98 protein-coding genes and 1 pseudogene (2 of these 99 cut by a window edge) are annotated in these 115,343 nt (G+C 64.5%); 48 read left to right on the forward strand and 51 right to left on the reverse strand.

Annotated features, from left to right (window positions below):
• The 8 genes from PV768_RS01520 to PV768_RS01555 form a co-directional block, all read left to right on the forward strand.
• Positions 1-138, forward strand: the 3' end of a protein-coding gene (locus tag PV768_RS01520) for a hypothetical protein (protein ID WP_421092058.1). The gene continues 576 nt to the left of window position 1, outside the view; 138 of the gene's 714 nt are visible here — the last part of the coding sequence; its start codon lies off the left edge, out of view; the stop codon is at positions 136-138.
• Positions 135-698 carry a DUF1788 domain-containing protein gene (locus PV768_RS01525; protein WP_421092059.1) on the forward strand — a complete coding sequence of 188 codons (564 nt, stop codon included), beginning with the start codon at positions 135-137 and terminating at the stop codon, positions 696-698. Before PV768_RS01520 ends, PV768_RS01525 begins: the two co-directional genes overlap by 4 nt.
• Positions 695-4,165 (forward strand): BREX system P-loop protein BrxC, encoded by a 3,471-nt coding sequence (brxC, locus tag PV768_RS01530; RefSeq protein WP_421092060.1) that lies wholly within the window; start codon positions 695-697, stop codon positions 4,163-4,165. Before PV768_RS01525 ends, brxC begins: the two co-directional genes overlap by 4 nt.
• A complete protein-coding gene (locus PV768_RS01535; RefSeq protein ID WP_421092061.1) occupies positions 4,162-7,350 on the forward strand; it encodes a DNA methyltransferase in 3,189 nt (1,062 codons plus the stop codon). The genes brxC and PV768_RS01535 overlap by 4 nt, the downstream gene beginning before the upstream one ends.
• On the forward strand, positions 7,347-9,668 hold the full coding sequence (gene pglZ / locus PV768_RS01540) for a BREX-1 system phosphatase PglZ type B (protein ID WP_421092062.1): 2,322 nt from the start codon (positions 7,347-7,349) through the stop codon (positions 9,666-9,668). The genes PV768_RS01535 and pglZ overlap by 4 nt, the downstream gene beginning before the upstream one ends.
• Positions 9,665-12,130: a BREX system Lon protease-like protein BrxL gene (gene brxL / locus PV768_RS01545; RefSeq protein WP_421092063.1), complete on the forward strand. Its 2,466-nt coding sequence runs from the start codon at positions 9,665-9,667 to the stop codon at positions 12,128-12,130. Before pglZ ends, brxL begins: the two co-directional genes overlap by 4 nt.
• Positions 12,131-12,593: 463 nt before the next feature.
• The gene (gene istA, locus PV768_RS01550; RefSeq protein ID WP_421092064.1) at positions 12,594-14,156 is read left to right on the forward strand and encodes an IS21 family transposase; all 1,563 of its coding nucleotides are present in this window, start codon (positions 12,594-12,596) and stop codon (positions 14,154-14,156) included.
• Positions 14,153-14,899: an ATP-binding protein gene (locus PV768_RS01555; protein WP_363937873.1), complete on the forward strand. Its 747-nt coding sequence runs from the start codon at positions 14,153-14,155 to the stop codon at positions 14,897-14,899. Before istA ends, PV768_RS01555 begins: the two co-directional genes overlap by 4 nt.
• Before the next feature lie 317 nt (positions 14,900-15,216).
• Here the strand turns inward: PV768_RS01555 and PV768_RS01560 are convergent, their stop codons facing one another.
• On the reverse strand, positions 15,217-18,360 hold the full coding sequence (locus PV768_RS01560; RefSeq protein ID WP_421092222.1) for a DUF3427 domain-containing protein: 3,144 nt from the start codon (positions 18,358-18,360) through the stop codon (positions 15,217-15,219).
• Between the two features lie 437 nt (positions 18,361-18,797).
• Between PV768_RS01560 and PV768_RS01565 the strand changes: the two genes are divergently transcribed.
• The 3 genes from PV768_RS01565 (at position 18,798) to PV768_RS01575 (ending at position 24,130) form a co-directional block, all read left to right on the forward strand.
• Positions 18,798-20,123, forward strand: a complete 1,326-nt coding sequence (locus PV768_RS01565) for a DUF262 domain-containing protein (RefSeq protein ID WP_421092065.1) — start codon at positions 18,798-18,800, stop codon at positions 20,121-20,123.
• Positions 20,123-22,090 (forward strand): DUF262 domain-containing protein, encoded by a 1,968-nt coding sequence (locus PV768_RS01570; RefSeq protein ID WP_421092066.1) that lies wholly within the window; start codon positions 20,123-20,125, stop codon positions 22,088-22,090. The genes PV768_RS01565 and PV768_RS01570 overlap by 1 nt, the downstream gene beginning before the upstream one ends.
• Positions 22,091-22,441: 351 nt before the next feature.
• Complete coding sequence (locus PV768_RS01575; protein ID WP_421092067.1) at positions 22,442-24,130, forward strand: NERD domain-containing protein; 1,689 nt, start codon at positions 22,442-22,444, stop codon at positions 24,128-24,130.
• A 58-nt stretch (positions 24,131-24,188) separates the two neighbouring features.
• Here the strand turns inward: PV768_RS01575 and PV768_RS01580 are convergent, their stop codons facing one another.
• Positions 24,189-26,312: an AAA family ATPase gene (locus tag PV768_RS01580; RefSeq protein WP_421092068.1), complete on the reverse strand. Its 2,124-nt coding sequence runs from the start codon at positions 26,310-26,312 to the stop codon at positions 24,189-24,191.
• A gap of 95 nt (positions 26,313-26,407) precedes the next feature.
• The gene (locus PV768_RS01585; RefSeq protein ID WP_421092069.1) at positions 26,408-26,584 is read right to left on the reverse strand and encodes a hypothetical protein; all 177 of its coding nucleotides are present in this window, start codon (positions 26,582-26,584) and stop codon (positions 26,408-26,410) included.
• A 298-nt stretch (positions 26,585-26,882) separates the two neighbouring features.
• Between PV768_RS01585 and PV768_RS01590 the strand changes: the two genes are divergently transcribed.
• The 3 genes from PV768_RS01590 (at position 26,883) to PV768_RS01600 (ending at position 29,673) form a co-directional block, all read left to right on the forward strand.
• Positions 26,883-27,932 carry a DUF262 domain-containing protein gene (locus PV768_RS01590; protein ID WP_421092070.1) on the forward strand — a complete coding sequence of 350 codons (1,050 nt, stop codon included), beginning with the start codon at positions 26,883-26,885 and terminating at the stop codon, positions 27,930-27,932.
• Positions 27,929-28,546, forward strand: coding sequence for a hypothetical protein (locus PV768_RS01595; RefSeq protein WP_421092071.1), 618 nt, complete (start codon positions 27,929-27,931; stop codon positions 28,544-28,546). The genes PV768_RS01590 and PV768_RS01595 overlap by 4 nt, the downstream gene beginning before the upstream one ends.
• Before the next feature lie 776 nt (positions 28,547-29,322).
• Entirely contained in the window at positions 29,323-29,673 is a 351-nt protein-coding gene (locus tag PV768_RS01600) for a hypothetical protein (protein ID WP_421092072.1), read from the forward strand.
• A gap of 314 nt (positions 29,674-29,987) precedes the next feature.
• Here PV768_RS01600 and PV768_RS01605 read toward each other — a convergent pair.
• The 4 genes and pseudogenes from PV768_RS01605 to PV768_RS01620 form a co-directional block, all read right to left on the reverse strand.
• Positions 29,988-31,030: pseudogene (locus tag PV768_RS01605) on the reverse strand (amino acid permease).
• 690 nt (positions 31,031-31,720) lie between these two features.
• Positions 31,721-32,500 carry a carbon-nitrogen hydrolase family protein gene (locus tag PV768_RS01610; RefSeq protein ID WP_421092073.1) on the reverse strand — a complete coding sequence of 260 codons (780 nt, stop codon included), beginning with the start codon at positions 32,498-32,500 and terminating at the stop codon, positions 31,721-31,723.
• 47 nt (positions 32,501-32,547) lie between these two features.
• Entirely contained in the window at positions 32,548-33,897 is a 1,350-nt protein-coding gene (locus PV768_RS01615) for an APC family permease (protein WP_421092074.1), read from the reverse strand.
• A gap of 9 nt (positions 33,898-33,906) precedes the next feature.
• Positions 33,907-34,785, reverse strand: a complete 879-nt coding sequence (locus PV768_RS01620) for a carbon-nitrogen hydrolase family protein (RefSeq protein WP_421092075.1) — start codon at positions 34,783-34,785, stop codon at positions 33,907-33,909.
• Between the two features lie 96 nt (positions 34,786-34,881).
• Here PV768_RS01620 and PV768_RS01625 point away from each other — a divergent pair, with 96 nt between their 5' ends.
• From PV768_RS01625 to PV768_RS01635, 3 genes are all read left to right on the forward strand, one after another.
• On the forward strand, positions 34,882-35,649 hold the full coding sequence (locus PV768_RS01625) for a FadR/GntR family transcriptional regulator (protein WP_421092076.1): 768 nt from the start codon (positions 34,882-34,884) through the stop codon (positions 35,647-35,649).
• 277 nt (positions 35,650-35,926) lie between these two features.
• Complete coding sequence (locus PV768_RS01630) at positions 35,927-36,892, forward strand: Ltp family lipoprotein (protein ID WP_421092077.1); 966 nt, start codon at positions 35,927-35,929, stop codon at positions 36,890-36,892.
• Between the two features lie 87 nt (positions 36,893-36,979).
• Positions 36,980-37,441 carry a hypothetical protein gene (locus tag PV768_RS01635; protein ID WP_421092078.1) on the forward strand — a complete coding sequence of 154 codons (462 nt, stop codon included), beginning with the start codon at positions 36,980-36,982 and terminating at the stop codon, positions 37,439-37,441.
• A gap of 8 nt (positions 37,442-37,449) precedes the next feature.
• Here PV768_RS01635 and PV768_RS01640 read toward each other — a convergent pair whose 3' ends face one another.
• Complete coding sequence (locus PV768_RS01640) at positions 37,450-37,683, reverse strand: hypothetical protein (RefSeq protein ID WP_421092079.1); 234 nt, start codon at positions 37,681-37,683, stop codon at positions 37,450-37,452.
• 175 nt (positions 37,684-37,858) lie between these two features.
• On the opposite strand from PV768_RS01640, the gene PV768_RS01645 reads away from it, so the two are divergent.
• The 4 genes from PV768_RS01645 (at position 37,859) to PV768_RS01660 (ending at position 41,490) form a co-directional block, all read left to right on the forward strand.
• Positions 37,859-39,037 (forward strand): ROK family protein, encoded by a 1,179-nt coding sequence (locus tag PV768_RS01645; RefSeq protein ID WP_421092080.1) that lies wholly within the window; start codon positions 37,859-37,861, stop codon positions 39,035-39,037.
• A 112-nt stretch (positions 39,038-39,149) separates the two neighbouring features.
• Positions 39,150-39,608: a PTS sugar transporter subunit IIA gene (locus tag PV768_RS01650; protein WP_421092081.1), complete on the forward strand. Its 459-nt coding sequence runs from the start codon at positions 39,150-39,152 to the stop codon at positions 39,606-39,608.
• 40 nt (positions 39,609-39,648) lie between these two features.
• The gene (locus tag PV768_RS01655) at positions 39,649-39,921 is read left to right on the forward strand and encodes a PTS sugar transporter subunit IIB (protein WP_157238861.1); all 273 of its coding nucleotides are present in this window, start codon (positions 39,649-39,651) and stop codon (positions 39,919-39,921) included.
• 75 nt (positions 39,922-39,996) lie between these two features.
• Positions 39,997-41,490: a PTS ascorbate transporter subunit IIC gene (locus PV768_RS01660; RefSeq protein ID WP_421092082.1), complete on the forward strand. Its 1,494-nt coding sequence runs from the start codon at positions 39,997-39,999 to the stop codon at positions 41,488-41,490.
• Between the two features lie 233 nt (positions 41,491-41,723).
• Here the strand turns inward: PV768_RS01660 and PV768_RS01665 are convergent, their stop codons facing one another.
• The 9 genes from PV768_RS01665 to PV768_RS01705 all read right to left on the reverse strand — a co-directional run bounded on the left by PV768_RS01665 (position 41,724) and on the right by PV768_RS01705 (position 50,707).
• Positions 41,724-42,800 carry a methyltransferase gene (locus PV768_RS01665; protein WP_421092223.1) on the reverse strand — a complete coding sequence of 359 codons (1,077 nt, stop codon included), beginning with the start codon at positions 42,798-42,800 and terminating at the stop codon, positions 41,724-41,726.
• A gap of 507 nt (positions 42,801-43,307) precedes the next feature.
• The gene (locus PV768_RS01670) at positions 43,308-44,051 is read right to left on the reverse strand and encodes a hypothetical protein (protein WP_421092083.1); all 744 of its coding nucleotides are present in this window, start codon (positions 44,049-44,051) and stop codon (positions 43,308-43,310) included.
• Between the two features lie 286 nt (positions 44,052-44,337).
• Positions 44,338-45,450 (reverse strand): NADH:flavin oxidoreductase, encoded by a 1,113-nt coding sequence (locus tag PV768_RS01675; protein ID WP_421092084.1) that lies wholly within the window; start codon positions 45,448-45,450, stop codon positions 44,338-44,340.
• On the reverse strand, positions 45,443-45,760 hold the full coding sequence (locus tag PV768_RS01680; protein WP_323056364.1) for a hypothetical protein: 318 nt from the start codon (positions 45,758-45,760) through the stop codon (positions 45,443-45,445). The genes PV768_RS01675 and PV768_RS01680 overlap by 8 nt, the downstream gene beginning before the upstream one ends.
• A 75-nt stretch (positions 45,761-45,835) precedes the next feature.
• Entirely contained in the window at positions 45,836-46,582 is a 747-nt protein-coding gene (locus tag PV768_RS01685; protein ID WP_157238865.1) for an SDR family NAD(P)-dependent oxidoreductase, read from the reverse strand.
• A gap of 27 nt (positions 46,583-46,609) precedes the next feature.
• On the reverse strand, positions 46,610-47,377 hold the full coding sequence (locus tag PV768_RS01690) for an SDR family NAD(P)-dependent oxidoreductase (protein WP_157238866.1): 768 nt from the start codon (positions 47,375-47,377) through the stop codon (positions 46,610-46,612).
• Positions 47,364-48,755 carry an MFS transporter gene (locus PV768_RS01695; RefSeq protein ID WP_157238867.1) on the reverse strand — a complete coding sequence of 464 codons (1,392 nt, stop codon included), beginning with the start codon at positions 48,753-48,755 and terminating at the stop codon, positions 47,364-47,366. Before PV768_RS01695 ends, PV768_RS01690 begins: the two co-directional genes overlap by 14 nt.
• Complete coding sequence (locus PV768_RS01700) at positions 48,752-49,642, reverse strand: polysaccharide deacetylase (protein WP_323056365.1); 891 nt, start codon at positions 49,640-49,642, stop codon at positions 48,752-48,754. The genes PV768_RS01695 and PV768_RS01700 overlap by 4 nt, the downstream gene beginning before the upstream one ends.
• A gap of 45 nt (positions 49,643-49,687) precedes the next feature.
• On the reverse strand, positions 49,688-50,707 hold the full coding sequence (locus PV768_RS01705; RefSeq protein WP_421092085.1) for an asparaginase: 1,020 nt from the start codon (positions 50,705-50,707) through the stop codon (positions 49,688-49,690).
• A 258-nt stretch (positions 50,708-50,965) separates the two neighbouring features.
• Between PV768_RS01705 and PV768_RS01710 the strand changes: the two genes are divergently transcribed.
• Positions 50,966-52,021 (forward strand): LacI family DNA-binding transcriptional regulator, encoded by a 1,056-nt coding sequence (locus tag PV768_RS01710; protein ID WP_421092086.1) that lies wholly within the window; start codon positions 50,966-50,968, stop codon positions 52,019-52,021.
• On the opposite strand, the gene PV768_RS01715 is transcribed toward PV768_RS01710, so the two are convergent.
• Positions 52,018-53,463 carry a PucR family transcriptional regulator gene (locus tag PV768_RS01715; RefSeq protein WP_421092087.1) on the reverse strand — a complete coding sequence of 482 codons (1,446 nt, stop codon included), beginning with the start codon at positions 53,461-53,463 and terminating at the stop codon, positions 52,018-52,020. The genes PV768_RS01710 and PV768_RS01715 overlap by 4 nt on opposite strands.
• Before the next feature lie 102 nt (positions 53,464-53,565).
• On the opposite strand from PV768_RS01715, the gene pxpA reads away from it, so the two are divergent.
• From pxpA to PV768_RS01740, 5 genes are read left to right on the forward strand one after another with little or no spacing between them, the layout of a single operon-like run.
• Positions 53,566-54,330 carry a 5-oxoprolinase subunit PxpA gene (pxpA, locus tag PV768_RS01720; RefSeq protein ID WP_421092088.1) on the forward strand — a complete coding sequence of 255 codons (765 nt, stop codon included), beginning with the start codon at positions 53,566-53,568 and terminating at the stop codon, positions 54,328-54,330.
• 13 nt (positions 54,331-54,343) lie between these two features.
• The gene (locus tag PV768_RS01725; RefSeq protein WP_018770516.1) at positions 54,344-54,583 is read left to right on the forward strand and encodes an acetyl-CoA carboxylase; all 240 of its coding nucleotides are present in this window, start codon (positions 54,344-54,346) and stop codon (positions 54,581-54,583) included.
• Positions 54,584-54,591: 8 nt separating this feature from the next.
• A complete protein-coding gene (locus PV768_RS01730) occupies positions 54,592-55,941 on the forward strand; it encodes an acetyl-CoA carboxylase biotin carboxylase subunit (protein ID WP_157238874.1) in 1,350 nt (449 codons plus the stop codon).
• Entirely contained in the window at positions 55,938-56,843 is a 906-nt protein-coding gene (locus PV768_RS01735) for a 5-oxoprolinase subunit B family protein (RefSeq protein WP_421092089.1), read from the forward strand. The genes PV768_RS01730 and PV768_RS01735 overlap by 4 nt, the downstream gene beginning before the upstream one ends.
• On the forward strand, positions 56,833-57,819 hold the full coding sequence (locus tag PV768_RS01740; protein WP_323056372.1) for a biotin-dependent carboxyltransferase family protein: 987 nt from the start codon (positions 56,833-56,835) through the stop codon (positions 57,817-57,819). Before PV768_RS01735 ends, PV768_RS01740 begins: the two co-directional genes overlap by 11 nt.
• A 276-nt stretch (positions 57,820-58,095) precedes the next feature.
• Here the strand turns inward: PV768_RS01740 and PV768_RS01745 are convergent, their stop codons facing one another.
• A complete protein-coding gene (locus tag PV768_RS01745; protein ID WP_311217528.1) occupies positions 58,096-59,505 on the reverse strand; it encodes an amino acid permease in 1,410 nt (469 codons plus the stop codon).
• A 43-nt stretch (positions 59,506-59,548) separates the two neighbouring features.
• Positions 59,549-60,640, reverse strand: coding sequence for a histidinol-phosphate transaminase (gene hisC, locus PV768_RS01750; RefSeq protein WP_421092090.1), 1,092 nt, complete (start codon positions 60,638-60,640; stop codon positions 59,549-59,551).
• A gap of 93 nt (positions 60,641-60,733) precedes the next feature.
• Between hisC and PV768_RS01755 the strand changes: the two genes are divergently transcribed.
• Positions 60,734-61,237 (forward strand): Lrp/AsnC family transcriptional regulator, encoded by a 504-nt coding sequence (locus PV768_RS01755; protein WP_321215551.1) that lies wholly within the window; start codon positions 60,734-60,736, stop codon positions 61,235-61,237.
• A gap of 115 nt (positions 61,238-61,352) precedes the next feature.
• Positions 61,353-63,011 (forward strand): thiamine pyrophosphate-binding protein, encoded by a 1,659-nt coding sequence (locus PV768_RS01760; protein ID WP_421092091.1) that lies wholly within the window; start codon positions 61,353-61,355, stop codon positions 63,009-63,011.
• Positions 63,012-63,087: 76 nt separating this feature from the next.
• Here PV768_RS01760 and PV768_RS01765 read toward each other — a convergent pair whose 3' ends face one another.
• From PV768_RS01765 to PV768_RS01785, 5 genes are all read right to left on the reverse strand, one after another.
• A complete protein-coding gene (locus PV768_RS01765) occupies positions 63,088-63,213 on the reverse strand; it encodes a hypothetical protein (RefSeq protein WP_421092092.1) in 126 nt (41 codons plus the stop codon).
• Between the two features lie 99 nt (positions 63,214-63,312).
• Positions 63,313-64,080, reverse strand: coding sequence for a type 1 glutamine amidotransferase domain-containing protein (locus tag PV768_RS01770; RefSeq protein WP_421092093.1), 768 nt, complete (start codon positions 64,078-64,080; stop codon positions 63,313-63,315).
• 65 nt (positions 64,081-64,145) lie between these two features.
• The gene (locus PV768_RS01775) at positions 64,146-64,931 is read right to left on the reverse strand and encodes a hypothetical protein (protein ID WP_421092094.1); all 786 of its coding nucleotides are present in this window, start codon (positions 64,929-64,931) and stop codon (positions 64,146-64,148) included.
• Positions 64,932-65,172: 241 nt separating this feature from the next.
• Positions 65,173-66,171, reverse strand: coding sequence for an aldo/keto reductase family protein (locus PV768_RS01780; protein WP_421092095.1), 999 nt, complete (start codon positions 66,169-66,171; stop codon positions 65,173-65,175).
• A 19-nt stretch (positions 66,172-66,190) separates the two neighbouring features.
• Entirely contained in the window at positions 66,191-67,228 is a 1,038-nt protein-coding gene (locus tag PV768_RS01785) for a LacI family DNA-binding transcriptional regulator (protein ID WP_421092096.1), read from the reverse strand.
• A gap of 130 nt (positions 67,229-67,358) precedes the next feature.
• On the opposite strand from PV768_RS01785, the gene PV768_RS01790 reads away from it, so the two are divergent.
• A complete protein-coding gene (locus PV768_RS01790) occupies positions 67,359-68,351 on the forward strand; it encodes a bile acid:sodium symporter family protein (protein WP_421092097.1) in 993 nt (330 codons plus the stop codon).
• Positions 68,352-68,481: 130 nt separating this feature from the next.
• Here PV768_RS01790 and PV768_RS01795 read toward each other — a convergent pair whose 3' ends face one another.
• Complete coding sequence (locus PV768_RS01795) at positions 68,482-69,996, reverse strand: MFS transporter (protein WP_421092098.1); 1,515 nt, start codon at positions 69,994-69,996, stop codon at positions 68,482-68,484.
• Between the two features lie 282 nt (positions 69,997-70,278).
• Here PV768_RS01795 and PV768_RS01800 point away from each other — a divergent pair, with 282 nt between their 5' ends.
• The 5 genes from PV768_RS01800 (at position 70,279) to PV768_RS01820 (ending at position 76,649) form a co-directional block, all read left to right on the forward strand.
• A complete protein-coding gene (locus PV768_RS01800; RefSeq protein WP_421092099.1) occupies positions 70,279-71,991 on the forward strand; it encodes an HNH endonuclease in 1,713 nt (570 codons plus the stop codon).
• Between the two features lie 142 nt (positions 71,992-72,133).
• Positions 72,134-72,661 (forward strand): DM13 domain-containing protein, encoded by a 528-nt coding sequence (locus tag PV768_RS01805; protein ID WP_421092100.1) that lies wholly within the window; start codon positions 72,134-72,136, stop codon positions 72,659-72,661.
• An 86-nt stretch (positions 72,662-72,747) separates the two neighbouring features.
• The gene (locus PV768_RS01810) at positions 72,748-74,340 is read left to right on the forward strand and encodes a serine hydrolase domain-containing protein (RefSeq protein WP_421092101.1); all 1,593 of its coding nucleotides are present in this window, start codon (positions 72,748-72,750) and stop codon (positions 74,338-74,340) included.
• 4 nt (positions 74,341-74,344) lie between these two features.
• Positions 74,345-74,857: a methyltransferase family protein gene (locus PV768_RS01815; RefSeq protein WP_421092102.1), complete on the forward strand. Its 513-nt coding sequence runs from the start codon at positions 74,345-74,347 to the stop codon at positions 74,855-74,857.
• Positions 74,858-74,954: 97 nt separating this feature from the next.
• Positions 74,955-76,649, forward strand: coding sequence for a SulP family inorganic anion transporter (locus tag PV768_RS01820; RefSeq protein WP_421092103.1), 1,695 nt, complete (start codon positions 74,955-74,957; stop codon positions 76,647-76,649).
• A gap of 6 nt (positions 76,650-76,655) precedes the next feature.
• On the opposite strand, the gene PV768_RS01825 is transcribed toward PV768_RS01820, so the two are convergent.
• From PV768_RS01825 to PV768_RS01840, 4 genes are all read right to left on the reverse strand, one after another.
• Positions 76,656-77,891, reverse strand: a complete 1,236-nt coding sequence (locus tag PV768_RS01825; RefSeq protein ID WP_421092104.1) for an endonuclease/exonuclease/phosphatase family protein — start codon at positions 77,889-77,891, stop codon at positions 76,656-76,658.
• A gap of 189 nt (positions 77,892-78,080) precedes the next feature.
• Positions 78,081-78,401: a GYD domain-containing protein gene (locus tag PV768_RS01830; protein WP_157238918.1), complete on the reverse strand. Its 321-nt coding sequence runs from the start codon at positions 78,399-78,401 to the stop codon at positions 78,081-78,083.
• Positions 78,402-78,413: 12 nt separating this feature from the next.
• Positions 78,414-79,139, reverse strand: a complete 726-nt coding sequence (locus PV768_RS01835) for a DUF2182 domain-containing protein (RefSeq protein ID WP_421092105.1) — start codon at positions 79,137-79,139, stop codon at positions 78,414-78,416.
• Between the two features lie 95 nt (positions 79,140-79,234).
• Positions 79,235-79,876, reverse strand: coding sequence for a DUF1326 domain-containing protein (locus PV768_RS01840; RefSeq protein ID WP_421092106.1), 642 nt, complete (start codon positions 79,874-79,876; stop codon positions 79,235-79,237).
• Positions 79,877-80,191: 315 nt separating this feature from the next.
• Here PV768_RS01840 and PV768_RS01845 point away from each other — a divergent pair, with 315 nt between their 5' ends.
• On the forward strand, positions 80,192-82,864 hold the full coding sequence (locus tag PV768_RS01845) for a PEP/pyruvate-binding domain-containing protein (RefSeq protein ID WP_421092107.1): 2,673 nt from the start codon (positions 80,192-80,194) through the stop codon (positions 82,862-82,864).
• Between the two features lie 4 nt (positions 82,865-82,868).
• Here PV768_RS01845 and PV768_RS01850 read toward each other — a convergent pair whose 3' ends face one another.
• The gene (locus tag PV768_RS01850; RefSeq protein WP_323056390.1) at positions 82,869-83,135 is read right to left on the reverse strand and encodes a hypothetical protein; all 267 of its coding nucleotides are present in this window, start codon (positions 83,133-83,135) and stop codon (positions 82,869-82,871) included.
• Between the two features lie 106 nt (positions 83,136-83,241).
• Between PV768_RS01850 and PV768_RS01855 the strand changes: the two genes are divergently transcribed.
• Positions 83,242-83,709, forward strand: coding sequence for a hypothetical protein (locus tag PV768_RS01855; protein WP_321215517.1), 468 nt, complete (start codon positions 83,242-83,244; stop codon positions 83,707-83,709).
• An 18-nt stretch (positions 83,710-83,727) separates the two neighbouring features.
• Here PV768_RS01855 and PV768_RS01860 read toward each other — a convergent pair whose 3' ends face one another.
• From PV768_RS01860 to PV768_RS01885, 6 genes are all read right to left on the reverse strand, one after another.
• Positions 83,728-84,618, reverse strand: coding sequence for a diacylglycerol/lipid kinase family protein (locus PV768_RS01860; protein WP_321215516.1), 891 nt, complete (start codon positions 84,616-84,618; stop codon positions 83,728-83,730).
• A gap of 140 nt (positions 84,619-84,758) precedes the next feature.
• On the reverse strand, positions 84,759-85,637 hold the full coding sequence (locus tag PV768_RS01865) for a GmrSD restriction endonuclease domain-containing protein (protein ID WP_321215515.1): 879 nt from the start codon (positions 85,635-85,637) through the stop codon (positions 84,759-84,761).
• A 184-nt stretch (positions 85,638-85,821) separates the two neighbouring features.
• Complete coding sequence (locus tag PV768_RS01870; protein WP_197432416.1) at positions 85,822-85,965, reverse strand: MFS transporter small subunit; 144 nt, start codon at positions 85,963-85,965, stop codon at positions 85,822-85,824.
• A 1-nt stretch (position 85,966) separates the two neighbouring features.
• On the reverse strand, positions 85,967-87,361 hold the full coding sequence (locus PV768_RS01875; RefSeq protein ID WP_157238925.1) for an OFA family MFS transporter: 1,395 nt from the start codon (positions 87,359-87,361) through the stop codon (positions 85,967-85,969).
• Positions 87,362-87,625: 264 nt separating this feature from the next.
• Positions 87,626-87,961, reverse strand: coding sequence for a cupin domain-containing protein (locus tag PV768_RS01880; protein ID WP_157238926.1), 336 nt, complete (start codon positions 87,959-87,961; stop codon positions 87,626-87,628).
• Positions 87,962-88,046: 85 nt separating this feature from the next.
• On the reverse strand, positions 88,047-88,913 hold the full coding sequence (locus PV768_RS01885; protein ID WP_321215514.1) for a DUF1295 domain-containing protein: 867 nt from the start codon (positions 88,911-88,913) through the stop codon (positions 88,047-88,049).
• A 123-nt stretch (positions 88,914-89,036) separates the two neighbouring features.
• Between PV768_RS01885 and PV768_RS01890 the strand changes: the two genes are divergently transcribed.
• From PV768_RS01890 to PV768_RS01900, 3 genes are read left to right on the forward strand one after another with little or no spacing between them, the layout of a single operon-like run.
• Positions 89,037-89,498, forward strand: coding sequence for a MarR family winged helix-turn-helix transcriptional regulator (locus tag PV768_RS01890; protein WP_421092108.1), 462 nt, complete (start codon positions 89,037-89,039; stop codon positions 89,496-89,498).
• Positions 89,495-91,363 (forward strand): AMP-dependent synthetase/ligase, encoded by a 1,869-nt coding sequence (locus tag PV768_RS01895; RefSeq protein WP_421092109.1) that lies wholly within the window; start codon positions 89,495-89,497, stop codon positions 91,361-91,363. The genes PV768_RS01890 and PV768_RS01895 overlap by 4 nt, the downstream gene beginning before the upstream one ends.
• Positions 91,360-91,791 carry a DUF2177 family protein gene (locus PV768_RS01900; RefSeq protein WP_421092110.1) on the forward strand — a complete coding sequence of 144 codons (432 nt, stop codon included), beginning with the start codon at positions 91,360-91,362 and terminating at the stop codon, positions 91,789-91,791. Before PV768_RS01895 ends, PV768_RS01900 begins: the two co-directional genes overlap by 4 nt.
• Positions 91,792-91,822: 31 nt before the next feature.
• On the opposite strand, the gene fdhF is transcribed toward PV768_RS01900, so the two are convergent.
• The gene (gene fdhF, locus PV768_RS01905; protein WP_421092111.1) at positions 91,823-94,486 is read right to left on the reverse strand and encodes a formate dehydrogenase subunit alpha; all 2,664 of its coding nucleotides are present in this window, start codon (positions 94,484-94,486) and stop codon (positions 91,823-91,825) included.
• Positions 94,483-96,183, reverse strand: a complete 1,701-nt coding sequence (locus tag PV768_RS01910; RefSeq protein ID WP_421092112.1) for an NAD(P)H-dependent oxidoreductase subunit E — start codon at positions 96,181-96,183, stop codon at positions 94,483-94,485. The genes fdhF and PV768_RS01910 overlap by 4 nt, the downstream gene beginning before the upstream one ends.
• Positions 96,184-96,347: 164 nt before the next feature.
• Here PV768_RS01910 and PV768_RS01915 point away from each other — a divergent pair, with 164 nt between their 5' ends.
• Positions 96,348-97,634 carry a hemolysin family protein gene (locus PV768_RS01915; RefSeq protein ID WP_421092113.1) on the forward strand — a complete coding sequence of 429 codons (1,287 nt, stop codon included), beginning with the start codon at positions 96,348-96,350 and terminating at the stop codon, positions 97,632-97,634.
• A gap of 45 nt (positions 97,635-97,679) precedes the next feature.
• On the opposite strand, the gene PV768_RS01920 is transcribed toward PV768_RS01915, so the two are convergent.
• From PV768_RS01920 to PV768_RS01930, 3 genes are all read right to left on the reverse strand, one after another.
• Positions 97,680-97,877 (reverse strand): DUF1660 family phage protein, encoded by a 198-nt coding sequence (locus tag PV768_RS01920; protein WP_323056398.1) that lies wholly within the window; start codon positions 97,875-97,877, stop codon positions 97,680-97,682.
• A gap of 175 nt (positions 97,878-98,052) precedes the next feature.
• Positions 98,053-99,672, reverse strand: a complete 1,620-nt coding sequence (locus tag PV768_RS01925) for an ABC transporter permease (protein ID WP_421092114.1) — start codon at positions 99,670-99,672, stop codon at positions 98,053-98,055.
• Positions 99,672-100,622: an ATP-binding cassette domain-containing protein gene (locus PV768_RS01930; protein ID WP_421092115.1), complete on the reverse strand. Its 951-nt coding sequence runs from the start codon at positions 100,620-100,622 to the stop codon at positions 99,672-99,674. Before PV768_RS01930 ends, PV768_RS01925 begins: the two co-directional genes overlap by 1 nt.
• Before the next feature lie 201 nt (positions 100,623-100,823).
• Between PV768_RS01930 and PV768_RS01935 the strand changes: the two genes are divergently transcribed.
• Positions 100,824-101,555 carry a hypothetical protein gene (locus PV768_RS01935; RefSeq protein ID WP_421092116.1) on the forward strand — a complete coding sequence of 244 codons (732 nt, stop codon included), beginning with the start codon at positions 100,824-100,826 and terminating at the stop codon, positions 101,553-101,555.
• Positions 101,556-101,592: 37 nt separating this feature from the next.
• On the opposite strand, the gene PV768_RS01940 is transcribed toward PV768_RS01935, so the two are convergent.
• The gene (locus PV768_RS01940; RefSeq protein ID WP_421092117.1) at positions 101,593-102,642 is read right to left on the reverse strand and encodes a helix-turn-helix transcriptional regulator; all 1,050 of its coding nucleotides are present in this window, start codon (positions 102,640-102,642) and stop codon (positions 101,593-101,595) included.
• A 120-nt stretch (positions 102,643-102,762) separates the two neighbouring features.
• On the opposite strand from PV768_RS01940, the gene PV768_RS01945 reads away from it, so the two are divergent.
• Positions 102,763-103,161 carry a DUF1304 domain-containing protein gene (locus PV768_RS01945; RefSeq protein ID WP_421092118.1) on the forward strand — a complete coding sequence of 133 codons (399 nt, stop codon included), beginning with the start codon at positions 102,763-102,765 and terminating at the stop codon, positions 103,159-103,161.
• Between the two features lie 65 nt (positions 103,162-103,226).
• A complete protein-coding gene (locus PV768_RS01950; protein ID WP_421092119.1) occupies positions 103,227-103,661 on the forward strand; it encodes a nuclear transport factor 2 family protein in 435 nt (144 codons plus the stop codon).
• Positions 103,662-103,727: 66 nt separating this feature from the next.
• On the opposite strand, the gene PV768_RS01955 is transcribed toward PV768_RS01950, so the two are convergent.
• The 5 genes from PV768_RS01955 to PV768_RS01975 all read right to left on the reverse strand — a co-directional run bounded on the left by PV768_RS01955 (position 103,728) and on the right by PV768_RS01975 (position 109,164).
• Positions 103,728-105,662, reverse strand: a complete 1,935-nt coding sequence (locus PV768_RS01955; RefSeq protein WP_421092120.1) for an LVIVD repeat-containing protein — start codon at positions 105,660-105,662, stop codon at positions 103,728-103,730.
• Positions 105,663-105,917: 255 nt separating this feature from the next.
• Entirely contained in the window at positions 105,918-106,601 is a 684-nt protein-coding gene (locus PV768_RS01960) for an excalibur calcium-binding domain-containing protein (protein WP_421092121.1), read from the reverse strand.
• Positions 106,602-106,659: 58 nt separating this feature from the next.
• Positions 106,660-107,790 (reverse strand): GmrSD restriction endonuclease domain-containing protein, encoded by a 1,131-nt coding sequence (locus tag PV768_RS01965; RefSeq protein ID WP_421092122.1) that lies wholly within the window; start codon positions 107,788-107,790, stop codon positions 106,660-106,662.
• 263 nt (positions 107,791-108,053) lie between these two features.
• The gene (locus PV768_RS01970) at positions 108,054-108,431 is read right to left on the reverse strand and encodes a VOC family protein (protein WP_157238940.1); all 378 of its coding nucleotides are present in this window, start codon (positions 108,429-108,431) and stop codon (positions 108,054-108,056) included.
• Positions 108,432-108,651: 220 nt separating this feature from the next.
• Entirely contained in the window at positions 108,652-109,164 is a 513-nt protein-coding gene (locus tag PV768_RS01975; protein ID WP_421092123.1) for a mycothiol transferase, read from the reverse strand.
• A 141-nt stretch (positions 109,165-109,305) separates the two neighbouring features.
• On the opposite strand from PV768_RS01975, the gene PV768_RS01980 reads away from it, so the two are divergent.
• A complete protein-coding gene (locus PV768_RS01980) occupies positions 109,306-110,373 on the forward strand; it encodes a metallophosphoesterase family protein (RefSeq protein ID WP_421092124.1) in 1,068 nt (355 codons plus the stop codon).
• 121 nt (positions 110,374-110,494) lie between these two features.
• Here PV768_RS01980 and PV768_RS01985 read toward each other — a convergent pair whose 3' ends face one another.
• Together PV768_RS01985 and PV768_RS01990 are read right to left on the reverse strand one after the other, a co-directional pair.
• Entirely contained in the window at positions 110,495-110,839 is a 345-nt protein-coding gene (locus tag PV768_RS01985) for an iron chaperone (protein WP_421092125.1), read from the reverse strand.
• A 172-nt stretch (positions 110,840-111,011) separates the two neighbouring features.
• The gene (locus PV768_RS01990; RefSeq protein WP_157238943.1) at positions 111,012-111,338 is read right to left on the reverse strand and encodes a hypothetical protein; all 327 of its coding nucleotides are present in this window, start codon (positions 111,336-111,338) and stop codon (positions 111,012-111,014) included.
• Positions 111,339-111,393: 55 nt separating this feature from the next.
• Between PV768_RS01990 and PV768_RS01995 the strand changes: the two genes are divergently transcribed.
• Positions 111,394-111,789, forward strand: coding sequence for a DUF1801 domain-containing protein (locus PV768_RS01995; RefSeq protein WP_157238944.1), 396 nt, complete (start codon positions 111,394-111,396; stop codon positions 111,787-111,789).
• A 33-nt stretch (positions 111,790-111,822) separates the two neighbouring features.
• On the opposite strand, the gene PV768_RS02000 is transcribed toward PV768_RS01995, so the two are convergent.
• A complete protein-coding gene (locus PV768_RS02000; RefSeq protein WP_321215495.1) occupies positions 111,823-112,746 on the reverse strand; it encodes an AraC family transcriptional regulator in 924 nt (307 codons plus the stop codon).
• A 270-nt stretch (positions 112,747-113,016) separates the two neighbouring features.
• Here PV768_RS02000 and PV768_RS02005 point away from each other — a divergent pair, with 270 nt between their 5' ends.
• Both PV768_RS02005 and PV768_RS02010 read left to right on the forward strand, forming a co-directional pair.
• Positions 113,017-114,366, forward strand: a complete 1,350-nt coding sequence (locus PV768_RS02005; protein WP_421092126.1) for an ABC transporter substrate-binding protein — start codon at positions 113,017-113,019, stop codon at positions 114,364-114,366.
• Positions 114,367-114,429: 63 nt separating this feature from the next.
• On the forward strand, positions 114,430-115,343 hold the 5' portion of the coding sequence (locus tag PV768_RS02010) for a carbohydrate ABC transporter permease (protein WP_157238946.1). It continues 55 nt past the right edge of the window; only the first 914 of its 969 coding nucleotides appear in the window; the start codon lies at positions 114,430-114,432; the stop codon falls past the right edge of the window.

Genomic DNA, 115,343 nt, shown 5'->3' on the forward strand with positions numbered 1-115,343 from the left:
TCGCAGCTGTTGGAGCTTGCAGCGAATGCTTCCAGACAAGGGATGCTGGAGCTTCGACAAGCAGGCGGCGTCGTCGACGTCGGTTTCCGCCAATTGACGCGGCCAATGACGGAGGTAGAACAGGATCAGGTGCAATGAGCTACGTCGACGATCTCCTCGCTGAATATCGGCGGTTCGTTTCACTGCCGTGGCAGCAAAACCTTGCGGGGCCCCAACGAGTCTGGATGGCGGTGTACCCGCCCGAGCACGAGCGACGGCTCAGGTTGCACCTGCCGGCATTCAGGGAAGCGACAAACGAGCATGGACACCCGTGGGACCTCTTAGACATTACGACGTCGTTTGAAACGTGGATGTCGAGCCACAAATACAGGGACGCTTACTTCGAAAGCCCTGAATTACTCGAGTCAGCCTTGCCGGCCTTCTTCCACTACCTGGTCGAGGAAGTCCGACGGCAGCTAGCTGCCCAGGCGATTTCCGACGGGGTCGTTGCCCTCATTGGGGCAGGGACACTATTCGGACTGGGGGACTCAGTCAAGGTCTCCGCACTCCTGAACTCCGTGGCCAGCGCCATCGCCGGACGGCTGCTCGTTCTCTTTCCAGGCGAGCAGGAGGGCAGCAGTTATCGGCTGCTCGACGCACGCGACGGCTGGAACTACCTCGCCATAGCTATCAGCCCGAACGAGAGGGGTCGACAATGATCACTAATGGAGATGTCTTCTACCGGGACCCCAGCCAGTCGAAAATTCCGAATGATGGCGTTGCCCAAGTCGTTCGTCCCGAAACCGACCAACAGTGGGACGTACTCCGGTGGGAGCTCCACAGCTTCGTTTGCGAGGGTCAGTACGCCGTAGGCCTCGAAAAAATCCTAGGAAGCTTTCTAACCAATCTCAGCTCGGCGCAGCAGCCCGCTGTCTGGGTGAGTGGCTTCTATGGAAGCGGTAAGTCACACCTCGTGCGCGTGCTCGAGCATCTGTGGCGAGACGTTAGGTTGCCCAGCGGCCAACTAGGGCGGGAACTCGTCACGCTCCCCGATGAGGTCAGGGATCACCTCATTGAGTTGTCAGCTGCGGGTAAACGCGTTGGTGGCCTATGGTCAGCCGCCGGCACTCTTGCATCGGGAAAGAGCGACGCTGTTCGACTAGCATTCCTTTCTATCTTGTTCGAGAGTGCGGGCTTACCCACGCACTATGAACACGCCCGCTTCACCATCTGGGCTCTCAAGAACGGCTACTTCGACGCAGTGTGCGCCGCTGTTGAAGCCACAGGCCGAACTTTCGATAAGGAAGTTCACGACCTGTACGTTTCACCCGTGATCGCCAAGTCACTTCTCGATGCAGACCCAACTCTGGGCAGCTCTGTGAAGGACGTACGAGACCTGCTCAAGACGCAGTTTCCACCTACAACAAGAGACGTTACGGACGAAGAGATGTTCGACGTAATGGACGATGTTCTTCGCCTCCAGTCCACGACCTCAGGTATGCTTCCGCTCACCCTAGTAGTTCTCGACGAGATGCAACAGTACTTGGGTGACGACAACGAGAAAGCACTAATCGTCCAGAACATTGTGCAGGGCTGCTCGGCGCGATTCGAAAGCAGCATTCTCTTTGTTGCCACAGGTCAGAGCGCGCTCACCGCTACTCCAACCTTGCAAAAGTTGATAGATCGCTTCCCACTTCCTGTGGAACTTTCCGACAACGACGTGGAAACCGTTGTACGCGAAGTGGTGCTGCGAAAGAACCCTGAACATGTCCCCCTTCTGAATGCGACTATCAGTGCATCAGCCGGCGAGATCGACAGGCACCTTGGAGGGACCCGCTTCGCCTCGCGTGCCGAAGAGAAGTCGAAGCTCATCCCGGACTACCCTGTGCTTCCGAACAGATGGCGCCTATGGTCCGAAATGCTCCGCGCAGTAGACCGTGCTGGTAAGTCGGGACTGGTCCGATCACAGCTCGGGCTCATTCATGGCGGCGTCAGGGCCGCCGCTAACCGGCCAGTGGGCCACGTCATCGGCGCTGACTACCTCTTTTTCGACGACAAGGCGCATGTGGACATGCTCATGAGCGGCGTCCTGCTGCGCGAAGTCGACGACTTCATACGACGCATGATCTCCGAGGGCGGGGACAGTGCCCTCAAAGGGAGACTCTGCGCACTCATTTTCCTGATATCCCAGATGTCTCAATCCGTCCTCGGAGGTGAGACTGGCCTTCGAGCGACAGCCCCTTTTCTTGTCGACCTGCTAGTTGAGAATCTGGCGGATGATGGTGCCCGGCTACGGAAACGTGTCCCGGAGCTGCTCGAGGCCTTGGTCGCAGCAGGCCGAATAGTGCAGGTTGGCGACGAGTACCGCCTCCTTACTCAGGAGGACGCTGAATGGGAGAAGGACTTCCGGACGAGGCTGGCAGCAATCCGAGACGACGCAACGCGGCTAAGCCAACTTCGAAGTGAGCGGCTTAATGTTGCAGTGGACAGCGCGCTAAGCAGGTTGAAGCTAACGCAGGGCAAGTGCCAAACCCCTCGTACCCTTGATATTCACTGGGGCCAGGATGAACCGCCCGTGGTTGACGGTAACGTCCCGGTGTGGGTGCGCGACGAGTGGGCCGTGAGTGAATCGGAGGTAAAGAAGGCGGCGGCCGAGGCCGGCGATGAGAGCGCCACTGTGTTCGTTTTCCTACCGAAGCTGGACTCTGACAGCATTAAGGAAGCGCTCGCAACTCGAACCGCTGCAGAAGCGACTCTGAATCGGCCAGTCCCCCAAACCGATGAAGGTCGCGCGGCACGGCAGGCTATGATAGCTCGGCGCGATCGAGCCGAAACAGACATCGTTGGGCTGTTCGGAGATGTGGTTTCCCGAGCTCGAGTTTTCCAGGGTGGGGCCACCGAATTGACTGTTTCGACGCTCCGAAACGCGGTCGAGTTGGCTGCCAGACGGTCAGTGATTCGACTCTTTCCCAAGTTTGGTCAAGGTGATGATGCCAACTGGGGAAAGGTAGTAATAAAGGCACGCGAGGGCGCCCCTGACGCACTCGTGGCCGTGGGCCACCACGGCGAACCTACGACCCACGCCGTTTGCAAGGAAGTACTCGCGGCTATCAGTCCGCGAGGCACTAAGGGGGCAGAGCTCCATAAGCGTTTTACTGCTCCACCTTTCGGCTGGCCAAAGGATGCCGTCAGCGGTGCGATCCTTACTCTCTTTGCTGCGGGCAATATTAGTGCCACACAAGACGGCAAGGATGTCGCGGGACCTAAAGAACTACCGCAAACTCAGATCGGTAAGGTCACCCTACACCGCGATGAAACACCTCCGACTATGGACCAGCGACTTAAAGTGCGAGGGCTCCTCACTGCAGCGGGAATCGCCTACGAGGCCGGCCAGGAAGGCCCGCAAATCCCGGCGCTGTTGCAGGAGCTCAAGAATCTCGCCGCTCAGGCCGGAGGTCTTCCACCGCTCCCCGAACCGCCGGACACGGCACATCTCGATGGTCTACTGGTCGTGGGCGGCAATCAGCGGTTCCGGGATACTGCTGACCTCCATGATCAGCTGAGGGCGAACCTGGAAGACTGGCAGTTGGCCGGGAGCCGGCGGAGCAAGCGCGAGGCTCAATGGCAAAGTCTGCACCGTCTACTTCGCCACGCGCAGGGCCTGCCCATTGCCGTCTCGGTCTCGCCGGCCGTGGCTGCTGTGCACGACGGGCGACAGCTTCTCGATGAGCCGAACCCCGTCGCTGCCCTCGTAAAAGATCTCGTTGGCGCCCTTCAAGAGGAAGTCACAAGGCGAGCGGCGCAGCTCGTTGAAGCGCAGAACGCGGCAATCGCCGAGCTTCGAGAATGGGCTGAATGGGACAGGGTTGACCCTTCCGCACAAGAATTGATCCTTACCGAAGCGAAACTTTTGGCAAGCCCTGCCCCGGACGTCGATACAGAGGCCGCACTCCTGTTGGCGCTCGATGCAAGGCCGCTCAGTGCGTGGACGGAAGTCATAAGCTTCGTTGGAAGCCGGCGCGACCAAGCTCGTCAGCGGGCCGCGAAGATGATACAACCTGACAGCATCGGGATAAATCTGCCACCGGTTACGTTCAAACCCGGCGACGACCCGACCCCGTACTTTGACGGGCTTCGTACGCTGGTCCAGTCCCACCTTGATTCTGGAACGACGGTAATCATTTGACACCTGAGCAGCGCGCCCTTTCGTCTGGCCTCCGTAAACAACTTGAGACGTCAGTGCTATCCGCCCGACGCGCGGCGGAGAGCGCAGCGCGCGCGGCCGTCGAAGGACTTGATCTATTCGCGGAGCAGCGCCCAGACCATCTAACAGACGCCCAGACCAGCCTCCGAGAAGGGTTACGTGCAAAGTGGCGCCAACTCGGCAGCGACGCCGAACTACTCGTCGCTGAGTGCGCTTATGAGCAGTGGCACCGGCTGCTTTTTGCAAGGTTCCTTGCGGAGAACAACCTGCTACTGCACCCCGAGTACAAAGCACCGGTCACACTCTCGGACTGTGAAGAACTCTCCGCCGAGCTTGCGGAACCAGACGCATGGTCTGTCGCCGCACGCTTTGCCGCAGAAATCCTCCCTGGCATCTTCCGCCTGGATGACCCGTGCGTCCAGCTGCGCCTCGCTCCGGAAGGTCGCCACGCGCTGGAGGAGATCCTTGACGGAATCCCAAGGGAAACATTCGCCGCCCGAGACGCGCTCGGCTGGGTGTACCAGTTCTGGCAGAAAGACAAGAAGCAAGAGGTCACGACTTCCGAGCGCAGGATTGGCGGCGCTGATCTTGGCCCCTCAACTCAGCTGTTCACCGAGAACTATATGGTGCGATTCTTGCTTGAGAACTCTCTCGGTGCTTGGTGGGCAACTCAGCATCCGAATAGTCCGCTAATCGACGGTATGGACTACCTCCGCCTCAATGACGATGCGAAACCTGCGGCGGGCGGTTTCCAGGGCTGGCCGGAACGCGTGGCTGAAGTCACAGTCATGGATCCATGCTGCGGGTCGGGCCACTTCCTTGTCGAGGCGTTCTCGATGCTGTGGCAGATGCGAGCTGAGGAAGAAGGCTTAGACTGCGTTGAGGCCCAGGACGCCGTTTTACAGGACAACCTCTTCGGCCTCGAGCTTGATTCGAGATGCGTGCAAATCGCGATGTTCGCAATCGCTATACAGGCATGGAAAGCGGGGGGCGGCTGGAGGCAGCTGCCCGTGCCAAACATCGCCTGCTCCGGAATACCCGTGAGCGCTTCCGTTGAGGAATGGAAGGTGCTCGCTCGTGGTGATTACCGGCTTGAGAACGCGCTCACAAGGCTACACGTGCTGTTCGGCGAGTCGGATACTCTTGGAAGTTTAATCGACCCAAGACACGCAACCGAGTTCGCCGATCCAAACGGCGTGCAACCCTCCTTTGACGACATCGACTGGGACGATCTTGCACCTGTCCTTCAATCTGCCACAGACAGTGAGGTGGACGACCCTGCCGCTGCCGTACTTAAGGCCGACGTGGCAGGCTTGTGGCGCTCGGCTAGCCTGTTGGCAAGGGGTTATACGCTCGTAGCAACAAACGTCCCTTTCCTGAGCAGGGGCAAACAAGTCGAATCGCTCCAAGAATTCTGCGACAAGTTTCTGAGAGAGGGTCGGAGCGACTTGGCAACATCTATGCTGTTGCGCTGGTCACGTGTGGCTACCGTCGCCGTTGTTACGCCGCAGAACTGGCAGGAAAAATCGACGTATAAACGATTACGAGAATGGATTCTTGAGAACCGTAGCTATTGTCTATTTGCGCGGATCGGCAACAATGTCTGGCAGACGCAGTCCGGTGGCCAACCGTTCAAGGTGCCGACGGCGCTGTCCGTTCTTGATAAAAGTCTTCCCATTATCGACACCACCACGTCAGTTATCGATATCGGCAACGGCCCGTTAGCCACTAAGGCTGGGGACCTCCAGAAAGCGCCACTTGTTATCTCGATGCAAAGCGCACAACGCGACAATCCTGAGAGTCGGATTCTAGCCGCGCCCGTTGCGCAATCGGCTGTGCTGCTCGGAGCGGTGGCTCGCTGCTTGCAGGGTACAAGCACGGGAGACACGCCCCGTTACGTACGTTACTTCTGGGAGATACCGAAACTCGCAGCTCCTTGGAGGCGATTTCAATCTTCAACGACCGACACGAGTCCTTATATCGGCCGCGAATCAATTGTGCGCTGGGACGGCCCTGGTGGCGTTATTGATTCGCCTGGCTCCGCCATTCGTGGGGACGAGGCTTGGGGGAAGCCCGGAGTGTCAGTTACGCAGATGGGCAACCTCAACAGGGCTCTGTATCTCGGTGATCTCTTCGATACAAATGCAGCCGCCGTGGTCCCGCACGATCCTGCCCTTGTGCCAGCACTTTGGGCTTTCTGTACGTCTGACAGTTTCGTGCCGGCGGTCCGGTCGGTTGCCTCTTCAACTCAGGTCACGAACGGCGCACTTGAAGTCGTGCCGTTCGACGTCGATCACTGGCGGTCCGTTGCAGCGAGAACTGATCCACTTCCCGAACCGTCGTCCGACGACCCCAGACAGTGGCTATTCACAGGCCGACCTGAAGTCTCGTTAGCCCCGTTGCAGGTTGCGATTGCCCGCCTAGTAGGCTATCAATGGCCGGACCATATGGAGCCTGACAACCTCACTGAGTATGCAGACCCAGATGGCATCATTTGCCTACCGGCGGTAGCTGGGAAAGTACCCGGGGCAGACCGCGTTCAGCAGCTTCTTGCGAGGGCATTTGGAGATGCTTGGACACCAGTCAAAGTCCGGGAGTTGCTCGACAACGCCGGTTACAGGAAGCAGAATCTTTCGGATTGGCTGCGTGACGAGTTTTTCAAGCAGCATTGCGCGTTGTTCAGGAACAGACCCTTCATATGGCATATCTGGGATGGTCAGCGTGAAGGGTTCTCGGCGCTGCTTAATTATCACCGCCTGGATCACAAGATGCTGGAGAAGGTGACCTATACCTACCTTGGCCAGGACTGGGTGGAGCGTCAGCGCGCTGAGCTACGAGATGAGGTGCCTGGAGCCGGGGAACGCCTCTCGGCAGCACTCAGTTTGCAGAAGAGACTGGAATCGATCCTCGAAGGCGAGTCACCACACGACGTTTATGTGCGATGGAAGGAACCACACGAACAGCCCATCGGCTGGGAACCTGACTTGAATGACGGCGTTCGACTAAATATCCGCCCTTTCGCCCAATCAGGCGTGCTGCGAGCACCGATCAACGTCCACTGGCGCAAAGACCGCGGCAGGAATGTGGACGGCTCCAAGCGGGAGAACGATGAACACCCAACTCTTGCAGAGAAGATGGTCTGGCGAGACAGAGCGAGGCAGGAATGAGCGACATTATTCTCGAACGGGTGGTCGCGTGCCTGCGCGCTGCGAGGGATGCATACGATCCAAACATTCGGGTCCCACCAGTCGCGCTGCTCTGGCCGGATGAAGGCGGCCAATGGCAGCCGGTGCTCGACCAACTGAGCCAGCACTTACCGATCGTCTCGCTTGGCAGCTATGACCCCGACTTGCGTCAGGGACCGGCGTACTGGCTTCGTTGCGTTGTCGCAGGGAGCATCGACATTGGCCTTTCTGACGGGCCACCAATCATTTACCTTCCGCATGTCAGCAGAAGTGCGCTGCGCGCGGCTGACACCTGTCCGCCTGCCCTCGCTCCGATTGCAGAAATGCAGTACCGGAGCCAATGGTTTTCCCACCCGAGTAGCCGGGACTGGACTGTACGCGGGCTGCTTTCACATCGGGACCGGGGTCTTGGGTTGCAAATCGCCCCGGACTCTGAGACGAGTGCCGCCTTGCTGCTCGCTCTAGACCGGTTGCTCGATGAACCTATCGGCCGCTTCGAGAGTCAGGTGCTCGACGCAGATTCTCTCCTTGAGCTAGTCAACGATGACGCGGTCCACAGCCTTTTGCGGTGGTTGGACAACCCTGACGGTTATCGCATACAGACGAATACAGCTCAGTGGTTGGCTTTCGTGCAGCAGTGCAAGGCGGTCTACGGCTTTGACCCCACTTTGGATGGCGAGATCACAGCCGCGCGTAGTCTTGGCCACCGAAATGGTCCTTGGGGTAATGTTTGGCGGCGCTTCGCTGAATCCCCAGAACGTTACCCTGGGATCGTTGATCGACTGCGCAAGGCTCGTCCCGAAGAGTTCCTCGTTGAGAGCAAGGAGGCTTGGCCGCAGGACAATGAGAACGCAGAAGACCAGCTTCGCAGGAGTCTGCGCGATTTTGAAGCGCTAACACCGGCTGGTGCCCGAGATGAGGCCTCCCGTCTCGACGCAAGACACAGGTGGCGTCGGAACACCGTCTGGGCTGATCTCGAGCAGGCGCCACTCGCGTTCGCGGTTGAGCAGCTCCTCTTACTAAGTGAGCTAACCCGGCAACCGCTCGCCAGTGCTGACTTGCAATCCCTGGTCGCTGACTACACAAGTCGAGGCTGGAAGGTCGACGACGCCGTCGTTCGTACGCTGGCAATTTCGAAGACGACCCGCGATCGCGAGGCAGTCGCGGCCGCCTCTGGCGCAATGTACCGGCAGTGGATCGAGGCGGGCGCTAAGGCCCTCCAAAAATTGATTGCTCCAGGGACGAACGCGTATACGTCTTATGATCCTGGGCAATCCGCTCACACGACGGAGGGGAGCGTCACGGTGTTCGTCGACGGGCTGCGCCTCGATGTGGCTCACCGACTCCAAAAGCGTCTTGCAGGCGCTGGTCTGAGTGTCGGTGTCGGTACAACTTTAGCGGCGCTCCCCACCGTCACTCAGACGGCTAAGCCAGCCATCTCCCCGGTGTTGCCGGGGTCGCTGTCAGCGGGCCCCGAACTGCACGCTGCGGACACAAATACGCGAACAAGGGCGTCTATCCGGGTGTTACGGAACCTCATGGCGAGTAATGGCATCCAAGTGCTGGAAACACTGGACATCGGCAATCCAGTCGGTAAGGCATGGACAGAGGCTGGCGAGATCGACCACCGTGGCCATGACCTAGGTGTTCGCCTCGTAGACTACCTGGACGAAGAAGTTGAGCGAATCGCTCTTCGTGTTCGTGAGCTTTTGGATGCCGGCTGGACGAAAGTTGAAATAGTGACCGATCACGGCTGGTTGCTTCTGCCAGGGGGCATGGTGAAGGTCGAACTTCCAGTGGCAACCACCGAGATCAAAAAAGGGCGATGCGCCCGATTGAAGCCTGGCGCAGTAGTTGACGTTCCGACGGTCCCGTGGTTTTGGGACAAGGATGTGCGTATTGCGCTCGCTCCCGGAGTCACTTGCTTCGAGGCGAACAAGGAGTATGAGCACGGCGGGGTTAGCCCCCAGGAGTGCATTGTCCCCCGGCTTACAGTCCAAGCTGGAGTAGGGACGACCTTGGTCCGTGGCCCCGAGTTCAAAACGGTGAAGTGGCTGGGCTTACAGTGTCGTGTGGAGTTTACTGGCGTGACTGAAAAGGTCGTGATAGATCTGCGTGGGCTGCCATCCGAGCCAAAATCGAGCATTGCTGAACAGGCCAAGGAAACCTCATCACCTGGCAGGATTTCACTCATCGTCCCAGACGAGGAACACGAAGGCGAACGAGCACATTTGATGTTATTGACCCTGGGCGGCCAGATCCTGGCCCAGCGCGAGGTCGTCGTGGGGAGGAACCGATGAATGAACTAGACGAGCTCGATCAGCTAGCGGCTGATGTCTTTGAGGGCTACTTGGTTCGCAAAGACCTGTCTCAGCAGTTCCGTGGGCGGTACCCGGTTCCAACTTATGTAGGCGAATTTATGCTCGGTCGGTATTGTGCGACCACAGATCCTCAAGAAATAACTGAAGGCCTCGAGATTGTGCGGCGTTCGATGAGCCAGCGCACTGTCCGCCCGGGGGAAGAAGAGCTTTTCAAGTCACGGGCTCGGGAAAAAGGCTCAATCAAAGTTATCGACTTGATTCGAGCGCGCCTGGATACCTCGAATGATCAATACAAAGCGGAACTCCCAAGTCTCCAGCTCAAAGACGTGCACGTCACCCCCCAGTTGGTCAACGAACACGAGCGGATGCTCACGGGCGGATTCTATGCAGAGGTCACATTGGAATACGTGGCCGTGCTGGGGACCCAACGGGGCAGCTCCCCGTTCCGTATCGACGCTATTCGCCCTATCCAAATGTCAACGCGAGACGCATTGGCAACTTTCTGTAGGGGGCGAGGTCATTTTTCACTCGAGCAGTGGCGTGGCTTGCTTCTGCGTAGTGTCGGATTCGAACCTTCACGCTTAACCGCGAGACAGCAGGACATCTTGCTAGCAAGGATGGTCCCGTTTGTGGTCAGCAACTTTAATATGATCGAGCTTGGGCCCCGCGGTACAGGCAAGTCCCATTTGTTCCAACAGGTCTCCCCGTATGCCCACCTCGTATCCGGCGGCAAGGCAACTGTTGCCAACATGTTTGTCAACAACACGACGGGTCGCCGCGGTCTCGTCGCGCAGTACGACGTGATCTGCTTCGACGAGGTGTCAGGGGTCTCCTTCGACCAAAAAGACGGCGTAAACATCCTCAAGGGCTACATGGAGTCGGGAGAATTCAGTCGGGGAAAGGAGTCGATCAAGGCCACAGGTGGAATCGTCATGGTTGGCAACTTCGACGTCGACGTCGACGACCAACTACGCCGAGGGCACCTGTTCTCGCCATTGCCGCGGGAGATGCGAGATGACACAGCCTTTATGGATCGTATCCACGCCTACCTGCCGGGATGGGATGTTCCCAAGCTTGATCCTTCGTTCCTCACCACGCATTTTGGATTTGTGAGCGATTTCCTGGCCGAATGCTGGACTCACCTGCGAAGCACAACCCGCCTCGAGTCAGTGCATGGCCGTATCGAATGGAACGACCAGCTCTCGGGCCGCGACCGCCGGGCCGTCGACAACACTGTCAACGGACTGCTCAAGTTGTTATATCCCGACCCGGGCGCGGAGGTGCCGAGCGACTTCCTCGACTGGGCCGCGGGACTAGCTATCGAGCTACGACGCCGCGTCAAAGAGCAGCAAGTTTCCATCGGCGAGAAAGAATTCGATCAAGTCGAACTCGGGTATTCGATCGATGGCGGTTCCAGCCGCATCGTTCGCTGCGAGGAATCCGTGAGGCACCGTATGAATGGAGCATCTCAGCCAGCGACGCCGGAACGCAAAAACAATGACGCGGTCCTGCCAGCACCAGCACGCGCGGAGATCGTTGCGTCTACCGGGACACAGTCCACGGAGTACTCCGTCGGCGAGGACATCGACCACCGTTTCCAAATTCTGGATTTACTTGGCTCCGGGGGCTTCTCCCGTGTCTATCGAGTGCGGGACAAAGTGGAAGGCGTCGAGCGAGCACTTAAGCTATTCGACAATGCTGCTGGGTACGAGGCGGTCCGACGCGAAATCGGAGCGTTACGCAAGGTGCGCCATCCGCATGTTGTTGAGGTGATTTGGGCAGACAAGACTGCTAGAGGCGAATGGTACCTCATTAGCGAATACGTCGAAGGCGAACCGCTAGATGCGTACACGTCCGGTAAGCATCGGCCCTTACGCGATCGAGAGGCCGTGGATGTTGCGCTCGACGTCCTCGACGCTCTGATTGCAATCCACCCTGACTCTGTGCGGCTTGACGAGCTCGAGCGCAAGAATCGCGAAGAAGGAGAGCTTTCCACCGTTGAATTCGACGAAATGATGCGACTGCAGGACGAAGGTATCGTGCACCGTGACATCAAGCCGCAAAACATTATTCTCGCAAGGCGTGGGGCAAAAATCTTAGATTTTAACATCGCATCGCGAGTGGGCGATCCCGTGATGACGGTATCCGGCACGCCCCCATACCAGGCGCCCGATGTGGACTATACCCGGTGGGATGTTTCTACGGATCTCTTCGCGGTGGGAGTGACACTGTTTGAGCTGTTATGCAACGGTCACCATCCCTACGAAGGCGCACGACCCCGCCTCGGCGTCGAGCTCCGTGACCCGGCTGCAATCAGGCCTGACTTGCTGCCGGGGCTCGCGGGGTTCCTACGTCGAGCTTGCGCTCCATATCGCGAGGAACGCTTCTCAACAGCGCGGGCGATGAGGGAAGAGCTCATGACACTCCGGGCATCACTGTAGGTGGTAATCCCCGCCGGCTAGTTCGGAGTTGGTACCCATCACCGCCTCGTGCTGCTGCCTGGCCGTCCGGGCACTGCATCTCCAGCCGGCTTGTTCATTAGGTCAATTCCTTCCATCGACACTTCTCCGGCACGTGAGCCAGTGCCGACCCATACGTCCCGCCGCGCGATCCATCTGTCTGCAGCGGAATGCCTCCGTTGGTGCCGCCATCGGTCCGGGCGCGCCGAGGGCGGAGAACAGATACCCAGGAACGTGGATGGCCTTAATAGCCACGGCGACGCAGATCGGCTGAAGTCAAGTGAATATTCGCTCTTTTGGGGTCCATCCGTCGTGTGTTTGGGGGCCGGCGGGCAGAGCGTGCAGTAGCGGTCTTGGGCGCCGGTAGTGGCGTTCTTGGGGGCCACCCCGGCTTAGGCTCCTTCCGTCGTGTGTATAGGGCGCACGGCGGAAGGAGTAATCATCAATGGTACGGAAGATCAGAGCGAAGCGCGTGTTGCAGCTGCGCGCCGAGGGCTTGTCAGGCCGAGCGATCGCTGCATCGCAAGGAATGTCCCGGAAGAGCATCACGGCGGTGCTGGAGGCTGCCGACGCGGCCGGTGTGGTGTGGGATGACATCGCCAACAGTTCAGAAGGCGAGGTTTATGCCCGGCTGTTTCCCGGGCGCGGTGAGCATCAGAGCGTGTTCGCGCAGCCGGACTGGGACCAGGTCCACCGGGAGATGGCCCGGGTCGGCGTAACGCTGAAGCTGCTGCATGGCGAGTACGCCGATTCACGCGCCGCTGCCGGTGAGCCGGTGATGGGTTATGACCGGTTCTGCAGGACCTACCAGCGGCATGTGCTGGTCACAGGGGTGGCGTCCCGCGTCGGGCACAAGGCGGCGCAGACGGTGGAGGTGGACTGGTCGGGCCCGACGATGCAGCTGGCCGATCCGGTTACGGGCAAGCCCAGGACCGTGTATCTGTTTGTGGCTTGCCTGCCTTTCAGCCGCTACGCGTTCGTCGAACCCGCCCTGGACATGAAACAGGACACCTGGTTGCGGGCCCACGTGGCGATGTTCGAAGCCTTCACCGGGTCGGTGCCGCGGATCGTGCCGGACAACCTGAAGACCGGTGTCATCAAGCATCCCCGCGAAGGTGAGGTCGTGCTCAATGACGCTTACCGCGAGATGGCGGCGCACTATTCGGCGGCGGTGCTGCCCGGACGGGTCAGGGCACCGAAGGACAAGGCGAGCGTGGAGAACACGGTCGCCCACGTGGCTACCTGGGTCGTTGCCGGGCTGCGCCAGCAGCAATTCACCTCGTTGCCGGAGCTCAGGGCCGCCATCATCGACCGGGTAGCTGCGTATAACGCTGAGCCGTTCCAGAAGCGGCCAGGGTCCAGGGCCAGCGTGTTCGCAGCCGAGGAGCGGCCGCTCCTGACGGGGTTGCCGGCAGCCCCTTACGAGATCAGCAGGTGGGTCTACGGGCGCCGGGTGGGCCGGAACGGGCACGTGGTCTGGGAGAGAAACTACTACTCGGTGCCCTTTGCCAACATCGGCACCACGGTGGACCTACGAATCACCGATCGGGTGCTTCAGGCCTACCGGGGCACCGAACGGCTGACCAGCCACCTGCTGCTGCCCGAGAGCGCGGCCAACGAGTACCGCACCAACGACGCAGACCTGCCCGCCGGCGAGAAGTACCGGCAATGGGACCCGGCCCGGGCGCGGGAATGGGCCGGACGGGTCGGCCCGGCGGCGGTGACCGTGGTCAACCGGATCTTCGAGTCCGTCCCGGTCGACGTGCAGGGCCTGGACGCGGCACTGGCCGTGTTGCGGCTCTCCCGGCGCTATTCGGCCGAACGCCTCGAGGCGGCCTGCCGGCTTGCGTTGGCAGGGCGTGTGCGGTCCCCGCGGTATGCGCATCTGCAGCCCATCCTGGCAACAGAGCAGGACAAAGCCGCCGGTTTCAGGCCACCACGGGATGAACCGGCCGAACATGGCGGGTTCGTGCGGGGCGCCGAGTACTACGCAGGTGGTGCCAAGTGAGCGGGATCGATACCGAAACCAAGCGCAAGCTCCGTGAGATGGGCGCCGCTCCGATGCTGGAGGCGCTCGAGGCCCAGGACGAGACGCTCGTGCTCGGCATGGCCTTCGAGGAACGGCTCCGCCTGATCGTGGACGAGGCCCACTCCGGCTTCAACCACGCCAAGGTCGAGGGACTGATCCGACGGGCCGGGCTCCGCTACCCGGGCGCGGACCTGCGCCGGCTCGACCTCGTGGACGAACGCGGCCTGGACCGGAACCTGATCGCCCAGCTCGGCACCTGCTCGTTCATCGAACGGCAGCAGAACGTCGTGTTTCAAGGATTTACCGGGTCCGGGAAGTCCTACCTGGGGTGCGCTCTGGCCAAGCAGGCCTGCCAGCACCGGATCCGGGCCCATTACGTCCGAATGCCCGACCTCGAGGAAGCCTGGGCGCTGGCGAAGGACAAGCCATTGGGCGCCACGAAGTTCCTGAAGAAGTACGCGGCCTTCACCCTGCTGGTGATCGATGAATGGCTTCTTGACCACCCCGACGAGGGCATGCGCAGCATGCTGCTGGAGCTACTCGAGCGCAGGTACGACACAGCTTCCACCGTGTTCTGCACCCAATACGCCAAGAAGGACTGGCACCAGCGACTCGGCTCCGGGGTCCACGCCGATGCGATCATGGACCGCATCGTGCACAACACAATCTGGGTCGATACCGGCAACCACAACATGCGTGAGCACGCCACAATGACACAGTGAGAACGCCGGTGAGGGCCAGCGGCCCCCATAGCCGCGGCCACTGGCCCCCACCGGCAATATCAATGGCCCCGAAAGGCAATATCGTCTGGCCTCCAAGCCTTCAAATACTCAGTCAAGAAGCATCTCCAGACGTTGCTCAGCACGAATAGTTGGGGACGTGGCGGCCGCGAAACACTGAATGCAAAGTCTGATCAACCTTGCCGGTCGAGGGGAAAACAAAATGGCCCGGCGCTGTTTTCCGGTGCAAGAACAGCAGGCGCAAACATCCTATGAAGCAGGATATCTATCGCAACAGCCAAGAGCCGTAGCACGCTCTTTCACTGCGCCACGGCGGCGGCCGTTGCGTAGACATTGGCTGGCATGGCCCGATGCAGCTTCCAAGTAATTGCGATGGGTCTCTCCCCCGAGTGTTCCACATAGTCCACTTGCCCCAGACACGTGTACGGAACTGTCAGCCCGGTCTCGTCATCGGCCGCGTCCCTGGTGAAGATCAGAATCCTCGAACCGTGGGCAGCCCGGTCAAGGTAGCGCCGGCCGGTCGGACTGGTTGGTGATGTCGCATTCTGCGATTCCCAATGAAACAGTTCGGGGCTGATGGCGTAGTCCTTGTACATCGTCGTCGCAGAGTGCTTCTTGTCGTCCTTGTTGAGAGTGACAAAAAAGGCGTCCGTGGCAGTTGCCTGACACCAGGCAACGCCCTCGCGGTGCTGGACGTTCTTGCCCTGCTCCAGCGAACCGTACTGCAACGCCGCCAGAACCTCCTCGCGCCGGTACGTGGCATGAGACAGGAGCGGAATGTGCTGCAACCCTGCACCGAGGCTCTTCGCTGCATGCTTCGAGGCGGCCACTCCGAGTTTCACGACCTGGCGGATCTCCCGGCACACAAACTGGTAGCCGCGCAGGTGGTCCAGGCCGTCGTCGTACGTCTTGAATCCACCGCCGTCATCCCACAGCGTGAAAAAAAGCATGCGTGCAAAAGCCTGCTCGCGGATGCCGAGCTCCGCGTAGCGGGGCGCGTCGGCAGCGACCAGCATCGAATAGGCGGCAGCACGTTCCGGATCGTCCACGTGGATCAGCGCGGCCATGCGGCCCAGCAGCTTTTTTTCCTCCGCGTCCGACAGCTCCTCGAGCTTCCCCCGCAGCACGTACTCCAGAGGTGAGAGCCCCTCGATCAGTCCTGCCTGCCGGAGGTAGCCGGTCCACGAGTCCCTGGTTGAACGGTAGATCGTCTTCACGTCATTCCCCGACCGCTCCAGATATGCCTCCAGCTCGGTCTCGGCGTACGAGGCGATGTCCCGGACCAGCTGTGCCCGGTTGAACCGGAGCTGTGCCTTGATATTGTCCAGCACCACCTTCTGCGCCACCCGGTCCAGCACGATCTGGGAGCCGGACGGCAGGTACGGGAACTCATCCTCAACAGCCTTCTCCAGCTCCTTTCGGCCGTAGCCGGTCAGCGCCCGGTAGCGCAGATCAAAGCGGAACTCACGGCGCTGCTGGCCGATGAAGTCCAGGACCGTCAGCACCGCTTTGCCCTCGGCACGGCGCAACCCGCGTCCCAGCTGCTGCAGGAAGACCGTGGCGCTCTGCGTGGGCCGGAGCAGCAGGATGGTGTCCACCTGCGGAAGGTCCAGGCCTTCATTGAAGAGGTCGACGGCGAAGATGCAGTTAATCTCCCGCTGCCCCAGGCGCCGGAGGGCTTCCTCGCGGTCAGCATTGTCAGTGGTGCCGTCGACTGCGACGGAGGCAATGCCGGCCCTATTGAACACCTCGGCCATGTAGCGGGCATGCTGCACCGAGACACAGAAGCCGATGGCCCGCATGTGGTCGGTGCTGGTGACCTTGTCGCGGAGTTCGCGGATCACCTTGGCGGCGCGGGCGTCGTTGCCCGTATAGAGGGCGCTCAGCTGGGTGGTGTCGTAGTTGCCACGCTTCCACTCCAACTGGCTCAGGTCGACGTCGTCGGAGACGCCGAAGTAGTGGAACGGGACCAGCAGGTCAGCGTCCAGAGCGTCCCAGAGCCTAAGCTCACTGGCGGTCCGGCCATCGAAGAACTGTTTGGCGACGTCGACGCCATCGCCGCGCTCCGGTGTAGCGGTGAGCCCGAGGAGTTGCTGCGGTTTTAGGTGGTCGAGCAGGCGGCGGTAGGTGGGCGCCATGGCGTGGTGGAACTCATCAATGACCACGACGTCGAAGAAGTCCGGCTCCATCTGCTCGATGCCAAGGGAAGACAGCGACTGGACGGAAGCGAAGATATGCTTCCACTCTTGCGGCTTGTGCTCCCCCACGTACAGTTCACCGAAGGCGCCGTCCTGCATGACGTCGCGGTAGGTGCGCATTGCCTGTTTCAGAATTTCCTGCCGGTGGGCGACGAAGAGCAGCTTGAGGCTTCTGCCGGCGGCCTCGGAAAGGCGCTTGTAGTCTAGGGCTGCGATTACGGTTTTGCCCGTTCCGGTGGCCGCGACCAACAGGTTGTGGTTGAAGCCCTTGAGACGCTCCGCTTCCAGGTCTTCCAGCATCTCCTCCTGGTGGAGGAACGGCTGAACCTCAAGCCCGGTGGGCGCGTCCGGGGCCGCGGTGCGCCGGCCGCCGTTGCGCTCCAGAGCAGCGTCCAGCTTTTCGCCGTCGCGTTCCGGATCGTAGCTTTGGAAGGCACGCTGCTCCCAGTAGCTGTCGAAGGTGACCTCGAACTTCTGCAGGAGGGCGGGTGTTGCGACAGAACTGAGCCGGACGTTCCATTCAAGCCCATCGAGGAGTGCGGCCTGGCTCAGATTAGCGCTGCCCACGTAGGCGGTGTCGAAACCGGTGTTGCGGCGGAACAGCCAAGCTTTGGCATGCAGTCGTGTTGCTTGGGTTTCATAGCTGATCTTTACCTCGGCCCCGTACCTCGTGACGAGCTCGTCAATGGCACGGCGTTCCGTGGCGCCCATGTAGGTGGTGGTGATGACCCGGAGTTTGGCTCCGCGCTCTCTGAGTTCTTCGAGCGCAGGCTGTAGGATTCGCAGGCCCGTCCACCTGACGAAGGCGCAGAGGAGGTCAACGGTGTCCGCGGACTCTATCTCGGCCCGGAGCTCCGCGGCAAGGTTCGGCTCGTCCTTACTGTTGGTTAGGAGCGCGGAGTCGGAGAGCTTGGTGTTCGGTCTGCGGAGGTTGCGACGTTTGAGCGTGTCCGGGCGGTGAAGCGATTGCAACTGTGTTGGGCCGGCGCCGATTCGATGCCTTGTGTCCAGCTCACGGAGGAGCCGGTTGGCCAAGCCGACTCTGTCGGCTGGCTTGGTCGCTAAAAGAGCTTGGCGTAGAACGTCTGCAACGTGGCGAGAAAGGGTGTCCGGTACGTCCTGGTCATCAATATTGGCGAAGACCGATTGAAGTTCCGACTCGCTGCCTAGCGCATTGCCGAGTGCATCTGTGTTGAGCAGTTCGTACAGACCTTCGGGCAGCTGCTCCCCCGGCACTCCCCCCATGGAATTAGTCACTCCGCCAGGCTATTGGGTCGTTGACACAAGAGCCAACTGGTTCTACACGTGTATCTGCAGTTTCGGGGCGCTGCTGTGCTCCATCGATTGCGACTGCACCTCTTGGACACCTGCGGCGATTAGCGGGCAGCCCGCCATTGTCGCAATTCTCAATCCCACAAAGGCTTCAAGGACCACCATGCTGAATGACGCGAGGCTCACCGACTCCTGAACTGAACCGAAACGACCGACGTAACTCCATAATGTTGCCACTATTTAGCGACTTCCTGCACAGGATTCCTTTCGACTTGCAGAACAGGCGTCAGCAGCCAGCACCCGGCACGCGCTGAAGCAACTCACCTGGAATGCACGAAAAGATCAAATGGGATCAGCGTAAGCCGAGAGGTAGGCTCTTGAGAGCCATCAAACTATAAGGAGTCTGCGCAGTGGCGATAAACGAACGCGGAGTCAGTGCGGCGTCTGTCGGCGAACTCTTGGACGACGATCTTAGGATTCCCCACTATCAACGACCCTACGTATGGACAGCATCCATTGCCCTTCGCCTAGTTCTCGACATCCGAGACGCCCAGCAGGCAGCCATCGCAGGCGGACAAGCCCAAACCGCGCCCTACGTTCTCGGGGCAGTAATTCTGCACGAAAATGACAAGCACTTTGATGTGGTCGACGGGCAACAACGACTTCTAACCCTGCGTATGCTGCTCCGCATTCTCGATGGAGAACAACCTCCGTCTCCTAAGACAATGGACAGTTCGTCATCCGTAGCAGAAGTGTGGCGCATGCTCCAGAATACGGCGAGGCCGATGCATCTGGCTGAGCAACAAGCTCTTGCATCGTTCATCCGCGACAAATGCCACGTGATCCGGGTGACCACCGATGACGTTGATGAAGCATTTCGGGTCTTTGATTCTCAGAACTATCGCGGAAGGCCCCTGGCGCCACACGACCTCCTGAAGGCGCACCACCTGCGCGAAATGCGCCGCGAAAGCGATGCACTGAAGGCCGCGACGGTGGAAGAGTGGGAGTCAGCCGGAGATGAAACCCTGGACGAGCTTTTCTCACTCTATTTATACCGTGTTGCAAAATGGTCAAAAGGTGAAAGCGCCCCCGGATTCACCATCCACGATATACACATATTCAAAGGAATCTCTTCCACGGGACGACTGTCACCGAGTTCCCGATATCACGCTGCTGCTCAAAGCATGATTCCACTGATGAGCCAATGGCATAACTCTGTCCACCCGGAGGATGAAACTACTGCACTGCGAAGTCGGTTTCAAATTGATGCTCCACTGCTGGCCGGGCGGCCGTTCTTCGAAATGACTGCTTTTATGTTGGAAGAAATAAGAGCGCTCAAGGCGCGATCATTTCCCGTTAGAGAAGGATCAGAAGATAGCTCCAAAGTAGTAGTGACATTCGGAGACAAACTCACGCAAAGCCGATATCGTAAGGTTACGGAACTGTACCTTGCGGGAATGCTCTACTACATCAATAAATTCTCAGACGAAGATATTGATCTTGCCAGCGATCATCTCTTTGCGTGGTCCTTCGACATTCGCCTTCGATACCTCCGCGTGGTTCAGGCATCCATTAACAATGCAGGATATGGAAAAGACAACGTCATATCTCCTTTTGTACAAATTCGGAATTCATCAGATGAGCGCGTGGTGAGGACGTTTACTTCGACAAGGAAGCAATACAACGACGGACACGAACCTGAACTTTTTGCCCTCCTGAATGGAACTGCAACCTGATGAATGACGAATCCCTCAGCCCCGATTTGCGCACAGTGGCTCAGTTGTTCGAGTCGCATGCCATATACGTAGTGCCGGTCTACCAGAGAAGCTTCGCATGGCGAGCCGAACAGATCGAACAGTTGATCGGCGACATCCGGGACGCGATAGCGCATGGGGAAGAGAAGTACTTTCTGGGTAACCTCATTGTCACCGCGCGAGGATCTGAATCATCCGAATTCGAAGTGATCGATGGGCAGCAACGACTTACTACTTTGTATCTGCTGCTGACATTCCTGGCGCGAACCGACGGTGACGCTGGTCCAAGTTTTCAGCGCCATGCCACCCGCCTTCGCTATGAGTCACGTCCACGTTCCAGTGAAGCACTGCGTCGACTCGACGGAGGATTTCCGGAAAACTCTGCGAATACAGCTCCAGGAAGCCTAGAAGATTCCGGAATCCATCAGGGCTACAACATCATCCAGCAGTATATGGACCAACACGTCTCGGGAGATGCCCTCCAGATCTTCGGGAATTACCTGCTAAATCACGTCCAACTTGTTAGGGCATCGCTGCCCGGAAGCACGGATCTCAACCGGTACTTCGAGGTCATGAACACCCGGGGGGCGCAATTACAACCGGTCGATATTGTGAAGGCTCGTCTTATGAGCTACCTTCCTCAAGAATCAGAGCGTGCATGCTTTGCTTGGGTTTGGGATGCGTGCTCTAAATTGGATGCCTACGTACAAGGGCCCCTGGCCCGGGGAAATCCGTCCCTTCGCGACGCTCTGTTCGACGAAAACTGGTCTTGGTTGGTCGCTTCAAATTTTGAAGAACTGCTAGGAGCGTTTAATGAACATAGCAATGAACAGGCAGGCGCTCGTCAACGCGCCGCTTCTCATGCTTCATCACTCAGTATCGATGAAGCACTCACGATGTACTCGGAGAAGAATGCTTCGGAGGCAGCAGATCCGTCCGACGCAGATCGTTTTAGTTCAACAATCCCATTCAACTCTCTGCTTCTGCACACCCTTAGGCTATTTGGGTCCCAAGAAAACCCGCTTGAAGACGAAGGCAGCCTGGACGATAAGCGACTCATCAAGCTATTCAACAGCGAATTTTCCGAAAAACGGCCGGATCGCGTTCGAGAATTTATTGCGCTGCTCCTCCGCACAAGAGTAGCGTTTGACTCATTCATCCTTAAGCGTGAGTTCTTGGCCACGTACTCTGACGAAGGCGAGTGGTCACTTCGCAAGGTTGTGAAAACAAGAAGCGGAAACAAGAGCACAATTGGCTATCGCAACACGTGCGCGGGCGACTCCAAGGACGACAGCGACACACTCGATCCCACAACACGTGACCTTCTGCTACTCCAGGGCATGCTACGGGTTACCTACACATCACCTCGCACTATGCATTGGATTACACTAGCGCTCCATCACGTGCTGCAGGCAGAAAGCCCTGCCCATGTCTCCGTGAAGGACATGGTTCTTCTTCTCCAAACGTACGTGCGCGATAGGGTTCGAGAAGCGTTCCCATTCGCCAATGAGCCAGTCGGTTTTAATATTTCCCGCGTCGTCTTCGCATATATTGACTACCTTCTCGTCGTCAATAATCGGGTACCTAACATCGATTCTGACTACAGGTTCTCATTCCGAACCTCCATCGAACATTTTTATCCACAAAGCCCAGATGAACAACAATCAGGTGAACGGCTTAGCGTAACGAACCTGCACAAACTAGGAAACCTTGCCTTAGTGAGCGTGGGTGCAAACTCCAAGTTCAACAACAGCCTGCCCCTCGCAAAAGCCACAAATTACCGCCAGACTATCGAGAGGCAGAGTCCCAAATTGCATCTCATGGCGGCGAAGGCGCGACACCTGGGCGTCTGGGGTGATCGTGAGGTCGAAGCTCACCATCAGGAGATAGTGAACCTACTTCGACAAGATCTCGAACCCCAGCCCTCGATTTTTCACAGCGGTGCGTGATGGAGTGGTTTCGGCGTAGCGCGTGATCGTTGGTTGCTTCTTGTTTTCAGCAGTGTCGTGTCGCCCTTTGGTTTGCCTTGATGTTTGGCACTGATTCCACTGCCCGTGATTAGGCTCGGTTGGGACGGGATGAGCCGGTGATCGGTTCACCAAGTCGCCTGCTTCCAGGTTCAGCAATTCCTAAGTTAGCTGCAACTGTAAAGACGGCTTAATCGAACTGTCCAGTGCCACCGTCCACGACGGAAGGCACTGAGCAAACACCGTTCGTGTCGCCATGGTTCATCGCCCGCGCCCAGCTACCGTTGGATCAGCGCGAAACCGGGCGGCCGGTTCATCAAGATGGGGGCGGCAATGAGGTGCATTCCGGACAAACCGGAGTTCAGTGAGGGACAGGTGGCGGAGAAGGCCGTCTGGACAGCTCTGAAGAAGAGTCTCCCTGATGATTGCGTGGTGGCCCACTCGGTCCACATTCGCGACGGCCGGAACGAATACGAGATTGACCTTCTGGTGCTCTGGCCCAATGTGGGCATGGCTGCGATCGAGGTCAAGGGCGGCCAGATCAGCATCGTCGACAGCCAGTGGTACCAGTCGGACCGGAGCCAAAAGCGCAAGATCCAAAGCCCTGTGGCGCAGTCCCAGAGTTCCTTCCACGCGCTCAAGAACTGGCTGGAAGACCAACTCGGTACACGCGTGAGCAGCCGCTGCGTCTATATGGTCAGCCTGCCATATACCGATGTGCCGCGCGGATGGACCATGGCCGGTTGCCCCCGGTCGCTCATCCTCGATCAGACGGACAGCAAGTCGCCGGCCGAGCTCGTGCGCCAGGCCATCGAAAACGAAGGCGGCGGGGCCGCCCCGCTGGCCCCGGCATTCCTCGAGCGGATCGTTCGCAAGCTGGGCGGAAACCTGGACCCCGCCGTCGTGCCTGCCACCACGTTCCAGGAGGACGAAGCAACCCAGGACTATCTCACGGAGCGCCAGTCCGTACTGCTGCAAGCAACCCGCTCACTCCCAAGGATCCGCTTCACCGGCGGCGCGGGTAGCGGAAAAACCTGGCTCGCCGTCGAAAAGGCCCGGATGCTCAGCAAGCAGGGCAAGCGCGTAGGTCTGTTCTGCTACAACAAGGGCCTTGGGCAGTACCTTCAGGACCGTGTTGAATCATGGCGGCGCCAGGCTAGGCCGGTGTTCACGGGCGAGTTTCACGAATACGCGCGCGGGCTGGGCGTCCCCGACGGCAAGGGGCAGGATTACTTCGACATCGAGATGCCCCGCCTCCTCAAGGAACTCGCGGCTGATGTGGACCCGAAGGACCGGTTGGACGCCGTGGTCGTCGACGAGGCACAGGACTTCGCGCCTCTTTGGTGGGAAGCGCTGCTCGCGTGCACCACGGATCCCTCTGCGGCCGAGGTGTACGCCTTCATGGATGACCGGCAGGACGTCTACCAGCGCTGGGAAGGCGCGACGGCGGACCTCACCAATGGCCCGATGGCCACGCTGGTGCCCATCCACATCGACGACAACCTCCGCAACACCCGCAAGATCGCCGAGTCCTTCAGGCCCTTAGCTGGCGAGCATTTCACGCCGCGCGGCAGCACCGGCCTGCCCGTGCGTTTCGTGGGCTGCCCCACAGAGGAAGCGCTCGGCGTCGCCGACGACTGTGTAGTAACTCTGATCGAGGAAGGCTGGGCCAACAACCAAATCGCGCTCCTCACCACCAAGGACCGGCACCCCATCCACTTGGACTATTTTGAGCGGGAAGCCACCGAGGAGTACTGGCGGGAATTCCACGCCAAAGAAGCGGAGTTCTACGGGCATGTTTTGGGCTTCAAAGGTCTGGAACGTTCCGTGGTTGTCCTGTGCGTCAACGGTTTCAAGGACATGGGCAGGGCCCGAGAACAGCTATACGTCGGGTTGTCGCGGGCCCGGAGCCTGCTGGTTGTTGTAGGTGATTTTGGGCTGCTGGAGGAGGCAGGCGGCCGCGAACTCAAGCTCGCGCTGTCACGCAGCCAGACGTGGAAACCGGTGCTAAAGGAGGTTTAGCGGCACGTCAGTGGCACTCACAGCAGCTTATGACGGTCAAAACCAGAGTCAAGTAAAATCACCTCTTGCACGGACGTGCACCAATTTCCCGAAGCCGGTATCCAAAATGCAGGAACTCTTCTGGAATAACTTGTACAGACTTTGCCGCCCGTTCCACGTTCGTGAGTGAAATATCAGCACCGTAACTTTGAGTCAGCCAGCGTTTGAAATCATGAAGTCCTTTACTCCTATCGAGACTCTGTACAGCTGATTCGTGTTCCCGGCGCAGGTCACTCCATGTTTTGTGCGCGCCCGGAACGAGTTGTTCAACCGGTAAGTACTCGATGATGTCACGGGCAGTGAACCCATGTGGTTCGACTCTCGAATGTACCCCCTTAGCCAATGCCCGGCTCAGCCATTGCACGAGCCATCCATATTCGTCTCCCTTCCGTTGTTTGAAAGCCTGCGAGAGGAAATCAATGGCATCCTCAGAACCGCTGGCAAGGTAGCGCGTCTGTGCTTCAAGCCACGCGTCCTCGATCTCCTGCGACCGGACGTCATCTAGCACCGCAACAAGGTGAGCGTCGCTGAGGTCAAAAAGAAGCTGGCTCTCGACGGTGCCCGGAAGCTTCCGTCCGCCGCGCATTGGTACGATTTTAATTCGCTCATTGTCGAGTAGCTCACCGCAGAGTGCCCGAATCACAATCTCATCGTGAGCCCCCTCAACGAGCAGGAATATTCGGTAGAGACCCAATAGGTCGGAAGGCGAAAGTCCTAGCGCCGAAAGCGTTTCCGAGCCCAGCGGTGGCATAAAGCCCACACTGGTTTTGCCATTGGTATTGGAGACATGAAGGCATTCGGTGGTCCGAGCATCAAGTACTTCGGGCGAATGTGTCGCAACAATGACCTGCAGACCAACGCTCGTCAACTCGCTAAGACCTTTGGCCATCTGTCGTTCCGCGGCTCGGTGAAGTGCTGCTTCTGGTTCATCCATAACGATGACGCTTACCGCCCCAGTGAGGTCGAGAGCCCGACGCACAGCGACACGTGCCCATCGGCTCTCTGCTCGAGATAACTCACTCACAGGCACCTTTGTATGTCCGTAGGCCCCGTACTTAACGCACCAGTGCAATGGACTGTCACGCACCCACTGCCCCAGCGGTCGCAGCTCCAGTGTGAGTTGCGGAGCATCTTGAAGAAGTAAGGAATATGTTTCATTGGCCGACTGAGCACGTTCACTGACCCATTGCTGCATGTCGGTGGAGAGGGATAGAGAGCTTCCAGCCGATAGGAGCTCAACCTCAAAGTGCTTAGCGAATGCGGCACGGGTAAGAGAATCTATGTCCGCCTCGTCATCATCATCCTCCAGCACAAAGGGAATGCTCCGGGCGGAAAACAGTTTGACCATGGGAATGGGCAAGTCATCTCTTATGATCGGATCTAGCATCCTCCGAACGTCATCTGGCATCGCCAATGAACGGTATTCCCAAACAAGTCCAGCTATCGGACGATGTATGTATTCCCATTCAAGAAGACTTAGCTCATCGTATAGTTTTTCTTCTGCTTGCTCCCTGAGGCCATATTCCTCATCGCTTAATTCATCGTCTTCGCGCCAAGTATCGTTTCCGTCAGCAATTTTCTGTGCGAAGCCTTCTGCAACCTCGACCGCTGACTGGTAAGCAGCAACCTCCCTAGTACCCGCTGGTACATCACGAGGAAGGCAAAGCCAAACGTCCCATTCAGCGGCGTTGTCGCCTACAGGAATTAGCGCAATTGATCGGGCAAGCACCAAATCCTCGATGAGGTCGGGCTCGATTTCCTCCACCTCCTCGTAGGGCTTAAAGTATCGCCCGCCGCGGATGAACCAGTTTTTGATGGCACCACGAAGCAAGGCAGCACCTGCTCCTGGCGTCGACTTGGAGCGATACCAGGACTCGTGCACCTCGTCGGCCAGATGCTCCATTACCCACTCATAGACTCCGGTATCGTGCTCAAGCTGACAAATAAGCTGGTTTATTCCCCTATAACGTCCACGAAGGGCACGTCGAAGGGAATCTAAAATCCAAGTTTTACCGGCACCATTTTGACCATAAAGAGCAGTAACGCCGGAACCAAAGGCAACTGCGACGTTATCAAGCGGGCCGGCATTGGAACGCAGGCCGATGAGGGCGGACCGCGCCCGAAGTAGGTTTTCCGGATTCATCCATACAGTCTGACAAGAACTTGTTCGTCCGCAAGGACGCCACGCTAGCGGACATGTAGATGGCCGACCTGCAACTGGCAGAGCAGCGGAAGGGTCTAAACCGGCAGCTCGATGAGCAGGCGAGGGACTGGAAAGCAGCGCAGGGTGATGGAGCTGGCCGCGGAGGCCGAGTCCTCGAACACTCCGCCGGGGTGGACCAGCTGGGTCACGTAGGACACCGCCACGAAGATGCCGCCGCCGATCAGCGCCACCAGAATGATGGCTCGCGGCACGGTTCTCCGCGAGCTGACGGTTTCCTCGGTGAGCGTGTTGACGGCGTCGAATTCCCGGGAACGAGTACGCGGCGATGGCCGTCCCGGCGGAGAAGCTGGCGGTGCTGTTGAAAAACGGCTGCGCGCTGGCCAGTCCCCCGGCACCATTGCGACACCCCGCTGCCGATGGCCAGGATGTTCAGCCGCGTGGTGATCACAATGAAGCCCACGATCCAGACGCCGATGCGGATGCCGGGGCTGCCCCCACCTATGGCTACTTTCTAGATAGTGTTAGTGCAGCCTCAACAACAGGATGGTTATGAAAAGCTTTGATTCGCGCGTATATAGCGTCGGGGATTACCGAGAGTGGGATGATTCCCGCCAGTTGATCCTTTCGCCACGCTTCCAGCGTCGCGATGTCTGGAGTGAGACTGCTCGGTCGTATCTGATGGACACCATAATTCGCGGCCTCCCAATTCCTAAGGTATTCATTCGTCAGATAATTGATCCTGCCACTGGGCGTAGCATACGCGAGGTAGTAGACGGGCAGCAGCGACTACGAACGATTCTTTCGTTCGTCCGCGACGGATTCATGATCCGTCCGGGTCACAACGCCGAGTTCGGCGGTCTATTTTTCAGCGAACTACCCCAAGAAAAACAGATGGAACTCCTCGGCTACGAAATCTCCACTGACTTACTTGTCAATCTAACTGATGCAGAAGTTCTCGATATCTTCAGCCGCTTAAACTCACATGCTGTGGTCCTGAATGACCAGGAAAAGATCAACGCCAGTCACTTTGGCGAGTTCAAAAAGCTTGCCGATGCCCTCGCCCACGATAACTTTGAGTACTGGATCAAGAACAAAATCCTTCGCGAACCTCAAGTGGTCAGGATGGCCGACGTAGCGTTGGCTGCCGATCTCTTAATTGCCATATGTGATGGAATCCAAAGCAAGAAACAGCTCCGTGCATACTACGCCCAGTACGAGAAAGATTTTCAGTTCGATCCCAACGACCTAGCCAAAAAGTTTCACCTGACGCTCGCGATGATAACTAAAATATATCCCGACGGGCTAGAGCACAGCGAGTTCAGACGTGTCCACCTCTATTACAGTCTTTTCACAGCCGTCTATCATATGCTTTACGGGCTGCCCGCTTGTGACACACCCCGTGGGGATATCAGCTCGGAAAACTTGAACCGCGTACGCAACCGACTTGACCATGTCGAGGATGTTTTTGCAGAAACAGATTCATCAGGCCTCACTAATGCTGACAGGCAGTTCCTCAACGATAGTCGCAGGGCGACGACTGACGCATCGGTTCGCAAACGGCGTACCGAATACCTTGTCAAGCTCGCTTTGAAACCGTGAAAATCATTTTCGCCAATAGCCTACAGCGAATTTCGGAAACAAGTTCTCATTTGAAGGCCGCACATACTCTTGCTAATAACGGGCAGTACGAACGATCCATTTCAGAAAGAACGTTGATATCCGAAGCCTGTTTCCTCAATCTATTCATCACTCTGGAAGAATTCTTAGAGGCCAGCTTTGCGCACTACTTAGTCGGAAAGATGAGCACAGCGCGATGGCGGCCGTCGAGATTCGCCAAGCCAACCTCGCTAGAGCATGCTCAAAGGATGCTGATTGGGTCGCAACGCTTCGTCGATTGGTCTACCCCGGACACGGTACTTAAGTTTGCCGACCTCTACTTTTTGGGCGGGGAACCATTCAGGACACCCTTGGCTGGCGCGAAAAGTCATCTGCAAGGAATGAAGACCGTCCGCAACTCGACCGCGCATCTTTCGTCCACAACGCGAGCGGCACTTGATGGACTGTACTCGCGCTGGACCGGAACTCCTTCCAGCGGAATCACGGCTTACGAGATGTTGATGGCACGGGGTGTACAAAGCCAGAACACTTTCTACGGCACCAGCGAGCAGGTTGTGCAAGCAATCATCGCGAGTGTCGCCAACCGGTCGTCATAGGCCTGAATAGGGCTTGGTCTGAGCCACGGGCCTACAAGCTTCATCTCAGGCCTGCCGACGTCAAACCCAAGCCGAAGTAGTTAGGCCTTTGCCCTCGCCGCTGCACGTTCCGTTGTTCGCGGGAAGTCGGTTCACGCTCACGAGGCCGCGCCCCATTCGGCTTCCGCTTTTCAGCCGGTCCCCGAAACGCTCGTCATTGTCTAACGAGAGATAGAAAGCACTTCGCTATAGTTTGGCGTCACCAGCCGGGAAAGGGGAGAAGCCAACGGCGCCCACGGCTGACAGCTCCGATCTCCGCCAGGCGCGTGACTTACGATGGCTACGGAGGGACGATAAATGCACAGAGAACAATGGCGGGCCGTTGCGAGAGCGAGGTTACGTGAAGCTAATGCGCTTCTGTCAGCCAGGGAGTGGTCAGGAGCATATTACTTGGCCGGCTATGCAGTTGAATGTGGGCTGAAGGCTTGCCTTGTCCGGCAATTCCAAGCGAGCACTATGCCCAACAAGAAGCTGGTGTTGGATGCCTACACACATGACCTATTGAAGCTCGTTGGCCTATCCGGTCTCAAGGTCGCACTTGACAGTGACACGAAGTTGGACGGGAATCTGGCAATTAACTGGGCCATCGTAAAGGACTGGGACGAGACAGCGCGTTATCGGCTGATTGGCCAGAATGACGCTGAGGACCTCGTCGCGGCAGTGAGTAATAGGCGCCACGGCGTCATGAAGTGGGTGCGAAAACATTGGTAGAACTGAGCAAGGAAATGGGCAATAGAGTGCTCGAACGGCTGGACAAGAGTCGCGTCCCCGTGGACGCTGCCTTTTGGCTCCAAGATGACGATGATGAGTGGAAGTTCTATCTCCACACACCGCTGATTGAACGCAAAAGCCGAACGCAAGCATACAGGGCTATACAGAAAGCCCTTTCGGGTTTCGACGACTCACTAGCGGTTCAGGAGCTGAACCTTCTGAGAGAGGACGACCAGCTGCTCCGGGCCATGCGGTTACTGGCATCCATGGGCGATCATGCCGCCTCAGAGACGCGGTTCCGACGAAATACCGTAAACGGCATCTTTATCCGGGACGCTTTGATTCAGAGGCTGCGAACCGCTGCGGGGACGCACTAAGGTCGGCTCAGTTCAGAGCAGCACAGCGCGGGTAAGTGGCTAAAGGGCGCCTCCGACCCAAGTTGGAAGTGCCCTTCGTGCGGTTCTGAACCCAAGTGGTACAAAGCGCCCAACTCAGTCGATCAGCACAGGCTGCTTATCCGCTCTGGAAATTCAACAACGGAGCGAGCGTCCCGCTTGCGGTGATTGACCCAGTTCGCCACTGCCAGAAGCGCCACGAGACCGAAGGTGCTCAGGAGCTGGGGACGGGAATCCTCGCCGATGAAGCCCACCGTGAACATCACCGCGAGGATGAGCAGGCCAAAGCCTGTGAGTCACGGGAAGCCGGGCATGCGCAGGGGTAGCTCTGTCCTCTCGCGGTCGGCGCGGAGACGCAGCGCGAGCTGGGCGAGGAGCGTGAACGTCCACACCAGCAGGCAGGTCGACCCCACAATGTTCAGCAGGACGCCGAGGACCATCTCGGGGAAAGCCAGCTCCAGCACAACCGTGACAACGCCGAAGGCGACGCTTGCCAGGACGGCGACCACCGGGACGCGTGCCTTGGACACGCGAGCGAGCAGGCGGGGTGCTTCACCTCGCTCCGCGAGGGAGTACGCCATCCGGGACACACCGTAGAGGTTCGCGTTGAGCGCGGAGAGCAGCGCTGCGACGGCTACCAGGGTGATGGCGGTGGCCGCACCGGGCATGCCGGCGGCCTCCAGCACGGCGGCGAACGGGCTCTTCAATCCTTCAGAACCCACGGGCACCACAGCCGCGATGATGAAGATGGCGCCGATGTAGAACACCAGGGTGCGCCAGAGCACCGTGCGGACTGCTTTCTTTAACTGCGGGCCGGCTCGGCGGTCTCGGCTGCGGCCACGGACACAATCTCGGTGCCGCCGAATGCGAACGCCACCACGAACAGTGCGTAGCAATCCCGGCAAAACCGCTCGGAGCAAAGCCGTCGCCCATGAAGTTGGACAGGCCCGGCGACTGGACGCGCCCGGCAGCGAGCCGAAGAGCAGGGCAGCGAGCCGAAGAGCAGGGCAGCGCCCACAGCCAGGAACGCGACGATTGCCGCCTCCTTGAGCAGGGCGAACCAGAACTCAAACTCACCGAAGTTCTTGACACTGGTCAGGTTCACGGCAGTTAGCACCACGATGAACACGAAGGCTATCAGCCACACGGGCAGCGCGGGGAAGATGGTGGCCAGTAGGCCCGCCGCACCGAGCCCCTCGGCCGCGATAACCACCACGACCTGGATCCATCAGAGCAAGCCGACGGTGGCACCGGCCACCGGTCCGTAGGCCTTGACGGTATAGACGGAGAAAGCACCGCTGTCCGGGTTGGCGGCGGCCATCTCACCGAGGGCCCACATCACGAGGATGATGAGCGTGCCGGCGATAAGGTCACTCCGGCGGCTGCCCCCTTAGGAGGCTCGATGTCTACGCGGGGATATGTTCCCAAGTGGCGGCATATGCATGTGGTGACTTCTGCATGTCTTGGTAGAAGTCCCATCCCTGATCCCTGCTGGTAAAGACCTTTTCATAGGTCTTCCCGCCCTCATCTACTGACCTCCATGTGACCCGATAATTCAGGCTCGCGTCTTCATAGCCGCTGGTCGGTTCGTGTCTCATCTTCATGCTCCTTTTCGTGGTGGGGCGACGTTAGCATGTTCATCCCCAGGCGGTCGAATGGAGACGCTCAGTAGAAAGCGCAGCGCCGAGATGGTGTCGCCTCTCCATAGGTTCTCCATGGGCGACCCCATCGGCGAGGCTTGCCGTGTCTCTAACTGATGAGGGTGGCGTGGGTGCCGGTTCCATGACAACTATGGTCAAGAACGAAGGCTTATGGCCCTGCGCTCGCATGTTTGGCGGTTGCGTCAATTGGCGCTGCTTCGCTTAGAGCGTTTGTGCGTCTTTGTTGGAGTGCGCTCAGCAAGAACTCCGCTAAGTGACCGTGCTGTTCAGCGCCAGCCTTGAATGCATCTCGGTCGCGATGGCCCGATGATCCGTCAAATGCACCGTACGGCTCGTCCCTTAGCGGATGTTAGAAGTAGTCGGGAGTCTTACAGCCGCCGCTGCCGGAACATCGGGAACGACTCCCGCGCCCGGCCCACAGTCTCCAGCGAAACCTCCACCATCCGCACACCGGGCTCCAATCCAAGATCGGCTTCAACAAACCCCATCGGATCCACCAGCACGCTCCGCCCCACCGACACCGGCGGCGCCTGGCACACCCCCGCCACGTACACGCTGTTCTCGATCGCCCGCGCCGCGTTCAGCGCCAGCCACTGCTCCGTCTTGTGCTCCCCCGGCACCCAGGACGAACAGGCCAGCAGGACCTGCGCGCCGGCGTCGGCCAGTGACCTGGCCAGCTCCGGGAACCGCAGGTCGTAGCAGGTCATCAGACCGAACCGCACTCCCCCGTGCTCAAACACCACAGGCTCGGTGGACGGTCCCGGCCTGATGAACGTCGACTCCCCAAAGCCCTGCGCGTCGAAAAGGTGAATCTTCCGGTAGAAAGCCAGCCGGCCGCCGTCGGGCCCGAAAGCCACCAGCGTGTTGTACGCCCGCCCCGGATCCTCCGAGGTTTCCACCACGCCCGCCACCAGCGCAATGCGGTGGCGGCGGGCGGTCTCGGCAAGCTCCCTACAGACGGGCCCGTCCAGCGGCTCAGCCACCGCGGGGAAGGTCGCGTCCACCTTCTTCTTCTCGTAGGTGGCATACTCCGGGAAGGCGACCAGCGCGGCGCCGCCGCGCGCTGCCTCGGCAGTGAACCGGTCAATCACGGCGAGGTTGGCCCGGATATCGGCGCCCGACTCCAGCTGGCCCAGCGCAATCCTCACGTCAGTTCCTTCCCTCGGCCCGGCGGCCACACAACAAACTGTCAGGCTCAGGCGGCCGCCTCGACCGTCGCCTTCTCAGTGGCTGTCATCTCCGGCGGCGAGGCCTTGAAGCCGCGGGTGATCAGGGCCAGGACCACCACGCCCAGCGCCAGCCAGGACACACCCAGCGTAATGGCGTTGCTGTCCAGCCGGGAGAGCAGGTAGGCGCAGATGATCGCGCCGATCACCGGGACCACCACGTAAGACACCGGGTTCAGCTGCTGCCCGGCCCGGCGCTGGCGCACATAGTGGAACACCACCGCGGCGTTCACCAGCGTGAAGGCGGTGAAGGCACCAAAGTTGATGAACGACGTCGACGTCGCCACGTCCAGGAAGATCGCAATCAGGCCCACAATGCCGGTGACCACCAGGTTCGCCACCGGGGTGTGGAACTTCTCGCTGAGCCGGCCAAAGACGGCCTTGGGCAGGACGGAATCGCGGCCCATCGCATACAGCAGGCGGGACGCGCTGGCCTGCGCGGCGAGGCCGGAGGCGAACTGCGCCACCACCAGGCCGGCCAGGAACACGGCGCCGAACAGCTGCCCGCCGATCTGCAGTGCGATTGAGCTGGCAGCGGACGCCGAGTCCTCGAACACGCCGCCGGGGTGCACCAGCTGGGTCACGTAGGAGACCGCTACGAAGATGCCGCCGCCGATCAGGGCCACGAGCATGATGGCGCGCGGCACGGTCCGGCGCGGGTTGATGGTTTCCTCGGTGAGGGTGGTGACGGCGTCGAACCCGAGGAACGAGTACGCGGCGATGGCGGCGCCGGCGGAGATGGTGGCGAAGCTGGCGGTGTCGTTGAAGAACGGCTGCCCGCTGGCCAGTCCCCCGGCGCCGTTGGCGGACACGACGCTGCCGATGGCCAGCGCCACGAAGAACACGAGGACCAGCAGCTGGAAGGCCATCAGCACGTAGTTGGCCTTGTCCGCCACCTTGATGCCCAGGATGTTCAGCAGCGTGGTGATGACGATGAAGCCCACGATCCAGACGCCGATGGGGATGCCGGGGAACTGGGCGCTCAGGTACGAGCCGCCGATGAGCCAGATGACCATGGGCAGGAAGAGGTAGTCCAGCAGCACGGCCCAGCCCACCAGGAACCCCACCCGGGAATCGATGGAGCGGCGGACGTAGGTGTAGGCGGAGCCGGCCACGGGGTAGGCGATGGCCATCCGGCCGTAGCTGTGCGCGGTGAACAGCATGGCCACGAGCGCCACGAGGTACGCGGCGGGCGCGGCACCGCCGGTGGTTTCGGCGATGATGCCGAAGATCCCCAGGACGATGATCGGGGTCAGGTACGCCAGCCCGAACAGGACCAGCGAGGGCAGCTTCAGCGTGCGGGTAAGGGTGGTTGTCACGATGTTTCCTTAGGGCTTGTAGGACGGCGGTGTCCAGGTGGCCGGGTTGATCCGGCCTTGGTAGACGGAAAGTTCGACGGCGGGCTCCCCCTCGCGGAACTGCGACCAGGGGCGGTTGAGGTTCTCCGTGCCGTGCGTGCGGACGCGGTCGACGGCGGCCAGGTCCAGTTCCGCGGTGAGCAGCCGGGGTGCGTCGTCCGGGGCCTCGGCGAGGGTGTTGCCCTCCGGGTCCACGATGATGCTCTTGCCCTGGCCGGTGGGGCCGGCGCAGTTGACGCTGACCATAAAGACCTGGTTCACGATGGCGTTGGCCTTCGCGAGGATCAGTTCCTGCTTGCGGTCCGGGGTGGTGGTTTTGACGACGTTGAGGATCACCTCGGCGCCCATCCAGGCGAGCTGGCGGGACACCTCCGGGTACCAGGCGTCGTAGCAGATGTTCAGGCCCACCCTGCCGATGCGGGGCAGGTCCACGGTGGTGAACCTGTCGCCGGGATCGTAGGGCTCGAACGGGCGCCAGGGGAAGATCTTCCGGTAGTAGCCGGCGAGCTCCCCGTCCGGGGACAGGACCAGCTGGGTGTTGAACAGCTGGCCTTCCGGGCCGCGTTCGCAGACGCTGCCGGGGACCAGCCAGATGTTGAGGTCCTTGGCCAACAGTTTGAGCTCTTTGACCCGTGGGCCGTCCAGGGGCTCGGCGCTCGCCTGGAGCATTTCGGTTCTTTGCAGGTCGGGGTTTTGGTCGCCGAAGAGGTGCAGCTCGGGGAAGACCACCAGCTTGCTGTGCGGTTGCACCTCGAGTGCTGCTTTGACCTCATCGGCGAAGGCTGAGACGGGCTCGCCGATGAGCCGCGGCCGGGCCTGGGCGGCGATGAGGGGAAGGATGCGTTGCATGGGTTTTTCTCCGCGTTGGGGTGTGATCCGGGTTATATTAGATCAGAATGATCCAATAAAGGGAAGGGGGCCGGCGTGGGCCGTAAAGTAGCGGATATGACCCGTCAGCTGGAGGACACCGTCGAGCCCCCGCCCCTCGGCGCCGGCAGGATGCCTGGGATGGAGCGCCGCAGTGCGATGGATGCTGTGCGGATGCGGATCGGGATGGCGATTTCTCTGGGGCTGCTGAAACCGGGTGAACGGCTGCCCGACCAGGAGGATGTTGCGCTGGGTTTGTCGGTCAGCCCGATCACTGCCCGCCGCGCGCTGGCGAGCCTGGCGGAGCAGGGCGTGGTGGTTCGCCGGCGCGGGCGGGCCGGGGGAACGTTTGTGGCGGAGGCGCCGCCTACGGATGTTTTGGCTTCCCTGTCGGCGTCGCCGGCCGAGTCCCAGGCGGTGAACCGGCTGGTGGACCGGAGGCTTTTGTTTGAGTGCGCGGTCACCCACTACGCGGCGGTCAATGCCACAGCCGAGCAGCTAGACGAGTTGGAACGGCTGACCCAGGAAATGGCGGAGTCGACTGACTGGTCCTACTACCACCGGATGGACGAGCAGTTCCATCAGCTGGTGGGCACTGCATCATGCCTGGACTCCGCCGTCGAGGTCTATCACGAGACGCTCGCCGAGCTCTACGACTACTTCATCCCCTACCCCATCGAGAAGCTGCACAAATCCAACCAGGACCACGTCGCCCTGGTGGCAGCCCTCCGCGCCGGAGATGTCCAGGACGCCGTGGAAGTTGCCAGGAAGCACGTGGACATCCTGCACCGGACGATGTTTATGGGCCTAGCTCAGGGCGAACCCTCAGCCACGATCTCGGACTGATAGTGGCTGCGATGGCCACTATCAGTCGACCATCGACGTACGAATTTCCAACCAAGGCTTGGAATGAGGGCCCAAAAAAGCATCAATAAATCGTCAAGATTCGCGACTAATAATCAGGATTCGCGCAGTTTTCTCCCAGAAACCAAAAAAGGCGGCATTTTCTCAGATCTAATGAAATGACTTTGACGCTATTGGGGGAAGCGAAAATGTTGTTTCTGTCGGCTGGCTCGGTGTACCGCTTCTGCGGTCCACGCTCCACGCTGGATTTCCTCCATGTGTGTCCATCACCGCACCCAACCCCGCACGCTTTTTATCGCACGTCGGTCAGGTGTCCTATGGAAGGACTCTCATGAGCCAGCAACCCTACACCGCCCCCTATCCTCCGAACTACGGCTATGGTCAACCGCCGGTAAGCAACAAGTCGTTCCTGGCGACCTGGCTGCTCTCGCTGCTCCTTGGCGTCTTCGGCGTTGACCGCTTCTACCTTGGCAAGGTGGGAACCGGCATCCTGAAGCTCGTCACTTTTGGTGGGCTCGGCATCTGGGCATTGATTGACCTCATCTTGTTACTGGCTAACAAGACACGCGATAAGCGGGGGCTTCCGCTGGAAGGTTATGACAGGCACAAGAAGGTGGCCCTGATCGTCACCGGCGTTGTCATTCTCCTCAGCATCGTCGTCAACTCGGCCCGCGCGGGCTCTGCACCTTCGTCAGCGCCCGCCGCCTCCTCTCCCAAGGTCGTCACTGCAGCTCAGACCGCGTCTGCCACTCCAGCTCCCACAAAGGACCCCGCTGTTGCAGCGGCCGAAGCTGAGGCCGCTGCAAAAGCCAAGGCTGAGGCGGATGCAGCGGCTAAGGCAAAAGCCGAAGCCGATGCTGCCGCCAAAGCTCAGGCTGCCGCTGACGCGGCTGCTGCGAAGGCTGCGGCCGAGGCCGAAGCCGCCGCCAAGAAAGGGACCATCAGCCAGCAGAGTGCCCAGCGGAAAGCCGGCGACTACCTCAAGTTCACCGCCTTCTCGCGGTCCGGCCTGATCGATCAGCTGGTGTTCGAGAAGTTCTCCGTCGATGATGCAACCTGGGCCGTGGACCACATGACGATTGACTACAACGAGCAGGCAGCAAAGAAGGCCAAGGATTACTTGAAGTTCACATCCTTCTCGCGGTCCGGGCTGGTCGACCAGTTGCTCTTTGAGGGCTATACGCCGGAGCAGGCCGAATATGGAGCCAGCACCACCGGCCTCTAGCTGGTCCAAAGACAATCCGTCCCATCGCGGCGCCGCGAGAGGCTTCGGTGCCGAACTGGACAGCGAGCCGCAACGGGGCATCCAGATTTGCCAATACATTTCGAGGGGAAATTAGGTTTGAAACTCACGACAACACTGGCCAGCGGCGCGCTCCTGTGCTTGGCCCTTTCAAGCTGCGCGGGATCCCCGCAAGCAGATCCAACCGTCACGCATACCGTTACCCAAACGGCCACGGCAACCGTTACTGCAACGGCAACAGTGACGGCGACCGCCACGGTCAAAGCCGAACCTGTTGCTCCTGCCGTTGTGGCGGCCCCGGCACCGGCTCCTGCTGCACCAGCGACCGCCGTGATCCCGGCCAACGCCGCTGGAATGAATGCGGAAGCACTCGACGATGAATTGACCGCGCTTGGCTTCAAAAAGATCGTCTATAACTCTGACACCGGAAAGACCGTGCTGTTGCTCAGCAACTGGACGGTTACTGGAATCGACAACGCAGGAGCGGAACAAGCCGTCGAGAAGGCAGTGGTAGTGCACGTAACCAAATAGCTTCTGTCTCACGAGGGGCGCGCCCGGCCAAAGCCGGACGCGCCCCTCGTGGGCTCTGAACCCGCAAACCGGGCCAACTCTACGACCACTTCCTCCCCTACCCCATCGAGAAGCTCCACAAGTCCAACCACGACCACATCGCGCTCGTGGCCGCCCTCTGCACCGGAGATGTCCCTGACAGCGCCCTCCCGGCCCGCCTCCGCCGTCGTACTTCCGGCCGTAAGGCGTGCTGCTGCCGACAAGTCCCGCCTACCGCCTTCCATGCAGATTCCACCACGGGACAATGCCGCTCTCCGTGCACAGGCACGGCCCCCAGACTACGGCCAGGTGTCCTGACTCACGGTAGACTTTCGGTTACTAGTATGCATAAACGGTATCCGCTCGGATTCCTGCGTGGCGACCAAACGAGAGGTTGGAATGGCACAATCACTTTCGACAGGATCGGGCGTTGTCCTGGACCTGATCAGGTCCGGCCAGGCGACGACCAGGAATGACCTTCTGGAGCGGCTGGGGTGGTCGCGAATCACCCTTGCCCGGCGGCTGGAAGAGCTACTGAACGCCTCCATCATCATGAGCGTAGGTCAACTGGACTCCCGCGGCGGACGCCCACCCGAAACGTTTGCGGTCAAGCCGGATTCTGGCGTGCTTCTGGCCCTTGATATCAGCGGTTCACACAGCATGGTGGCCATCACGGACCTTGTCTCCACCATCCTCAGCGTTGACGAGGCAGACATCGGGCCAAGCCAGGGGCCTGCTGAGATTTTCGAATGGGCAGGCCAGGTTTTCGACCACATGCTGCTCCGCCTGGGGAAGACCAGGGCTGACGTCGTGGGGATCGGCGTCGGCGTCCCCGGCCCCGTGGATGTCACAACCGGATGCCTGGCATCACCGCAGGTCGATAAGCAATGGGACGGCGTGGCTGTCCGCGACTACTTCTTGAGCAGATATGGACATGCCGTCCTGGCAGTTGACCGGGACGTAAACACCATGGCCCTAGCGGAAGCAAGGCGGGGCAGGGTGGGATACCGGGACATCGTGGGCGTGAAAGCCGGCATCGGGATCGGGCTGGGGTTTGTGCTGGACGGGGCCGTGTACCGCGGCGCGCGCGGAGGAGCCGGCGACCTGAGCCGGCCCCGAATCGGTGGCGGCCGCCTCCAACGGCTCGAAACCGTAGCCAGCGGAGCGGTGATACGCGCCGAACTAGTGGCCCGCGGCTACAAAGTCAGGACAGGAGCGGACATTGTTGAGCTCGCGAACAACGGGGACCACCGAACCCTGACCCTCCTTGAGGAAACGGGAACCGCCCTTGGCCAGACGCTGGCCGACATCGTTGGACTGATCAATCCCGAGGCCGTCATTATCGGCGGAAGTCTCGCCGCAGCGGGCGAACCCTTCCTCACACCCATCCGCGAGGCTATCTTCGCCGGTGCGCGTGAATTCGCCACCCGGGAGCTCGTCGTCGAACGCTCCGGCCTTGGAGATGTGGCCGGCCTGACCGGAGCATCGCTGCTTGCGCAGGACACACTCTTCGCGCCCGACAGGATCAGCCGGCTTACCCACAGCGGAGCCAACTCTCTTGTCCTGGCATCCGGCTAGGAAGACCGCCAACCAAAATACTTTGGTCTACTAATAGACTTAAGCCACCAATCCTTGCTACGGTGATATATCTCACATCGTCGTGATGTGATCCGTTACCTGAAGGATCCCCGTGGCTTTAAACCTCGCTGAAGAACTCTCATCCATCACCACCAATGTGCCCGCTTCCGACTGGAGGGAGGCCATCCGCTGTGCCGGAGATGGCCTGGTGGCAGGCGGAGTCACCACAGAGGACTACACGGAACAGATGATCGCGGCCGTCGAAGAGCACGGCCCCTACATCGTCATTGCCCCCGGAGTCGCCCTCGCCCACGCACGCCCCTCCGAATCCGTCAAAAAGGGAGGGCTCAGCTGGGTCAGCCTGGCCTCCCCTGTGGAGTTCGGGCACAAATCCAACGACCCCGTCTCCCTGGTCATAGGCCTCGCAGCCCTTGACCACACTGCCCACATCGAAGTCCTCAGGGCAGTCGCCGGAATCCTTTCGAATCCGGCCACCCGCAGTGGCCTTGACGCCGCGGCGAGTCCGGAAGAAGTTCGCTCCCTCCTGGCACGCGCCGCCTCACCGAAATAAGCAACTCCAACATCACCCCTGAATTGAAAGGCAACGAACCATGAAGATCGTCGCTGTATGCGGAATGGGCATTGGGACATCAGTGCTTTTGAAAATGAACGCAGAAAAAGTTCTCCAGGATCTCGGCATCGATGCCGATATTGAGGCCGCTGACATTGGAGTTGCCCGCGGCGCCGCCCAGACGGCGCAGATCGTGCTTACTTCCGAGGAGCTCGCACCTGAAATCGGCGATGTCCCCGCAGAGGTCATCGTTATCGAAAACTTCTTTGACCTCGATGAGATCCATAAAAAACTGTCTGCCGCTGTTCGATAGTCAATGCCGGTGGTACCTCCACCTGCAACACCACAAGACCAACCAACATTTCAGCAATAAGGGAGTGCCTACGGCATGGACTGGCTCGTAGTAGTACTGAATTTCATAGGGCAGCAGATTCTCAATGTGCCCGCGTACCTGATCGGCATCATTACCGCAGCAGGCCTAATCGCATTGCGGCGCAACTCGGGCCAGGTCATCGGAGGTGCGCTCAAGGCAACCTTGGGCTTCTTCATCCTTGGCGTGGGCGCCACCGTCGTTACCGGATCACTTGATCCCCTCGGTCAACTGATCCTCACCGTTACCGGCGCCCAGGGTGTCATCCCGACGAACGAGGTCATTACCGCAATGGCCCAGGAACAGTTCGGCGCCCAGAGCGCATACGTCCTGACGCTTGGCTTTCTCATCATGCTGGTACTGGCGCGCTTCACTCCGTTGAAGTACGTCTTCCTGACCGGTCACCACATGGTGTTCATGGCCACCATGCTCACCGTTATTCTGTCCGTTGGTCTGGGGCAGGGCCTTGACTGGCTAGTGGTTCTCCTCGGGGCAGTTCTGCTTGGCGTGATCATGGTGGTCATGCCAGCATTCCTGCACCCGTGGACGAAGAAGATCACTGGCAATGACACCATCGCAATCGGCCATTTCGGTTCTTTGGGTTACATCGCAGCGGGCGCAGTCGGACAGGCCGCGGGCAAGCGCAGCAAGTCAGCCGAAGACATCCAGTTCCCGCAGGGGCTGAAGTTCCTCCGCGACTCCATGGTGGCCACGTCGCTGTCCATGGTCCTCATTTACATGGTTTTCGCCATCTGGGGTCTGATCGCCCTCCCGCTTGCCGACGCGCTGGCAATCTTTGACGCCCCAGACGCGGGAGCCTTCCTCATGGCGGGCTTCGAACAGGCGCTGCTGTTCGGCGTCGGCGTGGCCGTGATCCTCTATGGTGTGCGGACAGTGCTGGGCGAGCTCGTTCCCGCCTTCCAGGGCATTGCAGCCAAGGTCGTCCCCGGAGCCAAAGCCGCCCTTGACATCCCCATCGTTTTCCCGTTCGGCGCCAACGCCGTGCTCATCGGCTTCCTGAGCTCCTTCACCGGCGGCCTGATCGCCCTCGGCATCCTTGCTCTCTGGCTGAACCCCGCCTTCGGCCTGGCCCTGATCCTTCCCGGAATGGTGCCACACTTCTTTACCGGCGGCGGCGCCGGCGTGTACGGCAACGCAACAGGCGGGCGCCGGGGAGCCATGCTCGGCGGCTTCGTGAACGGCATCATCATCACCATCCTGCCCGCCGTCCTGTTGCTCGTCCTGGGCCAGTTCGGGCTCGCAAACAGCACCTTCGGTGACGCCGATTTCGGCTGGTTCGGCACCCTCATCGGCGTTAGCCTGACCGGCGGCCCAGCACTTGGCGCCGTCCTTGCCATTCTTATCGCTACCATCCTCGTTGCAGCCGCCATCGTCTTCCAACGGCGGGTTGTCGATACCGGATGGGTCCCTGGCGGGAGGCGTGATGCCTGGCTCGCCGAGGCCCAGGAAAGCGAAAAGGCCAAAGCTAAGCAGGAAAGTACCACTGCATAACGGGTGTCCCGGAACCATTCGAAGTGAGATTCGCGCAACCCCTGAGGGCGCGTCCGGCCAACGCCGGACGCGCCCTCAGTACGACGTGAACCCGCAAACGGCTCGCAGCCCCTGGATCAGCCGACGAGCACCGGCAAACACTTGGTCCCCCGCCGCCGCAGGCGTAACGTCCGACGGCGGCCGCTGGCCAGGTCCGCCGGCCACGCCTGATTGTCCCGGGACTATCTGCGAGGCTAGCGGCGAACCAGCCGCCACAGGGACGTGACCTCGGCCGCGCGCGCCTCGAACAGGGGATCGTCGCGGTCCGATGCCTTCGGGTGCGTTGGCTTGGTGTCGAGCCGCTCCACCACCTTCAGCCCTGCAGCCTCGATGGCGGCCAGCAGATCCTCACGCGAGCGCAGGCCAAGGTGCTCGGCCAGGTCGGAGAGGACAAGCCAGCCCTCACCGCCCGGCTCCAGATGGTCGGGCAGTCCGTTCAGGAAGCGGAACAGCATCCTGCTCCCGGGGTCGTAGACCGCGCTGTCCAGGCTGGAATGCGGTGTGGCCGGGATCCAGGGCGGGTTGCACACGATCAGCGGCGCGCGGCCCGGCGGGAACATGTCGGTCAGGACCGCCTCGGCGCGGTCCGCGACACCGAGGTTCCGGAAATTCTCCCCGGCGCAGGCGACGGCGCGCGGCTCATTGTCCGTCGCCACCACGCGGCGGACGCCGCGGCGGGCGAGGACGGCAGCGAGCACCCCGGTGCCGGTTCCGACGTCGAACGCCAGCGTCTCAGAGGGCAGCGCGGCGGCCGCCACGAGATCCACATACTCGCTCCGGGTGGGGAAGAACGTGCCGTAGTGCGGGTGGATGCGGCCCTGCATGGCATCGACGTAGACGCCGTTCCGTCGCCACTCGTGGGCGCCCACGGCCCCGACCAGCTCATGCAGGGACACCACGGACGGTTCGGTTATGTCACCGTACGCCTCGGCTGCGGCCTCCCGGATGTCCGGGGCGCGGCGCAGCGGCACCACCGGGCCCGGATCAAGGGGAATCAGCAGCAGACCGAGAATGCGTGCACGGTGCGAGGCGGCCTGGCGGTGCCGGTAGAACCTCTCGGCACCGGTTCCGGCGGTCCCTTTCTTACCGCCGCCTACCCGCCGGTCCAGGGCGTTAAGGAGCTGCCGCCCGTTATGGAAGTCACCGCGCCAGAGCATCGCGATCCCCTGTGACGCCATCCGGTACGCCTCATCGGCCGTAAGGGAATCGTCCACCACTTCGACCCGCGTCGGCGCCGGCCTGCCGTTCGCCGACCGCCAGCGCGCGGTCATGCTGGTCCCGGCCTCAGCCCAGATCACAGCGGCAGGCTCATCGGCCGCAGCAGCGCGCACGGGATTGGGGACCGGCGTCGGGATTACCGCGGGTACTGGTGGGTCAATGCTGATGAAGGATCCATTCTGAAAATCCGGGAGCCGGCCGGGGTGACGATTGCGGCGGCGGTTCGACGACGTCCAAGGCTGCGGCCCAGCTTCCAGACCCCTCATCCGGCTGCGCGCCGGGCTTGGTCGATGGCCGCCGGGGCCCTTGAACTAGATACTCAGGATACAGGTGTGCTTTGGCCTCCGTCGCTCATCCGGGGCCAGACCGACGGCAAGCTCCCCGCCTATCTGCAAGGCGATGGAGTCAGGGCAACCAGCATGATGGTGCGGTTCCCGGAAGCACGTGGCCATCCTGCACCGGACGATGTTTATGGGGCTGACGCAATGTGAAACTCGCCCCGCCCAGTTGAGGCCGGGGCTGAAGTCCGTGAATCCGGGGCGCGTCCTTATCCGAGGAACTTACGCATGCCAGGCGACTGCATTTCGGACAAATGAAGCGATGCGTTGGACCGAAGCATCGCCAGAAGGATGGCCAGCCGCATAATTGCTCGCCGCCTCATGAATGCACCGATCCAATTCTGGCCAGGATATCCAGCAGAAGACTTCCGGAAGGCGTGCCATCAGCTCCGCTTCGGAAAGAAGCGCCGGGTCGGCAACACGTTCAAGGACGGGGCCGAGGAATTTGCCCACCGCTTCGGTAAGTTCAAGTTGCCCATTCCCTTTGACACGAACCGGCGGCCTAACGCCCAAAAGGAAGAGCACGGGCGCAGCAGAACCGGCTTTGGACGCAAGTGTTACGTATTCCCGAGCAAGTTGTTCGGGCTGAAAACTGCCGTACCTAATTCGCTTCGCTTCGACAAGCGTGTACGTGCCCGGAGTCTCAAAGATTGCATCGGGCTGGACAACCAATTTCGTGGTGCCGCCACCTGAACCGACGCTAAAGTCGCCCGGCAGAAAGTCCATCTGCAGATCCTCGACTTCCGCAGCCAGCTTGTTCCTGACCTCCTCGGCGCCTTGCGCCGCCCGGATGACGGCTCCGAGGAATTCCGTTCTAGGCAAGAAATCCAACCCCACAAGCACTTCTGCCGTGAGGACATTTTCACGTCCTTGCCCGCCCGCCCGATAGTCTCGGGCTTTCTCCCACGAAATTTCTTCCAGCAGTCTTCCCACAATTGAGCTGGACGCGGTGGATGAAACTTCCAAGTACGTTCTCCCTCGACACAGCGCGGCAATGTTGTCGTGAGAGTAAACCATTACCCTGCAACGGAATGGCAACACGCTGAGCAGCTATTCAAAAACTTGACGGGCGCACACACTTCCAAGTTACGCGGCTTCGACATTCATTCGATTACTAATCCGACACGCCCGCGGCGACCAAACCGGGCAACGTCGGCTTCCCGCCGGATCCCCTCCTCCCGACACCCAACGCGAGGCCCGGACAGCTACAGTCCCGGGCGCCGCGTTGACCATCAGTTGCTTCGGGCGGGTGCTACTTCATCTCCGCTGGATCCTCGAGTTCCCAGTCCTTAACATCTGCCAGAGGAGCGAAGACGGAAGGATCGAGATCGTCGAATTCCAGGTTGTTCCGGACAAGATGCGGCCAGTTCCGGTTGGCCAGTGCGGCTTTGCCCAGCGCAATGACGTCCGCTGAGCCTCCTGCCAGCATGGACACGGCCATGTCCGGATCGTCGAGGTTGCCGTTGGCAATCACGGGCAGGCCCGAGTACTTCTTCGCCAGGGCAGCCAGGCTTTCCTCCGCATCCTTGAACGCGGGCTCGGTGGCGCGGTATTCAGTCGTGTGGACAAAATCGATGCCAGTCGCGCCCAGCGTGCCGAAAATGACTTCGGCCTCTTCGACTCCCCCGCTCCACTTATGGTCAGTGTCGCTGACCTTGGCCTGCGAGATGCGGATCCCCACCGTCATGCCCGGGCCAACTGCCTCGCGGACGTCGTGGCAGATTTCAGCGGCAAGCCGCACCCTGTTTTCCGGTGAACCGCCGTAGTGGTCACCGCGCCGGTTCAGGTAGTCCGTGAGGAACTGGTCCAGCAGGTACCCGTTGGCACCATGGATCTCAACGCCGTCGAAGCCGGCCTGCTGCGCGTGCAGCGCGGCTGTCACGAAGCCATCCCGCACCTCTTTCATCTGGGACAAGGTGATCTCGGAAGGAACGGGATACGGACCCTCGCCGCGGTAGAACCCCAACTGCTCCCCCTTGGGCGCCACCGCGGATGGTCCCACCGAGGAGGCAACAAACCGATTCCCCTGGCTTTGCGCCCCCGCATGCATCAGCTGCGCGAAGATCTTTGAACCCGCCCCGTGGACGCCGTCGACGACTTTCGCCCACGACCGGGCCTGCTCCTCCGTAGCGATGCCCGGCTGGAAGTGGTAGCCCTGGCTGTGGGCGGTGTCCGGATAAATGCCTTCCGTGATCAGCAGCCCGAAGCCGCCGCGCGCGAACGTCCGGTAATAGGAAGCCATTCTCTCCGTGGCGTGCCCGTCCTCGGTTGCGCTGATCCTTGTCATGGGAGCCAGCGCAACCCGGTTGTCCAGTTCCATGGAACCGATCCGGATGGGCGACCATAGCGAGGTGTAATCAGTCATTCAAAGTCTCCTTGGAAGTATTAATTGCGGCCGGGTCCGGCAGCATTCCCGCCGCAATCGCGGGCAGGCCCGCATTGGCCGGATCAGCTGCGTACGCCTTCCGGCGCCTGAGCAGGCGGCCGAGGACCGTCGGGTCGGTAAAGCAGCCGAGCACAGCGGACCACAGGTTTTCGAGGGTTGCGCACTGCCTGGAAACCCCGGAAGGACCGGTCATCAGCCAGCCGTCCTTGAGTGCAGTCACCTTCGGGGCTCCCGGGAGGCCAGTGCAGACGGCGTTGACCGTGGCTGCCACGATCAGATGCTGGCGCATGGTCCGCACCGGCCCCAAGGCAGGGTCGGCGACAGTTGTCCTCCCGCAGGCACCACACATGTCGTTCCCCTTTCGTTACGGCATGACATCGCCGGAGTTGGGCCCCAGCGTCTGTCCCACAAACAGGTTTCCGCCCGGATCGCTGGCCAGCAGCACGGCCGTCGGAGCCACTTCCGCCGGCGTGCCGAAGCGCCGGAGCGGCAGCTCGGCCCGTTTCGCGGCCTTCCAGCTTTCGGAGATGCCCTCCACCAGGGGCGTCTCGATGGGGCCCGGGGCGATGCAGTTGACCAGGACGTTGTCCGCCGCCGTTTCCAGGGCAAGGGCCTTGGAGAAACCGACCACGCCGGCCTTGGCCGCACTGTAATGGGTCAGCCCCACACCGCCCTTGATGGCCAGCTGGGAAGCGATGTTGATGATGCGGCCCCACTTCCGCTGCCGCATCTCCCCCACCACCTCCCTGCAGCACAGGAACACACCTGTCAGATCCACCGTGAGGGTCTCGTTCCACATCGCCAGGGACATGTCCTCCAGCGGGGACTCCGTCAGCAGGCCCGCGCTGTTGACCAGGACGTCGATGCCGCCCAGCCTCTCCCGTGCCTCGGCGAAGGCTGCCCGCACGCTGGCTTCATCCGCAACGTCCACGCGGACGGTGCCGTCCCCTCCGGCCCGGTCCAGCACGGCAACCCTGTCCCCGTTGGCCAGGAAGGCCTCGGCGATGGCCTTGCCGATCCCGCTGGAACCGCCGGTAACCACCACCCCGCGGCCGTTCCCTGGTTGAGCGTTCCCGGAGGCCTGGTCAGCAGCATGGGTCGATGTGTTCATGGTGTCCTTTCCTTCTCAGGCGCGCCGTCAGGCGCGCATCTTGACGGTGAGTCCGCCGTCAACCACCAGGGCCTGCCCCGTGATGTAGCGGGACTCATCGGAAGTGAGGAACCCGATGACGCTGGCAACTTCCTCCGGCTTTCCCACCCGGCCCCACGGAATGTCCTTGCCGGCCCGCCGCAGCCCCTCCGGGCCCAATGAATTCACCGGGTCCAGTGACTGCGGGGTCTCGATGAGGCCCGGGATCACCGCGTTGGCGCGGATCTGCCGCGGGCCGAGCTCCACGGCCACGCTGCGGACCAGGCCCAGGACGCCGGCCTTGGCGGCCGCATAATGGGCGTGCTCCTCCCAGCCGTAGACCCCGCCGGCGATCGAGGAAACCGCAACCAGCGCGCCGCCGTCGGTCATCCTTTCCGCCCCGGCACGCAGGGTGCGCAGCACGCCGGTGAGGTCCACGTTGAGCATGTCGTGCCAGCGCTCGTCCGTCATCTCCCCCAGCGGGGAGTTGCGGAGGATTCCGGCGTTGGCGACGGCGTAGTCCAGCCGGCCGTACTCGTCCACGGCCCGCTGGGCCAGGGCGTCCACGGACGCGGTGGTGCGGACGTCCACTTCGTGGATCACCGCTTCGCCGCTGGCTTCCTTGACCAGGCGGAGTGTCTCCTCCGGGTCGTGCGGATCGCCGGGGAAGGTGCCAATTACTGACACCACTCCCTGGCGGGCGTAGTGGACGGCGAGGGCGCGGCCGATGCCGCTCGCAGCGCCGGTGATGATGGCGACTTTGTTAGGGGACGTCATGGGGGTGGTCCTCCAGCAGGGCTTCAGCGGGGGGCTTGGCGGCAATCATCAGCAGTCCGGAGAACAGTGTTCCCGCGGCACCGACCCACAACGCGGCGGACCCGGTTCCGGCCGCGGCTGCTGCAGCGGTGAACAGTGCGCCGCCGAGGATCACGCCGGGCTGGCTCATGGCACCGATGAAGGAGGTTCCGGTGGCCCGGCAGCTCACCGGGTAGCACTCGGCCATAAAGTACTGGATGGCCGCATACGGGCCCACCAGGAAGAACAGCCCGGCGCCGTAGGTCAGGATGATCATGAACGGGCTGGTGGCGATCGGGCTGAGCATGATGGTGAAGGAGATGCCGGAGAGGATCCAGCCGCCGATGATGGTCCGCTTGCGGCCGATCTTGTCCCCCAGCCAGCCGTGGAAGACGTAACCGAAGTAGGCCAGCATGTTGATGACGATCAGCATCCAGAAAGCGTCGGAGAGTTCAACGCCCTTGGCATTCTTCAGGACTGAGCTACCCAGGATGCTGAAGATCATGATTCCGAAGAAGTTGAAGATCCAGGCCAGGGAAAACACGATCGTGTTCCGGCGCAGGTGGGGTTCCCAGATGCGCTTCAGCGGGGCCGCAGAGGAGTGCTCCACGCCGTAGGACCGGGCGAGGGCGTGCGCTTCCTCGGTCTGGCCACTCTTTTCAAGCTGGGTCAGTTTGTGATGCAGCTCGAACTGCGGGGTTTCCTTCAGCTTTTTGGCGATGAGCCACACGATGATGGCGGCCGGAACAGTAGCCACGAGATACAGCGCACGCCACCCCAGCGACGGAAGGAACGCCAAAGCCAACGCGCTGGCAAGCAGGAACCCCAGCGGCCAACCGCCCTGGATGAAGGAGTAATGGAACCCCGGCCGCTTACGCTTATCAGCCACTTCAGTGACTTGGTAAACCTCGTTCATGTAGGTGGCGTTCACCGCCTGCTCGGAGAAGCCAAGCCCGCCGAACGAACGGATGATGATCACCATCAGGTTGCTCAGGATCGGAATACCGGTGGGGATAAGTGCGGTCAGGCCGGAAACAACCGCCGTTCCGCCGATGGTGACCATCATGCCTTTACGGCGTCCCAAGCGGTCAATAACCGGTCCGATGCCAAAGCAGACAATGGCTGTACCAACAGCGATCCACGTGTTGATGGCGTAGGACTCAGTTTCGGTCCAGCCAAACTCCTCCTGCATAGCGGGCAAAAGCGTGCCGAAAAGGCCGTAGTCAAAGACAGCGACAGTCCATGCCAGCAAGGCGAGAACAGTGGCAGTAGTGGTGTGCCGCTTGCTGAAAACCGGGAACCGGCGCTTCTCGCCCGGTTGAGGCTGGGAAAGATCAACGTCCGTCTGTTGCGTTGTCATGAGTTGTTGTCCTTTCGGGGGCTGCGGGCGAGGAACGAATCGGCAATCTGGTCGAAGGTCAGCCAGCTCACGCCCTCGTGGGAGTTAATGTGTTCAATGAGCCGCTCGAGCATGAGCAGCACCTGCGGGCGGCCGGAGACGTCCGGGTGGATGGTCATGGTGAAGACGGCCTGGTCCATCTCGCGGTAGACCCAGTCGAACTGGTCCCGCCACATCTGTTCGATGTCGCGGGGACTGACGAACCCGTGCGAGTTCGGTGCTGCCTTGATGAACATCATGGGAGGCAGGTCATCCAGGTACCAGTTGGCCGGTATCTCCACCAGGTCCGTTTCCTCGCCTCGCACCAGGGGCTCCATCCATGTTTCGGCGTCCTTGGTGTAGTCGATCTTTTTCCACGAGTCGCCCACGCGGACGTAATACGGTTCGAAATCGCGGTGCATCAGGGAGTGGTCATACTTGATGCCGCGTTCAAGGAGGATTTCGTTCGTCACGGGCGAGAATTCCCACCACGGTGCGACGTAGCCTGTGGGCCGGCGCCCGGAAACCTTCTCGATCAGTTCGATTGAGCGGTCCAGGATGGCGGTCTCCTGTTCCCGGGTCATGGCGATCGGGTTTTCGTGCGAGTACCCGTGGACGCCGATCTCGTGCCCGGCATCCACGATCATCTGCGTCAGTTCCGGGAAGGTCTCGATCGAGTGGCCCGGCACGAACCAGGTTGCCGGAAGGTTGTACTTCTCGAACAACCGGATCAGCCGGGGTCCCCCGACTTCGCCGCTGAACAGGCCCCGGGAGATGTCACACGGGGAGTCCTCGCCTCCATAGGAACCGAGCATGCCCGCCACTGCATCAACGTCCACGCCGAAGGCAACTTGAATGTCCTTAGCCATTAGATTTTCCTTTCAATTCGGATAAAACGGGGGTGTTCGTGGGTGTCAGTCGGAAGGTTCAGGAGGCCTCCCTCGTTGGGTGAAGATTTCGGTGATCCGCTCCCGGTCGGGGTTGATCCTGAGCAGGAGGCTGAGCAAGATCAGCGACTGCGAGGGCCTGAGGTGGCCGGATCCGATAGCCCCAGCGGTACGGAGGTCTTCCCCGCCCCCGCCGGCGCCGTAGATCGGGACCACGGGTCCGGCATCCACGCGGGTGCTGGTAACCACCACGACGCCGGATGCCACCGCGGCGGCGACTTCGGAGCAGAGGCCGGGGTTGGCATTGCCGCTTCCGGTCCCTTGCAGGATGATGCCCGCCGCTCCCGCTTCAAGGGCGGCGTGCATCAGAGTGGAGTCGGCACCGGGGTAGGCCGCAACGACGTCCACCCGGGGTGAACCGCTGACCGGCCAGGGCAGCGGCAGGGCCTCAAGCCTGCTGACGCTGCCCTCCAGTGCAACTTTCCCCTCGTCTGACACCTGGCCGAGTACCCCAAAATCGGGGTTCGAAAAAGCACTGAGCCGAACAGTTTGGCTTTTCCGGACGCCGGCGGCAGGGAAGATGGTGCCCGCGAACTGCACCATGACGCCCTTTCGCCGTCCTTCCTTCGAGCCCGCGACGGCTATGGCGCGTGCCAAATTGTCCGGCCCGTCGGGGGCCGCAGAGTCAGCGGCGCGCTGGGAGCCGGTGAAGACAACCGGCCGCTCGTCGCTGTGGGTCAGGTCCGCAAGGTAGGCGGTTTCCTCCATGGTGTCCGTCCCATGGGTCACCACCACGCCCAGAACGTTGGGGTCCTCAAGGACTTCCTTGATGGTGGCGCAGATCCTCAGCATGTCTTCGAATGTCAGGAGGTAGGACCCCTTCTGGAACACATCCAGCACCCGCACGGGGTGGGATACGGGGGAGCCTAGTGCTTTGAACACCTGCTCGCCGGTATCGGAGGCGACGGCGCCGCCGGCATGGGAAGAACGGGACGAGATGGTGCCTCCAGTGGCCAGCAGCACGACGTGGGAGTCGGTAACAGTCATTTCAGCTCCGGTGGTTTTCTTTGAGGTCTGCAACCCAATCGATTGGGTTATCTTCCACGGAAAGGCTCATGTGCGTGGACACGGGAGTTCGGCATCAAGGATGGCGGCGCCGGGAGGGTTTTTTGGTCAACTACCCAAACGTTTGGGTGACGTTGAAAACGACTATAGGATGTGAAGCGGGTCACGTCAAGGGCCGCCTGTTTCATCCGGGGCGGAAAGACCTGGGCTACAGTGACCCAGTTGGGGCAGGAGAGGGACATGGAAGAAAAGGCAGACGGCAGCCGCACTGTCACGCTGAAGGATCTGGCCAAGGAGTTGGGCGTCCATCCTTCGACCGTGTCCAGGGTCCTGCATTCGGGCTCGGATGTGGCGAAAGGCGCCGCTTCCGCCGCGACTGCCGAGCGCGTCCGGGAACTGGCCCGCAAGCTCGGCTACTCCCCTGATCCCCAGGCCGCCAGCCTGCGGACCCGGCGCACTAAACTGCTCGGTGTCATCGTGCCGCGTCTTTCGGACCTGGTCCTGGCCATTATGTATGAGGGCATCGATGAGGCGACAGCGGAGGTCGGCTACTCCGCGTTCGTGATGAACTCGCGCGACGATCCTGAAGAACAGCGGCGGAAGATAGACCTCATGCTCGCCCGCCGGGTTGACGGCCTGATTATCGGTGATGCCCACCTTGACGGCAGCCTCCTGCAGGAGTTGACCGACCGGAAGGTACCGTTCGTACTGATGAACCGCAGGGTCCCGGGCTACCCTTCTTCCACCTGCGACGACGTGGTGGGCGGCGAACTGGTGGCCGCGCACCTGTGGGAGATGGGCCACCGGAAGGTGGCGGTGATTGCGGGCGAGCCATACGCGAGCACCGCCGTCGACCGGACCGCCGGTTTCCTGGACCGCTGGCATTCCCTGGGCGGGACCATCTCCGACGACGACGTGGTGTGGTCAAGGTTCGACACGGCCGGCGGCCGGGAGGCCGCCGAAAAGATCCTCGCCCGCGGCAAGCCGCGCCCCACCGCCCTGTTCGCCGTCAACGACTTCGCAGCCATTGGAGCGATGGGAGCCCTGCGCTCCCACGGCCTCACCGTGGGCATGGACGTTGCCGTGGTGGGATACAACGACACCTCCCTGGCCGCAGAACTTCCCATTCCGCTAACCTCGGTCCACTCTCCCATGGCGGACATCGGACGGACCGCGGTGCAGCTCATGCAACGTGTGCTCAGGGGCGAAGAACCCGAGCCTGCGAGGCTGACGCCCACACTGTACGTGCGGGAGAGCAGCGCCGCCCGGGTACCGGCGGAAGCGCCCGCCCACTAGCTCCCGCCCGCCACGATCTTCAACGCCAGCAGGCAGGTGGCGCGGACTTCGCCGTCACCGAGGTCGAGCCGGAGCATCTCCTCGATCTTGCGGAGCCTGTAGGTGAGGGTATTGCGGTGGATGAAAAGCTCCCCGCAGGCCTCGCGCGTATTCCCGCTGTGCCGCAGGTACACCTCAAGCGTTTCGCGCAAGGCCGGGCCGCCGTCGGACATCAACGGGGCCAGGAGGCGCCGCGCCATTGCCACAAGCCCCGGCCCGGGCAGGCCCTCCACCACGCCCGCAAGGTCTGCAACGGGTGCCTGATGGAGACCCGGTTCGCCCACCCTGCGGCGGGCCAGCTGCAGCACCAGCGGCAGTTCGCCCAGGCTCCCGCACTCGGAGACGACGGCGGACAGCTCCAACGCGTCCTGAAATGACTTTCGGACCGCGTCCATGAGGTCCATGCCGGCCTCGCTGCGCTGCACCAGCAGGGTGGTGAGGCCGGCCTCTTCCATGAACCGCACTGTCCTGTATTCAGCCTGCAGGCCAACCCGCACCCGCCAGGCGATCGTCCTCAGTTTGACCGGCGCAACCTCCCCCACGCCGCCGATCAGCACCGCGCCCCACTCGCCGTCCGGCTCGAACCCGGCCTCCACCGCGTAGCGCTCCAGGGCCGGCGTCGGCGTTCCCCTCGCCTCGTACAGCCCCTCCATGAAGCGTGCGGCCTCACGCGAATGCAGGGGCGACCGGGAACCAAGGGTGTAGCTCAGCTGCATGGCAATGACCGCAGCCACCGGCCCCAGCAGAGGCTGCAGCACCACGCTGCTCTTGATTCCCTCGATGGCCAGCTTGAACCGGAGGGATCCGCCGCTCGGCAGGCTCAGGGTTGTCCGGGCCGTCCCGCCCCCTGCTGTTCCTGCAGACATGAGTTCAAAACCGTTATGGTCCAGGACCGCCACCCGCGCATTGATGGCGGTGGCCACCCGCTCCAGTACCTGCGCCAGGGAATGGCCGCCCGCTGCCAGCCTTGTGCACTCATCCGCGAGCTCCCATCCGGTACGCAGCTCGGCATAACGTTCGGCCGCAATGAGCTGGTCCACATGCCTCATCACCAGGACAAACGGCACCTCCGGCGGCAGTTCAAGCAACGGAAGGCCATGGGCATCACAGGCCTGCACCAGGCCTGCAGGCAGCTCGCGGTGCGCCGCGCCCAATCCGAAAACCAGCCCTGACACGGGCACGGACATCAGGCGTTCAACGTAGGCATCCCAGATGCGGTAGTCCTTGACGTTGAGGCCCATCCCGTTGGTCAGCAGCAGGGCGTTGACGCTGAGGAAGGGGGTAGGGTCCATGTGCTCCGAGGGCGCGCACCAGGCGATGGGGCGGGCGAGTCGTCCCGGACCGCCCGGTGCGGCAAGGCGGATGTTCAATGCGGGGTCTGCTAGGAGATCGGCAACACGCATGGGGAAATTCCTCCTGGTTAGTGCAAGAAGCATAATCTGCCTGGCCACATTCGGCGATCCGCCCAATTCCGGCACGGTCATCGCCTCTGTACCGTTGCCTGCATGCAAAAAAACGTGATGGAAACCACGGCTGCCCAGGTACTCCTGAATTCGGACATGGGCGAAGGCTTCGGATTGCACGAGTTCGGAAACGACGCTGCGCTCATGGAGATTATCGACGTCGCCAATGTCGCCTGCGGATATCACGCCGGCGACCCGGATGTGATGAACCGGACCGTGGCCCTTGCCGCCGAACACGGGGTGGCCGTCGGAGCGCATCCCGGACTCCCTGATCCCATGGGTTTCGGCCGCCGCCGCATGGTCCTCACCCCCGGGGAGGTTGAATCGATCATCCTGTACCAGACGGGGGCCTTGACTGCATTCCTGGCGAAGAACGGCCTGTCCCTGAACCACATCAAACCCCACGGAGCCCTCTACGGCATGCTCGCCGGAGACGAAGACCTCATGCAGGCGGCCGCAGGCACGGCGAAGCAGTTCGGTGTTCCGTTCTACGGCCTCGCGGGCACTGCCCACGAATCGGTGTGCCGGGCCATGGGCGTGGAGTTCGTTGGGGAACTGTACGTTGACCTCAACTACGGTCCGGCGGGCGAGCTCCTCATCCAGCGCCGGCCCGCGCCCACGGACCCGGCCGCCGCGGCGGAACGCGTCAGCCGGGCCGTGGCAGGCGGGCCCGTTTCCGCGGTCGACGGCACTCCGCTGGACATCACGTTCCAGAGCATCTGTGTCCATTCCGATGCCCCGAATGCCGTCGCCGTCGCCACTGCCGTGCGGAACGCCCTCAACTCATCCCGCCCCACCCACTCCTGAAAGCGAGCAGCACATGGCCACGATCGTTTCACCCCTTCCCGGAGTCTTCTACCGCAAGCCCGGACCGGGCAAACCGCCCTTCGCCAATGAAGGCGACACCATCGAAGTCGGGCAGACCATCGGCATCGTGGAAATCATGAAACAGTTCACCGAGATCCAGTCCGATGTCGCCGGGACCCTTGAATCCTTCGAGGTCAACGAGGGCGACATGGTCAACCCGGGCGACTCCATCGTCGTCATCCGGGAAGGATAAGGGCGCCCATGAAACTGTTCATCGCAAACCGCGGCGAGATCGCCGTACGGATCGCCAGGACCGCCCGGGAGATGGGCATCGAGACTGTCTTGGGGGTCAGCGAGCCCGATGCGGAATCGCTGGCGGCCCGGACAGCGGACCACTACGTGGTGGTTGGTCCGGCCCAGGCGGCGGCCAGCTACCTGAACCAGGACGCCCTCGTCGCCGCAGCCCGGGAACAGGGGTGCGACGCCGTGCACCCGGGCTACGGCTTCCTCTCGGAGAACGCCGACTTTGCCCGGAAAGTGGCGGACGCCGGCCTGACCTGGGTTGGCCCCAGCGCTGACACCATCGCCATGATGGGCAACAAGTCCCTGGCACGGGAGTCGGCAGCCAAGGCCGGCGTCCCCGTGCTCCGGGGATCGGACGGTCCCCTGGACCCGGAGGCAGACGCCGTGGAAATTGCGCGCGGCATCGGGTATCCGCTGGTGGTAAAGGCTTCCGCCGGCGGCGGCGGCAGGGGCATCCGCTTCGTGCACGACGAAAGCGAACTCCTGGCGACCATCGAAATGGCACGCGGCGAAGCCGGTGCTGTTTTCGGCGATGCCACTGTCTACCTGGAGCGGTTCGTGGAGCATGCCCGCCACGTTGAGGTGCAGGTCCTCGGTGACGGGACCAACTTCATCCACCTTGGTGACCGCGACTGCTCCATGCAGCGCCGTTCCCAGAAGGTGCTGGAGGAAGCCCCTGCCCCGGACCTTCCGGAGACCGTCCGCACCACCATCCGGGAGTCTTCCGTGGCTCTTGCCCGCGAGTGCGGCTACCACGGAGCGGGGACGGTGGAGTTCCTGTACGACCCCGCCAACCACGAGGCCGCGTTCATTGAGATGAACACGCGCATCCAGGTGGAGCACCCCATCACCGAGCAGATCACGGGCGTGGACCTGGTCCGCGAGCAGCTGCTGATTGCCTCCACCGGATCCATGTCCATTTCCCAGGACGATGTGCACTTCACCGGCCATGCCATCGAATGCCGCATCAACGCGGAAGACCCCAACCACCAGTTCTTCCCCAGCCCGGGGGTCATCCGGTCCCTGGAATGGCCATCCGGCGAGGGAATCCGGGTGGACACCGGCGTGGAGGCAGGCTCGGTTGTGAGCCCCTACTACGACTCCCTCCTGGCCAAGCTGATCGTCCATGCCTCCGACCGGGACGCCGCCATCGCAGCTACCCTGGCGGCTTTGGAGGCAACCCGCATTGAGGGGGTCAAGACCACCGTCCCCGTCCACAAGGCGCTGCTGGCGCGGCCTGAATTTGCCGACGTCAGCCATCACTCCAAGTTCATTGAAACCGCAGCCGACCTGATGGGGGCAAAATGACCACCGAAGCCGCCGTCCTCCCGGGTGCGCGCTACACCTGGGGCGGGGACGAATTCCTGTTCGTGGAAGTCTCCGAGGCCATGAGCCTGCCCGCCAACTTCAAGGTGATGACCATTGCCGGCAGGCTGTCCGAGGCCCACCTTGAGGGAATCGTGGATATCTGTCCTGCCAATGCGTCCCTGCTGGTGCGCTTTGATCCTGACATCCTGCCGCCGCAGGAACTGGAAAATGCCGTCCGCGACATCGAACGGGATTTGATGAGCCACCAGGAGCGGCCCCTGGAAACCAGGATTATTGAGGTTCCGGTCTGGTACGAGGATCCCTTCACCGCCGAAGTGGCGCAGCGGTTCCGGGAAGGCTTCCACCAGGAGCCTGAGGGCAGCGACATCGACTACGCCGCCAAGGTCAACCACCTGAAGGACGCCGCGGAGTTTATCCAGCGTCACCACGAACAGCCGTGGCTGGTTTCCATGGTTGGCTTCGTGGCCGGGCTGCCGTTCCTGTTCCAACTGGTAGACCGTGACAAGCAGCTGGAAGTCCCCAAGTACCTGAGCCCCCGTACCGACACCCCCAAGCTGACCGTCGGGCACGGCGGATGCTTCGGCTGCATCTACTCCGTACGGGGCGCGGGCGGGTACCAGATGTTTGGCGTAGCGGCTGCGCCCATCTTCGATCCCTCGCAGGAACTGGCGGACTTCAAGGATTTCATGGTGTTTTTCCGCCCGGGAGACATCGTGAAATTCAAGCCCGTCACTGAAGCTGAGTACAACGCAATCCAGGCGGAGATTACCGCCGGAACCTTCCGCTACCGGCAGGCCCCCGTGACCTTCGAACTGTCAAAGGCACTGGCCGATCCCGAAGGCTACAACCGTCAGCTCATGGAGGCCCTCAATGGCATTTGAAATTGTGAACCCCGGCCTGGCCACTACCGTGCAGGACCAAGGGCGGACGGGCCATTACAACGTGGGCATCCCCCAAAGCGGTTCCATGGATCAGTACTCCGCTGAACTCGGAAACGCCCTGGTGGGAAACACTGCACGGGAAGCCGTTCTGGAGTGCACCTACCTCGGCCCCGTCCTGACCACCGGCGGCGACGCCATCATCGCCGTCACCGGCGCTCCGGTGGAGGTAAAGGTCAACGGGGAGGCACGGCCCCAGTGGAGCCGCCTGCTGCTCAAGGCCGGAGATCAGCTCTCCTTCGGGGTCATCCAAGGCGGCACCCGCTACTACATCGCCGTGCAGGGCGGCATCGACGTCCCGGAGGTGCTCGGAAGCCGGTCCACGTACAGCCTCGGCGGGATCGGGGGGTTCAAGGGCCGGAAGCTAGAGGCGGGCGACGTCGTACCCGTGGGCGCTCCCCTCAACGACGGGAAGCTCCCCCACGGAGAGAGTCTCCCGGAGGAATTCCGGCCCGACTATGCCAAGGAGCAGGAAGTCCGGATCGTGCTGGGCTTGTACGACCACCGGCTCACCGATGAGGGCCTGGGAAATCTGCTGAACGAAGAGTGGAAGGTGACTCCGGTGGCTGACCGGATGGGACTGCGCTACTCCGGTCCGGGCGTGACATGGAAGGAGCGGAAACAGCCCTTCGGCGCCGGTTCGGACCCCTCCAACATCGTGGACGCCGGCTACGCCGTGGGATCCATCCAGATCCCTGGCGGCACGCAGCCCATCATCCTGCACCGCGATGCCGTTTCCGGCGGCGGATACGCGATGGTGGGCACGGTAATCAGCGCAGACATGGATCTGGTTGCCAGGGCCGCCCCCGGCACGGCGACACGATTCGTCGCTGTCAGCCTGGACGACGCCCTGGAAGCCCGCCGGGAACTTGCGGAACGCCGCAACAAGGCGTGGGCGGCACTGGGCGCCAGCCGCTGACAGGCGGAGGCGGGTCCCAACCATTCCCGGACCCGCCTCTGCTGATTCGGTAATTGTCTGACGCCGAGAGCGCCGCCTCCAGCCCAAGGTCCACTTCGCCGACCCTCATCGGGTCCACCAGCACGTGCCGCCCCACCGAGACGGGCGGTGCCTGGCATGTCCCCGCCACGTACGCCGTCCCCCGCATCTCCGATCGGTACAGAAAGGCGCGCCCGGCCAAAGCCGGACGCGCCCTTCGTGGGCTCTGAACCCGCAAACCGGGCCAAAGCGGATTATTCAGTCGACAAGCACCGGCTGCTTGGCGTCCTCCGACGCTTCAACAGGCGCAACCTTACGGTTCCGCTGGTTCACCCAGCACCCAACCGCCAGCAGCGCAACGAGCGCGAACGTGCTCAGGAGCTGGGGACGGGAATCCTCGCCGATGAAGCCCACCGTGAAGATCGCCGCGAGGATGACCAGGCCAAGCACGGTCAGCCACGGGAAGCCGGGCATCCGCAGGGGAAGCTCCGTCCCCTCGCGGTCGGCGCGGAGGCGCAGCGCGAGCTGGGCCAGGAGCGCCGACGTCCACACGAGCAGGCAGGTGGAGCCCACGATGTTGAGCAGGACGCCCAGCACCATCTCGGGGAAAACCAGCTCCAGCACCACCGTGACAACGCCGAAGGCGACGCTCGCCAGCACCGCGGCCACCGGGACCCGCCCCTTGGACACGGAAGCAAGCAGCCGCGGCGCTTCGCCCCGCTCAGCCAGGGAGTACGCCATCCGGGAGGCGCCGTAGAGGTTGGCGTTGAGCGCGGAGAGCAGTGCTGCGACGGCCACCAGGGTGATGGCGGTGGCTGCACCGGGCATGCCGGCGGCCTCCAGCACGGCGGCGAACGGGCTCTTCAGCCCCGCCGAACCCACGGGAACCACCGCAGCGATAATGAAGATCGCACCGATGTAGAACACCAGGATGCGCCACAGCACCGTGCGGACGGCCTTCTTCACGCTGCGGGCGGGCTCCGCGGTCTCGGCTGCGGCCACGGACACAATCTCGGTGCCGCCGAACGCGAACGCCACCACGAACAGTGCCGTGGCAATCCCGGCGAACCCGTTGGTCGCGAAGCCGTCGCCCATGAAGTTGGACAGGCCCGGCGACTGCACGCCCGGCAGCCAGCCGAAGAGCAGCGCAAAGCCCACCAAGAGGAACCCGACGATCGCCGCCACCTTGAGCAGGGCGAACCAGAACTCGAACTCGCCGAAGTTCTTCACGCTGGTCAGGTTCACGGCGGTAAGCACCACGATGAACACGAAGGCCATCAGCCACACCGGCAGCGCCGGGAAGATGGTGGCCAGCAGGCCCGCCGCACCGAGCGCTTCGGCGGCAATGACCACCACGAGCTGCAGCCACCAGAGCCAGCCCACCGTGGCACCGGCCACCGGCCCGTAGGCCTTGGCGGTGTAGACGGAGAAGGCGCCGCTGTCCGGGTTGGCCGCGGCCATCTCGCCGAGGGCCCACATCACCAGGATGATGAGGGTGCCGGCCACGAGGTAGGAGATCAGCACCGCCGGGCCGGCGGCCTGGATGCCTGCGCCGGAGCCGATGAAGAGGCCCGCGCCGATGGCGCTGCCGAGTCCCATCATGGTGAGCTGGCGGGGTTTGAGGGCGGCGCCGAGGGCGCGCGCAGACGTCTTTGTCTGTTGTTCCATGGGGATTCCTCTGGTTGTGGGTGGAACTGTTGGGGATAAAACTTCAGGCTGCGTGGGCTCCGAGGATCCGGAGCACGCGGTCGTTGGAGGCGGGGTCGGCCACGGTGATACGCACTCCGTCGCCCTGGTACGCCCGGACCAGGATGCCCGCCCGGTCGAACGCGTCCACGAGCCTGGCGCGGAGGTCCTCACCGGCCCGGATCCACAGGAAGTTGCCCTGGCTCGGCTGCAGTTTCCAGCCTTGGGCCGCCAGTTCGGCGGCCATCCGTGCGCGCTCCTGCTTGACGGCGGCAACCCGCGCTTCCATCTCCTCCCCCGCGTCGAGCGACGCGACGGCTGCCTTCTGCGCCAGCGCGCTCACGGCGAAGGGCAGGGCGGTCCGGCGCAAACCGTCGGCGATTGCCGCCGTCGTAATCGCATAACCGACGCGCAGGCCGGCGAGGCCGTAAGCCTTGGAGAAGGTGCGCAGGATGCAGACGTTCGGGAACCGGCGGTAGAGCGCCAGGGAATCAGGCCCGGCGTCGGCATACTCGACGTAGGCCTCGTCGATCACCACCAGGACGCTGGACGGCACAGTCTGCAGGAAGGCCTCAATGCAGTCATGGCTGATCGGCACCCCGGTGGGGTTGTTGGGCGTGCAGAGCAGGATGACCCTGGTGCGGTCAGTGACGGCTGCGGCCATGGCTTCGAGGTCGTGGCCCTCGGCGTCGTCCAGCGGAACGCGGACCGGCCGGGCGCCTGCCAGCTCCACCAGGATGGGGTACGCCTCGAAGGAGCGCCAGGCGAACACCACTTCATCCCCGGCGTCGCACAGTCCGGTGATGATCTGCTGGAGGACGCCCACGCTGCCGGGACCCACAGCCACTTCCTCCGCAGTGACGCCGAGGTGCCGGGCGAGCCGTTCGCGGAGTTCGACGGCGGCCATGTCCGGGTAGCGGTTCATCCTGCCGGCCGCTTCGGCCACCGCGGTGACGGCTGCGGGCACCGGGTCGTAGTGGCTTTCATTGCTGGCGAGGGCTGCGGTGTCCACGCCGGCACCGCGGCGGCCCGGCACGTAGGACGGAAGGCCGGCGACGGCGCCGCGAAGGGTGGGCAGCGCTGCCTCGGGACCGGCCACAAGCTGATTACTGGTCATGAGGTCCGATCATGGGAGTGACCCGGGCCACATTGCAAGATACCCTCTAACCATTGGGACTTCTGCTCAACTTCTACTGTGTCTGGTGAAAATATGACCATCGCGAACTCTCGCACCCTGGATTCCCTCGACGGCAGGATCATCCTGGCCCTGGACAAGGATCCCGAAGCCAGCGCCCTGGCACTCTCGCGCACGCTCGGCGTCGCCCGGAACACGGTCCACGCCCGGCTGGCGCGGCTGGAGCGCAGCGGCGCGCTCCGCTCCTTCAGCCGCCGGCTGGACCCCGCCGCGCTGGGCTACGACCTGATGGCCTTCCTGTCGCTCTCGATCAGCCAGACCCGGACAGGCTCGGTGGAGAGCGGACTCGAGGCGATCCCGGAGGTCATCGAGGTTCATGCCACCACCGGGGACGCGGACCTCGTGGCCAAGGTGGTGGCCCGCGACACCGGCGACCTCTACCGCATCACCAACCAAATCCTGGAGATCGAAGGGGTCCAGCGCACCAGCACGGCCATCTCCATCCTGGAACTCATGCCGCCCCGCTACGACGGCCTCATCAGCCGGCTGTCGGAACAGGAGGCACGCCCCTCCGACTGATCCGCAGGGTGCGCCACACTGGGCAGATTGTCACTGCCAGCGCATCCTGCTGCCAAAAGTCCCAGCAGGATCCGCCGGTATTGCAAACATGAGACGCAGGCCACACGATGCCTGCATGACTACTCTCACCGTCTCCGGCCGCGTGGCGCAGGTCCTCAGCAGCTATGTCAGCGATGTGTTCGGCGTGATGGGCAACGGCAACGTCTACTTCCTGGACGCCGCGGAAAAGCAGGGCCTCCGCTTCTCCCCCGTCCGGCACGAGGGCGCCGCCGTCGCCGCGGCGGACGCGTACTACCGGACGTCGGGACGGCTCGCCGCGGGCACCACCACCTACGGCCCCGGCTACACCAACGCGCTCACCGCCCTCGCGGAGGCGGTCCAGGCGCAGATCCCCGTGGTGCTGGTCACCGGGGATGCCCCCACCAGCGGGGCCCGGCCCTGGGACGTGGACCAGGCGGCCATCGCCGCTGGCCTCGGCGCGGCCACCTTCACCGTCACCCGAGACGCCGCAGGTGCCGTCACCCGGCAGGCGGTGGAATACGCACTCACCCGGCGCACCGCCGTCGTGCTTGCCATCCCCTACGACCTCGCGGCACTCGAGGCGGCGGACGAGGTACTTCCGGCGCCGCAGGCACCAAAGGTGACGGACGACGTCGACGGCGGCCTTGGGCAGGCAGCCCGCCTGCTCGCCGGTGCCAGGCGGCCGCTGATCCTGGCGGGCCGGGGTGCGCACCTCGCCGGTGCCGGGCCGGAACTCCGGGAGCTCGCCGACCGGCTCGGCGCACTGACCGCCGGCACCGCCCTGGCGCTCAACCTCCTCAACGGCGAGGGGTACCTGGGCGTCGCCGGCGGCTTCGGCACCGACACCGCGGCCGGCCTCATGGGCGAGGCCGACGTGGTCCTGGTGGCCGGGGCCAGCCTGAGCCCGTTCACCATGCGGTTCGGGCACCTGATCGGCCCGGACAGCACCGTCATCCAGATCGACGCCGGCCTGCAGCCCACGCACCCCCGGGTGGACCTGTTCGTCAGCGCGGACGCGAAGGCTGCTGCTTCGCGCCTCCTGGCGCTCCTCGACGGCGGGACTGCGGCGGAAGCCTGGCGCGCGGAAGCCCGCCGTCGGCTGGCCGAGGGTCCGGGGCACCACCCGGGCTCCGCGGAAACCTCGGACGGCCGGCTGGACCCGAGGTCCCTTGCCAACGCGCTGGATGGCGTGCTGCCGGAGCGCCGCACGGTGGTCCAGGACGGCGGGCACTTCGTCGGCTGGGCACCCATGTACTGGAACATCCCGCGGCCCCAGGACCTGGTGATGGTGGGAACCGCCTACCAGACCATCGGGCTGGGCCTGGCCAGCGCCGTCGGGGCAGCGCGCGCCCTGGAGGACGGCCGCACCCTGGTGCTGGCCTCCGGCGACGGCGGGTTCCTGATGGGCCTGTCCGACCTCGAATCGCTGATCGGTGCAGCCCGCAGCGCCATCGTGGTGATCTACAACGACGCCGCCTACGGGGCCGAAATCCACCAGTACGGCTCCCAGGGCCTGACCGAAAAGCCGATGCTGATCCCCGAGGTGGACTTCAGCGGGATTGCCCGCGCTTTGGGTGCCGAGTCCGCGATCATCCGCTCGTTGGCCGACCTGTCCGCGCTGCAGGACTGGATCGACGCCGGCGCCAAGGGCACCTTCGTGGCCGACTGCCGGATCACGTCCAGCGTCCGGGCGCCGTGGCTGAGCGAGTGGATGCAGGCCTCGCAGGCCGCGAAGGCTGCTGTGGCGGGATAACCCCCAGGTCCCCTCCACATCGGGGGTAGGCTCGGATGCTTGGTGTTGTTCACCCAGTCGGATGCACGGCGATTAGTTAGCCCTGAGTCTCCTCGGCCCGTGACTCATCATCGTCTGCACCGGGCTTGTCGTGAACCTTCTTCGGGATCTTGCCCTCGACGTCAGCGGGGACGGGAGGGTCCTTTTCATCATCAGTAGACATGGGCCAAGCCTAAGCTGCCCCCGTTTGGCGACCCACATACGAAAAACTGACGGCCACCCTTTCATCCGGGTGGCCGCCAGTTTCAGTGCCTGCTGGGTGCTACTGCTCCGCTTCCGCGGCAGCCGCCTTGACGGCGTCCTTCTCGGCCCGGAGAGTCTCCGCGTCGTGCTGTTCCTCGGCTTTTTCCTGGTGGATGACCACTGCGAAGAGCTTCTCCATCTCCTTGGCCACGCCGGCCGCTGACGCCGGGTTCTGGCCGGTCACCAGCCGGTCGTCAACCACAACCTTTTCCTCAAAGACATCAGCGAAGACGTGGGTGGCGCCCTGCTCCTCAAGCCGGTCTGCCAGGAAGAACGGAATGACCTTGTCCTTGCCTGCAGCGACTTCCTCGTCATTGGTGAAGGCGGCCACCTTGCGGCCCTCGACGAGGCGAAGCCCGTTCTCCAGTTCCACGTTCAGCAGGCCGGCCGGTCCATGGCAGACCGCGCCCACCAAACCGCCGTTGTTGTAGACGCTGGCCACCAGGTTCTGCAGGCCTTCGCTGTCCGGGAAGTCCCACATGGTGCCGTGGCCGCCCACGAGATAGACGGCGTCGTACTGCTCCGGATCCACGACGTCGACGCGGGCAGTGTTGTAGAGGCCGGCGCGCGTGGTCTCATCCTCCGTGAAGGCAACCTGGATGGGATCTTTTGTGTCCACCTCGTCGCGCGGGGGCTGGCCGCCCTGGATGGACGCAAAGTCGACGAAATGCCCGGAATCCTTGAACACCTTCCAGGGATGCGCAGCCTCAGCCACGTTGTAACCGGTCTTCTCTCCCGTATCGCCGATCTCGGAAACGCTGGTCAGTACCATGAGGATTTTCTTCATGAAATGCTCCTATCGTCCAACTCCCCACCCTACGCCCAGCCCGATCCACGGCGTCCGGAGGCGATTCAGGGCTGGCCTGTGGGGACGAGCCGGTAAGCGAACCGGCTGTCCAGGCCACCGGGTCCCAGCGCGAGGTCGGCCCCCTCGGTGGGCAGCACCACCGGCGCCTTGAACACGCTCCCGCCGCAAGGGACCCGCACGGGGGCGAGGACTTCCGCCCCCTTCCAGGTGGAGACGGACAACTCGGCTACCGGCAGTCCGGCACAGACCAGGTGCAGTTCAAACTGGCCCGGTGGGGCCGACAGGCTGGCCGTGGTGGTTGTGTTCCCGCTGCTGGTTCCCCGCAGCTCTCCGGGCAGAGGCGGTTGCAGCTGCTGTGCTGCCCAGTCTGAAAGGTCTTCGAGCTCCGAAAGCCTGCGGTCAGGGTTGGCCTGCACCTTGACGCCCGTTGCGGCGGGTCTGCCCGTGGGCGGCACCGCGCTGATGGTGAGGGGCCCGCCGTCGTGCCTGACAAAGCGGTCCAGCCTGGAGGTGCACTCAAAGCCGGTCGCCTCCGGGACGCCGTCAGGCTTCACCAAGGTGAGCTTGGCCCCATAAACCCCTGCACAGGCGCCGGTGACCAGATAGTCTCCGGGCGCCAGATCAAGGGACAGCTTCCCCGCGGGTTCAGCCTCCGACGGCATGCCGGGGTCCGTGGGGGAAGCCTCGAGCAAACGGGCCACTTCGTTGACGTTGTCCTTGAAGGACGCGGCCGACGGCGTTGCGGGCGGCGGGGATGAAGGCGCCGGCGGCTCGTCCGGGCCGCTGTACTCACACCCCGCCAGCGACATGGCCAGAACGGCCGCAGCCATGGACATTCTTATGCGCCGTGCCGGCATCCCCCCATGAGACATGACGCCGAGTCTACGGGCCTGGCACCCGGCGGGCCGGCACCCGGGTGGAGCGGCGGGGAGGCGCAGCGCGAGGGGGCCGGCAGCAGCTGTCAGCCGAAATGCCGGCCCCGCCTTTACGGCGCATTACGACCGCTTCCGGGGCCGCAAGAGCCGGACTCCGGGCGCGGTGGAGCCGCAGCCCCACCAGCATGCTGAAGCGTCAGACGCGTTCCGGGAAGGACTCCACCTTCGCGGGATCCCGCTCCACGAGGTCCCCCAGGATGGCATCCACCCGGCTGAGGAGCTCCGGGTCAAGGCGCACTCCCGCCGCGGTGACGTTGTCCCGGAGCTGCTCCGGCCGTGAGGCGCCCACAATGGCGGACGAGACGTTCTGGTTCTGCAGGACCCAGGCCACGGCAAACGCCGCCATGGACAGCCCGGCCTCTTCCGCCAGCGGCTTGAGCTCCTGGACCCGCTCCAGCACCTCCTCCTGCATGTACCGGTGCTCGGTCTTGGCCCCGCCGTCGTCCGTGGTGAAGCGTGACGCCGCGGGTCCGCCCTGTCCTGGAAGGTACTTGCCGGTGAGGACACCCTGGGCGATGGGTGACCAGACAATCTGGCACAGCCCCAGTTCCTCGCTCAGGGGCACGATTTCGGGCTCGATGACCCGCCACAGCATGTTGTACTGCGGCTGGCTGGAGACCAGCTGGATGCCGAGCTCCCGGGCGAGCTTGGCGCCGCGGCGGATCTCATCCACCGTCCACTCCGAAACGCCGATGTAGTGGGCCTTGCCTGCGCGGACAATGTCGGCGAAGGCCTGCATGGTCTCTTCGAGCGGAGTCTCGTAGTCGTACCGGTGGGCCTGGTAGAGGTCCACGTAGTCCGTGCGGAGCCGGCGCAGCGAGCCGTTGATGGACTCCATGATGTGCTTCCGGGACAGCCCGCGATCGTTCTTGCCCTCCCACGTGGGGAAATAGACCTTGGTGAAGAGCTCCAGGCCCTCGCGCCGGGTCCCCTTGAGCGCCTCACCCAGTGCCGTCTCGGCGCGCGTGCCAGCGTAGGCGTCCGCCGTGTCGAACGTGGTGATGCCCAGGTCAAGGGCGGTGCGGACGCACTCGGTGGCTGCGTCCTGGTCGATCTGTTCGCCGTGCGTGGTCCAGTTGCCGTAGGCGATGGCGCTGACGTACATGCCTGAGTTTCCAAGCTTGCGGTATTCCATGGTTTTCCTCCCGTAGGGGTCAGTTCTGGCTGGAAAGGGCCGCCCGGCGAAGGCGCCGGGGCGGTGCGGTGGTGTGGCGGACCACGAGGCGGGGCTCGATGGTGCCGGCAGAAGCGGGGGCGCCCGACAGGGCGGCGAGGACGGCCCCGGCCGCCAGGCTGCCCTGTTCGGAAACGCCGTGGTCCATGGTGGTAAGCCCAACGGCACCGGCGAGCTCGTGGTTGTCGTATCCCACCACGGAAAAGTCGCCCGGGACGTCCATTCCCGCCCCGCGAAGGGTGGCGAGCGCTCCGAAGGCGAGCTCGTCCGAAGCGGCGACCAGCGCCGTCGGCGGTTCCGCCGCGGTGAGCAGCTCCGCCATGGCCGCCGCTCCGGCGTCCACCGTGTTCTCGACGGCGAGCACCATCGCCGGATCAGCCGGCAGCCCCGCTTCGGCAAGCGCTTCCTGGTAGCCGAGAAGCCGCTCTGCCGGCGGCACCCCGCCGAGCGGTGAGCGTTCCTCCTGCCGGATGCCCAGGAAGGCAATCCGTTCGTGCCCGAGGTTCAGCAGGTGCCTGGCCGCCGCGCGCCCGCCGGCCCTGTCCTCCACCCGGACCGACGACGCTCCGGCCCGCTCGGAACCGACAAGGGCAACAGCCAGCCCCTGGGCCTGGAGCGCCGCGAGCTCGGCGGGGGCCAGCTGGAGGGCGATCACGAGGGCCGCGTCAGCACGGCCGTGGAGCCGGGGGCCGGCAAAGAACTTCTCCCGCAGGTCCGGGGTGGACAGCTCCACCAGGAGCACGTCATAGCCCTCCCGGCTCAGCACCCGTCCGGCGGCCGCGATGACCTCCGCGAAGAACCACTTGCTGAGCAGGGGCACGACGACGGCGACAGTCCGGGTGCGCCCGGTCGCCAGCCTTGAGGCGCTGGGCGAGATGGCGTAGCCGAGTGCTTCCGCAGCTTCATGCACGCGCTTGCGGGTGGCAGCCGAGATTCCCGGGACGTCCCTCAGGGCACGCGAAACCGTTGAAATGGAGACGCCTGCGCGTTCCGCTACCCGCTCTACTGTTGTTGACACGCCTTCCACGGTAGCCAATGCAGCATCATCTTCGCAAGCGCTTGCAAATATGCCGCGCGGCGCCACGGTGGCGCGTCATCAATCTCCGCCGATTCCGAGAGCCAGCACTCACTGTGATAATCCGGTAGCCATGTCTTCTTTATCCGAGTCCTCCGCGCCGGCGTCCGCCGCCGAGGAACGCAGCGCCCGCGTGGCCGTCACACTCTTTCCCCTTCTCATCCTGGCCGGAGGCGCCGTGGCACTTGCCGCGCCGACGGCTTTCATAGGCTTGGGCCCCTGGATCAACCCCCTTCTGGGGGTCATCATGTTCGGCATGGGGCTGACGCTGACGCCGCCCGACTTCGCCGTCATCGCCAAGCGGCCCGTTCCCGTGGTGATCGGCGTGGTGGCGCAGTACGCCATCATGCCGTTCCTTGGCTGGCTGATCGCGGCGGCACTCGGACTGCCCCCCGCGCTGGCGGCAGGCGTCATCCTGGTGGGCTGCTGCCCCGGCGGCACTGCCTCCAACGTGGTGTCCTACCTGGCCAAGGGGGACGTGGCCCTGTCCGTGGCGATGACCACGGTGTCCACGCTGTTAGCTCCCCTGCTCACCCCGGTGCTGGCCCTGTGGCTGGCCGGACAGTACATGCCGGTCGACGCCGGCTCCATGGCCTGGTCCATCGTCCAGATCGTGCTGTTCCCCGTGCTGCTGGGACTGGTGATCCGGCTCTTCCTGCCGCGCCTGGTCAACAAGTCGCTGCCCGCCCTGCCCTGGATTTCGGTCCTCGCCATCACCGTCGTGGTGGTGGCAGTGGTGGCCGGAAGCGCCAAGGCGATTTTCTCGGCCGGGCTCCTGGTTCTTGTAGCTGTCATCCTGCACAACGGGCTGGGATACGCCCTGGGTTACGCCGCCGCCCGCTTGTTCAGGCTGCCGGTTCCGTCCCGGCGCACCACCGCCATTGAGGTCGGCATGCAGAACTCGGGCCTTGCCGCAGGCCTGGCACGGCAGTACCTGACTCCCGAATCGGCCCTGCCCGGCGCCATTTTCTCGGTATGGCACAACGTTTCCGGCGCTGTACTGGCCGCCTACTGGCGCCGCCGCGGCACCGTTACCGCACGCGACAGGGATGCGGCTGCCGTGTGATCGCGGAGTAACAGAAACCACGCCCTCACCGCGGCGTCCGTGCCGCTGCCGGGATTCACCGACGCACGAACCGTCAACGTTCGCCCTGGCCGCCACCGTCGCGATCAGCGAGGCCGCAGCCCTGGCCGTTTCACGTCGCCGTCGGCTTCCCGGGCCGCCCCTTGTGCTCCGCCCGGGCAATCTCGAAGCTGCTTTCGAACGGCAGCGAGTCCACGTCCAGGAGCGGGTTGTTGTCCTGCGTCGCCACCAGCTTCCGGGCGGCCTCCTCCGACTCCACGCTGGGCATGGACCCGGGCAGGTGCCGCCGGGCCGATTCGGGCAGGAAGCGGATGGCCACGGCAGCCACCGCGGCCACGGCCATGAGGTAGTACGCAATTGCCATGTCGTCGCCGGTCAGCTGGATCAGGGACGCGATGATGAACGGGGCCGTTCCGCCGAAGATGGCCACCGCCAGGTTGTAGGCGATGCCCATGGCGGAATAGCGGTGCTCGGTGGGAAAGAGCGCGGGCAGCGCCGACGCGAGGTTCGGCACCGAAAACGCCACCGGGAAGGCGATCAGGGCCAGGCCCAGCAACGTCATAGGGAGGCTGCCCGCCGCTATCGCCAGGAACGCGGGAACCGCGAACGCCACGGTGCTGAAGGCCCCGATCCACAGCACGGGACGGCGGCCGATCCGGTCCGACAGCAGCCCCGTGAACGGGATGCACAACGCCATGGCCACCAGCACAGGGATGGTCAGCAGCGTCCCCTCCACCTCGCTGTACCCCTTGTTGCTGGTCAGGTACGTGGGCATGTAGGACGTGAGGGCGTAGGCCACCGTGTTGGCTGCCGCCGCCAGGATCATGGCCAGCAGGATCGGCCGCCAGTGGGCCTTCAGGATCCCGATCGGGCCCACGGGGCGGAGGTCCTCCCCCGCCTCGGGGTGCTTGGCTGCCACGGCTTCAGCTTCCAGCGTGGCTTTGAAGGCAGCCGACTCCTCGATCTTCATTCGGAAGTAGACAGCGACGGCGCCCAGCGGACCGGCCACCAGGAACGGGATCCGCCAGCCCCACGCCTCCATCTGCTCCTGGCCCAGCGCCAGCTGGAGGAGGGACACCACCAGCCCGCCCGCCGCGAAACCCAGGTAGCTGCCCATATCCAGGAAACTGACGTAGAAACCGCGGCGGCGGTCCGGTGAGTGCTCGCACACGAACGTGGTGGCGCCCGAGTATTCGCCGCCGGTGGAAAAGCCCTGCACCAGCTTGAGGACCACCAGCAGCACCGCCGCCCAGATGCCCAGCACCGAGTACCCGGGCAGCAGGCCGACGGCGAACGTCGCGGCCGCCATGAGCATCAGTGTCATGGCCAGCACCTTTTGGCGGCCCATCTTGTCGCCCAGCCAGCCGAAAAAGATCCCGCCCAGCGGCCGGGCGATGAACGTGGCGCCGAAGGTCCCCAGCAGGAACAGGTTCTGCACGGCCCTGTCCGCCTCAGGCAGGAACACCGGCCCCATGGTGGTGATGAGGTAGCCGAACACGCCCACGTCGTACCATTCCATCGTGTTGCCCACGATGGTCCCGCCGAGCGCCTTCCGCAGCGTGCGGGGGTTGACGACGTTGACGTCGGAAACCTGCAACCGCCGCTGCCGCCCTCTGTGCTCTGTCATGGCCCGCTCACCGCCGCCTCGCTCGCTTAGCTGGGCATACGTCGTCGTTCGTCCGGCCCGCCTGGCCGGCAGGAGCCCAACACTTTCGATCATCCTGCCGCTGCACCCGCCAGGGCAACAACGGTCGCGCTTTTGGGAGAAGTACGACGGCGGCACGCACTTTGAGAGCGCGGGCGTGTGTTCCGCTCGGGCGGGCCCTGTGTGGCCACGCCAGGCCTGCTGGGTTGGCCCAGTCCGGTGCCGGCCGACCAAAATGTCGTACCCCCGTCAGACGATATTCCTGTGGAAAACGGAGCGGGAACCGGGACGGGAGTGGAGGCTATCCATGCCACCGTTGCTGCGCTCGCCGCGCTTGATGCCGAGGACGCCGCCCTCGCTTCTGCCGGAGCCTCAGGTACCGCGGGGGACGGAGTCGATGTATTGCAGCGGGCGTACGAAATCCGGCTCGAGCGGATGGGGCTGGAGAAGAAGCTGGAGTCCCAGGCCTCGGCGCGGAAGGTGCGGTCCGCCGCCGAAGCGATGGACCTGCAGCGCGCCATGACCCCGCCGGACGCGCCCCTCCACGACCGGACCTACACCGAGATCTCCACTGTTGAGGAAATCGCCGGGATCCTCACCATCAGCTCCGGTGCCGCGTCCGCGTTCGTCACCCAGTCCCGGCAGGTGTGTGCAATGCCGCCGCTCATGGACGCCCTTTCCGCCGGCAGCCTCTCCTGGCAGCAGGCCCGGATTTTTACCGACGAAACTGAGTGTTTGGACCACGCCGCCGCAGCCGCACTGGTGGAGCACTTCCTCGACCCCGACGCACCCAACCCGGCCCGGGGCTGCCCCGCCTCGGAACTGGTGCCGGCCCGGTTACGGGCAAAGGTGCGGGGCTGGCGGGAACGCCATCACCCGGAGTCGATCGAGAAGCGCCACCGCAAGGGCGTGGCCGATCGGCGCGTGGAATTCACGCCGGACCGTGACGGGATGGCCTGGATCGCTGCGTACCTGCCCGCCGACCAAGCCCTGGCGATCTGGAACGACCTCACCGCAACCGCCCGAAGCCTCCAAGGCCCCAACGAACCCCGCACCCTCACCCAACTCCGGCCCGACATCCTCACCCACCGGCTCCTCACCTACCGCGGCGCCACAGCCCCGGGGCCCACCGGGACCGGTGACGTCTCGGGCGATGCGCCGGAGGACATGATCGGCCTGGCCACAGTCGTCGGCTCCGACCAACCCGCAACAGACCTGGGCATTAGCGACCATCCCGGCAGACACAGCAACCGGGCACCGGCAGAACCGGACCCCACCGCGCCCGGCACCTTCGAAAGCACGCCCAACCCCGCCCTGGACACGGATGCCGCGAAGGTCCCCACTCCCCGCGCCGACGTGCTTGTGACCGTTCCGTTCTTCGCCCTTCTCGGACTCACCGACGAACCCGCCGTGCTCGACGGCTACGGCCCCATCCCCGCCTCGATGGCCCGCCAGCTCCTGTCCGAGGGTTCCGAATCGTTCCGCCGCGTCCTGCTTGACCCGAGCGACGGAACACCACTGGAGATCGGCCGCACCAGTTATCGACTCACCAAAGCCATGAGGAAAGCGCTGCATCTTCGGGACGGCAAATGCGCTTTCCCCGGCTGCAGCAACAACGCCCTGGACAACGAAATCGACCACCTCAAAGCCTGGCAACACGGCGGAACCACCGGAATCAGCAACCTGGCACAGGTCTGCCCAAAACATCACCGGCTCAAACACAACAGCGGCTGGGAACCGACGCCGGCTGCCAAGGACGAACCACCCGGCTGGACCTCACCCACAGGGCAGCAGTACCAAGCCGAACAACCCGACCGCGAACCACCACAATGGCCGCCGGGCATCCTGCCACTGGAAAACAGTGCCCCGGAAACCAGCCCGACGAAAACTTGTGGGTCGAAGATCAGTGCATCCGAAACCAGTCCAGCACACACCAGTGCGCTGGAAGGGCTGCTGCTCCAGCTCTTGTCAGGATGATAGGCCACGTGTTCAAGGTGCCCTCACCATGTGCTGACCGGGACGGGGCCGGAGGACGCATCGGACTGGCCTTCCGGGACCGGAACGGCGCCTCTCGTCCGGACGTTGACGTGGTATGAGAAGGCGCGTTGTCATACCGGCTGTGGCGCTCGTGGCTGTCATCGCGGTTGCTGTGGGGCTGTACCTGTTCCAGCCCTGGCGCATCTTCACCAGCTCAACCGTGATCGAGGATGTTCCGGCAGTCGCCACGACCGCGGTCGAGTCACAGGGGCCCTCGGCAGCGCCCTCCCCCGCCGCGCCCGTTGCGCCCGTTGCGCTTCCGCGTGAACTGGCAGCCGGCCGGCTGATCAGCCATGAACACACCAGCTCGGGAACAGTGAGAATCCTCGAACTTCCCGACGGGAGCCGGATCCTCCGGTTCGAAGGCCTCGATACTTCCGATGGTCCCGACCTCCGCGTGTGGCTCAGCAACGCCCCGGTGGTGGAGGGATTCGCCGGCTGGTACGTCTTCGACGACGGCGCGTACCTCGACCTCGGGGCACTCAAAGCCAACAAGGGCGACCAGAACTATGAGATCCCGGCCGGGACGGTGCTGAGCGACTATGGCTCGGTCAGCATCTGGTGCGCCCGTTTCGCCGTGTCATTTGCCGCCGCCGAACTGAACCCGTAGACCCGTCTCACGCTGGCCGGACAGCATTGTCTTCCGCATGGCCAGGCCCTACCGTGAAGGGACTGCCAGCTGAAGCAGGTGCAGCCATGCGGACAATGTCCAGGTCACCGTGCTGCCTCCTCTTGTGCCTCCTGGTGGCCGTCGCAGGCGCCGCCCCGACAACAGCCGCCATCGCAACAGGTGCCGCCACGGAAACCGCCGAACCCCAACATGCCTACGCGGCGGTGGACGCCTTCCTGCTGGACCAGCTCGAAACCCTCGGCATTCCCGGTGCCGCGATCGCCGTCGTGCGTGATGGCAGGCAGTTGCACTCCGCCGCCTTCGGCAAGGCGGACCCGGCCGGACGGCCGATGACCCTCCAGACGCCGGTGCTGCTGGCCTCCACCAGCAAGTCCCTGACGGCCATCGCGGTGATGCAGCAGGTGGAGGCCGGTCGGCTGCGGCTGGATGAGCCCGTGCGGACCTACCTGCCCTGGTTCACGCTGGACGATCCCCGGTCCCCGGCCATCACGGTCCGGCACCTGCTCCACCAGACCAGCGGCATGTCCTCGAGGGACACGGCCTTCGAGGCGTCCCTCAGCCAGGAGCCGGAAGCCCTCGAGGCATCAATCCGTGGGATGGCCGAATCCCCGCTGGCCGGCGAACCGGGGCAGCGTTTCCACTACGCCAGTGCCAACTACAACGTGCTGGGCCTCCTGGTGCAGACCGTCGCCAACCAGCCCTTCGGGGAGTACCTGCAGCAGCACGTCTTCGGACCGCTGGAAATGGCGCACAGCCATACGACGGCGGCTGCTGCCCGGCAGGACAATGCGGCCGAGGGCTATGCCCGCTGGTTCAGCACCGTCTGGGTCCAGACCGATGTCCCGGCGCCCGCCGCGGGAATGCCCTCCAGCACCCTGTACGCCTCGGCCGAGGACCTTGGCCGCGAGCTGATGGCACTGCTCGACGGCGGGCGGTACGGGACCGCCCGCATCCTCGAGCCTGGAAGCGTGGCGGCGATGTTCGTACCCCGCACCTCCGTGGACGCATCGAAGGGCTACGGAATGGGCTGGTACACCCGGCCGCTTGTGGAATCCGTTGGCCCGGCTGCCGACGGTGCCGCTGCCCGGGGCACCGCCGCTGAAGACGTGCCGCTGCTGCTGGAGCACCAGGGTGAATGGGGCAACAGCCACACCTACCTGGCGATGGTCCCGGACTCCGGCCTGGGCGTGGCCCTGGTCATCAACGGCAACGACACCGCGGCCCCGTCCCGGCTCAAGGCCATCGACACGAACATCCTGCGGATCCTCCACAGGCACTCCCCCGTCCCCGCCGTGGTGTCCGAGGACTGGCTGCAGCAGTCCAGCTGGGCCGTCTCGCTGGGCCTGCTGCTGGCGGAACTGCTGAGCCTGTGGCTGTCCCTCTCGGTGATTTTCCGACGGCGGTTCGGCCGCCGTGGACGATGGGCTCCCCTGGCGTGGGCCGCCGCCGCGCTGGCACTGGATGCCTTTGCCCTTTGGCTGTGCCTCGCCTACGCGCCCGCCCGGTTCGACACCGACCTGCTGGTCATCATCCGCCAGTTCCCGGACGTCGGCGTTTCGCTGGTGCCGGTGCTGGGACTCGCCATCCTGTGGCCTGTTCCGCGGACCGTCTGCCTGCTCTCCAGGGTGCTGCGCCGGGGCCCGCGCGGCGTACCCTGAAGCCATGAAAGCCGGCGTCAGTTCCGTGCGCACCCTGGCGGGACGCGTGAGGGCCGTCTACGAAAACCTTCCGCTGCCGCCGGCCGTGGTGGCGGCGATCGCCCTCGATGCCCTCCTTGCCAGGCTCCGTCCCCTGCCGCTTCCCGGCCCCCGTTCCGTCCACAGAGCGGCAGGCACGGGCCTGGTGGTCGCCGGCGCCGGCCTCAATGCCTGGGCCCTGGCCGAACGCCGGCAGCGCTCGGCCGGCCCGTTTGACCTGGAGCACCCGGAGGACCTGGTGGTCACCGGCCCGTATGCCGTCACCCGGCACCCGATGTACGTGGGCTGGTGGCTCATCCAGCTCGGCGCGGGAACCATGGCCGGGTCAGCCTGGGTCCTCGCGCTGCTGCCGGCCGAGCTGCTGGTGGAGCACCGGTTTGTCCTGGACGAGGAGGCCACGCTTGCCGGGCTGTTCCCGGAGTCCTACCCGGCCTACGCGGAAAAGGTGCCACGCTACCTCGGGCTCCCCCGCCCGTAGGTTCCTTCGGCTGGAACCCAGGCGCCGCCGTCGTACGCCGCCACGCAACGCCAAACTATGGATGGCGGCAGGGGCCGTGTTGGGACATGATCTGAAGATGAGCCGCTCCGGAAACGCCCGATCCCGGTGGCTCCCGCCAGCCCTGCGCGGCTACAAAACCGAGTGGCTGCGGCACGACCTGGTGGCAGGCCTCGCGCTCTTCGCAATCCTGGTCCCCGCGGGCATGGCGTACGCCCAGGCCGCCGGCCTGCCGCCGGTGACGGGCCTCTACGCGACGGTGGTGCCGCTGATTGTCTACGCGGCAGTGGGGCCGTCGCGCGTGCTGGTGCTGGGGCCGGATTCCGCGCTCGCCCCGATGATCGTTGCGGCGCTGGTTCCCCTGGCCGCGGACAACGACCAGAAATCCGTGGCCCTGGCTGGCCTCCTGGCCATCCTGATCGGCCTCATCCTGCTATGCGGTTCGGCCCTGCGGCTGGGCATCATCACGGGGCTGCTGTCCAAGCCCATCCGGCTGGGCTACCTCAACGGCATCGCCCTGCTGGTGGCGGTGTCCCAGCTTCCCACCCTCCTGGGGATTTCCGTGGGGGACGGCACGCCCTGGGAAAGACTGCTCGCCGCCGCGCCGCAGGTGCTGGCCGGCGAGACCAACATGGCGGCGCTGCTCCTCGGCCTGGCCTCACTGGCGCTCATCTGGGTTCCCCGCCGGCTGAACTGGAAGATCCCCGGCGTGCTCATCGCGGTGGTGGTGTCCTGCCTCGCCGTGGCCGTGCTGGGACTCCAGGAGCGTGTCAAAGTCACCGGCGCCCTCCCGCAGGGGCTCCCCGCGCCGGCCCTCGGCGGAATCGGCTGGGCCGACGTCCTGGCGCTGCTGCCGGCCGCCGCCGCCATCGCCCTCATCGTCTTCGTTGATACCGGAACCCTGTCCCAGTCCCTGGCCGCGGCAGGGGACCGCAGGGTCTCCGGCAACCATGAAATGGCCGCCCTGGGTGCGGCGAACGCGGCCAGCGGGCTGCTGGGCGGCTTCCCGATCTCGGCCAGCGCGTCCCGCACGCCGGTGGCCGTGGAGGCCGGGGCAAAATCCCAGCTCACGGGCGTGGCAGGTGCCGTCCTGGTGCTCGGCTTCATGCTGGCGGCGCCCGGCGTCACCGAGTTCCTGCCGGCCGCCACCCTGGCCGCCATTGTCATCGCGGCAGCCGCAGGACTGGCCGACCCCGCCGGCGTGCTGCGGCTGATCGGCATGAGCCGCAGTGAATCCCTGGTGATGCTGGCGGCGTTCCTGGGGGTCACCATCCTGGGGGTCCTCCCGGGCATCGCCGTGGCCGTGGGCCTGGCAATCCTGGACTTCCTGCGGCGGGCCTGGGACCCCTACCGCGCCGAGCTGGTGGATGTGCCCGGGGTGCCGGGATACCACGACGTGAGCCGCCATCCGGACGGCGAACGCGTCCCCGGCATGCTGATCCTGCGCTTCGACGCACCGCTGTTTTTTGGCAACGGATCGCTGCTGGGGTCTTTCGTGCGCACCAAGCTCGACCAGGCGCCGCCCGGCATCGAACGCGTGGTGCTGGCGGCAGAGCCGGTGACGGGAATCGACACCACGGCACTGGACGAGCTGGTGCAGCTGGACGAATGGCTGGAACGGCACGGCGTGGACCTGGTGTTCGCCGAGCTCAAAGGACCGGTCAAGGACAGGCTGGTGCAGTACGGCGTGGGCTCCCGCTTCTCGCCCGGACACTTCTACCCGACCGTGAGCGAAGCCGTGCGGGCGTTCCAGCGGGAGGGCGGGGGAACCTAGGAGTCCTCAGCCGCGCACCTGCATGTCCACCCACACGAGGCGGTGGTCGCTGCCCGGGAACGGATAGGCGCCGGTCAGCCGTGACAGGGGGTCGGCCTGGGTGGGCCAGAACACGCCGGAATCAAGGACCCGGATCCTGCGTGAGGGCAGCACGTAGTCAGCCCGCAAGTTTCCCGGGGCGGTGTCGGCGAAGTCGGCAGTGTCGTAGCGGGGGTCACCCTTGTGGGCGGCATTGGCTCCGCCCTGCAGGGCCGCGGCCTCCACGGCGCCATCGGAGGCCGGCAGCGGGTCCGCGATCTGCTTGGAATCAAGGAGCTGGTTGACCGCGCCGTCCACGGAGTCGCCGTCGAGCGGGTCGGCGTTCTGGTCGCCGACGATGACGAACGGTTCGCTCGGCAGGAGTCCCCGCTTCCCGCCCTCATCATCCACGATGTATGCCGACTTGCCCGGAGCGACGTAGTCAGCCCAGAACCGGATCTCGTCGTGGTTGCGGCGGCCGTTCCGGTCCTCGGGGCCGTCAAAGGTTGGCGGTGTGGGGTGCGAGGCAAGCACGTGCACCGTTTCGCCGCCCACCTTCACCGGAACGTCCCAGTGCGACTTGCTCGACAGGCGCACCACCTCGAGTTCCTCCGGCGAATACCAGTCTGCAGGTTCCGGTGTCGCCGGGTTGTCCGGCAGGAGCGCACCCGGCATGTCCTTCCAGAGGAAGTTCTGGAACGTCCTCACGTTTTCCGTGTCGATGGGGTACTTCGACAGGATGGCCATGCCGTACTGGCCCTCGAATGCGCCGAAGCCGAAGGCGTCGTCACCGCCGCCGACCCTGCCGTTGTTGTTGAGGTCGAACCCGCTCGGGATCCCGGTGTTCGACGGCGCCACGTAGGCGTAGGGGTAGTCCACGGGATCAGCCCCGCCCTGGCCTGCCGCCAGGTAGTTGTCGCGGAACAGATCGGCGGCCCGCATGTTGGGCACGTAGTCGAACTCGTTCAGCAGGATGACGTCCGGGTTCGCACGCTGGATGACCTCGGCGACGGTGCGTGCCTGCGGGTCGTCCGGAGTGCTCAGGTCGGCCTCGAGTTCGCCGGCGCTTGCCCGGTTCAGCGACAGGTTGTAGGTGGCCACCCGCAGGTCCTCCGCATGGTCCTTTGAGGGCTCGGCGGCGGCCGGAGTCCCGGCGGTACCAACGGCGAGGCTACCGACGACGGCAGCGATGACGGCAGCGGTGAGGGGGCGTCTAGTGGACACGGGACTCCTTGGCAGCGATGAGGCGGTACGAACAACGGTGCGTTCAACCTATGCCGCCAACATGACCACGGGGAGTACGCCGGGCGAACGGAAACTTGCGCCGGCGGCACCCAGCCGGCGGCCGCCGTCATAAGTGGACGACGGCGGCCGCAGGCCAAAGTGCCGGCCTCCCCTACTGTCCGGCCTCCCCTACTGTCCCGGGGCCCGGTACGACGGGGTCTTCTTGGCTGCCTCGTCGATGTCTTCCACGGTGAGGAGCGGCTTCAGGCGGACGTTGACGCTCCCTGTGGAATTGACGATCAGTGACAATGCTGCGGCACTGGCGTCGTCCGGCGCCTCGAAAACGCCAAGGACGTCGTAGTAGCCAAACGCGTAGTAGAAGCTCTCCAGCGAACCGCCTATGGACTTGAGGGCCTCGGCCAGGGCCTCACGCCGCTTGGTGCCCCCTTCCTTCATGAGCCCCTTGATTCCCTCGCCCATGTACGTTGCTTCAAACAGATACTTCGGCATCGCTTTTCCCTTCTACATTCCCATCCCGGTTGTCGCCGAGGGAGCAAGTGCCACACCGAGTGCAATGGCAGCCAGCGCCACCGCAACGGACCAGTTGGCCAGCCGCTTCCACGGCAGCATCTTCTCCCCCGCGATGAAGGCCCCGATCAGGGCCATCCATCCGACGCTCATCGCGCCAAGCGCGAACAGCGCCGTCATCAGCGCCCAGCAGCAGGCCACACACCAGGCGCCGTGCTCCACGCCCATCCGGACGGCACCCGCGTAGCCCGGCCGCATCCGGTGCAGGATAAAGTCCATCGGGGACCGGCATTTCATCAGGCTGACGTTTTTTGCCGGGGTGAACTGATAAACCGCCGCCACCATGATGACTCCGGCCGCAATGTAGCGCCCGCCCTGGTCAGCAGCGAAAACCCCTGGCACCGCCGCAGCCGCCCACGCATAGAGCCCATACGCCACCAGGCCAAAGGCCGTCCATGATGCGAGGTAGCCGGCCACGAAGACGGCAGTGGACCCTGCCGGTGCATACCGTCCGGCCTGCCGCCGGTGCCGCTGGATCCGGTGGTACGCCACCACCATCGGCGCCACGGACGGGAACATCATGGCTGCGAGCATCACCACCCATGTCACGGTGAAGAAGCCCACCGGCCCCGGGTCAGTCCAGGCACCCATGTCCATCCCGGTCAGCTGCGTGGACGTCAACACCCAACCGGCAGCGGCGAGGACGAGCAGGACCGCCACTAGGGCGGCCTCCCGCGGATCAACCCGCGAGGCATGTGCAACCGCCTGGCCGGTCCTGCTCCTGAACAGCTTTCCGCGTTCCACCGACTGGCCGTTCAGACCCGGCCCTTGGGGGCACCCTCCGCCATTTCACTGGCGAACGTGAAGTCGGATGTTTCGCCGTAGACGCCATCGAAGTCGATGCCGAAGAGGTCCACGTGCCCCGGCCCCTTTCCAATCAGGAATTCGGGCGCAAAGCCGTACATCGCATTCTTCACCGTGGTCACGCCGCCGTCCGGTCCGGGCAGCGGCTCGAACGTGAACCGGGCCTTGTCCGAGACCGAACCGGAAGGCCGCTCACCGTCCGTGAATGTGACCGCGGCGCGTTCCAGTCCCAGCCACTCGCCGTACAGGCCGGCAAAGTCGCCGAAGGGGCCCCCGGCCTGGCCGCGAAGGATGGTTTCCAGGGCGCTCACCTGGGCATCGGATGCGGACTGGTCGACGACGACGCCCACCTTCCAGCCGCCCCCTGTCAGATTCGTGGGGAACCAGCCGACGAAGGCGAAGTCGACGCCGGACAGGTCCGTGCCGTCATGATTCCCCTTTGCAATGTGGAACACATTCAGGTTGCGGCACTCGCCCCCGGGCCCGGTGGGCACGCCGTCCACAGGGCATGGACACACCAGCTGGCACGTGCAGTTTCCAGCGTATGTTCCAGACATTTCCCAAGACACAGCATCCTCCTCACCTGGCGCCATCGCCGTGCAGAGGTGGCCCGGACCGGCGCCTCGTTCCGTGGAAACGGGGTGAATGACCCCGTTAACGCAGACGCTATTCCTCCGGCTGCGGGCAGTCAATATGCCGAAATACCTAATGTCAGGAGCCCTTGGAGCGGCGGGCCAAGGCCGTTCGGCCCTAGCGGTGTCCGGCGGCTCGGCCCACGCTGGAACAGGAAGGCATGGGGGGCAAAACGCCCGCGGGTCCTGCGTCGAGCCTTTACCAGCCGGGGGCTCTGGGCACCTCCAGGAATGTCCGTTGCACGACCACGGCTCACCCGGCAAGGAGGCGCAGCCATGACGTACATCAGCGATCTGGGCGACGTGGGGCGCGGTGATGTTGCCGTGGCCGGCGGCAAGGCCGTGGGGCTCGGCGGCCTCATCCAGGCCGGGTTGCCGGTCCCGCCAGGGTTTGTCCTGACCACCGCGGCGTACTCGGAGTTCGTCACGGCGAACACCCTCGGCGCATCTATCCAGGAATTGGCCGCCCTGCCGGCGCAGGCTTCGCCGCAGGACTATGAGGAAGCCTCGGAGCGGATCCGCGGCCTGTTCCGGAACGGCACCATGCCGGCCGGGATCGCGGCCAGGCTCGGCGCCGCCTACGAGCGCCTGGGCGGCGGGGACACCGCAGTGTCGGTGCGGTCCTCCGCCACCGCCGAGGACCTCGAATCGGCCAGTTTCGCCGGGCAGCAGGAAAGCTTCCTGAACGTCCGCGGCACGGCGGCACTGGCGGAGGCCGTCATCAACTGCTGGGCCTCCCTCTGGACGGCGCGCGCCATGGCCTACCGCGCCCGCGAAGGCGTGCGGGCCGACCAGGTGCGCCTCGCCGTCGTGGTCCAGCAGATGGTGGAGGCCGAGGCCGCCGGGGTGATGTTCACCGCCAACCCCGCAAACGGGCGGCGCGACCAGGCGGTGATCAGCGCCGCGTGGGGGCTGGGCGAGGCAGTGGTCAGCGGGACGGTCACCACGGACGACCTCGTGGTGGACGCCGGGACCGGCGCGGTGGTGTCGCGGCAGACGGCGGACAAGGAAATCATGACCGTCTCCGCGGAGGACGGAACCCGGGAGGAACCGGTGGCGGCAGCCCGCCGTCGTGCGCCCGTCCTGGACGACCAGGAGGCGGCCGAACTGGCCCGCTACGGACAGCGGATCGCGAAACATTTCGGGGTGCCGCAGGACATCGAGTGGGCGCGGGCCGGCGGCCGGTTCTACCTGCTGCAGTCCCGCCCCATCACGGCCCTGCCCGAACCCGCCGCGGAAACCCCGGAGACCTGGCCGCTGCCGTATCCGAAGGGCCTCTACTTCCGCGCGAGCATCGTGGAACAGCTCCCCGACCCGCTCTCCCCGCTCTTTGCCGACCTGATTGACGGCTCGGTATCGCGCTCACTGCGGGCCCTCATGGCGGAAGCGACCGGCAAGGACGTCCTCCGCGAGGGCGACATTCACCTGCCCACCATCAACGGCTACGCCTATTACTACTACCGCACCTCCGGCATGTGGCGCCTGACGGGCAGGCTGTTCACGGCACTGGGCGCGCTGGCCCGCGGCAAAGGGCACATGGGCATTGCGGGCTGGCGCGAATACTCGCATCCGCGCTACGAACGGGTGATCAAGGACTGGTCCGTGACGCCGCCGGCCGACCTCCCCGGGGAGGAACTGCTGGCGGGGGCGCAGGCCCTCCTGGACGCCGGAACCGTGTACTACACGGCCGTGCAGTCCATCATTCCGCTCGCCACCATGAGCGAAATCTCCTTCCGGGCCTTCTACGACAAGGTCCTCCGGCGCGACGGCGATCCGCCGGCCCAGACCTTCCTCCTGGGCTTCGACAGCGAGCCCATCCGGGCGGAGAAGTCCCTGTACGACCTGGCCGGCTGGGCCCGCAGCGATCCCGGACTGGCAGCGGCCCTGCTGGAACGGCCGACGGCGGTGCTCGCCGAGTGCCAGCGCACCGGCTCCGCGCCCGAGGGTGTGGACGACGTCCTGTGGCAGGAATGGCGGTTCACGTTCAGGGAGCACCTGGACCGGTTTGGCCACGCCGTCTACAACCTGGATTTCGCCACCCCGGTGCCGGCCGACGATCCCTCCGCCCAGCTGGAGACCGTGAAGTTCTACCTGCGCGGGCAAGGCACCGACCCGCACGAGCGGCAGCAGCTGCTGACCGAGCGCCGGGAAGAACTGACCAAGCAGATGGAAGGCAGGCTGGGACCGCGCCGCCGGGCCGTGTTCCGCCGGCTGCTGGGGTGGGCGCAGGAGACCGCGCCCATCCGTGAGGACGCGCTGGCCGACGTCGGACTCGCCTGGCCGCTGCTGCGGCGGATGCTGCTGGAACTGGGCCGGCGCCTGGTGGACTCCGGTGTTATCGCGGCGCCGGACGACGTGTTCTGGCTGCGGTTCCAGGAACTGCGGAGCGCCGTCGAGTTCGGCCTCGCCGAACCGGAAGCCCGCGGGGGCGCTGCAATCGCCGGGGCCGGGCGGCCCGTGCGCGCAGCTGCCGTGGAGGAGCGCAGGATGCTGTGGCGGGGCCAGGTGAAGGCTGCCGCGCCGCAGATGCTGCCGGAGCGCCGGTGGATGGACAAAGCCTTCGGTTCCATGATGCCGGCAGGCTCCCAGCACCAGCCCGGTGATGTGATCAAGGGTGCCGGGGCGAGCTCCGGCCGGGTCACCGCGCCGGCCCGCGTGCTGAGGGGTCCGCAGGATTTCGCCCTCATGCAGCCCGGCGAGGTGCTGGTGGCCCGCATCACCACGCCCGCGTGGACGCCGCTGTTCACGATGGCCTCCGGCGTGGTGACGGACGTCGGCGGCCCGCTCAGCCACAGCTCCATCGTGGCCCGCGAGTACGGCATCCCTGCCGTCCTCGGCACCGGGGTTGCCACGCAGCGGCTTGCCGGCGGCCCGCGGGTCAGCGTGGACGGGGACGCGGGGACGGTCACGATCGAGGACCATGCCGGTCCGGGGGTTCCCCGGGGCTGAGCGGTTACTCCCCCATGCCGGGATGCACGGGAACAAAATCGACTTTGTTGCCGGAGTTCTGCCGGCCGGCGGATGTCCTGGAGAACCCCCGCGCGTCGAGGCCGTTCTTCGCGCGGAATTCCGCGAGGGCTGCGTCGTAGGCATTGTTGAGGGTCTGCCCTGAGAACTCACCGGTGCTGCCGTCGGTGAAGGCGATCCTGATGCGGACGCTGTTGGGGTAGTGCCGGTTCATCCGGATGAAGCCGTCTGCGTCCTGTTGGAGAGTAATCAAGGGAATCCGCTTTCGTGGTGGGTGCAGCTTCCAGTCTGGCGCAGATTCACTCCGCGCAGGTACCGGCCATGCAGTAAAGAGTGGCTGGGAGGCGCATAGTTGAAGAATGACAGGTCCTTACACCCGGGGCGATTCCTTCACCAGCGAGGCTTCCCGGAAACACATCAGGCGGGCGCTCGGAGACTACGGGGCAACGGACGTTCTTTTCACCCAACGTGGGAACCATAGTGCCATTGCCTTCAAGGGCGGCGGGCGGCAATTCCGGATTGTCCTGCCGCTGTTGCAGTCCGAAGGGCCCCTGGTTATCCGCGGGGACATCGCGGACGGCCCGCTTCACGAGGCGAACGCAAAGGTCCTCGAACGCGCCAACCGCAAGTCCTGGCATGCCCTGGCACTGGCCATCGACGCCAAACTCGCGGCGGCGGCGGCAGGCATTGCCACCCTTGAATCCGAATTCCTGGCCCACGTGGTTCTGCCGGGAAACAAGACCGTGCTCGACGAGCTAGGCCCCGTCATCGACTCTGCCTACCGGTCCGGCCGGCGTCCGTCCTTCGGCGGTCCAGCACACGCTTAGGGCAGCCGCCCTGATCCGTCAGATGGTGGAGAGGGCGCCCTTGGCGCTTTCCACCAGGACATGGGTCCCCGCCTGGACATAGACCACTTCGCCGTCAATCTGGCAGGGTACGGCGTCCCGCGTCGTGAAGGCGTAACTGCTGACGCTGGGCTGGTGCCCAAGCCCCAGCGTGACGGCCCGAAGGGTCATGAGCGCCATCCTCATAAGCCCGGCATGGGGCAGCGTCACCACCTCGAACCGGCCATCGTCCGGGGAGTGCGACTCGCTGACCGTTCCATATTTGGCCATGCGCGAGACGTTGGCCAGGATCAGGCTGTCGAACTTCGCGGTGGCGCCGTCGGCCCGCACCAGCTCAAACGGTCTCAGGCCCGAAAGCGTCCGGGCAACGGAGATGAGTTCCAGGACTTTCCCTTTTCCACCCTTTTCGATCCCGATGGCCATCAGCGGCGTGAGCCCGAACCCCACATAGGAGTGCGCGTACCGGACCTGCTCCCGGTGCATCCCCCGGAAGGTCACGCGCAACAGGTCGATGCGGCGGACGCTGCCCTCACGGATGGCCTCGGTGAGCGGCCGGACCTGCATGCTCCTGTGGTGATCGTTGGCGTTGCCTGCCGGGAGCACAGTGCACACCGCCTTGCTGGCGGGCACGTCCATCACCCCGTTGACCACCTCGTTGTACCCGCCGTCGCCGCTGACCGAGACGATGAGCGGTTCTCCGCTTCCGGCCGCTGACCGTGCCAGGTCCCGGGCGTGCCCCGCGAACTCCGTGGGCAGCAGGACCACCTGCAGGCCCGGAAGGTTCGTGGCAAGCTCCTCCTGCAGTGAATCGATCCGCGCGGCCATCCCGGCCCTCGTCGGATTGAAAATGAGGACGACCCGGTCAAAGGCCGGTGCCCGGTCGTCAGCCATCGTGCCCATCCTCCGGTGCCCTTTGTTGCCTTGGTGCGGTCAGCTCCAGCCTATCCGTGGATACCCCCGTCCTGAAGTTGACCGTGCCGCCGTCGTCCGCAGTGCCTGCCGGACAGCCCCCGGACTGGCCCAGGCAACAGCTACCCCTCGCAGGCCACCCCGTCGGAATCCCCGTCGAGCCCGGACCTGTAGCCTGGCGAACCGGCGTACAGAGGGGCCGCTCCGGCAGCCACCACCTCGGCGCAGTTGGCGTAATAGACCGCGGCAGGAGCAGCGGGTTCGACGGCGGCGGGCGCCACCTGCCCGGGGCACCCGGCAAGGATGCCCGCGATCGCGTCGTGCTCGGCCTGCGTCACCCACAGGCTGTACCGTGCCTTCACCGAAACCTGCCGGGCGACGTACTCGCACCGGAAGCCCTTGTTCGCGGGCAGCCAGGTGGCGGCGTCGCCGTCGCCCTTTTGCTGGTTGGTGGGGCCGTCCGTTGCCTGCAGGTTCAGCGGATCGTTGGCGAACGCCGTCCGCTGCTCCGTGGTCAGCTGCTGCGCGCCCTTCTGCCAGGCGTCGCTGAGCGCCACCACGTGGTCGATCTGCACGGCACTGCTGGTGGTGGTGCCGCGGACGAAGCTGATGGTTGTGCCGGTGTACGGGTCCGCCAGGATGCCGGTCTTGACCGTGCAGGGGACGCTGGTGGTGTAGGTGACCTCGGTCAGGTCCCGCCGCAGGATGTCGTTCCGGGTATCGCAGCCGTTCTGGTCCACGTCCGCCCACGTCGGGCCAAACAGTGCCCGCTCGTATCCGGTCTTGGGCGCGCGGCCCTTCACGGGGAGGGTGGCCAGCAGGTCCGCTGCCTCAACGGCGGCGGACGGCCCGGCCGCCTGTGTTGCGGTGCTGTCCAGGGTGTCGGCAGCTGCCGGGGCACCCCCGGTGAGCAGGGCAAGGACGGCGGCAAGTACGACGGCGGCCGCCGCGCGGGTGCCGGACGCAGGCATGGTTTCAGGCAAGGACGTGGTGATGGACATGCGGTTCCCCAGGTTGTGTGCACGACAGGTTCCGGCGCACAGGCATCATGGCCGTGTTTTGCGCCGAGGAAGAGCCTATGGCCCGCCGTGAACCGGAAAGGTGCGTTTTGGTGGAACTGGGGAAACTCTTAAGGACTCCTGCGCCAACCCTGCGCCGCGGCCGGCGCGGGGCTGGCGCCGTTCCTCACCCGAACAGCGCAGCCACCCGGGTCAGGGTCTGGTAGATCCCGTAGGCCAGCGGGACGCCCACCAGCGCCCAGGCGATGGCGAGTTTGCCGACCGATACTTTGGCGGGCGCCTGCGCGCCGGCGGTGTGTGCAGTGCTCATCTCAGGCCTCCATGGCAGGTTCGTGTGCCCGTCCGCGGTCGGGGCGGGGTTCGTGGAATCGTGCGTCCACCGGCTTGACCATCAGGTTGGCCAGGAAGCCGACCACCAGCAGCGCCACCATGGTCAGCAGCGCCGGCTGGTAGGACGCGGCGTCCAACTGGCCGGGCTTGCCCTGGGCATCCAGGAACGCGTTGACGATCAGCGGCCCGGCCACTCCGGCGGCGGACCAGGCGGTCAGCAGCCGGCCGTGGATGGCCCCCACCTGGAAAGTCCCGAAGAGGTCCCGCAGGTAGGCCGGAACGGTGGCGAAGCCGCCGCCGTAGAACGAAATGATGACGAAGGCGAGCGCCACGTAGAGGAACGTGGTGCTGGACCCGGCCAGCGCCAGCACCGTGTACAGGACGGCGCCGACGCCGAGGTAGACCATGTAGATGCGCTTGCGGCCGGTGACGTCGGAGGTGGCGGACCAGGCGAAACGCCCCGCCATGTTGCCGATGGACAGGAGCCCCACGAAGCCGGCGGCGACGGCGGCACTCACCAGGGACACGCCGTCGGACTGGCGGAAGAAGTCCTGGATCATGGGCGCGGCCTGCTCCAGGATGCCGATGCCCGCGGTGACGTTGCAGAACAGCGCGATCCACAGCAGCCAGAACTGGCGCGTCTTCACGGCATTCTTCGCCGAGACGTTCTCCGTGGTGACCAGCTTGGCGGCCTTGACCTTGGCGGGGTCGAACCCAGCCGGTTTCCATCCGTCGGCGGGGACCTTGATGGTGAAAGCGCCAAAGAGCATGTAAGCAAGGTAGACGACGGCGAGGGTCAGGAACAGCTTGCCCACGGCATCGCCGCTGGCCACCCAGTCCTTGGCGCCGGAGTTGGGATCGTACATCTTGAGCAGCGCCGTGGAGACGGGGCTGGCGATCAGCGCGCCGCCGCCGAAGCCCATGATGGCCATGCCGGTGGCGAGGCCGGGCCGGTCCGGGAACCACTTGATCAGGGTGGACACGGGCGAGATGTAGCCGATGCCCAGGCCGATGCCGCCGATGAAGCCGTAACCGAGGTACACGAGCCACAGCTGGTGGGTGAAGATGCCGAGCGAGCCGATCAGGAAGCCTCCGGCCCAGAACATGGCCGAGGTGAACATCGCCTTGCGCGGGCCGTTCTTGTCCACCCACGTGCCCATGATCGCGGCCGAGAGGCCCAGCATCACGATGGCGATGGAGAAGATCACGCCGATCTCGGTCAGGCTGGCGCCGAAGTGTTTGACCAGGGCGGTCTTGTATACGCTCGTGGCGTAGGCCTGCCCGATGCAGAGGTGGACCGCGAGCGCGGCGGGGGGCACCAGCCAGCGGTTGAATCCCGGCGGGGCAACAGTTCGTTCTCGGTCCAGCCAGCCCATAGATGTTCCCTTTGCTTGTTCGACGACGTCGATGTCTGTTCGCTGCCGCAGCGCATACCCCTCCAGAGGCGAAAGTCCCTCTTATGGCGCTGTGGCCTCCGGCAATCATGGGGCAAATCGTCAGCAAACGTATGATTCTTGCGCCGAGCGGCGGCAAATCCGCGGTGAGCGGCGGCCGGCTTTGTGGCCGCCGGTTGCGCCGGGACAGCAGGAGGCGGGTTCCGGGCGGCAGCAGCTTCACCGAAGCCGCCGCCGGCCCCGCCCCTACCGGTCCGTTTTGACCACCGTGAACAGCACCGCCGAGTCCTCCTCGGCCTCAAGGCTGTGCAGCCCATTCGGGACAATCAGGAGATCCCCGGCCTTGCCCTGCCAGGCTTCACCACCGGACTTCAGCCAGACCGATCCCCTGATCACGTAGACCGTGGCCTCGCCGGGATTCTGGTGCTCGCTCAGCTGCGTGCCGGCACGGAAGGCCATGACCGTCTGGCGCAGCTTTTTCTCATGTCCGCCGAACGCCGTGTCCGCTGCCCGCCCGCTGGGAGCCGCCACCGCTGCTTCGAGCTGCTGGCGGGCCAGGGCATCAATCGATATCTTCTGCATGCGGACACCGTACCCACCGCGGAGAGGCAGTGCCAGAGGCCAGCGTCCCGAGCTCCGCCTGAGGAAGCTCGTCCGCCAACTTGCCCTACAGCTTTGGGATGAGGACCGGGGTGTTTTTCTTGTAGGCCTCGTACTCGGGCTCGCCGCCCCATTTCCGGTCGGCCTTCTTCTCCAGCAGCGGGATGCCGCTGCCCTTGATCAGGAGCAGCGCCACGAAGAGCGGAGACAGCAGGGCCAGCCATTGCCAGCCCTGCAGTACCGGAACGGCGATCAGGAGCACGCCGGTCCAGAGGACAATCTCGCCGAAGTAGTTGGGGTGCCGGGACTTGGACCACAGTCCGGTGGAGATGAAGCGGCCCTTATTGGCCGGATCAGCCTTGAACCGGCCCTTCTGGTTGTCCGCCACAGCCTCGATGCCGAAGCCACCAGCCCACACCAGGAAGCCCGCCAGCGCCCACCCGTCGAGCGCCACCCGGGCGACGGATGTAATGGCAATCCAGGCAGCAGCCGCGGTGAGGACCACCCACAGCCCCTGCACTGTCCAGGTGTTCAGGAACCGGATGAACGATGGCTTGATCTCATCGAACCGGTCATCCTTGCCGTGCTTGCTGACGCGGCGGAACAGGAAGCTCCCCAGCCTTACGGCCCACGCCACCACCATGGCCGCCAGCAGCAGCCCCCGCGCGTCCACACCCGGGGTCAGCACAACCAGGAGCAGGGTGATGGAGATGTAGGTCAGGGCGCCGGTGAGGTCGTAGTACTTCTCGGTCTGCGCCTTGAACGCCGGGATAAACGCCAGCCACTGGATAAGGAACGCGGCCGCCACCCCCAGCGCAAAGAGGGGGAACCCGCCCACGGTGGCACCACCCTGGCTGCCGGCGAACGCGACAAGCGCCCCCACCAGCACCGCGACCACAAAAATGATGAGCGCCTTACGGTCCGAATCCTTCATCAGGGCATTCCTTTCCCAAGCCGGGACGGCAGCCACGCGGTCCCGGCGCACTCCGCTTCTTCAAACTGATTTGATTACAAGGTTATCTAATTACTATATAGACTAGCGAAGATGGGAGGAACCATGAACACACCGTCGTACCATCCGGCCGCCGTCGCCCTTCAGGCTGTTCTGGCGCTGGCCAACGAGACTGAACGCGAAGTGGCGGACAGGTTGGGGCTCAACCTCACCGACTACCGCGCCCTCTCCACACTGTCCCAGTCCGGACCCATGACGGTGGGAAACCTCGCTGTGAAGCTGGGCGCCACGGCCGCCACCACCACCGCGATCGTCAGCCGGCTGCAAAGCCGCGGCTACGCGGAACGCCTCCGCGGCGAAGGGGACCGCCGCCATGTCCACGTCAGTGCCACCGCCGCCGCCTCCCGGGACATCATGAACCTGATGCGGCCCCTCATGGATGCCACCAACCGGCACCTCGAATCCCTGCCTGCCGCCCAGCAGGACGCCGTGGCCGGGTTCCTCCACACCGCCCGGCACCTCATGCAGAACCACCTGAATACCCTTTCGACGAAGGACACCGCTTGAGAGAGTTCTCCACCCCGCTGCTGGTTGAACCGTCCAGCCACCGGAACGCCACGGAGCTGCTGATGCAGCGGTTCAGGACGTCCCCGGACCATGTTGCCTTCGAGGTGCGGGCCCCGGAGGGTGCCATCACGGATCCGTGGCGCCAGGTGACCACGCGGCAGTTCGTCGAGGAGGTGCGCGCCCTGGCCAAGGGCCTCATCGCCGCCGGCCTGCAGCCCGGCGAGTCCCTCGCCATCATGTCGCCCACCCGGTATGAATGGGCAGTGGCGGACATGGCAGCGTGGTTCGCCGCCGCCGTCGTGGTCCCCGTCTATGAAACCTCCGCCCTGCCCCAGGTGGCCGCGGTCCTCGACGACGCCGCCGTGCGCCTGGCCGTCGCCGGCACCGCCGGGCACGCCCTCCTGTTGGAACAGGGCTTTGAACAGGCCGGGCGGACAAACCTGGGCGTCTGGACCATGGACGCACGTCCCGGCGCGGACCTTGCCGAGCTGAAACTGCGCGGCGCCGCCATCCCGGACAGCACCGTTGAGGAGCGGCGCCTGCTGCCGGACCTGAACGCCGTGGCCACCATCGTCTACACCTCCGGCACCACCGCCGCCCCCAAGGGCGCCCTGATCACCCACGGCAATTTCGTGGGCCAGGTGCTCAACGTGGGCGCCGCCTATACGGGCGTGGTCCGCGAAGGCGGCAACACCGTCATCTTCCTGCCCATGGCCCACGTGCTGGCCCGCGGCCTGCAGCTGATCTGCCTGGCCAACGGCATGCGCATCGCCCACCTGTCCGATCCCAAGGACGTGGTGCCCGCCCTCGGGGTCCTGAAGCCCACCTTCCTGGTGGTGGTCCCCCGGGTGCTGCAGAAAATCCAGGCGTCCGCTGCCGGCGCAGCGGCCCGGAAACGCCTTGGGCGGGTATGGGCTGCGGCGCAGCAGACCGCTGTGGAGTGGGGCCGGTTCGCTGAAGCGCACGACGCCGACCCGTCCTTGCGCGCCCCGTTCGGCCTGCGTGCGCGGCACGCAGTGTTCGACCGCGCGTTCTACGCCCGGCTCCGCGCTTTGATGGGCGGCCGTTTGGACTACCTGCTGTCCGGCGCCGCCGCACTGGACGCCGAGCTGTCCCTGTTCTTCCGTGGCCTTGGCCTGCCCGTCATCGAGGGCTACGGCCTCACGGAGACCACCGCGCCGCTGACCGGGAATATGCCGGACGCCATCGCCGCCGGCACGGTGGGCGTCCCGATGCCGGGAACCACCGTGCGCATCTCGGACCGCGGCGAGGTACTGGCCCGCGGCGTGGGCGTGTTCGCCGGCTACCGCAGGCCGGCGGACAACCAGGGCGTGTTCACGGACGGGTACTTCCACACAGGAGACCTCGGCGAGCTCGATGAGCTGGGACGGCTGACCCTCAAGGGCAGGATCAAGGACGTGATCGTCACCGCCGGCGGGAAGACCATCACCCCGGCCATCTGGGAAGGCTATGTGGAGGGTGATCCGCTGGTGGCCCACGCCGTCATGGTGGGCGAGGGCAAACCGTACCTGGGCGGGCTGGTGCTCCTGGACCCCGAGTCCGTCACGGCGTGGGCGGGGCGCGAGGGCTTCGCCGATCTTGCCGGGCTGCGGATCCCGGACGACGGCGGTGCCGTCCGGATCGAGGACGCGCGCCTCCTCAGCACCGTCGGCAAAGCAGTCAGTGCCGCCAACGCCAAACTGGCCCGCTCCGAGCAGGTGCGCAAGTTCGTGCTGCTGCTGGCGGACCTCAGCGAGGCCAACGGAATGGTCACGCCCACCATGAAACTCAAACGCACCGCGTTCACCGAACGCGCCAGCCAGATCGTGGAGAACCTCTACGCCGAGTCAAGGAGCCAGGCATGAACACCCGAACCAAGAGATGGCTGCTGTCCTACGCGGTCACCGCCGTGATCTTCGCTGTGCTGGACCTCGTCTGGATCAGCTTCGTGGCGAGCAACCTTTACCAAAGCCAGATCGGCCACCTGATTGCCGCCAGGCCCAACGCTGCCGGAGCCGTGGCCTTCTACCTCATCTTCGTGGCCGGCATGGTGCACTACGGGGTCCGGCCCAACGACGCACACGCAACGATGCGGCAGCGGGTCACGGGCGCGGCGCTGTTCGGCTTCTTCACCTACGCCACCTGGGCGCTGACCGCGTTCGCCGTGCTGAAGGACTTCCCCGCCGTCGTCGCCGTGACGGACGTCCTCTGGGGCGCCGCTGCCTGCGGCCTGGTCACCTGGCTGACGGCCACGGTCCTGCACCGGGTCCTGGCGAAGGGCCGCGCGTCCTAGGCTGCTGAAGCCCCGACAGTCCGCACTGTCATCAGGACCTGGACAGGCGGACTGCCGTCAGCTTGTATTCGGGACATCCGGTCACCTCGTCCTCCACCCTGGAGGTGAGGCTATTGACCGATGCGCCGGGGAAATGGAAGCCGGCGAACACCTGGCCCGGTTCCACCTCGTCGGTGATCCTGGCCTGAAGGACTGCCGTCCCGTGCCTGCTGCCCAGCCGGACCGGATCGCCGTCGTTCAGTCCCAGGGCGGCGGCATCCCCGGGTTCGATGTCCACCGTCTCGTCTGCGCTCAGGCGCAGGTTGCCGGTCCGCCGGGTCATACTTCCGGAGTTATAGTGCTCCCCCCTGCGCCCGGTGATCAGCAGGAACGGAAACTCGGCGTCGCATTGTTCGCCCGGGGGCAGGTAGTTCCTCGCCGCCAGGTGGGCCAACCCGTCCGGGGTAGCAAACCTCTCCTGGTACAACCGGGGGGTTCCCGCCGAGTCGGCGGACCCGCACGGCCAGTGCAGAGGCCCTTCGCGGTCCAGGCGGGGGTGCGAGATACCGCCAAACAGCGGCGCCACGGCAGCGCATTCGGCCATGGCTTCAGCCGGTGTGGCGCAGCCAAGGTCCGCGCCCATCCTGCCTGCAACCGCATGCAGCACCGCAAAGTCGGTGCGGACGCCGGCCGGGGGCTCCACTGCCTGCCTTACCCGCTGGAAACGCCTGTCGAAGTTGACGAATGTGCCGTCCTTTTCCAGCCAGGCGGCCACGGGGAAGACGACGTCGGCCGCGGCGGCCGTCGCGGAGAGGAACAGGTCGTTGCAGATCACCAGCGGGCACGCCTCCAGGGCCGCCCGCACGGCCGTGCTGTCAGGGTCCGTGGTGAGAACGTCCTCGCCTATGACCCACAACGCCTGCAGCGACCCTGCCCGGGCGGCATCGAACATCTGCGGGATCCTGAGCCCTGGCAGGGGCGGCACATCGACCCGCCAGGTCCCGGCGCACCGGGCCCTGGCCGCAGGGTCCAGGACCTTCTGGTAACCCGGCAGCAGGTCCGGCAGGGCGCCCATGTCGGACGCGCCCTGAACGTTGTTCTGGCCGCGCAGCGGGTTCACCCCTCCTCCTGCACCCGGGCCCACGGCGCCGCGCAGGAGGGCAAGGTTGGACAGCGTCCGGACACCGTCCGTGCCGTGGAGGTGTTCCGTCACGCCCAGGCCGTAAAAGATGGCCGGCGCCAGCGCCTGCCCGTACAAAAGGGCCGCCTGCACGAGGTCGTCCGCCGGGACACCGGAAATCGCGGCCACCCGCTCCGGCGGGTAGTCTTCCAACAGCCCAAACAGTTCCTCGTAGCCGGTGGTATGCAGGTCCAGGAAGGCGGTGTCCACCAGGCCCTCCCTGACCAGGACGTGCGCGAGGCCGTTGAACACGGCCACATTGGTCCCCGGCCTGGGCCTGAGGTGGACGTCGGCGTACCGGGCCAGCGAGGTACGCCGCGGATCCACCACCACCAGGCGGGCGCCGTCCATGACGCGCTGGAAGATGCGGGATCCCACCACCGGGTGGGCCGCCGTCGGGTTCGCCCCCACCAGGAGGACCGCATCGCACCGCTCCAAATCGTCGAACGGGTTCGTCCCGCCGCCCAGCCCGAACGTGGCGGCCAGGCCGGCCGCGGAAGGGGCATGGCAGAGCCGGGAACAGTTGTCCACGTTGTTGGTCCCCATGACGGTCCGGGCGAATTTCTGGGCCAGGTAGTTCTCCTCGTTGGTGGCCCGGGCAGAGGAAATCAGGGCAAACCCGTCTGGTTGTCCGTCCCGGATGCTGCCGAGGCGTGCCGCCACGAACCCGACTGCCTCTGTCCAGGTTGCCGGGGTCAGCGTTCCGTTACGGCGGATCAGCGGGGTGGTGAGCCGGTCTGCGGAACCGAGGAAGCCGTGGGCAAACCGCCCTTTGACGCAGGCGTGGCCGCGATTGACCGAGCCGTCCCCGGCGGGCTTGACGGTCATGATGGTGTTTCCGCGCGTCGAGACTTCCAGGCTGCAGCCCACGCCGCAGTAGCCGCAGGTGGTCAGGGTCTGCCGCTCAAGCGGCAACAGATTGAGCAGCCCCGGTTCGGACAGGGCTCCGGTGGGGCAGGTGTCCACGCACGCCCCGCAGGAGACGCAATCGGATTCCGCCCAGGGACCGCCTGTACCCGGCGCCACCACGGTGCCGGCCCCGCGGCCCACGAGCGTCAGCGCGAACGTACCCTGGATTTCTGCACAGGCACGGACGCACCGGCCGCAGGCAATGCAGAGATCACGGTCAAGCTTGACGTAGGGGTGCGAATGGTCGACGCCCCGCTCCGGCGGCAGGACAACTCCGGACGGAGCAGCCACCCCGTACTCGGCGCATTGGCGGACCAGTTCGCTGCGGTCGGCTGGAATGTCCAGCGCCCGGGGAGGCAACCCGGCGACGATAGCCTGCAGCGCAGCACGCCGGACTTCGCGGGAGGCCTCGACGTCGATGCGCAGGCCGTCCTCGGCCGGGGTGCTGCAGGCGGCGGCCAGACCCCTGCCGTTGACGTCCACCAGGCACGTCCGGCAGGACGCCACCGTGCTGAGCCGGTCGTCGTGGCACAAAGCGGGGAGGGCGAGGCCCGCCGCACGCACCGCTTCAAGCAGGGTGGCTCCGGACGGCACCTCGACGGCTGTGCCATCAATGAACAGTTTCACTCCGGCCACCCGGCAAGTCCGTAGACGCGGGCGAGGCTCCGTGCGGCGGCCGGCACGCGGCGGCCGAAGGCGCACAGGCTGCCCGCCGCCATGGTGCGCAGCACTTCGCGGCGCTCATGTTCTACTGCAGCACCATCCGGCAGCGCCGCGAGGGCACGGCCGCGCCAGGCCCCCACCCGGCAGGGCGAGCACTGCCCGCAACTCTCCTCCGCGGCGAACTGCCAGAGGTTCTCCAGCACCTGCCCGCCGGTGACCCTGTCATCGAAGGCGACGATTCCCGCGTGGCCCAGCGCGGCCCCGCGCGTGGCCAGGGCCGCGTTACTCAGCGGCAGGTCGAGATCCCCTGGGCCAAGGAAGCCTCCCAGCGGGCCCCCTATCTGCAGGGCGCGCAGTATCCGGCCATCGCGGAGCCCGCCCCCGAGAACCTCCACGATCCGCCGCACCGGCGTGCCGATCTCCACCTCATATGCGCCGGGCCGGAGGAAACGCTCGGACAGGCAAGCGAGCACGGTGCCGGACTCATCCGCAGTCCCCAGCGCAGCGTAGGCGGCTCCGCCGTGCTGCACGATCCACGGGACCGCACTCAAGGTTTCAACGTTGTTGACCACAGTGGGACGGCCGCCGAGTCCGCGCGCGGTGGGAAACGGCGGCCGCGGACGTACGGTCCCGCGCAGGCCTTCGAGCCCGTTGAGCAGCGCCGTCTCCTCCCCCGAGACGTAGGACCCGGCGCCTTCAGCCACGTGGAACTCCAGGCTGGACCCGCTGCCCGCCGCATCCGGGCCGAGAAGTCCTGCGCTGCGCGCTTCAGCCACTGCCTCCCGCAGCCGGGCGGCAGCGTGCGGGTACTCGGAACGGACAAACACGATTCCCGTGGCGGCGCCGACGGCGAAGCACGCCAAGGCGAGGCCCTCAAGCACCCGGTGCGGATCCTGTTCCATCAGGAGGCGGTCGGCGTAGGAACCCGGATCGCCCTCGTCCCCGTTGGCCACCACCACTCGCGGCGCAGGGTGCTCAAGCGCTGCCCGCCATTTCGCGGCGGCGCGGAATCCGGCTCCGCCCCGGCCCCGAAGCTGCGCGACGTCGACCTCAGCCAGGACATCGCCGGGTGCTGCTGCGGCGGCGACGCCCGGCCAGACGGACCAGGGCGGCGATGCTCCGAGCAGTCCCGCGGTCACCACAGGGACCCGGGCATCGCTGGCCACCGGAATGGGTGGGGCCTCCGGCGGCACCGATCCACGCAACTGCGCTGCCAGCCCGGGCCCCGCATGCGGGACCACGCCATCCAGGGCTGCGGGACCGGAGAAGCAGTAGCCCAGGCAGCGCACTGCCTGAAGCGAGACGGATCCATCCCCGCTGCAGGTGCCGCTCTGCACCCCGAGCGCCTCTTCCACCTCGGAAACGTGCGTGCCGCCGGTGGCAGCGAAACAGGCCGCCGCAGTGCAGACCCGCACATGCCGGGACCCGCGGGGAGCTGCGAAATCGGCGAAGAAGGATGCCGGCCCCTCGACCGCTGCCGCAGGCAGGTTGAGCGTCCGGGCTATGTCCCTGGGGGTGCTGCCGGAGTTCCGGAGGGCGTCCGGGACTTCATTCACTGGCCGGCCGAAACGGGTGGCGTACCGGCGGAACGGATCGTCATTGTTCCGGTCCCTCCGGCCATCCATTGCTGCGCCCGGGGGCGCGGGGCTGGGCTCCTGCATGTCTCCAACCATGGCCGCTCCGGCCCGGGCGGGGAAAGGGCCGAAAGTCCCTCGGGGAGGAGTCCAGCTGGCGGGACTTTCCCCATGGTTCCGGCTGGCAGGACGCCCTGCGCCGCCACGGCCGGAAGCGTAACCCGCACGGCACCATTCGATAGTGTCTGAGCATGGACGTGGATACGCTGCTCAATTTCCTGTTGGTCCTTTTCTTCGTGCTGCTGGGCGGGGTGTTCGCGGGGACGGAAATGGCGCTGGTGTCCCTCCGCGAGAGCCAGGTGCGCCGGATGGAAAAATCGGGGAAGCGCGGGGCCCGGATCGCTGCCCTGGCCGGCAACCCCAATCGTTTCCTCTCCACCGTGCAGATCGGCGTGACCCTGTCCGGTTTCTTCTCGGCCGCCTACGGCGCGTCCACCATCGCGCCCGACGTCGAGCCCCTCCTCGAGGGAATCGGGTTCGGCGCAGCGGCCGAACCTGCTGCGTTCATCGGCATGACGCTGCTGGTGGCCTACCTGTCCCTGGTGCTCGGCGAACTGGTGCCCAAGCGCCTGGCGATGCAAAGCGCCGTCGGCTTCACCAAGGTCCTTGCCCCGCCGCTGGGGGTCCTCTCCCAGATCATGCGCCCCGCCGTCTGGCTCCTGTCCGTCTCCACGGACGCCGTGGTGCGGCTCTTCGGCGGCGACCCGCACGCCAGGCAGGAGAGCGTCAGCTCCGAAGAACTCTGGGACATGGTGGCCGAGAGCGAGGAACTGGAGGAACACAGCCGGAGCATCCTCAGCGACGTCTTCGGGGCCGGCGACCGCTCGCTGCAGGAAGTGATGCGGCCGCGCACCGACGTGACCTTCATCGACGGCAACCTCACCATCGCGGCCGTGCGCAGCATGGTCCGGGACGGCCCGTTTTCACGGTATCCGGTCATCGACCGAACGCCCGACGACGTCCTGGGCTTCATCCACGTCCGTGACCTCATGCCCCGGGACGGGAAGTACGACGACGGGCTGGTGCGTGACATCGCGCGGGAGATCCTCCCGCTGCCCGGCACCAACAAGGTTCTGCCCTCACTGTCGCGGATGCGCAGGCTGGGCCAGCACATTGCGCTGGTGGTGGACGAATACGGCGGCACGGACGGCATCGTCACCCTGGAGGACCTGGTGGAGGAACTCGTGGGCGAGATCTACGACGAGTACGACACCGGGGCCGAACCCGAGGACCGCGTCACCAGGACCAACGGGGCGGTGGACGTGGACGGCGGGCTGATCCTGCAGGAGTTCGAATCGGCCGCCGGCATCAAACTGCCGGAAGGGCACTACGAGACGGTGGCCGGGTTCGTCATTGACCGGCTGGGCCGCCTCCCCCGCGTCGGCGACAAAGTGGAGGTGGCCGGCCACGTGCTGACCGTGACGGCGATGGACCGGCTGCGCATCTCCCGCATCCGCGTCACTCCCGCCGGCGGGTAGCCGGGCGTAGACCGGCGCCGCCACGGACGGTGCGCGGAAGCATTCTCAGTAGTATTTCCGGCTGTCGTGCTGGGGCGGGCGGTCCCCGGAGTCCAGGTGTCCGGTCCACGTTTGGGTCCGGTGATCGTACTTTCCGCATCGCGTGCACCGCCGGCGGAAGGTCCCCTTGGGTTCCTCTTCAAGTAACCAGTGATGTCCCAGGTTCAGCTTGCAGAGCAGTTTCGTAAGCATGATGAAATCCATCTCAAAAGGCACGGTAGGAACCGGGCCGGAACCACCGGAGCCGGCTAAATTCTACGCGCCTGGGGACGGCGCATCCACTGTAATTTCATTGGCAGCACCGCCTCACGCCGCCAGCCGGCACCACCGGGACCTCCAGGCGTTCCTTTGCGTGGTCCCGGTGGCATAAGGCCCGGCCTCATGCCGTAAGGTCCCTGCGGCGGAGGGAGAAGGCCGCCAGTCCAGTCCCAAGCGCGGCAACGGCAACCAGGCCCAGCGCCCCGGCCTGGTTGAAGGGCTCCACCGGCATGGCAGAGGAGTGCCGGAACGGGCTGGCATCCTGCAGCCACAGCGGCAGGCCGAACAGCTCCCCGAACTCTCCCAGGACAAGCCCCGCTGCCAGCCACCCCCACCCCAGGAGGATGCTGAGCCGGGGCGCCAACGCGACGGCCGCCGCGGCGGTTGCCAGGAACACCAGAGCCGCGGGAACGTAAGCCAGGGCCGCAGGAACCAGCGACCACGCCGGACCGCCGGCGGCACCTGACATGCCAAGGCCGACGGCGGCAGCGGCGCCTGCCGTGGCGGTGACGCCGGTTGCGGAGGCCGCAGCGATCAGCACGTTCGCGCCGAGCCAGCGGGTCCGGGAGGCCGGCGTGGCCAGCAGCAGTTCAGCCCTGCCCTCGGACTCCTCAGCCCGCATCCTGAGCACGGCCTGGATGCCTGCAGCCGCTGCGAACACTCCGGCGATGCCCAGCAGGGCGGTCACGAACACGTCGATGAGCCCGGCCCGGCCGCCCGGGACAAGCCGGTCAATGAGTTCCTTGATGGGAGCCATGCCGGACACGGTCTCGGATACCAGGGGGCCAAGGGCCCCTGCAACGGCACCCAGGGCCGCCGCACCGACGCACCAGCCGGCCAGCGTAGAACGCTGCAGGCGCCAGGCCAGGCCGACAAATGATGTGCCTCCCACACCGGCACGCTCCCTGCCGTTGCGCTGGATCAGCAGGCTGGCGCCCACGTCCCGCCGTCGCCGAATCACCAAGGCGACAGTTCCCAGGGCCACGGCGGCAGCGAGCGGCACCAGCAGCATGGACGGATCCGGGCTCGTGAACGGCCGCGAGCGCTGGCCCCAGCCGATGGGCGACAGCAGCGACGGCCAGGCACTTGACACGTGGAGCAGGTCCGCAGCCGGCGTCCCCAGTGCGTCGCCCAGGCCGCGGAGCAGGTACGCCGCACCCACCAGGCCCGCCGCGGCACCGTTCGCGCTCCTGCCCGAGGGCAGCACTTGGGCGGCCACGGCGGCGAGGCCCACAAAGCAGGCACCGACTGTTCCGACGGCGGCCCCGGCCCCCGCGGCGCCCCCGCCAGGCAGTCCGGCAGCGATGAATCCGGCGGCGACGAAGACAGCCAGCACCAGGTTCGCGACGGCGCCCAGCACAAGCGTTGCCATCAGGGACGCTGCCCGCGGGGCGGGGACGGACCCCAAGAGTTCAGCCCGTCCGAGTTCCTCGTCCGAACGCGTATGGCGCACCACCAGGAACGTGCTCATCAGGCTGGCCAGGACCGCGGTGAAGGCGTAGGCCGTGAAGAAAACCACCGGACCGGTGCCGGTCCCGTCAGGGAGGCCGCGGAGGAACAGGAACGCGGGATTCGATGCCGCCACAGTAAGGATGGCCGCCTGCGATGACTCATTGCCGAACTGCGTTGCCACGGCAGCCGAGGTGGCAAAGCAGAGCAGCGAAATGCCCAGGATCCAGACCGGCAAGGCCACCCTGTCCCGCCTGGCCTGGAACAGGACCAGCCGCAGCACGCCGTTCACTACCGCACCTCGCTGCTGCGGTTGCTGCGGCCCTTGCCGGCGCTGTTTCCCCCGCTGTCGCCGTCGCTGTAGTGCCGCAGGAACAGGGATTCCAGGGACGGCGGCGCCACGGAGAGGCCGGTGACCCCCGGTTCCGCAATGGCCGCCAGCACGGCGCCCAGATCCGAGGGATCGGCGTCGAACTCCGCTGCGCCGTCAGTGATGCTCAGCCCGTGAGCTCCGGGCACGGCAGCCAGCCGCACACCGTCGGACAGTCCCGTTACGCGGAAATGCGTACGCTGCAGGTGCCTGAGTTCGCCCAGGGTGCCCGTTTCCACGGCCACTCCGGACCGGATGATGGTCAACCGGTCACACAGCTGCTCCACCTCGCTGAGGATGTGGCTGGACAGCAGCACCGTGGCGCCGTCCCCTGTCACCCGTTCGATCTGGCGGCGAAACACGGCATCCATCACCGGGTCCAGGCCGGCGCTCGGCTCGTCCAGCAAGTACAACCGCGCCGGGCGGGCAAACGCTGCAATCAGGGCGACCTTCTGCCGGTTGCCCCTCGAATAGGTCCGGGCCTTCTTCCGGGGGTCGAACTCAAACTCCTCAACGAGCTCGCGGCGCAGATTCTCGTCCGCGCCGCCGCGCAGTCCGGTGAGCAGGTCGATGACTTCCCCGCCCGAAAGGTTCGGCCACAGGCTCACATCGCCCGGAACATAGGCGACGTCCCGGTGCACCGCCTCCGGATCGGCCCAGGGATCGAGCCCGAATACGCGAACCGAGCCTGCTGTGGGACGGATGAGCCCCAGCAGTATCCTCAGCGTGGTGGATTTGCCAGCCCCGTTGGGGCCGAGGAACCCGTGGACCTCCCCCGCTGCCACGCTCAGGTTGAGGCCGTCCAGTGCCTTGGTCCTGCCAAAGTGCTTCGCAAGACCGCGGGCTTCGATGACAGGTTGTGCTGTATCCATGAGCCGTCTGCTCCTCGGGTCCGTCACGCGAACGCCCAAGGCGGCGCCGGGGCGTTCCGAAGGCGTTTGCCTACGGGCCGACCAGGCTTCCCGGCTCTCCGTTCCTCAGCATACAAGCGTCCCGCCCCCCCGGAGAAGACCGCCCGCGATCCCGCATGCGGGCGTAGACTGGCGCCACCACTCGAGGCGGAGGCAAAGGCTATGAAAAGCATCCGGGAGCAGGCCTCCGACGTTGAACACCATGCCGAACTTGGACCCGGGGAGGACGAACGGTTCTCCGGCTACGGCGTGATGGGGCTGCCGTTCAGTTCCGGCCACGTCCTGGCCATGCGCCGATTCCCCGTCACCAGTGTTGGGCCCGGCTACAGGTCAGTCTGGCTGCGCCGGCCGTCCGGTTCCTGGACCATCTACGCCGACGCCCCGCCCCAGGTTTCCTGCGCCCGCTACTTCGGTGCTGCACTGGAATCGGCGGTCCAGTGCCCCATCGAGGTCGCCTGGACCGGCGACGCCGCCTTCAGCGTGCGCATCGCCGGAGATGTGGATCTGGCGTGGGACGTGGAACTGGAATCCAGTCCCGTTACGCGCGCAATGACGGCGGCACTGACCGCACTGCCGGGCCAGGCTCTGGAGAACACATCAGTCCTGAAGGCCATGGGCGCCGCCTCAGGCCCGTTGCTGGGGGCGGGGCGGCTCGGCCTGACCGGCTCCGTTCCCAACCGCCAGGGCTTCCGCGCCAAACCCCGCCGGATGTGGTTTGTCTCCCGGAGCACTGCCGCACTTGCCGGGGAAGACCTCGGCGCCCCGCAACCCCTGCGCGTCCAGACCCGCCTGGGCGATTTCCTGATCCCACAACGCGGCATTTTCCTGATCGGCGCGTCGTCCTTCGACCGGTTCGACCCCGCCCGGCATCTTCCGGACACGGCCCGGCAGTAGAGTCTCCACCGCGCAAGCACTTCTCCTCGGTACGGCCTCACGCCGCCAGCCTGGCCACCAGTTCGCCGCGGCTGCCCACGCCCACTTTCTCGTAGAGCGACTTCAGGTGGTCATGCACCGTGTGCGGGGAAATGAACAGGTGCCGGGCGATGTCCGCCGTCGGACTTCCGGACAGCACCTCCAGGCAGACCTCCCGCTCCCGCGCCGTGACGCCGTACGCCGCGAGCAGCAGGGTGGCGACGTCGTGCGTGGTGGCTGGTTCCACGGTGACCACCATCTGCTGGGGGTCGTCCCCGGTGATCAGGCGGCTGGCCTGCAGCACCACCCAGCTGTTCCCGGCGTCCCGCATCCTGGCCCGGGCCGTCCCGGACCTCGAGGCGTGGGCCTGGGCCACCACTGAGTGCAGCGTCATCGTGAAGCGGCCCGGCGCGGCGTCCTCCACCTCAGCCAGCCAGGCTGCGGCGGCGGGCGTGGCCGCGCGCAGCTCGCCGTGCAGCCCGGCCAGGACAATCACGGGCCCGACGGCGGCCGGCCCCGGCGGGTGCGCCGCTCGCACGGCGATCCGGGTAGCCGCCGCCAGCGTGGCGGTCACGGCCCCGAGGAATTCGACTTCGCGGTCAGTGAAATCATGTCCGCCGTCCCGAAAAATGCTGCCGACTCCCCAGCACGCCTCGTCCACACGGAAGGCGGCCCGCAGTTCGTGCTCCAGGCCCTGGGGCTTGAGCAGGTCGTTGATCCGGACACTCCGGACCACCTCGCGGTGCGGCGCATCGGACATCCGGGCGATGGGCCGCGGGCGGCGCAGCAGCTCGGCGAAGTTGTTCGGTTCGGTGCCGGTGTATTCGCTTTCGGCGAAGCGGGCCGAGTACTCCTCGTACTCCCGCACCCCAACCGGCCACGGCTTCCAGTTGGTAACAGAGGTCATCACGAGGGAATCGGGGTCCACGCCGGCCCAGCAACCCTGCTCGAACGGCACCGCCCGCTGCACGACGGCGAGCGCCGATTCATAAAGGTCGGCCAGGCTCATCCCGCCGGCGGCCAGGGCGGCGATCTCCCGCCTGGCACGCTCGGCGCGCTCCTCCCACATAGGTCAAGTATCCGCCCGCCAGGTCGCGGCGCAATCCCCCAAAGTGGGGGTTCCCGAAGCTCCCCTGAACCCTCGGCGAGGGGATCGCGGCCGGTGGTGCCGGCGTCGTACTTTTTCCTCATGAACGCCGTATCCCAGCTGTTCGCGGTGCTGGCCGCGCTGATCTACATCGCGGTGTTCCCGCTGGAGAGCTTCCTGATGCACCGGCCGGGGGCACAAAAGTTCCTGAGCACCCCGCCGCGGAACGTTCCGGCCGTGATGATGTGGGCCATCCCCACCGGGTTCCGCAACCTGGTGATCGGCCTGGGAGTCCTGGCCGGGGTGGTGGCTGTGAACATGGGCCACCCGGTGGTGGGCTACACCCTGGTGGTCTACTGCTGCCTGAACATGGTGCTGACCGCTCCGGCCATGTTCCTGGCGGACATGATGGGCCACTATCCGAAGAAGGGCGACAGCATCCCGGGAACCCTCGGCGCCACCGTGCCGGCCCTGATAGCCCTGGTTGCGCTGCCGTTCTGAAGCCGTTCGATCGGCAACAGCCTTCGGGCGCCAACAAATAGTTACATTGATTGGGAGGTCCACACATGGGACAGGCACGCGAAGTCACTGACCGCCTCACCGCGGCCATGGGATCAAAAGACAAAGAGGCGCTGGCGCGCTGTTACGCCGCCGACGCCGTGGCCTACACCCCGGACAAGGGGGAACTCCGCGGACGTGATGCCATCACCAGCCACCTCTTCGCCTACTGGGAGGCCATGGAGGACGTCCGGTACGAGCACACGGCCAAGTACGAGGCCGGGGACGTGGCGATCAATGAGGGCGTCGTCGTGGGAACCAACACCGGGCCGCTGCGCATGCCCTCCGGCGAAACCCTGCCGGCCACGGGCAGGACGCTCCGGATCAGGAGCTGCGACGTCACAACGGTCAAGGACGGGGAAATCACCTCCCACCACTTCTACTTCGACCAGCTGGAGTTCCTGGGACAGCTCGGACTGATGCGCGAGCTCACCTCGCAGTGAAGGAGGACGGAGCTTAAAAGACGGAGGGGGGCGCCCAGCCGCCCCCCTCCGTGTTTTGTTCCGGGTTTACGGATCCGTGAAGATCCAGAGGCCGCTGTCCCGGTCGCTGCCCAGGACGTAGGTCATGCCGTCCTCACCAACAAACGTTTCCACTCCCCAGAAGTCGTTTCCTGCCTCATCCAGGTAGCCGCCGACTTCCACCAGTTCGCAGGTGGTGTTGTCGGCAGGGTCGCTGCACTGGATCTGGATGGCCCGGAGGCCGCCGGAGTAGTACGAGAGGTAGGCCAGGGACGGATCCTGCGGGTCCACGGCTACCTCGTGAACACTGAGGTCCCCGTATTTGAGCGCGTAAGCGGGATCGTGGGCTTCGGGGATGGCGAACGTGTCCAGCTCCTGCAGGGTGGTTGCGTCCAGGAGGTGGACATAGCCCCAGCCGTCAAAGACGGACCCCACTTCAATGTCCGCCCCGACGGTGCCGATGGGAAGGGCTTCGGGGTAGGTCCACGGCGCATCCAGCGGTGCCAGCTCGAAGAGCCGGTGGAATGCCGCGTGGGTGGTGCAGACGGCAACGATCTCGTCCACGAAGGCGCCTGACCCGCAGAACGGCTCAGTTGTGGCAGCCTCACCCGTGTGGTGGTTGACGAAAAGCACGGCGTCCCAGCCCGCAAGGGCTGCTTGATGCGCCTTCTCCCCCGGGAAGCACGCTCCCTCCGGGGCACTGGGGTCACCGACCGGACCTCGTTGGAGCACCAGGGTGGTTTCCTCCCCGGGTGCCAGCGATTCCAGGTATCCCGGGATGCTCTCCGGGGTGGGAACGGGCGCTGAGCCGGGGCAGGCGTAGCCGCCATACACCACAGGACCATTCAGGGTCAGGTCCGGCAGGACGGCAGGTGCCTGGCCCCCGGAAACAATCACCGAGGGGTAAGTGCCCTGGTGGGCTCCGCTGGTGATCTTGAAATCGTCCGTGCGGTAGGGGGCGAAGTCCTCATCCGTACTGATGATGAACCGGTTGTCCGCCGTGAACTCCGCCTGGTGCGCGTTGCCCTCAGGGGTGAGGGACACCCCCAGGGATTCAAGGAGCTCGGGGTCCACTGCCGCGAATTCCGAGTCCCCAAGGAATACCGCGTTGGCGGGATCATCAACGTTCAGGAGAACGTATCCGCCGTCCCAATAGGAAAGCAGCATGATGAAATGGCCGTTGATTTCCTTGACCACCATGTCATGAAGGAAAGAATCGGTCAGCCCCAGGTCGGGCTGATTCACGTCAAAGGCATTCAGGTCGTATTCCGCGACCAGGCGCGGACGGTGCGGGTTGGTGATGTCAAGGATGTCCACGTCCGTGAACTCCTCATTGTCGGTCATCACCACATAGGCCTTGTCCCCGGCATCCCACGCAAAGGCGCTGTGGATCTCATTGGAATCACGGCTGCCCGGCGCGCGGTCACCGAAGTTCTCGGACAACTTCTTCGGGTTGAGCGGGTCTGTCACGTCAAAGAGCGAAACGCCGCCTTTGGCGTTCTTTCCGCAGGCCTCGTTGTTCACCACAAGGACTTCACCGGTGAAGCTTGGGGTGCTGATTTCGACGACCTGCAGGCCTTCGCCGGGGCGGGTGTCCTGGTGGGATGGGATGAACCCCACCTGTTTCGGTGCCGCTCCGGCCGTGCCCTGGTCTACGCCCGTGATGTCCACGATGTAGACGCCGGCATCCGGGCTGGTCTGTCCGCCCGTTTCCGGCCCCGCACAGTCAGGCTCGCCCCAGTTGGCGAGGAAGGCGGTGTTTCCGTCCGGCGAGACACTCACATCTGCGATCAGGTCGGGAGTCTTCGTCAGGGGGACGACATCCACCAGGTCAATCTTCCCGAACTCCCCGGTCCCGACGAGGTGCCCTTCGTCCATGCCGTGCTGGCCGTCCGGGTGGGCGGTGGCGCCCGAGAGACCGAACGTTGATAGCGCCAGGGTACTTAGTGCTGCAAAAACAACCAATCTACTGCGTTGTGGCATGCCTTGCCTCCAGCTGAATTTTTTCTTTGGCCCCCAATGGCGCTCAGCCTAAACCTGGAATTATTCCAATGTCTAGGGAATTTTCAGCTTTCTTTCAGGTTCATCAACTACAAGACCGGAAAGGCTGGTGCGAGTCGCCTACGGTCATGGCCATGAAAGCGCTGTCAACTGACACGATGGCAAACGAAAGCCGTGGATACCTCCAAGAATGAAGGTATCCACGGCATTCAGCACATTGAACTTGCGCGGTAGCGGCTACTCGCAGGCAACTCCGTTGGAATTGCGGTCCAGGGCCGCCCGGAAGCCAGGCTGGTTGGCATAGAGGGGCGCTGCGCCCGCCGCCCTAACGGCATCGCAGTTCTGGTAGTAGACAGACGACGGTGCCGGTGCAGCAGGTGCCGGAGCCGGTGCAGGCTTTGCAGCCTGCTGGGCAGCCTGTGCAGCTGCCGCGGCTTCAGCCGCCTTCTGTGCCGCGGCCTGTTCGGCGGCCAATTGTGCGGCGGTCTGGTCCGCTGCGGCCTTATCGGCCGCGGCCTTCTCTGCAGCCGCCTTTTCAGCAGCGGCTTTCTCAGCCGCAGCCTTCTCAGCTGCTGCCTTCTCCGCCGCCAGCTTTTCAAGGGACGTGACGCCGAGGTTAACGGTCGAGCCCTTGGGCGCACTTGAACCGTCCGCGGAGTCCTGGGAGGTCACCTGCCAGTTCTTCTTCAGGATGATCGACTTGCCGTCGATGGTGTCCACAGCCTCAACCTTGAGCCCGAGTCCTTCCAGCTGCTCGGTGGCCTTATCCAGGGGCAGGCCAATAACGCTCGGAACAGTGACTGCCTCTGCAACCGCCGCAACAGCCGTCGCGGTTTTTGCCGGCTGCACGGCCTCCTGCTTGCCGCCGCAACCGGTCAGCATTAATCCGGTCAGCACAACTAATGTCAGCGTCTGTTTCATTTTTCCCCCTAGGAAATGTTGGTGATGGTGATGCGGAAAGATCGGGGATGCGGGCGGGTCAGCCCTCGCAGGCTACGCCGTCGGAATCACGGTCCAGGCCGGCCCGGTAGCCCGCCTGCCCGGCGAAGAGCGGTGCTGCACCGGCAGCCCTGGCCGCGGCACAGTTGGCGTAGTAAGCGGCCGCGGGCGCCGGAGCGGCAGGGGCGGGCACCACAGGCGGGGCCGGAGCAGGTGCCGGCGCAGCGGGAGCCGGCGCAACCGGGGCCGGAGCAATAGGGGCCAGCGGCGCCACTACCGGAGCCGGCGCCACAGCAGGTGCGGGCGCCGGAGTGGCAGGTGCCTCCTGGTTTGTGGGCGCCAACTGGCCCGGGCAGTCGGCCAGGATCCTGGCCATCGCGTCGTGCTCGGCCTTGGTGACCCACAGGCTATAGGTAGCCTTCACTGAAATCTGCCGGGAGACGTATTCGCAGCGGAAGCCCTTGTTCGGCGGCAGCCAGGTGGCCGCGTCGCCGTCGCCCTTTTTCATGTTGGTGGGGCCGTCCGTCGCCTGGAGGTTCAGCGGATCGTTGGCGAACGCCGTCCGCTGTTCAGTGGTGAGCTGCTGCGCGCCCTTCTGCCACGCGTCGCTGAGCGCAACAACATGGTCGATCTGCACCTTGCTGCTGGTCCCGCTCCCCCGCAGGAAGCTGATGGTGGCGCCCGTGTACGGGTCGGCCAGTATGCCCGACTGCACCTTGCACGGCACGCTGTTGGTGTAGGTGATGCCCGTCAGGTCCCGCTTGAGCATGTCATTGCGGGTGTCGCAGCCGTTGCGGTCAACGTCCAGCCACGCCTGCCCGAACAGCGCCCGGTCATACCCCGTTTTGGGCGCCCGGCCCTTGATGGGAAGGGTGGCCAACAGGTCCATCGCCCTGGTGGCGAACGCGGGCTGCGTCCTTGGAGCCGCCACGGCCGCGGCCTGCGGCATCAGGTCCGTGGTTTCGGGATCAAGCGGTGCGCCCGTTTCCTGGACGGACGACGACGACGGCGTTGCTTTGGCGGTTGCGCCCGCCGCAGCGGCGGCTGGCGAAGTTGTGGTTTCCGACGAGGCGGCCTTCAGGCCGGCAGGGCCCGCGCAGCCGACGAGGACCGGAAGGACCAGCAGGGCGCTGATCCCAGCGACGGTGAAGGTGAAGGCGCGTGGCGGCAATGTTTCCCCATTAAATAAAGGCCCGGCAATAAGCCGGGCCTTTTGCTTAGCCAAAACTGGTTATGGAAAGAACCTATTTCCCCGAACCGCAGAGGACGCCGAAACTCGGGAGAACCTGCGTCAACTTTGATCAAGGCTTGATGGTTGTTGCGGCACGGAGGATTCGGGGCGTAACAACCGCTGCGTCGTGCGGCCAACCTGGTGGTGCACAAGCAGGGCTCAGCCCGCGCGGGCACCGTGCTCACGCGGGCTTGTGGCTGCTGCTATGCGCGCTGGGCGATATTGAGGATGTTCCCCTCGCTGTCGAGGAACCACGCGCCCTTCCCAAATGAGTCAGTGGCAACGCCGTTCTCTGTCTTCAGTCCGGGGAAGTCATAGTCTTCAAAGACAACGCCGCGGCCCCGCAACTCCTCCATGTCGCGCTCGAGGTTGTCCGTCTCCCACCCCATCTGGGTGTTCTTGGCCGTGCCCGCATTTTCCGTCTGGTACACAAGGAAGCTGGTTCCCTTGCCGCAGCGGTACACCAGGTTGTCCTCCACTGTCTCGGAAGGCTCCAGCCCCAGCTTGTCCCGATAGAAATCCTTGGCCCTGTTAATGTCCTTTGCGGGAAGGACAGCCATGATTGCCGAATCTTTGAGCATGGTGATTTCCTTTGTGCATTCTTGTATTGGCGGCGGTTGCTCTCCCCCGGGCGCGGACCCGAACCACCAAGTCCGGGAACGCAGGGCCGCCCGTCGTGCCTGTTTTCCGGGGCGGCCACCTGGGACTCTGCGTGCCCCGCCAGCCGTCATTGGCGCGAGGGTCCCCGAAGCCTATGTGGCCATTATGGAACCGAAATGTGCCTACGGAAATAGGGGATTGCTACTGCCCCCGCACCTGTTTCAGGCCCTTGGCGTATGCGGCCTGTCCCACGTGCTGGAGGCAGTCCGCCAGGGTGCTCACCAACCGCACGCCAAGGGTGACGGGCGGGTCCCACCGGGTATCCACGACGCGGTCAAGGTCCCGGTCCCCGAGGTCCTGCAGGAACTCCACGGTCCGCCGGTGGACGGCGTCGTAGTACTCCAGCAGCAGTTCCCGCTCAGCACGCACCGCATCCACCTGCTCCGTGGAGTGGCCGTAGCCGGTGTCGCGGGGGTCCAGCGGAAGGTTGAAGCGGCCCACGAAGTCCTGGGCGGTCCAGGCCTGTTCGCGGCCGGCGACGTCCGCCACCTGAGCGTCCTCGACGCGGCTGAGGTGCCAGATCAGCCAGGCAATCGAGTTGCCGGTGCCGGCCGGCCGCCAGGCAAGCGTCCCGCCGTCGAGCCCTTCAAGGGTGGCCTCCACGTTCTCGCGGATCCGGCCGAAGGCGTCCAGCAGCAGTTCGTTGGTTTTCACAGGTCCCTCCCGGTCCGTGTCCCTTAGACGCTAGCTTCGCACGTGCCGTTCACCATGCGTTAGGCACCCCGATGCCCGGGCTTCCTACCCTCGCAGGTGACGGCGGCCGGAACCCGGCCGCAACAATGCAGAGAGGCAGCGATGACCATCAAACTCAACCAGCCCAACTTCAGCAGGCGGGCGGCCCTGGCGGCAGCCGGGACCCTGGGCGCGCTCGGCATGACCGTGGCGGCCGGAACCGGAGCCAACGCCGCACCGGGAACGAAGGCCCCCAAGCCCGCCCTCGCGTTCCGCCCGGACGGCCGGTTCAAGGTGATCCAGTTCAACGACACCCAGGACGACGAGCAGACGGACCGCCGCACCATCGAGCTCATGGACCGCACGCTGGATGCCGAAAAGCCTGACTTCGTGGTGATCAACGGAGACGTGATCAACGGCGGCTGCGACACCGAACTCGAGGTCAAGCAGGCCCTGAACCACGTGGTCCAGCCGATGGAACGCCGGCAGATCCCGTGGGCCGTCACGTTCGGCAACCACGACGAGGACTCGGTGGCGAGGACCGGCATGACCGAAGCCAGGATGCTGCAGTTCCTGCAGAGCTACGCATTCAACGTCAACGGCGACTCCACCGATGGCCTCACCGGCACGTCCAACTCGCTGCTGCTGGTGCAGTCCTCGAAATCCAAGGACCCTGCCTTCGGCCTCTGGCTGATCGACACCGGCCGCTACGCCCCGGACACCATCAACGGCCAGGACTTCGAGGGCTACCCGGACTGGGACTGGGTCCGCATGGACCAGGTGGCCTGGTACCGCAACCTCTCCGTGGCCACCGAGCAGAAGTACGGCAGGAAGATCCCCTCCCTGATGTGGGGCCACATCGCCCTGCACGAACACCGCAGCATGTGGTTCGCCAGCATCGATTCCCGGACGGACGCGGACCACCAGCGGGCGGTGAAGAAGCACGGCATCGTGGGCGAGCGGAACGAGGACGAGTGCCCCGGCCCCTTCAACTCCGGGCTGTTCAACGCCTTCCTGGAACGCGGGGACGTCCGCGGCTACTTCGTGGGCCACGACCACGTCAACACCTACGTGGGCAACTACTACGGCGTGGAGCTCGGCTACGCCCCCGGGGACGGGGTTCGGCGCCTACGGGCTGCCGGGCGCCGACCGGAACCGGCTCCGCGGCGCGCGCGTCTTCGAGCTGGATGAGAACCACGCGGGGATCTACAAGGAGACCCGCCTGGTGTTCGCCAAGGACCTGGGCATCGACCTGACCGCGAACGACCAGCCGATCACTCCCCTGCCCCTGGACCCGGCGCAGCTCTAGGCGCTACTTCCGGATCTCCGCCAGCCGCAGCCGGACCATCTCCTCCACCACTTCCTCGGGGACGGGATGGTCCGGCGTGAACCGGACAGTACCCTTGGACAGCGAGAAGCCCGCCAGCTTGGCCGCGACGGCGTCCACCACCTCGGGCGAGAACGGGAAGATGGACAGGTGCTTGGCTGCCGCCACCACGCCGATCAGCGGTTTGCCGTCCACCTTCAGTGCCGGCATCCCGTAGCTGCGGCCCTCGTCTGCCTCCGGGACCACGCGCCGCGCCGCCGCAATGACACGCTGCAGGCAGCCGCGCGCCGGCTCGTCCAACGCGGCAAGGGAATCGTCTACGTCACCCATGCGGCCATCCTAGCCCCGCAGGGATGTACGACGGCGGACGGCAGTTCCAGCTCCATGGCAGCTCCCTGCGCCGCGGACTGGCGCAGTGAGGCCCGGCGTCGGTGCGCAGGAGCAGTCCGTGCGCAGTGAACCCGGGCCTTGTTGCGCAGCCCCGTGGCGCCGGGCGTCCCCGCTACTTCTTTGCGGCGAGGATCGCCTTCCGGACGGCTGCGCCCACAGCGCTGATGACCGGGACGAGGCACATCAGGGCAACCACGGTGTTCGGCCGGAACGCCACCTGCCCGCCGACGTTCCGGTAGACGCCGAGCGGCAGCACCATCCCGCCACCCCCGCCCCCGGAGGCGCCGTCCTGCCCGGCCTCCCCGCCGCCGCCGAACCCGAAGGACACCAGCGCCACGGGAATGACCTCTTCCCCGCCCAGCTGGACGGGCGCACCATAGGCCTTGGAGACGCCAACGTTCTTGAATGCTTCAATCAGGGACGAAAATGTATCAGCCATGGCCCCACCCTACGAGCGCTGCCCAGCCAGTAACAGTCCTGTCAGGAGTTCAAGGATGACCTACCGGAAGGATCCACGTGTTGACCAGTACATCGGCGCACTCCCGCCCTGGCAGCAGGCCGTCTGCCTGAAGGTGCGGGACCTCGTCCATGCTGCCGACCCTGGCGTCGAGGAGACTATCAAGCGCACGGTCCAGCCGTACTTCGTGCTGCAGGGCAACATTTGCGCCCTCCTCGCCACCAAAGACCACGTCAATGTTTTCCTGTACGACGGCGGGCTCACCCCGGACCCGCACAACATCATCACGGGCGGCCACGGCAACAAGACGGGCCGGATGATTTCCTACTACGCGGACGATCCAATCAACGAGGATGCCCTGCTGGAGATGTTCCGGGCAATCATCGAAACCAACCGCGCGGGCGGCTGGCGGAAAATCAAGGGTAGCCAGTAGTTCCAGGCCCAGCTGCCGGCTGCCAGGAGATCCTCAGCCCTGAACGCGCTGGCGGTAGTTCCTCGGCGTCTCCCCTGCGTCGTTCAGGAAGTGGCGGTTGAAGTTGGAAAGGTTGGAGAACCCCACTTCGTAGCAGATCTCCGAGATGGCCTTGTCGCTGTGCTCCAGCAGCCGGCGGGCATGTGCAAGCCGGAGCTTGCGCACCAGGTCACTGAAGTTTTGGCCGGTAGCGCGCTTGAAGTATTTGGAGAAGGTGGGCTCGGACATGCCCACCAGCCCGGCGGCCTCGGACATCTTCACGCTGCCGGCATGGTTGGTGAAGACGTACTCGAGCACGATGTCCACCACGGCGGCGGCCTGGCCATCCAACTGCGGCCGGAACCATTCGTCCGCGAGGTATCGCCGTTCTTCCTGCGGAGCCCGCGCCAGCACCACAAAGAGGTCCAGCAGGTGGCGCAACCGCACCAGCCCCGTGCTGGCACCCATCGCTTCTATGGCGGCTGCCGCGTTCTCCGCCGAGGGCCCCAGGAATTCGATCCCCCGCCGGGACTGCTCCAGCAGTGGCTTCACCTCAGCCATCTCCGGGACCAGCGAAGCCGTCTGCTCAACCCATTTGCCGTCGAACTGGATCACGGCATCCCGGTTCTCCAGCACCTCGCCGGGTTCAAGGTCGCTGACCCAGTCGTGCGGCAGCCCCGATCCGACAAGGGACACGTGGCCGGCTTCGAACGTGCCGATATGGTCGCCCACGATGAACTTTCCGGTGCCCTTGCGGATGAGGTGGATCTCGTACTCGGGGTGGTAGTTCCACCGCGCCACCGGGCTGGGGTAGCTGTGTTCCACCCACCGGACGGAGTGGTTGGGATCGGGCGGGATGATCTCCCGGTTGGCCCGCATCCCCAGCAGCCTCTCGGCCAGCCGGGCCGCAGCTCCGTCGGCTGTGTCCGTGGCAGTCATGTGTTTCTCCGCGCCATAGTGGTTATGAATTCTGGACAAGATCCAGGGACCTTTCCCCAGAGTAGCGCCTAATGCGGGGACCTGCTGCGGAAAATTAGTATCAGAAATCGGCAACCACGGCGCTAGTTGTGCCCCACGCCACCGGCCTAATCTTGAGGAACATCAGCGGCACATCGGCTTCCCGATCTCACGCCGCGCCACGGTCAGGCATCCCGACGCAGCAGTCGGATGTGGTGACTGCGCACCCCCTGAAGAACAAAGGAGTCCTCAATGCGCCCAAAAATGCGCACTGCCACGCTGGCTGCCGGTGCCCTGTGCATCGCACTCTCCGCATCAGCCTGCTCCGGTGCCGGCGGCGGCACTGCTGCCGGTGACCAGAACAGCATCAATGTCCTGATGGTGAACAATCCCCAGATGGAGGACCTGCAGAAGCTCACTGCAGACAACTTCACCAAGGACACCGGGATCAAGGTCAACTACACGATCCTGCCGGAGAACGACGTCCGGGCCAAGATCAGCCAGGAGTTCTCCAGCCAGGCCGGCCAGTACGATGTGGCGTCCCTGTCCAACTATGAGATCCCGTTCTACTCCGCCAACAAGTGGCTGGCCCCGCTGGACAGTGTGGCCAAGGACGCCGAATTCAACCAGGACGACATTCTTCCCGCCTACACGGCGTCCCTGACGGGCAAGGACGGCAAGCTCTACGGCGAACCCTTCTACGGTGAGTCGTCCTTCCTGATGTACCGCAGGGACATCCTTGAGGCCAAGGGCCTGACGATGCCGGAGAAGCCCACCTGGGACCAGGTGGCCGAGCTCGCCGCCCAGGCCGACGGCGCCGCGCCGGGAATGAAGGGCATCTGCCTCCGCGGCCAGCCCGGCTGGGGCCAGGTTTTCGCGCCGCTGACCACAGTGGTGAACACCTTCGGCGGCACCTGGTTCGACAAGGACTGGAACGCCAAAGTCAATGCTCCGGAATTCACCGAGGCCACCAAGTTCTACGTGGACCTGGTCAAGAAGCACGGTGAAGCCGGCGCGGCCCAGGCCGGGTTCACCGAGTGCCTGAACAACATGAGCCAGTCCAAGGTGGCCATCTGGTACGACGCCACCTCTGCAGCGGGCGCCCTCGAAGCGGAGGGTTCGCCGGTGAAGGGCAAGATCGGCTACGCCCAGGCCCCGGTCAAGAAGACCGACTCCTCGGGCTGGCTGTGGACCTGGTCCTGGGGTGTGCAGGCTGCGTCCAAGAAGCAGGACGCCGCAGGCAAGTTCATCGCCTGGGCCAGCTCGAAGAAATATGAAGAACTGGTCGCCTCGAAGCTGGGATGGGCCAAGGTTCCGTCCGGCAAGCGCATCTCCACCTACGAGAACGCCGAGTTCCAGAAGGCCGCACCGTTCTTCAAGGCCGAACGCTCCGCCATTGAGAACGCCGACCCGAAGAACCCGGGTGTGCAGGAACGTCCGGTGGTTGGCATCCAGTTCGTCGGCATCCCCGAGTTCGCCGACCTTGGCACCACAGTCTCCCAGGGCGTCAGCTCGGCGATAGCCGGACAGGGCACCGTGGAGGACGCACTGGCCAAGGGCCAGGAAGCCGCCCAGAAAATCGGCGACAAGTACAAGAAGTAACCACCCACCAATCGGTCCTGTGGCCCGCCCTGCCGGCGGGCCACAGAACCGCAGGAGAACATGATGACTTCCGCAACAGCGCGCGTCGCCCGTTCAGGGCACAGCGCCCCCAAACCTTCCAAAGACGCCAGGGCCCGTGAACGCGCCACGGCGTGGGCACGGCGCGCGCCGCTGCTGCCGGCCCTGGTCTTCCTCATTATCGTCACGCAGCTTCCCTTTGCTGCCACCCTGATCATTTCCTTCCTGAACTGGAACAGCCTCCGCCCGGACCAGACGGGATTCGCGGGTTTCAGCAACTACGTGGAGGTCCTCACCAACGCGGACCTGCGCCAGGCCATCTTCACCACCATCGTCCTCACCGTCTCGGTGGTCCTGGCCAGCCTGGTCATCGGTCTGGTCCTGGCCCTGCTCCTGGACAAGAAGTTCATTGGCCGCGGGCTGGCCCGCACCCTGCTGATCGCACCGTTCCTGGTGGTTCCCGTAGCCGCTGCCCTCGTCTGGAAGCACGCCCTGCTGAACCCGACGTACGGCCTGATCAACGGCATCCTGACCTGGGTCTGGTCGCTTTTCGGCAGCAGCACCCCGCCGCAGCCGGACCTCCTCTCGCAGGCACCCCTGACCGCCGTCATCCTCTCGCTGGTGTGGCAGTGGACGCCGTTCATGATGCTCATCCTGCTCGCCGGGCTGCAGTCCCGGCCCATGGACACCGTGGAAGCGGCGCAGATGGACGGGGCCAGCCCCTGGGAAATCTTCCGCCACCTGACCCTGCCGCACCTGCGCCAGTACCTGGAACTGGGCGGCCTGCTCGGCGCCATCTACATCGTGCAGAACTTCGACGCCGTCTTCACGCTCACCTCGGGCGGCCTGGGCACGGCCAACCTGCCGTACTCCATCTACCAGACCTTCTACTTCGCCAATGAATACGGTCTGGCCTCAGCAACAGGCGTCGTGGTGGTCATCGGCACCATCATCGTGGC

Origin of the sequence: Pseudarthrobacter sp. CC4 (assembly GCF_048957775.1) — a bacterium.
Lineage (GTDB): Bacteria > Actinomycetota > Actinomycetes > Actinomycetales > Micrococcaceae > Arthrobacter.

Excerpts from the sequence above, each read along its gene's own strand:
- PV768_RS01890 (WP_421092108.1), top strand. The coding sequence starts at position 89,037 with ATGAACACACCGTCGTACCATCCGGCCGCCGTCGCCCTTCAGGCTGTT.
- PV768_RS01765 (WP_421092092.1), bottom strand. The coding sequence starts at position 63,213 with ATGTCTACTGATGATGAAAAGGACCCTCCCGTCCCCGCTGACGTCGAG.
- PV768_RS01525 (WP_421092059.1), top strand. The coding sequence starts at position 135 with ATGAGCTACGTCGACGATCTCCTCGCTGAATATCGGCGGTTCGTTTCA.
- PV768_RS01935 (WP_421092116.1), top strand. The coding sequence starts at position 100,824 with ATGAAAAGCATCCGGGAGCAGGCCTCCGACGTTGAACACCATGCCGAA.
- PV768_RS01705 (WP_421092085.1), bottom strand. The coding sequence starts at position 50,707 with ATGACTGTTACCGACTCCCACGTCGTGCTGCTGGCCACTGGAGGCACC.
- PV768_RS01980 (WP_421092124.1), top strand. The coding sequence starts at position 109,306 with ATGACCATCAAACTCAACCAGCCCAACTTCAGCAGGCGGGCGGCCCTG.
- PV768_RS01915 (WP_421092113.1), top strand. The coding sequence starts at position 96,348 with ATGGACGTGGATACGCTGCTCAATTTCCTGTTGGTCCTTTTCTTCGTG.
- PV768_RS02005 (WP_421092126.1), top strand. The coding sequence starts at position 113,017 with ATGCGCCCAAAAATGCGCACTGCCACGCTGGCTGCCGGTGCCCTGTGC.
- PV768_RS01590 (WP_421092070.1), top strand. The coding sequence starts at position 26,883 with ATGAAAAGCTTTGATTCGCGCGTATATAGCGTCGGGGATTACCGAGAG.
- PV768_RS01970 (WP_157238940.1), bottom strand. The coding sequence starts at position 108,431 with ATGCTCAAAGATTCGGCAATCATGGCTGTCCTTCCCGCAAAGGACATT.
- PV768_RS01645 (WP_421092080.1), top strand. The coding sequence starts at position 37,859 with ATGGCACAATCACTTTCGACAGGATCGGGCGTTGTCCTGGACCTGATC.
- PV768_RS01845 (WP_421092107.1), top strand. The coding sequence starts at position 80,192 with ATGACGTACATCAGCGATCTGGGCGACGTGGGGCGCGGTGATGTTGCC.
- PV768_RS01830 (WP_157238918.1), bottom strand. The coding sequence starts at position 78,401 with ATGCCGAAGTATCTGTTTGAAGCAACGTACATGGGCGAGGGAATCAAG.
- PV768_RS01840 (WP_421092106.1), bottom strand. The coding sequence starts at position 79,876 with ATGGCGCCAGGTGAGGAGGATGCTGTGTCTTGGGAAATGTCTGGAACA.
- PV768_RS01710 (WP_421092086.1), top strand. The coding sequence starts at position 50,966 with ATGGAAGAAAAGGCAGACGGCAGCCGCACTGTCACGCTGAAGGATCTG.
- PV768_RS01570 (WP_421092066.1), top strand. The coding sequence starts at position 20,123 with ATGAATGACGAATCCCTCAGCCCCGATTTGCGCACAGTGGCTCAGTTG.
- PV768_RS01860 (WP_321215516.1), bottom strand. The coding sequence starts at position 84,618 with ATGGCTGACGACCGGGCACCGGCCTTTGACCGGGTCGTCCTCATTTTC.
- PV768_RS01775 (WP_421092094.1), bottom strand. The coding sequence starts at position 64,931 with ATGGCTGCGGCCGTTCTGGCCATGTCGCTGGCGGGGTGTGAGTACAGC.
- PV768_RS01560 (WP_421092222.1), bottom strand. The coding sequence starts at position 18,360 with ATGGGGGGAGTGCCGGGGGAGCAGCTGCCCGAAGGTCTGTACGAACTG.
- PV768_RS01625 (WP_421092076.1), top strand. The coding sequence starts at position 34,882 with ATGACCCGTCAGCTGGAGGACACCGTCGAGCCCCCGCCCCTCGGCGCC.
- PV768_RS01780 (WP_421092095.1), bottom strand. The coding sequence starts at position 66,171 with ATGGAATACCGCAAGCTTGGAAACTCAGGCATGTACGTCAGCGCCATC.
- PV768_RS01770 (WP_421092093.1), bottom strand. The coding sequence starts at position 64,080 with ATGAAGAAAATCCTCATGGTACTGACCAGCGTTTCCGAGATCGGCGAT.
- PV768_RS01725 (WP_018770516.1), top strand. The coding sequence starts at position 54,344 with ATGGCCACGATCGTTTCACCCCTTCCCGGAGTCTTCTACCGCAAGCCC.
- PV768_RS01880 (WP_157238926.1), bottom strand. The coding sequence starts at position 87,961 with ATGCAGAAGATATCGATTGATGCCCTGGCCCGCCAGCAGCTCGAAGCA.
- PV768_RS01665 (WP_421092223.1), bottom strand. The coding sequence starts at position 42,800 with ATGACCGCGCGCTGGCGGTCGGCGAACGGCAGGCCGGCGCCGACGCGG.
- PV768_RS01865 (WP_321215515.1), bottom strand. The coding sequence starts at position 85,637 with ATGTCCATCACCACGTCCTTGCCTGAAACCATGCCTGCGTCCGGCACC.
- PV768_RS01755 (WP_321215551.1), top strand. The coding sequence starts at position 60,734 with ATGACCATCGCGAACTCTCGCACCCTGGATTCCCTCGACGGCAGGATC.
- PV768_RS01950 (WP_421092119.1), top strand. The coding sequence starts at position 103,227 with ATGGGACAGGCACGCGAAGTCACTGACCGCCTCACCGCGGCCATGGGA.
- PV768_RS01960 (WP_421092121.1), bottom strand. The coding sequence starts at position 106,601 with ATGAAACAGACGCTGACATTAGTTGTGCTGACCGGATTAATGCTGACC.
- PV768_RS01685 (WP_157238865.1), bottom strand. The coding sequence starts at position 46,582 with ATGAACACATCGACCCATGCTGCTGACCAGGCCTCCGGGAACGCTCAA.
- PV768_RS01985 (WP_421092125.1), bottom strand. The coding sequence starts at position 110,839 with ATGGGTGACGTAGACGATTCCCTTGCCGCGTTGGACGAGCCGGCGCGC.
- PV768_RS01875 (WP_157238925.1), bottom strand. The coding sequence starts at position 87,361 with ATGGGCTGGCTGGACCGAGAACGAACTGTTGCCCCGCCGGGATTCAAC.
- PV768_RS02000 (WP_321215495.1), bottom strand. The coding sequence starts at position 112,746 with ATGACTGCCACGGACACAGCCGACGGAGCTGCGGCCCGGCTGGCCGAG.
- PV768_RS01940 (WP_421092117.1), bottom strand. The coding sequence starts at position 102,642 with ATGTGGGAGGAGCGCGCCGAGCGTGCCAGGCGGGAGATCGCCGCCCTG.
- PV768_RS01930 (WP_421092115.1), bottom strand. The coding sequence starts at position 100,622 with ATGGATACAGCACAACCTGTCATCGAAGCCCGCGGTCTTGCGAAGCAC.
- hisC (WP_421092090.1), bottom strand. The coding sequence starts at position 60,640 with ATGACCAGTAATCAGCTTGTGGCCGGTCCCGAGGCAGCGCTGCCCACC.
- PV768_RS01695 (WP_157238867.1), bottom strand. The coding sequence starts at position 48,755 with ATGACAACGCAACAGACGGACGTTGATCTTTCCCAGCCTCAACCGGGC.
- pxpA (WP_421092088.1), top strand. The coding sequence starts at position 53,566 with ATGCAAAAAAACGTGATGGAAACCACGGCTGCCCAGGTACTCCTGAAT.
- PV768_RS01680 (WP_323056364.1), bottom strand. The coding sequence starts at position 45,760 with ATGCGCCAGCATCTGATCGTGGCAGCCACGGTCAACGCCGTCTGCACT.
- brxL (WP_421092063.1), top strand. The coding sequence starts at position 9,665 with ATGAATGAACTAGACGAGCTCGATCAGCTAGCGGCTGATGTCTTTGAG.
- PV768_RS01810 (WP_421092101.1), top strand. The coding sequence starts at position 72,748 with ATGCGGACAATGTCCAGGTCACCGTGCTGCCTCCTCTTGTGCCTCCTG.
- PV768_RS01910 (WP_421092112.1), bottom strand. The coding sequence starts at position 96,183 with ATGCAGGAGCCCAGCCCCGCGCCCCCGGGCGCAGCAATGGATGGCCGG.
- PV768_RS01795 (WP_421092098.1), bottom strand. The coding sequence starts at position 69,996 with ATGACAGAGCACAGAGGGCGGCAGCGGCGGTTGCAGGTTTCCGACGTC.
- PV768_RS01790 (WP_421092097.1), top strand. The coding sequence starts at position 67,359 with ATGTCTTCTTTATCCGAGTCCTCCGCGCCGGCGTCCGCCGCCGAGGAA.
- PV768_RS01900 (WP_421092110.1), top strand. The coding sequence starts at position 91,360 with ATGAACACCCGAACCAAGAGATGGCTGCTGTCCTACGCGGTCACCGCC.
- PV768_RS01885 (WP_321215514.1), bottom strand. The coding sequence starts at position 88,913 with ATGAAGGATTCGGACCGTAAGGCGCTCATCATTTTTGTGGTCGCGGTG.
- PV768_RS01990 (WP_157238943.1), bottom strand. The coding sequence starts at position 111,338 with ATGGCTGATACATTTTCGTCCCTGATTGAAGCATTCAAGAACGTTGGC.
- pglZ (WP_421092062.1), top strand. The coding sequence starts at position 7,347 with ATGAGCGACATTATTCTCGAACGGGTGGTCGCGTGCCTGCGCGCTGCG.
- PV768_RS01675 (WP_421092084.1), bottom strand. The coding sequence starts at position 45,450 with ATGACTGATTACACCTCGCTATGGTCGCCCATCCGGATCGGTTCCATG.
- PV768_RS01660 (WP_421092082.1), top strand. The coding sequence starts at position 39,997 with ATGGACTGGCTCGTAGTAGTACTGAATTTCATAGGGCAGCAGATTCTC.
- PV768_RS01855 (WP_321215517.1), top strand. The coding sequence starts at position 83,242 with ATGACAGGTCCTTACACCCGGGGCGATTCCTTCACCAGCGAGGCTTCC.
- PV768_RS01730 (WP_157238874.1), top strand. The coding sequence starts at position 54,592 with ATGAAACTGTTCATCGCAAACCGCGGCGAGATCGCCGTACGGATCGCC.
- PV768_RS01760 (WP_421092091.1), top strand. The coding sequence starts at position 61,353 with ATGACTACTCTCACCGTCTCCGGCCGCGTGGCGCAGGTCCTCAGCAGC.
- PV768_RS01655 (WP_157238861.1), top strand. The coding sequence starts at position 39,649 with ATGAAGATCGTCGCTGTATGCGGAATGGGCATTGGGACATCAGTGCTT.
- PV768_RS01690 (WP_157238866.1), bottom strand. The coding sequence starts at position 47,377 with ATGACGTCCCCTAACAAAGTCGCCATCATCACCGGCGCTGCGAGCGGC.
- PV768_RS01740 (WP_323056372.1), top strand. The coding sequence starts at position 56,833 with ATGGCATTTGAAATTGTGAACCCCGGCCTGGCCACTACCGTGCAGGAC.
- istA (WP_421092064.1), top strand. The coding sequence starts at position 12,594 with ATGGTACGGAAGATCAGAGCGAAGCGCGTGTTGCAGCTGCGCGCCGAG.
- PV768_RS01735 (WP_421092089.1), top strand. The coding sequence starts at position 55,938 with ATGACCACCGAAGCCGCCGTCCTCCCGGGTGCGCGCTACACCTGGGGC.
- PV768_RS01700 (WP_323056365.1), bottom strand. The coding sequence starts at position 49,642 with ATGGCTAAGGACATTCAAGTTGCCTTCGGCGTGGACGTTGATGCAGTG.
- PV768_RS01945 (WP_421092118.1), top strand. The coding sequence starts at position 102,763 with ATGAACGCCGTATCCCAGCTGTTCGCGGTGCTGGCCGCGCTGATCTAC.
- PV768_RS01575 (WP_421092067.1), top strand. The coding sequence starts at position 22,442 with ATGAGGTGCATTCCGGACAAACCGGAGTTCAGTGAGGGACAGGTGGCG.
- PV768_RS01715 (WP_421092087.1), bottom strand. The coding sequence starts at position 53,463 with ATGCGTGTTGCCGATCTCCTAGCAGACCCCGCATTGAACATCCGCCTT.
- PV768_RS01580 (WP_421092068.1), bottom strand. The coding sequence starts at position 26,312 with ATGAATCCGGAAAACCTACTTCGGGCGCGGTCCGCCCTCATCGGCCTG.
- PV768_RS01745 (WP_311217528.1), bottom strand. The coding sequence starts at position 59,505 with ATGGAACAACAGACAAAGACGTCTGCGCGCGCCCTCGGCGCCGCCCTC.
- PV768_RS01870 (WP_197432416.1), bottom strand. The coding sequence starts at position 85,965 with ATGAGCACTGCACACACCGCCGGCGCGCAGGCGCCCGCCAAAGTATCG.
- brxC (WP_421092060.1), top strand. The coding sequence starts at position 695 with ATGATCACTAATGGAGATGTCTTCTACCGGGACCCCAGCCAGTCGAAA.
- PV768_RS01995 (WP_157238944.1), top strand. The coding sequence starts at position 111,394 with ATGACCTACCGGAAGGATCCACGTGTTGACCAGTACATCGGCGCACTC.
- PV768_RS01815 (WP_421092102.1), top strand. The coding sequence starts at position 74,345 with ATGAAAGCCGGCGTCAGTTCCGTGCGCACCCTGGCGGGACGCGTGAGG.
- PV768_RS01620 (WP_421092075.1), bottom strand. The coding sequence starts at position 34,785 with ATGCAACGCATCCTTCCCCTCATCGCCGCCCAGGCCCGGCCGCGGCTC.
- PV768_RS01820 (WP_421092103.1), top strand. The coding sequence starts at position 74,955 with ATGAGCCGCTCCGGAAACGCCCGATCCCGGTGGCTCCCGCCAGCCCTG.
- PV768_RS01920 (WP_323056398.1), bottom strand. The coding sequence starts at position 97,877 with ATGGATTTCATCATGCTTACGAAACTGCTCTGCAAGCTGAACCTGGGA.
- PV768_RS01955 (WP_421092120.1), bottom strand. The coding sequence starts at position 105,662 with ATGCCACAACGCAGTAGATTGGTTGTTTTTGCAGCACTAAGTACCCTG.